General features: G+C 61.6%; 166 protein-coding genes and 1 tRNA gene (1 of these 167 cut by a window edge). 17 read left to right on the top strand and 150 right to left on the bottom strand.

Annotated features, from left to right (window positions below):
- The 24 genes from IVB12_RS16235 to IVB12_RS16120 form a co-directional block, all read right to left on the bottom strand.
- A protein-coding gene (locus IVB12_RS16235) for a hypothetical protein (protein ID WP_247300541.1) crosses the window boundary here: on the bottom strand, positions 1-163 show its start. The gene continues 188 nt to the left of window position 1, outside the view; only the first 163 of its 351 coding nucleotides appear in the window; its start codon is at positions 161-163; its stop codon lies beyond the left edge, outside the window.
- A 94-nt stretch (positions 164-257) separates the two neighbouring features.
- On the bottom strand, positions 258-1,112 hold the full coding sequence (locus tag IVB12_RS16230) for a hypothetical protein (RefSeq protein WP_247300540.1): 855 nt from the start codon (positions 1,110-1,112) through the stop codon (positions 258-260).
- A gap of 93 nt (positions 1,113-1,205) precedes the next feature.
- Complete coding sequence (locus IVB12_RS16225; protein ID WP_247300539.1) at positions 1,206-1,730, bottom strand: TIGR02594 family protein; 525 nt, start codon at positions 1,728-1,730, stop codon at positions 1,206-1,208.
- A 9-nt stretch (positions 1,731-1,739) separates the two neighbouring features.
- Positions 1,740-2,141, bottom strand: coding sequence for a minor capsid protein (locus tag IVB12_RS16220; protein ID WP_247300538.1), 402 nt, complete (start codon positions 2,139-2,141; stop codon positions 1,740-1,742).
- Positions 2,138-2,575, bottom strand: coding sequence for an HK97 gp10 family phage protein (locus IVB12_RS16215; protein WP_247300537.1), 438 nt, complete (start codon positions 2,573-2,575; stop codon positions 2,138-2,140). Before IVB12_RS16215 ends, IVB12_RS16220 begins: the two co-directional genes overlap by 4 nt.
- Positions 2,576-2,583: 8 nt before the next feature.
- Complete coding sequence (locus IVB12_RS16210) at positions 2,584-2,925, bottom strand: hypothetical protein (RefSeq protein WP_247300535.1); 342 nt, start codon at positions 2,923-2,925, stop codon at positions 2,584-2,586.
- Positions 2,925-3,683 (bottom strand): hypothetical protein, encoded by a 759-nt coding sequence (locus IVB12_RS16205; RefSeq protein ID WP_247300533.1) that lies wholly within the window; start codon positions 3,681-3,683, stop codon positions 2,925-2,927. The genes IVB12_RS16210 and IVB12_RS16205 overlap by 1 nt, the downstream gene beginning before the upstream one ends.
- On the bottom strand, positions 3,680-4,471 hold the full coding sequence (locus IVB12_RS16200) for a hypothetical protein (RefSeq protein ID WP_247300532.1): 792 nt from the start codon (positions 4,469-4,471) through the stop codon (positions 3,680-3,682). Before IVB12_RS16200 ends, IVB12_RS16205 begins: the two co-directional genes overlap by 4 nt.
- The gene (locus tag IVB12_RS16195; protein WP_247300529.1) at positions 4,471-5,178 is read right to left on the bottom strand and encodes a hypothetical protein; all 708 of its coding nucleotides are present in this window, start codon (positions 5,176-5,178) and stop codon (positions 4,471-4,473) included. Before IVB12_RS16195 ends, IVB12_RS16200 begins: the two co-directional genes overlap by 1 nt.
- Positions 5,179-5,182: 4 nt before the next feature.
- The gene (locus IVB12_RS16190) at positions 5,183-5,440 is read right to left on the bottom strand and encodes a glutaredoxin domain-containing protein (RefSeq protein ID WP_247300528.1); all 258 of its coding nucleotides are present in this window, start codon (positions 5,438-5,440) and stop codon (positions 5,183-5,185) included.
- Entirely contained in the window at positions 5,437-6,111 is a 675-nt protein-coding gene (locus tag IVB12_RS16185) for a hypothetical protein (protein WP_247300525.1), read from the bottom strand. Before IVB12_RS16185 ends, IVB12_RS16190 begins: the two co-directional genes overlap by 4 nt.
- A 75-nt stretch (positions 6,112-6,186) precedes the next feature.
- The gene (locus IVB12_RS16180; RefSeq protein WP_247300523.1) at positions 6,187-7,089 is read right to left on the bottom strand and encodes a major capsid protein; all 903 of its coding nucleotides are present in this window, start codon (positions 7,087-7,089) and stop codon (positions 6,187-6,189) included.
- Positions 7,090-7,201: 112 nt separating this feature from the next.
- Complete coding sequence (locus tag IVB12_RS16175; RefSeq protein ID WP_247300521.1) at positions 7,202-8,200, bottom strand: hypothetical protein; 999 nt, start codon at positions 8,198-8,200, stop codon at positions 7,202-7,204.
- An 89-nt stretch (positions 8,201-8,289) separates the two neighbouring features.
- A complete protein-coding gene (locus tag IVB12_RS16170; protein WP_247300519.1) occupies positions 8,290-9,939 on the bottom strand; it encodes a phage portal protein in 1,650 nt (549 codons plus the stop codon).
- Positions 9,940-9,999: 60 nt separating this feature from the next.
- Positions 10,000-11,274 (bottom strand): phage terminase large subunit, encoded by a 1,275-nt coding sequence (locus tag IVB12_RS16165; protein WP_247300517.1) that lies wholly within the window; start codon positions 11,272-11,274, stop codon positions 10,000-10,002.
- Positions 11,271-11,954 carry a hypothetical protein gene (locus tag IVB12_RS16160; protein WP_247300516.1) on the bottom strand — a complete coding sequence of 228 codons (684 nt, stop codon included), beginning with the start codon at positions 11,952-11,954 and terminating at the stop codon, positions 11,271-11,273. Before IVB12_RS16160 ends, IVB12_RS16165 begins: the two co-directional genes overlap by 4 nt.
- 112 nt (positions 11,955-12,066) lie before the next feature.
- Positions 12,067-12,330 (bottom strand): hypothetical protein, encoded by a 264-nt coding sequence (locus tag IVB12_RS16155; protein ID WP_247300514.1) that lies wholly within the window; start codon positions 12,328-12,330, stop codon positions 12,067-12,069.
- A complete protein-coding gene (locus tag IVB12_RS16150; protein WP_247300512.1) occupies positions 12,323-13,225 on the bottom strand; it encodes a hypothetical protein in 903 nt (300 codons plus the stop codon). The genes IVB12_RS16155 and IVB12_RS16150 overlap by 8 nt, the downstream gene beginning before the upstream one ends.
- Entirely contained in the window at positions 13,225-13,608 is a 384-nt protein-coding gene (locus tag IVB12_RS16145; protein WP_247300510.1) for a hypothetical protein, read from the bottom strand. The genes IVB12_RS16150 and IVB12_RS16145 overlap by 1 nt, the downstream gene beginning before the upstream one ends.
- 113 nt (positions 13,609-13,721) lie before the next feature.
- Complete coding sequence (locus IVB12_RS16140; protein ID WP_247300508.1) at positions 13,722-14,363, bottom strand: hypothetical protein; 642 nt, start codon at positions 14,361-14,363, stop codon at positions 13,722-13,724.
- A complete protein-coding gene (locus IVB12_RS16135) occupies positions 14,360-14,686 on the bottom strand; it encodes a hypothetical protein (protein ID WP_247300507.1) in 327 nt (108 codons plus the stop codon). Before IVB12_RS16135 ends, IVB12_RS16140 begins: the two co-directional genes overlap by 4 nt.
- On the bottom strand, positions 14,683-15,354 hold the full coding sequence (locus IVB12_RS16130) for a ParB/Srx family N-terminal domain-containing protein (protein WP_247300505.1): 672 nt from the start codon (positions 15,352-15,354) through the stop codon (positions 14,683-14,685). Before IVB12_RS16130 ends, IVB12_RS16135 begins: the two co-directional genes overlap by 4 nt.
- Positions 15,344-15,526: a hypothetical protein gene (locus IVB12_RS16125; protein ID WP_247300503.1), complete on the bottom strand. Its 183-nt coding sequence runs from the start codon at positions 15,524-15,526 to the stop codon at positions 15,344-15,346. The genes IVB12_RS16130 and IVB12_RS16125 overlap by 11 nt, the downstream gene beginning before the upstream one ends.
- Positions 15,526-16,200 (bottom strand): ParB/RepB/Spo0J family partition protein, encoded by a 675-nt coding sequence (locus tag IVB12_RS16120; RefSeq protein ID WP_247300502.1) that lies wholly within the window; start codon positions 16,198-16,200, stop codon positions 15,526-15,528. The genes IVB12_RS16125 and IVB12_RS16120 overlap by 1 nt, the downstream gene beginning before the upstream one ends.
- A gap of 65 nt (positions 16,201-16,265) precedes the next feature.
- On the opposite strand from IVB12_RS16120, the gene IVB12_RS16115 reads away from it, so the two are divergent.
- From IVB12_RS16115 to IVB12_RS16065, 11 genes are all read left to right on the top strand, one after another.
- Complete coding sequence (locus tag IVB12_RS16115; protein WP_247300499.1) at positions 16,266-17,858, top strand: DEAD/DEAH box helicase; 1,593 nt, start codon at positions 16,266-16,268, stop codon at positions 17,856-17,858.
- Positions 17,859-18,127: 269 nt separating this feature from the next.
- Positions 18,128-18,748 carry a hypothetical protein gene (locus IVB12_RS16110; RefSeq protein WP_247300497.1) on the top strand — a complete coding sequence of 207 codons (621 nt, stop codon included), beginning with the start codon at positions 18,128-18,130 and terminating at the stop codon, positions 18,746-18,748.
- Between the two features lie 2 nt (positions 18,749-18,750).
- A complete protein-coding gene (locus tag IVB12_RS16105; protein WP_247300495.1) occupies positions 18,751-19,269 on the top strand; it encodes a hypothetical protein in 519 nt (172 codons plus the stop codon).
- 223 nt (positions 19,270-19,492) lie between these two features.
- Complete coding sequence (locus IVB12_RS16100) at positions 19,493-20,122, top strand: ParA family protein (protein WP_247300493.1); 630 nt, start codon at positions 19,493-19,495, stop codon at positions 20,120-20,122.
- The gene (locus IVB12_RS16095) at positions 20,119-20,430 is read left to right on the top strand and encodes a hypothetical protein (RefSeq protein ID WP_247300492.1); all 312 of its coding nucleotides are present in this window, start codon (positions 20,119-20,121) and stop codon (positions 20,428-20,430) included. Before IVB12_RS16100 ends, IVB12_RS16095 begins: the two co-directional genes overlap by 4 nt.
- A 2-nt stretch (positions 20,431-20,432) precedes the next feature.
- On the top strand, positions 20,433-20,672 hold the full coding sequence (locus IVB12_RS16090; RefSeq protein WP_247300491.1) for a hypothetical protein: 240 nt from the start codon (positions 20,433-20,435) through the stop codon (positions 20,670-20,672).
- 3 nt (positions 20,673-20,675) lie between these two features.
- On the top strand, positions 20,676-20,897 hold the full coding sequence (locus IVB12_RS16085) for a hypothetical protein (RefSeq protein ID WP_247300490.1): 222 nt from the start codon (positions 20,676-20,678) through the stop codon (positions 20,895-20,897).
- Positions 20,894-21,109 (top strand): hypothetical protein, encoded by a 216-nt coding sequence (locus IVB12_RS16080; RefSeq protein ID WP_247300489.1) that lies wholly within the window; start codon positions 20,894-20,896, stop codon positions 21,107-21,109. The genes IVB12_RS16085 and IVB12_RS16080 overlap by 4 nt, the downstream gene beginning before the upstream one ends.
- Entirely contained in the window at positions 21,106-21,282 is a 177-nt protein-coding gene (locus IVB12_RS16075) for a hypothetical protein (protein WP_247300488.1), read from the top strand. The genes IVB12_RS16080 and IVB12_RS16075 overlap by 4 nt, the downstream gene beginning before the upstream one ends.
- Before the next feature lie 264 nt (positions 21,283-21,546).
- Positions 21,547-22,146: a hypothetical protein gene (locus IVB12_RS16070; RefSeq protein WP_247300485.1), complete on the top strand. Its 600-nt coding sequence runs from the start codon at positions 21,547-21,549 to the stop codon at positions 22,144-22,146.
- Between the two features lie 69 nt (positions 22,147-22,215).
- Positions 22,216-22,398: a hypothetical protein gene (locus tag IVB12_RS16065; protein WP_247300484.1), complete on the top strand. Its 183-nt coding sequence runs from the start codon at positions 22,216-22,218 to the stop codon at positions 22,396-22,398.
- Between the two features lie 526 nt (positions 22,399-22,924).
- Here the strand turns inward: IVB12_RS16065 and IVB12_RS16060 are convergent.
- The 23 genes from IVB12_RS16060 to IVB12_RS15950 all read right to left on the bottom strand — a co-directional run bounded on the left by IVB12_RS16060 (position 22,925) and on the right by IVB12_RS15950 (position 31,272).
- Positions 22,925-23,152 (bottom strand): hypothetical protein, encoded by a 228-nt coding sequence (locus IVB12_RS16060; RefSeq protein WP_247300482.1) that lies wholly within the window; start codon positions 23,150-23,152, stop codon positions 22,925-22,927.
- Between the two features lie 218 nt (positions 23,153-23,370).
- Positions 23,371-23,685, bottom strand: coding sequence for a hypothetical protein (locus IVB12_RS16055; RefSeq protein ID WP_247300480.1), 315 nt, complete (start codon positions 23,683-23,685; stop codon positions 23,371-23,373).
- A gap of 80 nt (positions 23,686-23,765) precedes the next feature.
- Entirely contained in the window at positions 23,766-24,077 is a 312-nt protein-coding gene (locus IVB12_RS16050) for a hypothetical protein (RefSeq protein WP_247300478.1), read from the bottom strand.
- Positions 24,078-24,155: 78 nt separating this feature from the next.
- On the bottom strand, positions 24,156-24,329 hold the full coding sequence (locus IVB12_RS16045; protein WP_247300476.1) for a hypothetical protein: 174 nt from the start codon (positions 24,327-24,329) through the stop codon (positions 24,156-24,158).
- 1,103 nt (positions 24,330-25,432) lie between these two features.
- Positions 25,433-25,864: a hypothetical protein gene (locus IVB12_RS16040; protein ID WP_247300475.1), complete on the bottom strand. Its 432-nt coding sequence runs from the start codon at positions 25,862-25,864 to the stop codon at positions 25,433-25,435.
- Positions 25,861-26,094: a hypothetical protein gene (locus tag IVB12_RS16035; protein WP_247300473.1), complete on the bottom strand. Its 234-nt coding sequence runs from the start codon at positions 26,092-26,094 to the stop codon at positions 25,861-25,863. The genes IVB12_RS16040 and IVB12_RS16035 overlap by 4 nt, the downstream gene beginning before the upstream one ends.
- A 2-nt stretch (positions 26,095-26,096) precedes the next feature.
- Entirely contained in the window at positions 26,097-26,300 is a 204-nt protein-coding gene (locus tag IVB12_RS16030) for a hypothetical protein (RefSeq protein WP_247300463.1), read from the bottom strand.
- A 2-nt stretch (positions 26,301-26,302) separates the two neighbouring features.
- Positions 26,303-26,602 carry a hypothetical protein gene (locus IVB12_RS16025; protein WP_247300460.1) on the bottom strand — a complete coding sequence of 100 codons (300 nt, stop codon included), beginning with the start codon at positions 26,600-26,602 and terminating at the stop codon, positions 26,303-26,305.
- Position 26,603: 1 nt separating this feature from the next.
- Positions 26,604-26,804: a hypothetical protein gene (locus IVB12_RS16020; protein WP_247300459.1), complete on the bottom strand. Its 201-nt coding sequence runs from the start codon at positions 26,802-26,804 to the stop codon at positions 26,604-26,606.
- A complete protein-coding gene (locus tag IVB12_RS16015) occupies positions 26,801-27,058 on the bottom strand; it encodes a hypothetical protein (RefSeq protein WP_247300457.1) in 258 nt (85 codons plus the stop codon). The genes IVB12_RS16020 and IVB12_RS16015 overlap by 4 nt, the downstream gene beginning before the upstream one ends.
- Positions 27,055-27,252, bottom strand: coding sequence for a hypothetical protein (locus tag IVB12_RS16010; protein ID WP_247300455.1), 198 nt, complete (start codon positions 27,250-27,252; stop codon positions 27,055-27,057). Before IVB12_RS16010 ends, IVB12_RS16015 begins: the two co-directional genes overlap by 4 nt.
- On the bottom strand, positions 27,246-27,539 hold the full coding sequence (locus IVB12_RS16005; protein WP_247300454.1) for a hypothetical protein: 294 nt from the start codon (positions 27,537-27,539) through the stop codon (positions 27,246-27,248). Before IVB12_RS16005 ends, IVB12_RS16010 begins: the two co-directional genes overlap by 7 nt.
- Positions 27,536-27,871, bottom strand: a complete 336-nt coding sequence (locus IVB12_RS16000) for a hypothetical protein (RefSeq protein WP_247300453.1) — start codon at positions 27,869-27,871, stop codon at positions 27,536-27,538. The genes IVB12_RS16005 and IVB12_RS16000 overlap by 4 nt, the downstream gene beginning before the upstream one ends.
- A 65-nt stretch (positions 27,872-27,936) precedes the next feature.
- Positions 27,937-28,209, bottom strand: coding sequence for a hypothetical protein (locus IVB12_RS15995; protein WP_247300452.1), 273 nt, complete (start codon positions 28,207-28,209; stop codon positions 27,937-27,939).
- 172 nt (positions 28,210-28,381) lie between these two features.
- Entirely contained in the window at positions 28,382-28,714 is a 333-nt protein-coding gene (locus IVB12_RS15990) for a hypothetical protein (RefSeq protein ID WP_247300451.1), read from the bottom strand.
- Positions 28,711-29,061, bottom strand: coding sequence for a hypothetical protein (locus IVB12_RS15985; protein WP_247300450.1), 351 nt, complete (start codon positions 29,059-29,061; stop codon positions 28,711-28,713). The genes IVB12_RS15990 and IVB12_RS15985 overlap by 4 nt, the downstream gene beginning before the upstream one ends.
- On the bottom strand, positions 29,058-29,369 hold the full coding sequence (locus tag IVB12_RS15980) for a hypothetical protein (RefSeq protein ID WP_247300449.1): 312 nt from the start codon (positions 29,367-29,369) through the stop codon (positions 29,058-29,060). Before IVB12_RS15980 ends, IVB12_RS15985 begins: the two co-directional genes overlap by 4 nt.
- Positions 29,366-29,668, bottom strand: a complete 303-nt coding sequence (locus IVB12_RS15975) for a hypothetical protein (protein WP_247300448.1) — start codon at positions 29,666-29,668, stop codon at positions 29,366-29,368. The genes IVB12_RS15980 and IVB12_RS15975 overlap by 4 nt, the downstream gene beginning before the upstream one ends.
- 101 nt (positions 29,669-29,769) lie before the next feature.
- Positions 29,770-30,003 (bottom strand): hypothetical protein, encoded by a 234-nt coding sequence (locus IVB12_RS15970; protein ID WP_247300447.1) that lies wholly within the window; start codon positions 30,001-30,003, stop codon positions 29,770-29,772.
- Entirely contained in the window at positions 30,000-30,230 is a 231-nt protein-coding gene (locus tag IVB12_RS15965; RefSeq protein WP_247300446.1) for a hypothetical protein, read from the bottom strand. Before IVB12_RS15965 ends, IVB12_RS15970 begins: the two co-directional genes overlap by 4 nt.
- Positions 30,227-30,550, bottom strand: coding sequence for a hypothetical protein (locus tag IVB12_RS15960; protein ID WP_247300445.1), 324 nt, complete (start codon positions 30,548-30,550; stop codon positions 30,227-30,229). Before IVB12_RS15960 ends, IVB12_RS15965 begins: the two co-directional genes overlap by 4 nt.
- A gap of 86 nt (positions 30,551-30,636) precedes the next feature.
- Entirely contained in the window at positions 30,637-31,014 is a 378-nt protein-coding gene (locus tag IVB12_RS15955; protein WP_247300443.1) for a recombinase family protein, read from the bottom strand.
- Positions 31,015-31,272 (bottom strand): hypothetical protein, encoded by a 258-nt coding sequence (locus IVB12_RS15950; protein WP_247300440.1) that lies wholly within the window; start codon positions 31,270-31,272, stop codon positions 31,015-31,017.
- 558 nt (positions 31,273-31,830) lie between these two features.
- On the opposite strand from IVB12_RS15950, the gene IVB12_RS15945 reads away from it, so the two are divergent.
- Positions 31,831-32,454 (top strand): DUF4118 domain-containing protein, encoded by a 624-nt coding sequence (locus IVB12_RS15945; protein ID WP_247300439.1) that lies wholly within the window; start codon positions 31,831-31,833, stop codon positions 32,452-32,454.
- An 8-nt stretch (positions 32,455-32,462) separates the two neighbouring features.
- Here IVB12_RS15945 and IVB12_RS15940 read toward each other — a convergent pair whose 3' ends face one another.
- From IVB12_RS15940 to IVB12_RS15930, 3 genes are all read right to left on the bottom strand, one after another.
- Positions 32,463-32,894 carry a hypothetical protein gene (locus IVB12_RS15940; protein ID WP_247300436.1) on the bottom strand — a complete coding sequence of 144 codons (432 nt, stop codon included), beginning with the start codon at positions 32,892-32,894 and terminating at the stop codon, positions 32,463-32,465.
- Between the two features lie 124 nt (positions 32,895-33,018).
- Positions 33,019-33,240, bottom strand: a complete 222-nt coding sequence (locus tag IVB12_RS15935; RefSeq protein ID WP_247300435.1) for a hypothetical protein — start codon at positions 33,238-33,240, stop codon at positions 33,019-33,021.
- 10 nt (positions 33,241-33,250) lie between these two features.
- A complete protein-coding gene (locus IVB12_RS15930) occupies positions 33,251-33,496 on the bottom strand; it encodes a hypothetical protein (RefSeq protein WP_247300433.1) in 246 nt (81 codons plus the stop codon).
- Positions 33,497-33,874: 378 nt separating this feature from the next.
- Here IVB12_RS15930 and IVB12_RS15925 point away from each other — a divergent pair, with 378 nt between their 5' ends.
- Entirely contained in the window at positions 33,875-34,057 is a 183-nt protein-coding gene (locus IVB12_RS15925) for a hypothetical protein (protein ID WP_247300431.1), read from the top strand.
- A gap of 181 nt (positions 34,058-34,238) precedes the next feature.
- Here the strand turns inward: IVB12_RS15925 and IVB12_RS15920 are convergent, their stop codons facing one another.
- From IVB12_RS15920 to IVB12_RS15590, 68 genes are all read right to left on the bottom strand, one after another.
- Complete coding sequence (locus IVB12_RS15920; RefSeq protein WP_247300429.1) at positions 34,239-34,523, bottom strand: hypothetical protein; 285 nt, start codon at positions 34,521-34,523, stop codon at positions 34,239-34,241.
- A 60-nt stretch (positions 34,524-34,583) separates the two neighbouring features.
- Positions 34,584-34,982 carry a hypothetical protein gene (locus IVB12_RS15915; protein ID WP_247300427.1) on the bottom strand — a complete coding sequence of 133 codons (399 nt, stop codon included), beginning with the start codon at positions 34,980-34,982 and terminating at the stop codon, positions 34,584-34,586.
- Positions 34,979-35,185: a hypothetical protein gene (locus IVB12_RS15910; RefSeq protein ID WP_247300426.1), complete on the bottom strand. Its 207-nt coding sequence runs from the start codon at positions 35,183-35,185 to the stop codon at positions 34,979-34,981. Before IVB12_RS15910 ends, IVB12_RS15915 begins: the two co-directional genes overlap by 4 nt.
- The gene (locus tag IVB12_RS15905) at positions 35,182-35,391 is read right to left on the bottom strand and encodes a DUF4314 domain-containing protein (RefSeq protein WP_247300424.1); all 210 of its coding nucleotides are present in this window, start codon (positions 35,389-35,391) and stop codon (positions 35,182-35,184) included. Before IVB12_RS15905 ends, IVB12_RS15910 begins: the two co-directional genes overlap by 4 nt.
- Entirely contained in the window at positions 35,384-35,668 is a 285-nt protein-coding gene (locus IVB12_RS15900; RefSeq protein WP_247300422.1) for a hypothetical protein, read from the bottom strand. The genes IVB12_RS15905 and IVB12_RS15900 overlap by 8 nt, the downstream gene beginning before the upstream one ends.
- Positions 35,669-35,979: 311 nt before the next feature.
- Positions 35,980-36,684 (bottom strand): hypothetical protein, encoded by a 705-nt coding sequence (locus tag IVB12_RS15895; RefSeq protein WP_247300420.1) that lies wholly within the window; start codon positions 36,682-36,684, stop codon positions 35,980-35,982.
- Positions 36,685-36,770: 86 nt separating this feature from the next.
- Positions 36,771-37,064: a hypothetical protein gene (locus tag IVB12_RS15890; RefSeq protein ID WP_247300418.1), complete on the bottom strand. Its 294-nt coding sequence runs from the start codon at positions 37,062-37,064 to the stop codon at positions 36,771-36,773.
- Complete coding sequence (locus IVB12_RS15885; RefSeq protein WP_247300417.1) at positions 37,061-38,422, bottom strand: class I SAM-dependent methyltransferase; 1,362 nt, start codon at positions 38,420-38,422, stop codon at positions 37,061-37,063. The genes IVB12_RS15890 and IVB12_RS15885 overlap by 4 nt, the downstream gene beginning before the upstream one ends.
- Positions 38,419-38,829 (bottom strand): hypothetical protein, encoded by a 411-nt coding sequence (locus IVB12_RS15880; RefSeq protein WP_247300415.1) that lies wholly within the window; start codon positions 38,827-38,829, stop codon positions 38,419-38,421. The genes IVB12_RS15885 and IVB12_RS15880 overlap by 4 nt, the downstream gene beginning before the upstream one ends.
- Before the next feature lie 8 nt (positions 38,830-38,837).
- Entirely contained in the window at positions 38,838-39,413 is a 576-nt protein-coding gene (locus tag IVB12_RS15875) for a 3'-5' exonuclease (RefSeq protein WP_247300413.1), read from the bottom strand.
- Positions 39,407-39,631 carry a hypothetical protein gene (locus IVB12_RS15870; RefSeq protein WP_247300411.1) on the bottom strand — a complete coding sequence of 75 codons (225 nt, stop codon included), beginning with the start codon at positions 39,629-39,631 and terminating at the stop codon, positions 39,407-39,409. Before IVB12_RS15870 ends, IVB12_RS15875 begins: the two co-directional genes overlap by 7 nt.
- Positions 39,625-39,807 (bottom strand): hypothetical protein, encoded by a 183-nt coding sequence (locus IVB12_RS15865; protein ID WP_247300409.1) that lies wholly within the window; start codon positions 39,805-39,807, stop codon positions 39,625-39,627. The genes IVB12_RS15870 and IVB12_RS15865 overlap by 7 nt, the downstream gene beginning before the upstream one ends.
- Positions 39,808-39,811: 4 nt before the next feature.
- Entirely contained in the window at positions 39,812-39,979 is a 168-nt protein-coding gene (locus IVB12_RS15860; protein WP_247300407.1) for a hypothetical protein, read from the bottom strand.
- Positions 39,976-40,155 (bottom strand): hypothetical protein, encoded by a 180-nt coding sequence (locus IVB12_RS15855; RefSeq protein ID WP_247300405.1) that lies wholly within the window; start codon positions 40,153-40,155, stop codon positions 39,976-39,978. The genes IVB12_RS15860 and IVB12_RS15855 overlap by 4 nt, the downstream gene beginning before the upstream one ends.
- Positions 40,155-40,532, bottom strand: a complete 378-nt coding sequence (locus IVB12_RS15850) for a hypothetical protein (RefSeq protein WP_247300403.1) — start codon at positions 40,530-40,532, stop codon at positions 40,155-40,157. Before IVB12_RS15850 ends, IVB12_RS15855 begins: the two co-directional genes overlap by 1 nt.
- Positions 40,529-41,068, bottom strand: coding sequence for a hypothetical protein (locus tag IVB12_RS15845; RefSeq protein ID WP_247300394.1), 540 nt, complete (start codon positions 41,066-41,068; stop codon positions 40,529-40,531). Before IVB12_RS15845 ends, IVB12_RS15850 begins: the two co-directional genes overlap by 4 nt.
- Positions 41,065-41,301, bottom strand: coding sequence for a hypothetical protein (locus IVB12_RS15840; protein ID WP_247300393.1), 237 nt, complete (start codon positions 41,299-41,301; stop codon positions 41,065-41,067). Before IVB12_RS15840 ends, IVB12_RS15845 begins: the two co-directional genes overlap by 4 nt.
- Positions 41,301-41,936, bottom strand: a complete 636-nt coding sequence (locus IVB12_RS15835; protein ID WP_247300390.1) for a metal-dependent phosphohydrolase — start codon at positions 41,934-41,936, stop codon at positions 41,301-41,303. The genes IVB12_RS15840 and IVB12_RS15835 overlap by 1 nt, the downstream gene beginning before the upstream one ends.
- 141 nt (positions 41,937-42,077) lie before the next feature.
- Positions 42,078-42,587 (bottom strand): hypothetical protein, encoded by a 510-nt coding sequence (locus tag IVB12_RS15830; protein ID WP_247300388.1) that lies wholly within the window; start codon positions 42,585-42,587, stop codon positions 42,078-42,080.
- The gene (locus IVB12_RS15825) at positions 42,584-43,447 is read right to left on the bottom strand and encodes a hypothetical protein (RefSeq protein ID WP_247300387.1); all 864 of its coding nucleotides are present in this window, start codon (positions 43,445-43,447) and stop codon (positions 42,584-42,586) included. Before IVB12_RS15825 ends, IVB12_RS15830 begins: the two co-directional genes overlap by 4 nt.
- A gap of 82 nt (positions 43,448-43,529) precedes the next feature.
- Positions 43,530-44,063: a hypothetical protein gene (locus IVB12_RS15820; protein WP_247300384.1), complete on the bottom strand. Its 534-nt coding sequence runs from the start codon at positions 44,061-44,063 to the stop codon at positions 43,530-43,532.
- A gap of 74 nt (positions 44,064-44,137) precedes the next feature.
- Positions 44,138-44,407 carry a hypothetical protein gene (locus IVB12_RS15815; protein ID WP_247300382.1) on the bottom strand — a complete coding sequence of 90 codons (270 nt, stop codon included), beginning with the start codon at positions 44,405-44,407 and terminating at the stop codon, positions 44,138-44,140.
- Positions 44,407-44,919, bottom strand: a complete 513-nt coding sequence (gene dut, locus IVB12_RS15810; RefSeq protein WP_247300380.1) for a dUTP diphosphatase — start codon at positions 44,917-44,919, stop codon at positions 44,407-44,409. The genes IVB12_RS15815 and dut overlap by 1 nt, the downstream gene beginning before the upstream one ends.
- 1 nt (position 44,920) lies before the next feature.
- Positions 44,921-45,163, bottom strand: coding sequence for a hypothetical protein (locus tag IVB12_RS15805; RefSeq protein WP_247300379.1), 243 nt, complete (start codon positions 45,161-45,163; stop codon positions 44,921-44,923).
- Positions 45,164-45,217: 54 nt separating this feature from the next.
- Positions 45,218-45,427: a hypothetical protein gene (locus IVB12_RS15800; protein WP_247300375.1), complete on the bottom strand. Its 210-nt coding sequence runs from the start codon at positions 45,425-45,427 to the stop codon at positions 45,218-45,220.
- Positions 45,424-45,684, bottom strand: a complete 261-nt coding sequence (locus IVB12_RS15795; RefSeq protein WP_247300373.1) for a hypothetical protein — start codon at positions 45,682-45,684, stop codon at positions 45,424-45,426. The genes IVB12_RS15800 and IVB12_RS15795 overlap by 4 nt, the downstream gene beginning before the upstream one ends.
- On the bottom strand, positions 45,681-45,962 hold the full coding sequence (locus IVB12_RS15790) for a hypothetical protein (RefSeq protein WP_247300371.1): 282 nt from the start codon (positions 45,960-45,962) through the stop codon (positions 45,681-45,683). The genes IVB12_RS15795 and IVB12_RS15790 overlap by 4 nt, the downstream gene beginning before the upstream one ends.
- A 132-nt stretch (positions 45,963-46,094) precedes the next feature.
- Positions 46,095-48,647 carry a ribonucleoside-diphosphate reductase gene (locus IVB12_RS15785; protein ID WP_247300369.1) on the bottom strand — a complete coding sequence of 851 codons (2,553 nt, stop codon included), beginning with the start codon at positions 48,645-48,647 and terminating at the stop codon, positions 46,095-46,097.
- 97 nt (positions 48,648-48,744) lie between these two features.
- Positions 48,745-49,314 carry a hypothetical protein gene (locus IVB12_RS15780; RefSeq protein ID WP_247300368.1) on the bottom strand — a complete coding sequence of 190 codons (570 nt, stop codon included), beginning with the start codon at positions 49,312-49,314 and terminating at the stop codon, positions 48,745-48,747.
- 20 nt (positions 49,315-49,334) lie between these two features.
- Complete coding sequence (locus tag IVB12_RS15775; protein WP_247300365.1) at positions 49,335-49,850, bottom strand: hypothetical protein; 516 nt, start codon at positions 49,848-49,850, stop codon at positions 49,335-49,337.
- A gap of 56 nt (positions 49,851-49,906) precedes the next feature.
- Positions 49,907-51,082 (bottom strand): hypothetical protein, encoded by a 1,176-nt coding sequence (locus IVB12_RS15770; protein ID WP_247300364.1) that lies wholly within the window; start codon positions 51,080-51,082, stop codon positions 49,907-49,909.
- Complete coding sequence (locus IVB12_RS15765; RefSeq protein WP_247300361.1) at positions 51,079-53,019, bottom strand: AAA family ATPase; 1,941 nt, start codon at positions 53,017-53,019, stop codon at positions 51,079-51,081. The genes IVB12_RS15770 and IVB12_RS15765 overlap by 4 nt, the downstream gene beginning before the upstream one ends.
- Positions 53,016-53,219 carry a hypothetical protein gene (locus IVB12_RS15760; RefSeq protein WP_247300359.1) on the bottom strand — a complete coding sequence of 68 codons (204 nt, stop codon included), beginning with the start codon at positions 53,217-53,219 and terminating at the stop codon, positions 53,016-53,018. The genes IVB12_RS15765 and IVB12_RS15760 overlap by 4 nt, the downstream gene beginning before the upstream one ends.
- A gap of 58 nt (positions 53,220-53,277) precedes the next feature.
- Positions 53,278-54,693, bottom strand: coding sequence for an RtcB family protein (locus IVB12_RS15755; RefSeq protein WP_247300357.1), 1,416 nt, complete (start codon positions 54,691-54,693; stop codon positions 53,278-53,280).
- A 1-nt stretch (position 54,694) separates the two neighbouring features.
- Complete coding sequence (locus IVB12_RS15750; RefSeq protein ID WP_247300355.1) at positions 54,695-54,931, bottom strand: hypothetical protein; 237 nt, start codon at positions 54,929-54,931, stop codon at positions 54,695-54,697.
- A gap of 1 nt (position 54,932) precedes the next feature.
- Complete coding sequence (locus IVB12_RS15745) at positions 54,933-55,160, bottom strand: hypothetical protein (RefSeq protein WP_247300353.1); 228 nt, start codon at positions 55,158-55,160, stop codon at positions 54,933-54,935.
- Positions 55,160-55,333: a hypothetical protein gene (locus IVB12_RS15740; RefSeq protein WP_247300351.1), complete on the bottom strand. Its 174-nt coding sequence runs from the start codon at positions 55,331-55,333 to the stop codon at positions 55,160-55,162. Before IVB12_RS15740 ends, IVB12_RS15745 begins: the two co-directional genes overlap by 1 nt.
- Positions 55,330-55,599, bottom strand: a complete 270-nt coding sequence (locus IVB12_RS15735) for a hypothetical protein (RefSeq protein ID WP_247300349.1) — start codon at positions 55,597-55,599, stop codon at positions 55,330-55,332. Before IVB12_RS15735 ends, IVB12_RS15740 begins: the two co-directional genes overlap by 4 nt.
- Positions 55,596-55,970 (bottom strand): hypothetical protein, encoded by a 375-nt coding sequence (locus IVB12_RS15730; RefSeq protein WP_247300347.1) that lies wholly within the window; start codon positions 55,968-55,970, stop codon positions 55,596-55,598. Before IVB12_RS15730 ends, IVB12_RS15735 begins: the two co-directional genes overlap by 4 nt.
- 112 nt (positions 55,971-56,082) lie before the next feature.
- Positions 56,083-56,970: a TAXI family TRAP transporter solute-binding subunit gene (locus IVB12_RS15725; RefSeq protein ID WP_247300346.1), complete on the bottom strand. Its 888-nt coding sequence runs from the start codon at positions 56,968-56,970 to the stop codon at positions 56,083-56,085.
- Between the two features lie 30 nt (positions 56,971-57,000).
- The gene (locus IVB12_RS38175) at positions 57,001-57,123 is read right to left on the bottom strand and encodes a hypothetical protein (protein WP_256467113.1); all 123 of its coding nucleotides are present in this window, start codon (positions 57,121-57,123) and stop codon (positions 57,001-57,003) included.
- An 11-nt stretch (positions 57,124-57,134) separates the two neighbouring features.
- Complete coding sequence (locus tag IVB12_RS15720) at positions 57,135-57,404, bottom strand: hypothetical protein (protein ID WP_247300344.1); 270 nt, start codon at positions 57,402-57,404, stop codon at positions 57,135-57,137.
- Positions 57,401-57,547, bottom strand: a complete 147-nt coding sequence (locus tag IVB12_RS15715) for a hypothetical protein (protein WP_247300342.1) — start codon at positions 57,545-57,547, stop codon at positions 57,401-57,403. The genes IVB12_RS15720 and IVB12_RS15715 overlap by 4 nt, the downstream gene beginning before the upstream one ends.
- A complete protein-coding gene (locus IVB12_RS15710) occupies positions 57,544-58,644 on the bottom strand; it encodes a metallophosphoesterase (RefSeq protein WP_247300341.1) in 1,101 nt (366 codons plus the stop codon). Before IVB12_RS15710 ends, IVB12_RS15715 begins: the two co-directional genes overlap by 4 nt.
- A gap of 107 nt (positions 58,645-58,751) precedes the next feature.
- Complete coding sequence (locus tag IVB12_RS15705) at positions 58,752-58,982, bottom strand: hypothetical protein (RefSeq protein ID WP_247300340.1); 231 nt, start codon at positions 58,980-58,982, stop codon at positions 58,752-58,754.
- The gene (locus IVB12_RS15700; RefSeq protein WP_247300339.1) at positions 58,979-59,350 is read right to left on the bottom strand and encodes a hypothetical protein; all 372 of its coding nucleotides are present in this window, start codon (positions 59,348-59,350) and stop codon (positions 58,979-58,981) included. Before IVB12_RS15700 ends, IVB12_RS15705 begins: the two co-directional genes overlap by 4 nt.
- A gap of 75 nt (positions 59,351-59,425) precedes the next feature.
- Positions 59,426-59,866 (bottom strand): hypothetical protein, encoded by a 441-nt coding sequence (locus tag IVB12_RS15695; RefSeq protein WP_247300338.1) that lies wholly within the window; start codon positions 59,864-59,866, stop codon positions 59,426-59,428.
- Complete coding sequence (locus IVB12_RS15690) at positions 59,866-60,240, bottom strand: hypothetical protein (protein ID WP_247300337.1); 375 nt, start codon at positions 60,238-60,240, stop codon at positions 59,866-59,868. The genes IVB12_RS15695 and IVB12_RS15690 overlap by 1 nt, the downstream gene beginning before the upstream one ends.
- Positions 60,224-60,685 carry a hypothetical protein gene (locus IVB12_RS15685; RefSeq protein ID WP_247300336.1) on the bottom strand — a complete coding sequence of 154 codons (462 nt, stop codon included), beginning with the start codon at positions 60,683-60,685 and terminating at the stop codon, positions 60,224-60,226. The genes IVB12_RS15690 and IVB12_RS15685 overlap by 17 nt, the downstream gene beginning before the upstream one ends.
- Positions 60,686-60,752: 67 nt before the next feature.
- A complete protein-coding gene (locus IVB12_RS15680; protein WP_247300335.1) occupies positions 60,753-60,992 on the bottom strand; it encodes a hypothetical protein in 240 nt (79 codons plus the stop codon).
- Entirely contained in the window at positions 60,992-62,107 is a 1,116-nt protein-coding gene (locus IVB12_RS15675; RefSeq protein ID WP_247300334.1) for a DNA recombination/repair protein RecA, read from the bottom strand. Before IVB12_RS15675 ends, IVB12_RS15680 begins: the two co-directional genes overlap by 1 nt.
- A gap of 9 nt (positions 62,108-62,116) precedes the next feature.
- Positions 62,117-62,752 (bottom strand): hypothetical protein, encoded by a 636-nt coding sequence (locus IVB12_RS15670; RefSeq protein WP_247300333.1) that lies wholly within the window; start codon positions 62,750-62,752, stop codon positions 62,117-62,119.
- A gap of 177 nt (positions 62,753-62,929) precedes the next feature.
- Positions 62,930-63,940, bottom strand: a complete 1,011-nt coding sequence (locus IVB12_RS15665; protein WP_247300331.1) for a 5'-3' exonuclease H3TH domain-containing protein — start codon at positions 63,938-63,940, stop codon at positions 62,930-62,932.
- Complete coding sequence (locus IVB12_RS15660; protein ID WP_247300329.1) at positions 63,937-64,443, bottom strand: NUMOD4 domain-containing protein; 507 nt, start codon at positions 64,441-64,443, stop codon at positions 63,937-63,939. Before IVB12_RS15660 ends, IVB12_RS15665 begins: the two co-directional genes overlap by 4 nt.
- A 102-nt stretch (positions 64,444-64,545) precedes the next feature.
- On the bottom strand, positions 64,546-65,649 hold the full coding sequence (locus IVB12_RS15655) for a hypothetical protein (protein WP_247300327.1): 1,104 nt from the start codon (positions 65,647-65,649) through the stop codon (positions 64,546-64,548).
- A gap of 122 nt (positions 65,650-65,771) precedes the next feature.
- Positions 65,772-66,275, bottom strand: coding sequence for a CHAP domain-containing protein (locus IVB12_RS15650; protein ID WP_247300325.1), 504 nt, complete (start codon positions 66,273-66,275; stop codon positions 65,772-65,774).
- Positions 66,276-66,301: 26 nt separating this feature from the next.
- Positions 66,302-66,562: a hypothetical protein gene (locus IVB12_RS15645; protein ID WP_247300323.1), complete on the bottom strand. Its 261-nt coding sequence runs from the start codon at positions 66,560-66,562 to the stop codon at positions 66,302-66,304.
- The gene (locus tag IVB12_RS15640; RefSeq protein WP_247300321.1) at positions 66,559-67,125 is read right to left on the bottom strand and encodes a hypothetical protein; all 567 of its coding nucleotides are present in this window, start codon (positions 67,123-67,125) and stop codon (positions 66,559-66,561) included. The genes IVB12_RS15645 and IVB12_RS15640 overlap by 4 nt, the downstream gene beginning before the upstream one ends.
- 52 nt (positions 67,126-67,177) lie before the next feature.
- Complete coding sequence (locus tag IVB12_RS15635) at positions 67,178-67,330, bottom strand: hypothetical protein (RefSeq protein ID WP_247300319.1); 153 nt, start codon at positions 67,328-67,330, stop codon at positions 67,178-67,180.
- Positions 67,327-70,665, bottom strand: a complete 3,339-nt coding sequence (dnaE, locus tag IVB12_RS15630; protein ID WP_247300317.1) for a DNA polymerase III subunit alpha — start codon at positions 70,663-70,665, stop codon at positions 67,327-67,329. Before dnaE ends, IVB12_RS15635 begins: the two co-directional genes overlap by 4 nt.
- Complete coding sequence (locus IVB12_RS15625; protein WP_247300315.1) at positions 70,665-70,859, bottom strand: hypothetical protein; 195 nt, start codon at positions 70,857-70,859, stop codon at positions 70,665-70,667. Before IVB12_RS15625 ends, dnaE begins: the two co-directional genes overlap by 1 nt.
- Positions 70,859-71,137: a hypothetical protein gene (locus IVB12_RS15620; protein WP_247300313.1), complete on the bottom strand. Its 279-nt coding sequence runs from the start codon at positions 71,135-71,137 to the stop codon at positions 70,859-70,861. The genes IVB12_RS15625 and IVB12_RS15620 overlap by 1 nt, the downstream gene beginning before the upstream one ends.
- Positions 71,134-71,343 carry a hypothetical protein gene (locus tag IVB12_RS15615; protein ID WP_247300312.1) on the bottom strand — a complete coding sequence of 70 codons (210 nt, stop codon included), beginning with the start codon at positions 71,341-71,343 and terminating at the stop codon, positions 71,134-71,136. The genes IVB12_RS15620 and IVB12_RS15615 overlap by 4 nt, the downstream gene beginning before the upstream one ends.
- Positions 71,340-71,828 carry a hypothetical protein gene (locus tag IVB12_RS15610; RefSeq protein WP_247300310.1) on the bottom strand — a complete coding sequence of 163 codons (489 nt, stop codon included), beginning with the start codon at positions 71,826-71,828 and terminating at the stop codon, positions 71,340-71,342. The genes IVB12_RS15615 and IVB12_RS15610 overlap by 4 nt, the downstream gene beginning before the upstream one ends.
- Before the next feature lie 38 nt (positions 71,829-71,866).
- Positions 71,867-72,523 (bottom strand): sigma factor, encoded by a 657-nt coding sequence (locus tag IVB12_RS15605; RefSeq protein WP_247300308.1) that lies wholly within the window; start codon positions 72,521-72,523, stop codon positions 71,867-71,869.
- Positions 72,524-72,534: 11 nt separating this feature from the next.
- Positions 72,535-73,713, bottom strand: coding sequence for a MoxR family ATPase (locus tag IVB12_RS15600; RefSeq protein WP_247300307.1), 1,179 nt, complete (start codon positions 73,711-73,713; stop codon positions 72,535-72,537).
- A 91-nt stretch (positions 73,714-73,804) separates the two neighbouring features.
- Complete coding sequence (locus tag IVB12_RS15595) at positions 73,805-74,017, bottom strand: hypothetical protein (protein ID WP_247300305.1); 213 nt, start codon at positions 74,015-74,017, stop codon at positions 73,805-73,807.
- A gap of 217 nt (positions 74,018-74,234) precedes the next feature.
- A complete protein-coding gene (locus IVB12_RS15590) occupies positions 74,235-76,133 on the bottom strand; it encodes a hypothetical protein (RefSeq protein WP_346658499.1) in 1,899 nt (632 codons plus the stop codon).
- A gap of 42 nt (positions 76,134-76,175) precedes the next feature.
- Between IVB12_RS15590 and IVB12_RS38390 the strand changes: the two genes are divergently transcribed.
- Positions 76,176-76,895: a hypothetical protein gene (locus IVB12_RS38390; protein WP_346658498.1), complete on the top strand. Its 720-nt coding sequence runs from the start codon at positions 76,176-76,178 to the stop codon at positions 76,893-76,895.
- 13 nt (positions 76,896-76,908) lie between these two features.
- Here the strand turns inward: IVB12_RS38390 and IVB12_RS15585 are convergent, their stop codons facing one another.
- Together IVB12_RS15585 and IVB12_RS15580 are read right to left on the bottom strand one after the other, a co-directional pair.
- On the bottom strand, positions 76,909-77,130 hold the full coding sequence (locus IVB12_RS15585; protein ID WP_247300303.1) for a hypothetical protein: 222 nt from the start codon (positions 77,128-77,130) through the stop codon (positions 76,909-76,911).
- 109 nt (positions 77,131-77,239) lie between these two features.
- Complete coding sequence (locus IVB12_RS15580) at positions 77,240-77,650, bottom strand: helix-turn-helix transcriptional regulator (RefSeq protein WP_247300301.1); 411 nt, start codon at positions 77,648-77,650, stop codon at positions 77,240-77,242.
- Positions 77,651-78,125: 475 nt separating this feature from the next.
- Between IVB12_RS15580 and IVB12_RS15575 the strand changes: the two genes are divergently transcribed.
- Both IVB12_RS15575 and repC read left to right on the top strand, forming a co-directional pair.
- Positions 78,126-78,350 (top strand): ribbon-helix-helix domain-containing protein, encoded by a 225-nt coding sequence (locus tag IVB12_RS15575; RefSeq protein WP_247300298.1) that lies wholly within the window; start codon positions 78,126-78,128, stop codon positions 78,348-78,350.
- A 156-nt stretch (positions 78,351-78,506) separates the two neighbouring features.
- Entirely contained in the window at positions 78,507-79,679 is a 1,173-nt protein-coding gene (gene repC, locus IVB12_RS15570; RefSeq protein ID WP_247300296.1) for a plasmid replication protein RepC, read from the top strand.
- A 122-nt stretch (positions 79,680-79,801) separates the two neighbouring features.
- Here repC and IVB12_RS15565 read toward each other — a convergent pair.
- The 27 genes from IVB12_RS15565 to IVB12_RS15435 form a co-directional block, all read right to left on the bottom strand.
- Positions 79,802-79,876 (bottom strand) — tRNA-Asn (locus tag IVB12_RS15565).
- Between the two features lie 217 nt (positions 79,877-80,093).
- Positions 80,094-80,306 (bottom strand): hypothetical protein, encoded by a 213-nt coding sequence (locus tag IVB12_RS15560; protein ID WP_247300294.1) that lies wholly within the window; start codon positions 80,304-80,306, stop codon positions 80,094-80,096.
- A gap of 121 nt (positions 80,307-80,427) precedes the next feature.
- Complete coding sequence (locus IVB12_RS15555) at positions 80,428-80,727, bottom strand: hypothetical protein (RefSeq protein ID WP_247300292.1); 300 nt, start codon at positions 80,725-80,727, stop codon at positions 80,428-80,430.
- Complete coding sequence (locus tag IVB12_RS15550) at positions 80,727-81,842, bottom strand: hypothetical protein (RefSeq protein ID WP_247300291.1); 1,116 nt, start codon at positions 81,840-81,842, stop codon at positions 80,727-80,729. The genes IVB12_RS15555 and IVB12_RS15550 overlap by 1 nt, the downstream gene beginning before the upstream one ends.
- Before the next feature lies 1 nt (position 81,843).
- On the bottom strand, positions 81,844-82,104 hold the full coding sequence (locus IVB12_RS15545) for a hypothetical protein (protein WP_247300289.1): 261 nt from the start codon (positions 82,102-82,104) through the stop codon (positions 81,844-81,846).
- Positions 82,097-82,645, bottom strand: coding sequence for a hypothetical protein (locus tag IVB12_RS15540; RefSeq protein ID WP_247300287.1), 549 nt, complete (start codon positions 82,643-82,645; stop codon positions 82,097-82,099). Before IVB12_RS15540 ends, IVB12_RS15545 begins: the two co-directional genes overlap by 8 nt.
- A gap of 4 nt (positions 82,646-82,649) precedes the next feature.
- Positions 82,650-82,814: a hypothetical protein gene (locus tag IVB12_RS15535; RefSeq protein WP_247300286.1), complete on the bottom strand. Its 165-nt coding sequence runs from the start codon at positions 82,812-82,814 to the stop codon at positions 82,650-82,652.
- Entirely contained in the window at positions 82,811-83,326 is a 516-nt protein-coding gene (locus IVB12_RS15530) for a hypothetical protein (RefSeq protein ID WP_247300284.1), read from the bottom strand. Before IVB12_RS15530 ends, IVB12_RS15535 begins: the two co-directional genes overlap by 4 nt.
- Before the next feature lie 97 nt (positions 83,327-83,423).
- Complete coding sequence (locus tag IVB12_RS15525; RefSeq protein WP_247300282.1) at positions 83,424-84,428, bottom strand: hypothetical protein; 1,005 nt, start codon at positions 84,426-84,428, stop codon at positions 83,424-83,426.
- Positions 84,429-84,532: 104 nt separating this feature from the next.
- A complete protein-coding gene (locus tag IVB12_RS15520; protein ID WP_247300281.1) occupies positions 84,533-84,691 on the bottom strand; it encodes a hypothetical protein in 159 nt (52 codons plus the stop codon).
- Positions 84,691-86,046, bottom strand: a complete 1,356-nt coding sequence (locus IVB12_RS15515; RefSeq protein ID WP_247300279.1) for a DnaB-like helicase C-terminal domain-containing protein — start codon at positions 86,044-86,046, stop codon at positions 84,691-84,693. Before IVB12_RS15515 ends, IVB12_RS15520 begins: the two co-directional genes overlap by 1 nt.
- Positions 86,046-86,327: a hypothetical protein gene (locus tag IVB12_RS15510; protein WP_247300277.1), complete on the bottom strand. Its 282-nt coding sequence runs from the start codon at positions 86,325-86,327 to the stop codon at positions 86,046-86,048. Before IVB12_RS15510 ends, IVB12_RS15515 begins: the two co-directional genes overlap by 1 nt.
- A 24-nt stretch (positions 86,328-86,351) precedes the next feature.
- Positions 86,352-87,170 (bottom strand): hypothetical protein, encoded by an 819-nt coding sequence (locus tag IVB12_RS15505; RefSeq protein WP_247300275.1) that lies wholly within the window; start codon positions 87,168-87,170, stop codon positions 86,352-86,354.
- Positions 87,171-87,270: 100 nt separating this feature from the next.
- Positions 87,271-87,948, bottom strand: a complete 678-nt coding sequence (locus tag IVB12_RS15500) for a GIY-YIG nuclease family protein (protein WP_247300273.1) — start codon at positions 87,946-87,948, stop codon at positions 87,271-87,273.
- Positions 87,945-88,694 (bottom strand): PhoH family protein, encoded by a 750-nt coding sequence (locus tag IVB12_RS15495; protein ID WP_247300271.1) that lies wholly within the window; start codon positions 88,692-88,694, stop codon positions 87,945-87,947. Before IVB12_RS15495 ends, IVB12_RS15500 begins: the two co-directional genes overlap by 4 nt.
- Before the next feature lie 7 nt (positions 88,695-88,701).
- The gene (locus IVB12_RS15490) at positions 88,702-89,205 is read right to left on the bottom strand and encodes a hypothetical protein (protein ID WP_247300269.1); all 504 of its coding nucleotides are present in this window, start codon (positions 89,203-89,205) and stop codon (positions 88,702-88,704) included.
- A gap of 63 nt (positions 89,206-89,268) precedes the next feature.
- On the bottom strand, positions 89,269-91,575 hold the full coding sequence (locus IVB12_RS15485) for a hypothetical protein (protein WP_247300267.1): 2,307 nt from the start codon (positions 91,573-91,575) through the stop codon (positions 89,269-89,271).
- A 6-nt stretch (positions 91,576-91,581) separates the two neighbouring features.
- Positions 91,582-91,944 (bottom strand): hypothetical protein, encoded by a 363-nt coding sequence (locus IVB12_RS15480; RefSeq protein WP_247300265.1) that lies wholly within the window; start codon positions 91,942-91,944, stop codon positions 91,582-91,584.
- A gap of 130 nt (positions 91,945-92,074) precedes the next feature.
- Positions 92,075-92,761 carry a hypothetical protein gene (locus tag IVB12_RS15475; RefSeq protein WP_247300263.1) on the bottom strand — a complete coding sequence of 229 codons (687 nt, stop codon included), beginning with the start codon at positions 92,759-92,761 and terminating at the stop codon, positions 92,075-92,077.
- 275 nt (positions 92,762-93,036) lie between these two features.
- A complete protein-coding gene (locus IVB12_RS15470) occupies positions 93,037-93,288 on the bottom strand; it encodes a hypothetical protein (protein ID WP_247300261.1) in 252 nt (83 codons plus the stop codon).
- A gap of 55 nt (positions 93,289-93,343) precedes the next feature.
- Positions 93,344-93,571, bottom strand: a complete 228-nt coding sequence (locus IVB12_RS15465; RefSeq protein WP_247300259.1) for a hypothetical protein — start codon at positions 93,569-93,571, stop codon at positions 93,344-93,346.
- The gene (locus tag IVB12_RS15460) at positions 93,568-93,915 is read right to left on the bottom strand and encodes a septal ring lytic transglycosylase RlpA family protein (RefSeq protein WP_247300257.1); all 348 of its coding nucleotides are present in this window, start codon (positions 93,913-93,915) and stop codon (positions 93,568-93,570) included. Before IVB12_RS15460 ends, IVB12_RS15465 begins: the two co-directional genes overlap by 4 nt.
- An 18-nt stretch (positions 93,916-93,933) precedes the next feature.
- A complete protein-coding gene (locus IVB12_RS15455) occupies positions 93,934-94,245 on the bottom strand; it encodes a hypothetical protein (protein WP_247300256.1) in 312 nt (103 codons plus the stop codon).
- A 34-nt stretch (positions 94,246-94,279) separates the two neighbouring features.
- Entirely contained in the window at positions 94,280-94,513 is a 234-nt protein-coding gene (locus tag IVB12_RS15450) for a hypothetical protein (protein WP_247300254.1), read from the bottom strand.
- Positions 94,452-94,673: a hypothetical protein gene (locus tag IVB12_RS15445; protein ID WP_247300252.1), complete on the bottom strand. Its 222-nt coding sequence runs from the start codon at positions 94,671-94,673 to the stop codon at positions 94,452-94,454. Before IVB12_RS15445 ends, IVB12_RS15450 begins: the two co-directional genes overlap by 62 nt.
- Positions 94,673-94,843 (bottom strand): hypothetical protein, encoded by a 171-nt coding sequence (locus IVB12_RS15440; protein ID WP_247300250.1) that lies wholly within the window; start codon positions 94,841-94,843, stop codon positions 94,673-94,675. The genes IVB12_RS15445 and IVB12_RS15440 overlap by 1 nt, the downstream gene beginning before the upstream one ends.
- A 48-nt stretch (positions 94,844-94,891) precedes the next feature.
- Entirely contained in the window at positions 94,892-95,707 is an 816-nt protein-coding gene (locus tag IVB12_RS15435; RefSeq protein WP_247300249.1) for an N-acetylmuramoyl-L-alanine amidase, read from the bottom strand.
- 77 nt (positions 95,708-95,784) lie between these two features.
- Between IVB12_RS15435 and IVB12_RS15430 the strand changes: the two genes are divergently transcribed.
- Complete coding sequence (locus IVB12_RS15430) at positions 95,785-97,020, top strand: hypothetical protein (protein ID WP_247300247.1); 1,236 nt, start codon at positions 95,785-95,787, stop codon at positions 97,018-97,020.
- Positions 97,021-97,351: 331 nt separating this feature from the next.
- Here IVB12_RS15430 and IVB12_RS15425 read toward each other — a convergent pair whose 3' ends face one another.
- The 3 genes from IVB12_RS15425 to IVB12_RS15415 all read right to left on the bottom strand — a co-directional run.
- On the bottom strand, positions 97,352-99,355 hold the full coding sequence (locus tag IVB12_RS15425) for a hypothetical protein (protein WP_247300245.1): 2,004 nt from the start codon (positions 99,353-99,355) through the stop codon (positions 97,352-97,354).
- Between the two features lie 40 nt (positions 99,356-99,395).
- Complete coding sequence (locus IVB12_RS15420; RefSeq protein WP_247300243.1) at positions 99,396-99,986, bottom strand: hypothetical protein; 591 nt, start codon at positions 99,984-99,986, stop codon at positions 99,396-99,398.
- Between the two features lie 45 nt (positions 99,987-100,031).
- A partial coding sequence (locus IVB12_RS15415; RefSeq protein WP_247300241.1) for a hypothetical protein occupies positions 100,032-100,345 on the bottom strand: 314 nt, incomplete at its 5' end.

Here is a 100,345-nt window from a genome sequence, read left to right as displayed (position 1 = left end):
CGAGCGCGCCGGTGCCGAGCTTCTCCATCGTCTTCATGTTCTTGACGAAGTTTTCGACGGTGACCGGGTGAAGCGGGTGCTCCTTGTTGTCGAGCTTCAGCACAACGTCCTTTTCGGGGACGATCGCATCGAGGTCGAGGACTACGCGGTTCGGGTTGGACATGGGTTCCTGCTGGCAAAAGAAAACTGGCGGAGCACGAGCTCCACCAGTCACTTTTGGATCAACCGTTTGGATAAGTCAATACTGACTTATCGGGCTACGCCGCAGAACCGTCGCCGACGTAGAACAGGCGCTTGGTCACGCTGTCCGGGTAGGCGTTGAAGTCGACCGGGAACAGGCGCTCCTGGTCGAGCTTGAATGAGAACTGCATTGCGCCGGGGGTGTTGGCCAGCGGAATGACGAAGTCGTCCGAGTGGTCGTCCGGGGCGTTCGCGATCGGGTGCAAGACGAGGGTCTTGGCCGAGGCGAGCAGCGAGATGCCGATGCCGTTCGGAACGTCGACGCGAACCTTGGTCGCATCGGCACCACCGGTCAGGGTCGCGCCCGACGTGGTGATGTTGGTGCCGGTCTTGGCCAGCGCGTAGGAATTGGCCCAGGTGCCCTGGGTGTCCGCAGTGATCGTCACGACGCCAGCCGCGGCCGAAGCCGACAGGTTCACGACCTTCGGGTCGATCGAAGCGTTGATCGCAGCCGCGAAATTGGCGGCTGCTTCGGCGAACGTAGCACCGGTTGCGACTTCGCCTTCGACGGCGGGGGCCGCATCAAAGGTGAAGACCTTGCCGTTCACAGTGACGGTATCGCCGTCAGTCGGCGCAGCCACCGAGAAGGTGACGGTGCCGGTGGCCTTGACGCCGCCGGTCGCAACCTTGGTCGCGCCGGGCATGATCTGCACCAGGTTGTCCAGGGTCGTCTCCGCGAGCGGAACCTTGGCCGAGCAGGTGCGGCCCATGATGTATTCATTGATCTCGGACTGGCCGAACTGGTCGACCATGACCTTCTTGGTCGTGGTGGCAACCGTAACTTCGACGCCGCCCTGGGTGTAGCCCAGGTCAACGCCGCCGAAAGTCACCGAGCACACGCCCAGCTTAACGTTTTGGGTATTCGACGGCATGGATCCGATCCTTTGCAAAATGACCGCAGAAACTGATGAGCTCTATTCTACGGTCATTTTATTGCGCAGACAAGTCAGAACTGACTTATAATATTACGCCTCGTTGGTCGAGAGCTTGCCCGATCCGGACAGATGCACGACGCGCAGGTTCGCCGGCGGCACGGTCATCGGGGCGCGGCGGGCTGCGTAGAGGCGGCTCTTGCCGATCCGGGTGACGTTGACCTGGTCCGACTGGTTGCCGCCGATGCAGTGATAGGCGCTCTCGTCCTCGCCGACATAGAGGGTGACGTGTCCGCCGCCGTCGCGCTTGAACACCAGCACGTCGCCGAGCATCGGGTGGGGCTGCTTGGTGCCGAACTCGGCCCAGGACAGCGCCCAGAGCGGGGTCTTGGGGAATTCCTTGCCGGCACGCTTGGCGACCACGCCCATGGCGAGACCGCACCACGGGATCGAATCGTGGACGTAGTCCTTCTCGACGCCGATCTCCTTGGCCCAGGCCAGGATGGTTGGATTGTCGCGGGAGCCGGGGGTCTCGAGGGTGCCGTAGATCTTCAGCATCTCGATCAGCATCTTCGGGCCGGGCTCATTGACCAGCCAGGCATAGGCAGCGGGCAGCATTGCAGTCTCCTATCGGGGTTCGACGTATGAGGTGACGAAATTAAGGGACCACTCCAGGGCGTTCGCCGGCGTCCAGGGGTAAACGATGGGCAGCTGCTCGAGGTAGATGTAGTTGACCTGCATCGAGAGGCTGCCGTCATCGTTGTTGAAGATCCGCTTGCCCATCTCGAGCTTCTTGGCCACGGCGTCGGAGAGCGTCTTGCCCTCGGCGTGCGCGGGCGCGCGCACGATCGCCTGCAGACGGCTGCGGTAATAGCCCGGCAGGCCCGGATCGACCTTGGTGCCGGCGAGCGGGTCGCGTAGCAGAATGCCCTTGCGGACGTCGGCTGGCATCGAATGGACGTAGATATCGGTGCCGATGGTGCCGAGGCCGGCATCCTGAAGCAGCTGGGCGAGGATCTCGAGTTTCATTTCAGCACCGCCAGTTCACGCATGATGGCTTCGGACATTTGCTTGATGATCTTGGGCATGTTGTCGTCGACCGCCCGCTCCAGGAACTTGCCGCCGACGTAGCGGCCGGGATTGGCCGAGCGCTTGGCGAGCGTGCCGGGGCCGGGGTTCATACCCTCGTAATTCTCGTGGATGAGCATGGCGTATTGGTCGACGTCGACGCCGCGCACGGTGCCGCCCACCACCAGGTCGACCTTGAGCCTGCCGCGATCCTCGTAGTTCTTTTCCTTGTGGATCGCGTCTTCGAGGTTGTGTTTGTCGACCGGCGCGTTGAGCTGCGCCTCCTTGACGATCTTGTCGGCGCCGCGGTCAATGATCTTGCGGCCCTGCTGCGGCACCTTGCCGGCGAGCTGTTTCATCAGACCCGCGAGCTCCTCGCAGCCGTATACCTTCATTCCTGCTTTCATGGCGCGATGTCGAAATCGACCTCCAAATGGTCGAGCACGCCATGCACGGAGAAGCGCTTCTGCACCGCGATCACGCGCAGCACGAGGTCGTCGATCTCGAACTTGTCGTCCTGGCCGATCTGGACGTGCTTCTCGAATAGGTATTTGGCGACGGCAACACGCTCCTCGGCGGCGGCGCGGGAGGCCGACGAGTCCGAGCGGACCGGCGTCTTCTCGACCTGGTCAAGATTGGTCACGACCGCGCAGGGCACGTTCGCCCACGAGCTCCAGGTGGTCTCGCCATAGATGTTGCGGCCGATCTTGCGCGATAGCTTGCCGGTGCGGTTGGGGATGAACATCAGACGCTCCTCGCCAGGATTGCGTTGGCGTTGGGGTGAAAGGCCTGGTCGCGGATGTCGGCGAGCGTCGGCAGGTCGGTGTTGTCGACGATGGAGATCTCGAGCCCGTGGATGTCCGAGGTGGGGTCGGTGTGTCTGACGCGCGCGGTGTCCACGCCGGCATCGGCCAGCGTCATCAGCACCACGTCGTTGTAGAGCGAGAGCAGATTGTGCCGCCAGATCGTCTTGACGTAGCGACCGGCCGGCCATTTGGCGGACCTGCGATCGGTGAAGCCGAATTGGATGTCGGTGTTGGCTGCAACCCGGTGCTGGATCAGCGCGGTGCGCAGCGGCAGGCGCTGGGCGGCGGCGGCAAGCGTCACGCCCAAAATCGTCTGCTGAAGCGTCTTCTTCAGGGTCGCGATGTCGTTCTCGATCTGAATCGAGAGCACGCGCGTCAGATGCGCGATAAATTCGTCGGTGTGCTCGCTGATCGCGTCCGGGAGCTCGCTGCTGTCTTCGACGCTCAACTCGCGCAGGGTCGCTGTATGAGCTTCGCTCGCGATGTCGGTCATGGCGTCGGAGATCTCGGTGCCTTCGCTCGCCAGAAAGCGCCGGGCCATAGCGTAGGCCTCCTCGGTGACCTCGCGGATCTGCACCGGCGCGCCGAAGCGCGGATCATCGAGCGCGCGGCCGTAGAGCGCCTTCCAGCCGTCGATGAGCAGGCCGTAGCGGGTCGCGGCGGCCTCGGCCATCGTGGTCATGAGCTGGGTAATCATGAGCGGGTGATGCTGATCCGGTTGTTGATGAACTGGGCCAGCACGTTGAGCGCGGGCCGGCAGACGGTGTCCTCTTCGAGCGGGCGCACCCCGTTCTTGAACATCAGCGAGCTCTCGCCGATCTTCTCGGAGAACACCCCTGCCCGCCGGCGATCGGCCATCGGGTCGAAGGTCATGAGCTGGTTGGCCTGGATCACCTGGGCGCGGTTGAGCGCCTCCTTGAAATAGGCCGGGTATTCCTGCCAGACGCTCGTCGTCATCAGCGGCCACATGCGCGGGGTCAGGCGCCAGGCACATTCCATATCGAGATAGTCCTGCGCATCGACCTCGGGGCGCGGAATGACGTAGTTGAGCAGGCTCAAGCGGCGGAAGGACTCGATCAGCGCGGTGGTCTGGTCGTCCTTGCCGGCGCCCATCCATGCGGTCAGGTTCGGGATCTGGCTGGCGACGTAGAGCGCATTGGCGCGGGTCTGGAAGGTGTTGACCAGGAACTGAAGCTGGGCGGTCGGCTTGACCGAGAACACCTCCTCCTGGACGAACACCTGTCCGTCGGCGACCGTGATGAACAGCTCGATCGAATACCCGCCGGGGGTCGCGATCAGGCCGTTCGGCACGGTGATGTCGGTCGAAGTCCCGGTCAGGTCTGCGATAGGCGTCAGCGCGACCACCTCCTGGCCCTCCCCGTCCTTGACGACGTAGGAGAGCGCAGTGGGGGTCACCGGATTGCCGTCGTTGTCGAGGAAAGCGATCTCGACAACGGCATCAGTTCCGACCGGGAAGGTCTTCATTAGCTCTGCTCCTCGGCAGCGGCCTGGTTGGCCGCGGCGTTGTCAGCGCCGGCCTGTTCGATCGCCGGATCGACGTGGACAGGCTTGCCGTCGGGGCCGACAGCGTTCGGCGTCTGGTCCGGCGTGAGCACGCGGGCCTTCTTCAGCTGCTCGGCCTCTTCCAGCATGCGAGCGGCCAAAGTTTCATCGAGCGCCTTCGCGCGCGCCAGGCGCTCGTCGTTCTCGCGCTGCTCCTTGACCTGGATGAAGTTGTTCTGAGCCTTGAGGATCAGGTTGATCAGGCCAGGGATCGAGCGGTGTTTGACGTTCCAGGGAGCGGCGAGCTTGCGCAGCTCGTCGATGCCGCCGGCTTCCGCGATGCCGGTCAGCTGCTCCTCGGTGAAGAACTCATGGGTCGGCGGCTTGCCGGCGTCCTGGTGGACGGTGAGCAGCTCGGCGGCCTTATCCTCTTCGGTCTGGCGCTGGAGCAGCGTGCCGACGGTGGATTCAATCGAGCGGCGGGAGGCAATGCGCGCAGCTGCGCCGCCCTGCCCCAGATTGTCGCCGGTGTCATCGATCAGCTCGGCCGACACGTTGGCTGCGATCCGGTCGCAGATCGCGCGCGGCAGCGGGTGGGTCGAGACGCCGTTTTCGAACTGGTAGCCGCCCATGTCGCCGGAGAAGTTGTCCCAGCCGGGCTGCGTGATTTTGACGATGTAGGATTGCAAGGCTTTAGCCTCCGAAAAGGATCTGTTGAACGACCGGCAGGGCACGCTTCAGGTCTTCGAAGCCGCCGATCTTGTGAGCTCCGATGAAGATTTGAGGGACGGTCTTGGGCGGATCGCCGAGACGTTCCTCCAGTTCGGCGCCCAACAGGGCGTCGGTGATCTTGTGGTAGACGAACGGCAGCTTGTGCTTCTGGCAGAGCGCGACGGCTGCGACGCAGAACCGGCAGTCGTCGCGGCCGTAGATTTCGACCTTGCCGCTCATTGGCCGAGCTTCAGGACATTGAGGGCGCCGAGCACACCCTTGAGCCAGTGCGCGACCTTGCCCTTCACGACGAAGGACGGGTAATCGCGCGCGATCTCGGAGAACGGCTTGCCGGCCTGCTCGACATGCTCATTGGCTTTCTCGTCGAGCTTGGGCACGTCGATCAGCGCTTCGGCGAGGCCGAGGGCCTTCTGGGCCGCCTCGCTGTCCCAGCCGAAATAGGCGGTGTCGTTGATGTGGTTGGTGACCAGGAAGTAGCGCGAGCCCTTGATGGCGCCGGCGGTAGCCTCGATCTCCTGGAACGAAGCGACCGAGGAGCCGAGGACGTGCAGCACGATGACGTCGAGCTTGCCGTCCCGGACGGCCTCGAGCATGCCGATGTCGCCGAGCAACTTCAGCGTGGGCGACAGCTGACGCGCGGCGAGGTCGATCACGGTGACCTTCGAGCCGGTGAGGTTGTCGAACACGGCCATCTGGCCGTCCGAATGCTCGAGGTCGACGACCTGGGCATCGGGGAAGAAGCGCTTGAGATTGCCCTTGGGCGTCTCTGCATCGAAGGCGCGGTATTCGAGACCTGCGTTGCGGAGAAAATCGAGGACGATCCGGGTGACGGTCGTCTTACCAACGCCGCCCTTATCAGCGCCGACGATGATCACGGTGGGTTTGGACATGAGTGCTCCAGACAGCAAGAGGGGCGGAGTGATGAACTCCGCCCCTTATAAGTCAGTTCTGACTTATAGCCAAGCTTAAATGTTGGTGATGCCAGCCAGGCGGGCGACCGAGTGGGTGGCCTTGAGGGCAGTGCCCACATACCACTTCACGCGATAGCGCACGGCGTCCTTGTTCTGGATCGTGCCGATCTCTTCGACCTTCAGACCAGCGGCCTCGCCACCGACGATGCCGTGGAAGCCGTCGACTTCGTTCAGACGCAGAGCGTAGATCGAGGTCGTGACCGAGCTGGAGCCGGTGACTTCGTTCGCGGGAATGAAGTCGTTGATGATGACGGGCATACCGTCGATCGCCGGAACCGGGTGGCCGAAGTTCGGCAGCATGATGGTCTCGGCGGTGTTGCCGTTGAAGCCACGCAGCAACGCCTTGATGGCGCGCCAGGTGCCCTGCCGCATCATGAAGCAGTCGGCGCCGAGGAGAACCGCGTCGCGGAGCTCGTCGAGCATCGAGAACGTCACGGCAGCACCGTTGGTGCCGGCGATGAGCGTCTGCTCGGCCGGGGTCAGCACCTTCAGACCGTCGAACTCCTTGGCATTGACGGCGTTGTTGCCGTTGACCAGGGTGCGCTTCAGCTTGCGGGTCAGGGCCTTCGCCTTGGCCGCAATCTGGATCGCCAGCTGGGGATTCTTGTCGGACTGGGTCGACAGCAGGAACTTGTCCATGTCGACGTCGCCCGCCAGAATGCGCAGACGGGTCGTGACCTCGGTGAAGGTCGCGGCGCCTTCCGGCACGGGGTCGTAGGGATCGAGGAAGTCACCTTCGGAGATGGTGTTCTCGCGATGGTAGAGATAGGCCTTGCCGTCGACCGTTTTGAACGGGAAGAGGGCAAAGAGAGCCTCGCGGTCGATGATCTCTTCGATCACGCCACGCTCCATGAGGCTCTCGGAGAGCTTGTTGGCTTCGGTTTCGAGCAACGGCATAGATCACTCCTTGGAAAAGATCGCCGGAAATTCGTAAGTCAGTGTTGACTGACAATAGAATAAACCGGCGATCGGTAATTTCCAAGAAGAAAAGTAAGTTCGAGCTTACTTTTTATTTCGCGGGCGCTTTCTTGAGCGCGCCGGCCTCGAGAGCGGCGGCAATTCGCGCCGCGCCGCGCAGGCCGTTGTCCTCGCCGCCGTTCGAGCCGGTGGTCTTCTCGGTCTTCGAACTGGCGCCGGTGCCGATCTTCGAACGCACCAAACGATCGCGGTCCGGAGAGGCCTCGATGATCTTCTTCAGGGCGGCGTCGACCGACAGCGCGTTGCCGCTGGCGTCGACCAGCTGGGTGCGGCCCGGCTCGCCACGCGGCTTGTCGAACGGCACGGGCTTGCCGTTCACCACGTCGAAGTGAGGCGCGTAGACCTGACGCGCGATCGCCGGCGTCAGCACCAGCTCGTCGCGAATGTAGGCGGACTGGCTGAAGGCGGAGCCGACGGTCAGATCCTCGATCGTCTTCTGGGCAGCGTTGATCGCATTGTCCTTCTCGGCGAGCTTGGTCTCGAGCTCGGAGACCACCTTCTGATGCTCCTCGCCCATCATCTGCTTGATGCGCTCGACGTTGCCGGCAGCTTCCGCCGCCTTGAGCTCGGCAGCCTTGGCATCGTCCGCGGCCTTCTTCTGGTCGGCGACCAGCTTCTTGATCGCGGCCGCATCGAGACCCTCGAAGTCCTTCAGCTTGGCGTTCGCGGCATCCAGCGCAGCCTTCGCGTCGCGCGCGGCCTGCTTGTGCTTGAGCGCGTCGGTGAGGAACTCGTATTCCTTGTCGGTGAGTTTCTTCGCAGCCTTCTCGTCGTCGAGGCGCTTGCGCTCGGCCTCGTCGGCAGCCTTTTCGGCCGCGATGCGGTCGGCTTCGGCCTTTTCAGCGGCGATGCGATCAGCTTCGGCCTTCTCGGCGGCCACTCGGGCAGCTTCGGCTTCAGCAGCTTCGCGGGCAGCCTTGGCTTCCGCGGTCTCGCCGTCCAGGAGGCGCATGCTCTCGACAGCGAACATCTGGAGGTGGTTGCTCCGCTGCATCTGCATCGCGGGGGCAATGGTGGTGTTCTTACGCACGTTCAGTCTCCTTTGGCACAGTCTCTCGGCCATCAGGGGTTTCGGGTCGCACAGTCTCTCGGCTTCCCGGTGGGCGATATGCCCGGTCGTTACTTTTTCGCCTTGGACTTGGTGTCCTTCGTCACCTGCCCCTGCCGCTTTTCCGGAGTAGCTTTCGGGGAAGGTGTCGCCGGCATAGACGAGCCGCCGGTCGATACGGATGCCGACGCCGGGAACTTAGAAGGCTGACCGGAACCGCCCATCGTGGCCGTCACGGTCAACTTGTCCGCAACGGTCATCGGCCAGTTGTCGACGTCCTCGAGCATCTTGGTCTTGAGGTCGTTCGCCAGCCGCGGGAACAGCTTCTCGATCACCTGCTTCATTTGCTCCTGACGCAGGGATTTCGGCGCGTCCACGAGGGCCAGTCTCTCGGCAATCGTGAATTCGTCGAAAAGGGTGCGGACATCGAAGGTGTCCGGATATTTCACGAGCTCGGGGTCCTCGCGCTCGAGGCCCTCCACGCCCTTCGGCTGCCCGTTCCACTTCAGGACCAGGTCGGCCAGCTTGTTCTCGGCGTTCTCCAGGGCGTCGGCCTTGGAGGTCAGGAGCGAGTTCATCCGCTCGAAATCGTAGGCCTTGGCGACACCGGACGAGTTGTCGATGCCCATGGCGTTGTCTTGCTTGGTGCGCTCGCCGGCCATGCCGACGGTGTGGTAGATCTCGGTGATCAGCTTGTTGACCACCGTGATGATCAGCTGCGCCTGCTTGACGTCGGGCGAAATGAATTCGGGCTTGGCGCCACCCTCGCCGTCATAGGCGAAGATCCGCTTGGTCCCCATCTCGAGCAGGGCGTCGTATTTGTCGGTGCCGGGCATCAGGCCCTGCGCCGGCATCACGAGCTGGCTGAAGGTCTGGTCCTGGATGATCGCATCGAGGTTCGAGCAGTAGTTCGCGCAGGCGCGATCGAGATAGGCGATATCGTCGATCAGGCCCGGCGCCGAATACTTGTCCTCGGAGATGACATGGTCGACCGGAATGACCGGCACTTCGCCGACCTGGTGCGGGACCTGCGGGCCCTCAATGACCGTGACATCTTCGACCTTGCCGGTCTTCTTCGTCGCGAGCGTGAACAGCTGCCAGTAGTCGCGCGTCCAAAGCCGGAACTGCTCCTTGACCGCGCCGCTCGATGCGATCGGGTCCTTGTCGTCGCGCACGCGCTCGCGGATCAGGATCCATTGCAGAACCCCGTCCTCGTCGAAGCCCATATCGAGGGCGTCCTGCGGGCGAACGTAATAGGCATAGACGCGAACCTTGGCCTTCTTGGCGTCGGCGACGGAGACGACAGTCTCCTTGGCGTTGGTGTCGACGACCAGGTAGCCGCGGCCCTTCTTCGAGGTCTCGGTGCCGACGAGCTTCATGAACTCCTGGACCGACAGACCGGACAAGGTCGCGTTCTTCCAGAAGGTCTTGATCTCTTTCGGGGCGTCATTGGCGCGGACGATCGCGCTCTTGAAGATGTATTTTTGAACCAGATCAACCACTTCGCGGGTATGGTTGAATCGGTAGGCACGCGCGACGCGGTCGTCGTATTCCTTTTTGCCTTCCTTGATGTAGCGGAAGACGTTCTGCTCGAACCACTCTCGGCCGCCCTCATAGGTCGCGTCGAGGAAATCCCAGTGCGCGCACTTGGCCTGATAGTCAGGATGCCGGCGCTTAATGAAAGCGCGAAGCTGCTTCTGGCGATCACTTAAGGCGGGCAAGGTGGCACCAATGGAACACGGGAATCCATAAGATAAGTCAGGACTGACTTATAATCAAGCCTAAATCGAGATGCCGAAGGCTTCCTTGGAGCGCCAGGGGAACTCGATATCGATGCAATAGCCGCAGGCGTCCGTCGGATGCTCCAGGCCTTGCGTCTTGTCGACCTCGCGGCTGCCCTCCTTGTAGATGGTCTGCTCGAAGCCGGCGATCGTGTGCTTGCAGGTCTGGTTGATCCGCATCTTGACCGTGCCGTCGGCAGCGCGCCACATGCGGTTCACCGCGTTGACGCGGTCGGCGATCTTCGGGTGCTTGCGCTTGAACTTGACCCAGCGGAAGCCGGCATCCTTGAGGATGTCGATATCGGATTCGCCGCGACCTTTGGTCGAGCGCTGCGCGCCGGCCGGATCCGGATAGATCGTGATGTTCTTCTGCCAGCGGAAATAGCGCCGGCCGAGCTCGTCCGCGGTTTCCTGGGTGTTGGAGCCGCGCAGCACCACCTCGTCGACGATCCAGACCTCTCCGTTCGGCTGCGGTTGCATCACCACGGACGACATCGGGTCGATGTTGAAGTCCTGGCCGATCCAGATCGGGAGCCTCGGGTTGAACGGGTAGTCGCCGACATGCACCTTGCGATCGAAGGCGTAATAGACGCGGCCTGACATGGTCTCGAAGGAGGCCTCGAACTCCTGACGGAACGATTTCTCGTCCATATCCTGGCGCGCCGCCTCAACTTCGGCCTTCGGGATGAAGGGCGAGGTGATGGTGGGGAATTGCCAGGACTTCCAGGTGTTGGTCCGCAGCCGGCCCTTCTTGTCGCGGTAGACGTCGCCCTTCTGGCCCAGCATATAGACGTCATAGAGCCAGTTGAACGACTTCGGCGTGCCGATGATGATGGCCTGGCCACCGGTCGAGGCGAGCGTCGGGCGCAGGACCTTATACCAGGTGTCGGGCTTGATATCCTGGGCCTCGTCGATGATCAGCAGATGAATGCCGACGCCGCGCAGCGTGTCGGGCTTGTCGGCGCCCTTGAGCTCGATGCGGGTGCCGTTGCGCAGCCGGATGGTCATGCGCGTTTCGTTGTAGGCGACCACCCAGTCGCGCGGGATCGCCTCCTTGAGCTCCTCCCACATGATGCCGCGGGCCATCGCGTAGGTCGGCGCCACATACCAGATCAGCTGGCGCGGTTTGACCATGGCGCGGCAAATCGACAGCTTCGACATCTGGGTCTTGCCCCAGCGCCGACCAGCCACGACGCATTTGAAGCGGTGGGGGTCCTGGAAGACCTCCCGCTGCTTGCCATGCATCTTCAGGTTCTGGTGGGGACGGTGGCTCACTCGTCCTCGTTGGTCTTGGCCGGCTTGCCCTCTTCGACGAGATCCTCGTCTTCGAGCTCGGGCATCTCGAGGTCGTCGAGATCCTCGTCGCCGGCGCTGGTCTGGATCTGGGCGATCTCGTCGCCCGTCAGATCCACGAACCGGAGCTCGGTCAGCGATGCCTCGTCAATGTCACCGGCGATGTCGAGCGCGTTCTCGATCGCGGCTTGTGCGTCGAGGATGACCTTGCCCATGCGCTGCATGGCCTTGATCTTGGCGTGCGCGCCGACCCAGGTCTCCTTGCCTTCCTGAATCGCCTTCTGGAGCGCCAGCACCTGTGCATTGTGGAAGGTCGCCTGGACGTAGCGGCGTTCCTTGGCGCCCTCGATACGCTCCTTGCGCTTGGCCTCGAATTCAGACGGGGGCTTCGGCGGAGGCGGCGCGGCCGCGATCTTCAGGGCCTTGATGGCCTCACCCTTCTTCGCGCCGCGCGCGATGATGATGCCCTTCTTCTTGAGCTCGGCGAAGTGGTTGGTCACGGCGGACGGGGTGATGCCGAATTTGACGGCGATATCCCGCGTCTTCATCAGGTCGTATTCCCACAGCATCTCGATCTCTCGCCACTCTTCCGGCTTGAGACGCTTCTGCTTGGGCTCGGAACCTTCCTCGGAGCCGGACTGATCTTCAACTTCGTCGGTCATAGTTACCTGTCAGGACTGACTGTAGAGCCGGAATGCATTTCCGGGTCCTCACCCTCTCTATTAGATACTACTGTAAGTAATAACTTACAAACATCTAATAGAGAGGGCGCGGCTACGGAAATCCGGGTCCTCCCTTGAAAGTGGATACTCCGGCTGCGGTGGGCGTCACGATGGCACCTCTCCGGCCATGACTGACCGTCTCCAGAAAGCCGTGCTGGCGCAGGAACTTCAGCGAGCAGTGCAGCGCCGATCGCCCCGGCTTGTAGGAGAGCTGGGCCATCAGGTCGTTGACGGTGAGATTGTGCCCGCGCGCGGCCGCTTCCACGACCAGCGTCATGATCTCGATCTGCTTCTCGGTGCCCTTGAAGTCAGACATGGAGCTTCTCGGTCGGTTTCTGGGCGTCGAAGGCCGTCAGCGGCAGCCGCTGCGGGACTGACCGCCCTTTGTCGGGGTTCACGAACACGCCATACATCGGCGAGGCCAGCGTGATCTGCTGGATTCCCTTGATGATGGTCTCGACGCTCATGGCGTTGACCCGGTCCTGGCCCTTGTCGCGATTGTTGCCGGTCTTCTCGAGCGCCGAGTGCCGGTAATAGTGGTCCTTGCAGAGCTGGAGGAGCGCGTCGCGCTGCGCCGGAGGGTGCGCATTCAGCTCGTCAACCAGCGCCTGGTAGTCCTGCGGGCTCGCCTGAAAGTTCTTGCGGAAGAACTTCATGCCGATCTCGTATTTGTTGGCATTGAGCGGGCGCACGAAGCGGAAGCCGGCCTTCTGACCGAACAGGTTGAACTTGGACATGGAGGACTGGATCTCCATGTAGGTCAGCCCTTCCATCCGCGCGACCAGGTTCATCATGCGGTAGCCGGCGCCGATGCCGCGATACATCGTGTCGACCACGAAGCGGCTGATGACCCGGAAATTCTGGTTCACAAAGACGTAGCGGTAGGTGTTGGTGGTCTTGGTCTCGCGGCCCGGCTTCATGTGCGGGAAGACCAGATGCCGCTCCTTGAGCAGCCCCTTCGGGTTGGCCGTGACCAGCACGCCGATCGTCTCGCCGAACAGGGTGAGCTTCCAGAAGCGCGGGCCGATCGGCAGGTTCTCTGCCTTGTAGTGCAGATCGTGCAGCAGCTCCCAATCTGACTTGTCGCCCCGCTCGACAATCATGTCGTCAAGCAGCGAGAAACGGGCCACCGGTGCGTCCGCGCGCTCGATCAGCGTCTCGAGTGCGTCGGGACGCTCAAACGCACCAGTGCTCGTCTCTGCGAATGGCATTATTCGCTCTTGAACGCCACGCCGGCTAAGCCAGCGAGCTCGGCGAGCTTGGTCTTGTCGATGGCCTTCTGAAGCTTCTCGGTGTCAACCGAGAGCCCAACCTTGACCTCGGAGACCGTGGTCAGGTGCGCCGGCCATTTGGCGAAGCGGCCATACCGCTCGAGTTGCTTGAGCTCCTTTTCGGTCTCGTTGCCGTCGAGCATCGTCACCGACGTCTCCGGCTTGATGTCGCCGTTCGGGTAGAACACGATCAAGTTGACCATCTTGTCGTTCCAGACGTGGACGATCTGGGCCACGAACGGCACCTTGCCGTAGGCGAGGAAGACGGGGTTCTTGTCGGACGGGGTGAACTCGACGAAGCGGCCGCGGGTCGGGGTGGGCATGGTTACTCCTTCAGAAGATGGTGAAAATGTCAGCACGGGCTGACATCACGAGACAACAAAAAGCGATCACCAGGACGGTGATCACGATGACCCGGTCGAGGACCGGATGAGCTTTACGCAGTCGCGGCATGCTCGATGTCCACGCGCTGGCGGAAGCGCTTGGTAATCGTCAGCGACGGGCCCAGCTCCTCCTTGAGATCGGTGTGGGTGGTGGCGACGATCAGCGTCTTGTTGAGCCGTCGCGCGACCTTCTGCATGTTGAAGGCGACGCACTTCGCGGTGACGCGGTCGAGCACGGCGCCGAACTCGTCGGCGACCCAGACCTCGGCGTCCTGGTTCATCAGCATGGCGAGCTTGAGCCGGTAGCGCTGCCCGTCGGACAGCTCGCTCGGCTTGCGAATGTAGATCCAGGCGTCCGAGATGCCGGCCTTGGCCAGCAGATCCGCAGCGTGGGTGGTGGTGTTGCCAACCAGTTCGATAACTGGCTTCTCGACCAAGTCCAGCTTGTTCAAATCGGCAACTTTCAAACCGCCGGCATTCATCTGCCGCGCCAGGTCGCGCAGGATGAGCGACTTGCCGGATCCTGACTGGCCGGTGACGTAGACGATGTCGCCTTGACGGACATCGATCTCGAGATTGTCGTAGATAACGAACTCCCGATTCGAGAGGCCCAAGCCGAAACCTTCGGCGACCTCAAGCACGCGGGGAGTTCGTTCCACAGACGAATTAAAGCGGATGTCGATGACATATTTCACTCCTCGTCCTCCTCCACATAGTCGACCTCGGCCATCGAGACCGCGGTGCCGACGACCTGGCGCTTGAGGAGCTCGACCGACATCAGCAGCACGGACAGATCGCGCGCGTCGTGGGTCGGCGGGCCGGCGAGCACGGTGAGTGGGTAGCCATTGCCGATGCAGGCCACACCAATGCCTTGGATCTCGCCCGCCTTGACGCGCTCCATCAGGGCCTCGACGGCCGCGAGCGTGTTCTCACAGACCTGCGGCTTGTCGTCGGCCTCTTGGCCGGGCAGCGGGTCGCCGTCCTTGCGACCGAAGGCGTTGATGACCTTGCCGTTCATGCTGCGAGGCCGTTCTGTTCGATGTAAGCCACGAGCGCCGCGGCGCCCTGCAACCCGGTCTCAGCCTCGATCCGGCTCATGAATGAGCGCACGGTGCGCGACTGCTCGATGGTGACGCGCTTGAAGCCCAGCGCATCGCCGATCGGCGCGGCCGACTGGTCGATGTCCTTGGCCTTCTCGACGTTCTCGGCGCGCTGGGTCTCGACGGCCTCCCCGATGTCCTCGACGAAGGTGGACTCGTCAATCGCACCGAAGTCCGCCGTCAGCTTCTCGAGCTCGCCGTCGTCGAAGCCGAGGCTGTCCAGATCGTAATCGGCATCCTTGAGCACCAGCAGTTCGGCCTTGAGTAGCTCGGCGTCGTAGTCGGTCGAGACCGTCTGGTTGTCGGCGATCCGCAGCGCCATCGCCTGTTCCTTGGTCAGGTCGGTGCGGACGATGACGTTGACCGTGGTCCAGCCGAGGTGCTTGGCGGCGAGCCAGCGGCCATGGCCGGCGATGATGGTGCCGTCGGTCTCGGTCTGGATGGTGTTGGCGATGCCGTGCTTGGCGATCGAGCGCGCAAGCTTCTCGATCTGCGACTGCGGATGCTTCTTGGAATTCGTCGGGCTCGCCTTGAGCCAGTCGATGTCCTTGATCTCGGTCGGCAGCTTGGAAACGTCAATCGTCATGGTCTTGCATCCTGGCGTAGATTCGCATCAGCTCGTCGGCGGTGGGGTCGCGATCCCGGATCCTCTCCTCGAAGAATTCTCCCGATCCGCAGGGCAGACAGCGGCTGTTCGGGCGGCTGCGGCTGAAGAAGCGGCAATCGATGCATTCGGGGAATCGCGGTTTGACCTCCATCACTCGGCCGCCGCGTTGAAGAGGAGGTGGATCAGCGCATCGCCGGCGTTGGTGAGCTCGTCGGCTGCGGTGAGGCCCTGGCGCTTCTGGGTCTTGGCGATCAGCTCGGCCACCTTCTCGGCGTCGGCGATCGCGACCTTGAAGCGCATGATGGTGTGGGTCTTGGCGACCTTCTCGGGCTTGGCCTCGGGCGCCTGGTCTTTTGCATCTTCCGTGTAGCTTTCCGGAAGATCCAGCTCATCGAGCGCTATATCGACGCTTGAGAAAATCGAATTCAGATCGCTCTCGGTGTAGGGAAGAACCGCCTGAAGCCCCTCAACATCACCAATGTCCTCGAGCAGCTTGGCCAGCTCGATCGTGTCGTCCTGACCGTAGCGGGCGTTGTCGGCCAGCGTGATCCGTTTGGCTATGTCGTCGTCGATGACGCCGACGTTGAAGACGGGAATCTCCGTCAGACCCTCTTCCCGCGCCGCGTCCCAGCGGTGTTCGCCGCCCAGGATCTCGTAGTGGGTGTTGGTGTCCGCGTCGAACAGCTCGCGGACGACGATCGGCTTAAACAGCCCGAACTGACGAATGCTGGCGCGCAGCTTTGTCTCGTTGTCGGGGCCGACGTGGTTAGAGTTCCAGGGGTTTGGCCTCAGATCATCGATCTCGGCCGAAAATTGCTTAGACACGGGTTTGAGGTTCCTGTAAGTCAGAACTGACATACCATAACAATTGAAGAAGGCAAGCGGATTAAATGAAACCTGTTCTCACCCTGGTCGCCAATGCCACGGTCGCCAAGATCGTGAACGCCGACGACACGGTCAAACAGATCATCGCCACCGCCCTCTCCTATCGGGTCGAGGGGTGCGAACACATGCACGCCTTCACCTCGGGCGGCTGGGACGGTCGTTCCAGCTTCTTCACGCACAAGACCTGCACTTTTCCGGCCGGCTTCTTCCACATGATCTTCCACGAGCTGACGCGGAAGGGCTATCAGGTCCGGATCGCGCGCAAGCCGTTTGCGACGCCGCTCGGCCCGGAGAACCCGATCGTCGACAAGTTCGGCAACGACGACCCGCGTTACGATTTCCAGCTCAAGGCCCTGCGCCAGGTCGAAAAGCACGGCCGCGGCATCATCCAGGTCGCGACCGGCGGTGGCAAATCCAAGATCGCCAAGCTCATCACCTCGCGCTACCGGCGCCCGACGCTGTTCCTGACCACCCGCGGCGTTCTGATGTATCAGATGCAGAAGGCCTTCCTGAAGGACTGCGGCTTCAACACCGGCCTCATTGGAGACGGCATCTGGAGCCCGACCAAGGGCATCAATTGCGGCATGGTCCAGACCTTCGTCGCCCAGCTCAAAGCGCCGAAGCTGGAAGACGAGAAGGGCAAAGTCATTGGCGAGAACATCAAAAAGGAACTCGGTCTCGACGATAAGCAGATCGCGGCCCTGGCCCAAACACGGTTCGACGAGAAGACCAAGACCCGCGCCCGGCTGATCAAGTTCCTTGAGCTGATCGAGGTCGTGATTGGCGAGGAGGCCCACGAGGCCGGCGGCAACTCCTATTTCGAGATCCTGCAATATTGCAAGAACGCCACGGTGCGCGTCGCTCTGACCGCGACCCCGTTCATGCGCTCGGCCGAAGAAGACAATATGCGCCTGATGGCTGCATTCGGGCCGATCCTGATCAAAGTCTCCGAGGAACTGCTGATCAAGCGCGGCGTCCTGGCCAAGCCCTACTTCCAGTATCGCAGCCCGCCGCCGGCAAAACTCCTGCGTCGGACCTCGCCCTGGCAGCGCGCGCGCGAGATCGGCATCACCACCTCGCTGCCCCGCAACACCGACATCGTGAGCATGACGGTGAAGGCCAAGGCGCATGGTCTGCCGGTGCTGATCCTGGTCGCGGCCAAGAAACATGGCCCCTTCCTGGTCGAGATGCTCCGGGCCAAGGGCGTCCGCTGTCAGCAGATCCAGGGCGAGAACGATCAGGCCGAGCGCGAGGGCGCACTCGAGGCACTCGCCAACGGCGGTATCGATTGCCTGATCGGCACCACGATTGTCGATGTCGGCGTCGACGTGCCCTCGATCGGTCTGGTCATTCTCGCCGGCGGCGGCAAGGGCGAGATTCCGCTCCGGCAGCGGATCGGCCGCGGGCTGCGCGCCAAGAAGTCGGGGCCGAACGTCACCTTCATCGTCGACTACACCGACGAGCTCAACTCCACCCTCCGCGACCACGCGCGCACCCGCCGCGCGATCGTGGAACAGACGCCCGGCTTTGCCGAGGGCATCATCCCGGCCGGCCAGGATCTCCCGTGGCATCTGTTTTCTATGCGCAAAGCTGCGTGATCCAGTCTATATGTTGCGTATGAGAGAGAAAGTAGACCCAATCAGGCTGTTCGACGCCAAAGCCAGGCCTCTGTCCTCCTATGACGCCATGGAAAAGCGCATCAAGCAGCTCGAGAACCAGCGTGATCGTCTCCTGCGAATGCTTCGACACCAGCGAAACATCGCAGCAGGTGACGCCAAGCCGGCCAATCCGACCCTAAACTGAAGCACCCCGAGCTGTCTCGAGGGTGCTTTTTCGCGTCTTTTGTCAACAGTCAGGACTGACTTATATGCGTTCCCGTCTCAATCTTCCCGTCTACATCGCGTTCTGCGGCATCCCGAAATCCGGCAAGTCGCTCGTCCAGGAGATCCTGCTCCAGAACTACGGCGTGCAGCCGGTCGACGACGGCGCGATTCTGCGCGAGATCGCAATCAAGCACTTCGGCGCCAGCCAAGCCCAGGTCGAGACCCAGGAAGGCAAGGCCACCCTCGCCCACTGGCCGAACGGCGATGCCATGATCGACGTCGCGACCGGCCAGCACATGACCTGGCGCCAGGTGCTCGGCCAGCTCGGCAACCGCCTGGAGAGCCTGTTCGGCAAGTATGTGATGCCGATGACCGCCTGCGCGCGCCTCGGCAACCAGCCCGGCCCGTTCTCCTTCGGCTCGGTGCGCCGCGATCAGGGCCGCTACTATCAGCAGCACGGCGGCATCATCGTCGAGATCGTCAATCCGCAGGCCCAGCCGACCGGCAACGAGTTCGACACCTATGACGCCTCGATCTGCGACTATCGGATCATGAACGACGGCCTGGCCCGCGGCCTGGCGCCGGCGGTGGCGCGCGTCGACCTCGAGCGCAAGCTCCACGAGCTCATGCTCGAGATCCACTTCAAGGCTCTGAAGGCGGCCTGATCATGCAGCGAGCGCGCGAAGACCGAGCTTTGGAAGTGTGGGTCGGCGGCGGGCGCGAGCTCGCCGGCTGGCTCACCAGCCACAAGAACATCCCGATGTCGGTCAAGGACATCCTGGTCGGCGGCGCGCGCGTTGACGAGTTCGGCGAGGTCGTGGAGGAGTTTCGCGGCTTCGACCTGACGCCGGTGCATTATGTCGTCGCCGACGTCGATCTCCTTCGCTACGGCAAGGAGTGGTTCGACGGGCTGGTGCCGGCCTATGCGCTGCCGACCAAGATGATCAGCGCCCAGACCCAATACGTCTGGCGCGTGCTCCGGCTCGACCAGGCAGACTACGACTGGCTGTTCGATCACCCCGATTTCGAGCCGGTGGACACCGCAAAGGACCGGGACCACCTCGCTTCGGAGTCCGCATTACTACGGGAAGACACGCTGGACGCGCTCGTTTATGCCAGTTTTGACCGATCAGCTTCGACTTACAGCGGCTTTACATCAAATGTGAAAGCCGATTCGAAGGCGTAGTCGAAGGTTCCGCTATGACCGTGGAAACATTGCAAAAAGTGGTAGCGGCTATGCAAGAGCACCGGGCCTCTCTAAATCAGCGCTGACTTAAAAACGTAGCAGTTTCCCCACCCATTTGAATTTTCACAAAAATTTGCCGTTGCGAATCTATTAAGAGACTATTAACCCTGTAGAACTAACGATTTCGCTAAATCGCTGGAACTCTCCGCAGGGGCTCATCAGGATGCTTGCAATCGCTTGCCTGTCGCAGAAAGGCGGCGTCGGCAAATCGACGCTCGCCCGTCTCATCGCGCGCACCTACGCCCAGGGAACTTGGCAGGTGAAGATTGCCGACTTCAACGTAAAGCAGAAGACGTCGGTCGACTGGGCCGCGCTTCGCATGTCGCAGAACGTCCGGCCCGAGATCCCGGCCGAGCCCTTCACCGACGTCTCCAAGGCGCTGCGCGGCGACAATGACCTCGTCGTGTTCGACGGCCGGCCCGAGAGCGATCCTCAATCGCTGCGGCTCGCCCAGGACGCGACCGTCGTCGTGGTGCCCACCGGCGTCTCCGGCGATGACCTGGCACCCCAGGTGCGCTTCGCCCACGAGCTGCGATCGCGCGGCATCGACAACCGCAAGATCCTGTTCGTGCTCAATAAGACCCCGGACAGCGAAGCCGCGGTCAAGGACGCCCGTAATTACATCGAGCAGGCCGGCTACGCGGTCGCCAAGACCCACCTGCCGATGAAGGTCGCCTACATCAACGCCCACAACATCGGCCGCTGCATCGCCGAGACGGAATATCCCTCCCTGAATGATCGTTCGATGGCACTGGCCAAAGAGATCATCGCCAAAGTCGAGGAGCTACAATGACCATGACGGATTCGAACCCCAAGGACGATAAGCTTGGAGTGCCGCCGCCCCCGAGGTCGCGAGCGCGTGGACTGCCGACACCTCCCCCGGCCCCCAACCAGGTCTCCGACAACCTGGCGAAGTCGAACAGCGGCATCCAGGACATGAACTTCAAGATGGACCCCGACTTCCACCGGGCGTTCAAGGCCACCGCGTCGATGCGCAACATGGCCATGAAGGAATTGCTTGAAGCCTCCTTCCGGACTTGGGTAGAGGTGAATGGAACGGAGCTCGAAAAGTCGCTCCTGCCACCAAAGTCCCAAGGATAGAAATGCTGAAATATCTGGCTTTCCTCGCCCTGCTCTCCCTCACGGCCTGCGGAGGCGGCGAAGGCTACGGCCGCTATGAGCCACCGGTCGTGGACAGCTATGGCAAGAAGCCCGAGCAGCTCGCCAAGGACCAGCACGAGTGCATCGAGCAGAAGCGCGCCAATGGCTTCGTCGGGGACGCCCGCATGGTCACGAACTGCATGGAGCAGCGCGGCTACACGATTCTCACCCCCAAGGGGTAAGCTATGGACCCAGAACTCCCGGCACGGATCTTCAAGATGGTCGAGCGCGTCCAGCAGGACGAAGCTCACATCGGCGTCTACTCCGCCAGCGAGGCGATCGCCGTCGCACTGATCCTCGACCGGCCCGATCTCCTCCCCAGAGGCTACAATCACATTCTCGAAGCGATCGAGCGCCTCGGGGATGACTGGCTACGGGCCTGCATCATGGTTCGGAAGGCGATGTGACCATCGAGGTCTACACCGGCCGCTACGAGCGGGAGCACCTCCGCAAACCCATGGGGCGCCGATTCTGGCGCTTCACGCTGGTCTCCCCTACGATCACCGTCAAAGACCACTCTCTCGTCCTCCAGGACGCCATGACCTACCAGAAGGCGCTCCAGAAAGCCCAAGAGGTCGCCGAGCTGCGCCGGAGCGTGCGGATCATCGTCGAGCCATGAAGCGGGTCACCATCCATCGCCACGAGGAAAGCTACGAGGTCCGTGTCTCGTATTTCTTCTACTTTGACCATGATGCATCCAGACGCGCGGTCTCCGGGCGGGACACCCCGGAGCAGGCCCTTGAGAAAGCCAAGGCACTCGCACGGGCAGAGCGCGACAAGCCCCAAGGGTAGCGGCTCCGATTTGCCGCTCGGGAAGCCCCAAGGCTAGGTCTCCGGAGTAGTGGCGACACCCGAGGCAATGCCTTGCGTCGCGAAATTTTATTCTAAGACATCGACGAACCCCGCAACTTTATTGCGTATTAGAGCGCAATAATCTTTCAAAGAAGCATTCATCTTCGCAATCATATTATGTAAGTCAGTATTGACTGACAGTGCGACATATCGTTTTATAGCTACGTAGCAATCACGCTACAGCACACAACGAGAGTAGAAACAATGACTTCGAACATTCAGACGCTTCGCGCTTCTATCGCTACTGCAATCGACGCTCGCATTGCGCGCGAAGATGCAAAGTCTTCGATGACGTCGAGCAACAAAAAGAAGCTGACAGATGTGCGCGATGTCGCGCAGCGCAGCGATGACATCGCTTCGCTCTTGCTCGCGTGCAACTTTGACGCTGCAAGCGTCAATCTGAACGTCTACAGCGTCGAGAAGATGCTTGATATCGCGCAATACGCTTGCAGCGCTTCGCGTATGTCGCAGTATTGCAACGCGCTCTTTGACAGCGCGCTTGTGCTCGAAAAAGCGTCAATCGAGATCACGCGCGACGTTGTCGCAGCGCTCTGCACAAACGACATCAAGACGAAGTTTGATGCAAAGATCAAGTCGACGCGCGTGCAGAAAGCAGTCTCTAAGTCGACTGTTGCGACGCAGCACAACAGCACGATCAATGCTTATCTCGCGCTGAACATGCTGAACGTCACGCGCAACGCGAACAACGATGAATGCTTCACGCTCAATCGTGAGAACGCAGCAGTCAAAGCGATCGCAGAGCGAAAGCAGATCAAGCTGAGCGACGAAGTCGCAGCGCAGTAACGAGACAACGCAGCGCGCGCAAGTCGCGCGCTGCACTCTCAGTTTCACCTCAAAAGCAGAGCTAGAGCAATGTCTTACTACGATGCAATCATGCGAGCTTCTGAAAAAGCGAACGCGCGCGCACGCAAGCAACAGCGCGAAGTGAAGCACAAGCTTTTCGAAATTGTCGAAACTCTTGACATCGTCGAATTCGACGAAAGCGAAGTCTTCGATTTAGCAGAAGCACACGCGCGCTACGCGATCGCACACTAGTCAACTGAGCTAGATAGCTGAATTAAACAGCTATCTAGCTCAATTTACTAGAAAAGTTGGTCCGCTCAGCAAGTCCGCGGGACCCGCCGGCCGCCAGGCCGGCGCATCCCACCGGTTCCTAATCCTATCCGTTCCTAGCCTTTTCTCCACCGGTTCCAAACCGTGGCAATACCTAGCCATTCCCATGGCGAAATCAGGGCAGAATGTATTTCCCGCTGTCCCGGATTCACGGGTGGCCCAGCAGGTTGGTGCGGTCGATGCGAGCAGCGGGCGCTACCCGCGCGGTCTAATTTTCGGCTAGTCGGATCAGAGGGTTGTTCCTTTACGAGGGTTCGGCGACCGGGACCAGGAGCTCCATCGCATAGTCCCAGCAGTAGATCATGGTGAGGACCAGAACCGGCGTGGCGATGAACAGGGTCTCGGCGAGGGTCATGGGCGCGCTCCTAGAGCGTGGTGATCACGAAGATCAGGGCGAAGACGGCGAGCGGGGAGCCCACCAGGATGCAGGCGAAGATCTCCTTGGCGGTCACGTCGCCCTCCCCAGCACGATGTTCATGTGGGTGCAGGCGTTCGCCATCTCGATGCGGGCGAACTCGACGTTGCCGTTGAGGGTGAAGTTCTTCGCAGCCTTCAGGTGGCGACGGGCGCAGCGCAGGCTGTCCTGCACGTAACCGACGGCGAACCCGTTGCGGGTCAGCGCGGTCTCGATCGCGTTGGTGGCGCGGCGGATCAGGGTGAGGTGCTGGTTCATCATGTGCGCGTCTCGCTGGTTGCGTGCTGTCGATGATCAAGAATCTCACGCTGCGAGCTGGATTGCGGCTGGGAGAGTGCGCCGCGGCCGGCGGAGAAAGACCCCGTGGCCGGCCGCCTGGCCTGCAATCCTTGGCCGAGGGAGCACCATGGCGCCTGTGGTTGGCCAGCCCCATGGCGTGGCCTAGACACGAAAAGGGGCGCCTAGCGCCCCTCCTCCGCTTAATTGACCGCGGTGTCGATGTGGAATTGCTCCAGGAGCGAGACGCAGGCCTCGTCATAGGTCGTCTTCGGGAACAGCATGGCGAGCGTGTGGTGCGTGGTGACCCACTCGCCCTTCAAGGCGGTGAAACCGTTGTTCTCCAAGATCACCCCAAAGAACCCCGTGACGTGATCACCAAGCACCATGTAGGCGTTGTCCGAGAGGACGAGTGGTGCGCCCATGCGCAGCGTCTTGGCCTCGACCAGGGACAGGGTGCATTTTGCAGCGCCCATGGCGGCGTAGGACTGCTCCAGGCGGTCATAGAGGGATTTCATGGTGTTTCTCGTCTGTTGTCGCGCAAAATCGCGCTGCACACACAAGAGCACAGCGCGATCTGGGTTGCGGCTGGGAGCTGTTAGGGGCGCTCAAGCTCCACTTGCTCCGCGACGAAGCCGAGGAAGTCGCGAACGTCGCTCTTGGTCTCGAGCAGGAAGTAGATGCCCTCCTTCCGGAGGTCGTTCTGGAACTCGCCGAGGTCGTAGCAGTGATCCTTCAAGGGAGCGACGTGGCCGACATAGTAGTGACCACGGTCCGGCCGCGAGCAGGTGCAGATCTCGATGAAGGTGTCCTGGTTCACCACGGCCTGGTAGCGCTCGCCGAGGTCGCCGCCATATGCGTCGCTGGCGTTCATGACGGCGAAATTGGCGTGAAAGCTGGAAAGGTCCATGTCGGTCTCTCTGTTGGAACAGCGTGCGTGCTGTCAGCGCTGTGTAAGTCAGCGCTGACAGGATTGCAAACGGCCGTTTTAGGCGATCTTGCTCGCCAGGCGGCTCTCCAGGTATTCCGCCTGGCGCTTCTGGGCCGCCTCCTTCCGGATGTCCGCCATGGTGCGCTTCGGCGGGATCACGGTGATCTTCACGCCAGGGGTGGTGACGGCGTCGAGGGCGAGTTCGCGGAGCTGGGACTTGGAGAGCTGCATGTTCATCTCGTGCGTTGCGCGCAGAATTGCGCGTGCAAAGACGATCGCAGATGCTTGCGAGGATTGCGGGCGGCAGCTTGTGGTGAGTTATTTGGGTCTGGGGGCTGTCTTGGGAGCGGGGACGCGCATGGACGCACCAGCGGGCTCCCTACGGCGGGTCCCGCGGAGCGGGCAAGGTTCGCCATGGTGTGGCATGTTTCCTACAGTCGGAACTGGGCTTCCCATGGCCGGCCACTTTCCTGTCACCTTCCGTGTCCGCACCCTCACTACTTAGTAAGTTATTACTTACAGTAGTTTCTTATAGAGAGGGTGCGGCGACGGAAATCCAACTTCCGGCCATGGAGCGCCCTCGGGACAACCATGGTGTGGGGCGCTTCCGGAGATAGGTGGCCCGCCATGGTGTGGGAACGAGGCGTAGGCGCTGTGCCTCACCATGGCGCGGAAGTCGCCTATTAGGCGGGTGAGGTATGTGCGGCCGTTCCTAATTTTGGAATCGGTGATGGCGTTTCGAGGCCAAGGTGGGCGGCGTTGGAATCGGGCTGGTAAATCGACGCGGCCGGCCGCTCTGAGCAATTGCGAGTTGCTGCGCTTTTAGGTGCTCGTGTGCCCCTCTATGCGTGACCCCGTCTCTCTTACCCCTCTCTACGCTCTCATGGGGTCTGTATCGCTCTCTCGTGACCGGTGGTGCGTCCTTCGTCTCTCTATGCTCTCACTGGTCGATCGTTCTCTTTGGGGCTCTCTGCGATCTCTATTCGGTGCTTGGTTTCTCGAGGATCTGCCTTTGAGCGGGTCTGACCTGGCTCTCTCCGGAAATGGGTATTTGGGCTCGCTGTGGTCTTGGTGTTTCTCTCTACCGTTTTTGAGGTGGTCGGCCGGAGGTTGTGGGTTCTTCGATTGCGTTTTGGGATTGGAACTCGATCTCACACAGAATCAAATTTTCCTTGGTGCTACAGAAAAAGTTAGAACGGAGCTATTGGGTAGGCTTGTAGCGGGGGTGGTTCTGTGTGGGTCTACAGAAGCTGCCGAAACGGCGCTGGTCGAGGTGCTCAGAAAATCTGGAGCGTCGGGCAGTTGGGACTACCCGTTCTGTGGCGTTTGCTCGCCTAGAAGTTGCCGCCGTTCGAGCTCTGGATCGCGTCCTCGAGGCTGTGAAGGCGGCGCTCTCTTAGGCGCACCTTGCCCAGGATCTTCTCCACGGCCTCGAGATCGCGGACCATCTCCTCGTGCAGCCGGTGCCTGGCCTGCGGAGAAAGGACCAGCCGTTCGTCGCTCTCGTCGGGAGCGGTCAGTGCATCGAGGATGGCGCGATCGGCATCGCCCACGGCCGGTGGGATACGGTTCCTCCGCAAGTCGTCCGACGATGCGTAGTTCGTGAACTCTTCCTCGACCGGCTCCGACGGGCTGGTTCTGGTGGTCGGCGAAGCGGTAGCAGGGTATTTTCGGTTCAGCCACTTCACCGTGCCAAGCGCGAACAGGCCGCAGGCTGCGGCGGTGCCTAGCGGGAAAAGGAGTGCGATGAGCTGGTTGGTGGTCATCGGAGAGCCGCCAAAGTGAGTTGCCCGAACAAATGTAGGACGAAACCGCCCGCGATGCTAGTGAGGGCCATTCCGACCACCAGACCGTTGTCCGTGTCCTTGGGCAGCAGCCCGAAGATGAACTGGGCGGCCGATACGAAGGTTCCGGCGGTGATGATGGCGGCGCCGAGGGTGTTCAGCCAGTTGGCGAACAGTTTCAGGCGCTCGTTGCGGATCTCCTGCGGTGTCATGGTCAGTAGGGCTCGCCTGGGATGATGGCGAGGCCGTTCTCGTCGGTTGTGACCCGCTTCACCGCGATCCGGCCCTTGGTCTCTTCCGTGTAGCTGAAGGTGCTGTTCGGCGGGCCGCGCAGCTCCAGGTCGTGCCGGCGGAGACGGGCCAGGTTGTTGAGCTGGATTAGGGTGCGGTGCGAGGTCTCGGTCAGCAATTTGTCCATTGTCACCCCCAGGTTCCGTATCGCGGATCGTCCTTATAGGGCTGCTCGGGCTCTTGGGGAACCACGATCGCAGCGTTCATGTTTTCGGGGTCTCTAAAGGCATGTTCGCCGCGGCGAGGCCACCTGTCCTTTTGCAGGTGGATGCGGACTGCGTCTGGCTGCTCCGGAAGGTCGAAGCTGTTGGGTTTTCCCACGATCAGGCTCCAGTCCTGTGTATATTGCTTGGCCCAGGATCCGTCCTTGATCGCCTGTTTGAGGAGGTCGTTGACGAGCTCCTTTGGCCAATTGTCGATGCTCGGCATGTCACGATACCTGAGCCTGGCCGAAGGCGAGCTCCAGGCGGTCGACCAGCACCTTCACCGCAGCGGTTCTGGCTGTGACGACGTGTGCGATCTCCTCTGCCATGTTCTCCATGGCCTGAAGCACCTCGAGGATATCGTCCAGCGCCCCGACGTCGCCGGCGAGGGCTTTGACGTTGACGAGGTTGCGGAAGGCGTCGGTCATCGCTCGAACTCCCTCTTGTAGGCCGCCCTGAACGCCGGAAACCGCCCCTCGATGTAGGCGATCTTCCGTTCAAAATACTCCTTGACGGGCTTCTTGTGCGCGTTGGGTCCGCAGAATTGGATCTTCCGGAGGCGGACGTATTCCACGAAGGCCTGCCGCATCTCCGCCAGCGTGACGACCGTATGGAGCTCGCGCGGGTCGATCCTTCTTGGGCGGGTGGCCTCGAAGGCGCGTTGCAGTAATTCCAGGCTCATTGCTCCAATCTCCCCAGTGCCTCGTCGACCATGGTCAGGCGACGATCCCTCTCCTGCTCGATCGCCAGCTTGACCAGCGGGTGGACACCCTCTCGGGCAATATAGAACCGTTCGACCAGTCCGCGAAGCTGCAAGAGTGCTTCCTTGTCGCCCTCCTGCTCGTAGCCGCGCACCAGGTCGGCGAAGCTCAGCATGCCGCACCCTTGCGCGGATACTTGGCGAGCTCATAGAGGTCGAACTCCCGCGGGCCGATGCGGTCCATCGAAGTGTTGATCCGCAGGTCGAACTCGACCATGTTGAAATAGTGGCGCATACGGGCGGCCTCCGCCATCTCCAGGCCGCGCGCGACCACGTTGATGCGCGTGATGGCCTGTCCATAGCGCCACATCAGCTCCTCGACCCGGCGCACGGTGTTGCGCGGGTCTAATTTGCCGATGGTCAACGTGCGGCCGTCGGAGAAGGCGACTTCAACCGTTATCAAGCCAGCGCCTCGCAGGCTTCTTCGGACCAGGTGTCGCCCTCGGTCGCGTTGAAGGATAGAATACCCGCGGCGATCCCCATGAAATATTGCTGAAGGCGCCTGGCCTGCTCGGGCGTGACTTCGCGCGAGGTGGCGTAGAAGGCGAGCCTCACCAGCGGATCGAAGGCTTCTTCCGCGGGGCGGAGCTCTTGGACTGCCAAGGTGAATACGAGGTCGTCATAGTCGGGATTCTGGCCGGTGAGGATCTCGGCGACAAGGTCACGGGAGCGCTGTCGCTCGACGTAATCGACGGAGTGACCCCAGGATTTCGCAATGGTCTCGATGGTGTGCATGTCGCGCTCGCGTTGTTGCTGATGTGCGTTTGTCGCACATCAGCAGTTGGATTGCGGGTGGGAGCTTAGCGGCGCTTGCGCTGCCGCCGGCGCGCCTCCTTTTGTGCCCGCTGCTTGGCCCTCTTGCGGTTCGGCCGCGGCTTCTTGCGGTCCTCCCAGTCGCGGTAGCGCTCTCTGCGCGGCTCGATGGGATAGTCCATGAAAGGAGGCGGTGGGAGCTCGCGGCGCGCGGGCAGCGCGGGCGGATCCAGCATCGCCGCCTGGGCCGCGGCCACGGCTAAGGCGAGCCCCCGCATTCCGCCGCCCACCAATATGCGCCGGTTCCTCTCTTCGGTCATGGGCGCACGCAATCGCCGATGCGGCCGACCTTGCGGACCAGATAGAGCGTGCCGCGGACGTAGCAGCCGAGCCAGTGCCAGCCGCCGATCTTGAACATCTTCATTGGGCCCTCCGTTGCGCGTTGCAGATGTCGCAACGTCGCACGTTGCGACATGGATTGCGGCTGGCAGATCAGCTGCCCTTCTTCTTCTCCGATCGCAGGGCGACCAGAATCTGCGGCAACGTGTCGAAGTCCTTGAACCAGCCCTTCACCTTGGGATCGTCGGACAGTTGGATCTCGAGGCCGACCAGCTCGTCGACCGGGACCATGTGCCAGATCGGATCTTCCGATGTGGACTTGGCGTAGATCATGCCCATTTCCAGTTCGACGATGACGTGGTTTACGAACAGGCTGTCGCCGTTCTGCTGGCGCAGGCAGATCGATTCGATCCTGCCCATGGCCGGCGCCTCGGCCGGATTGAGGAGCTCGATGGCGTCGATGAGGTGATGGTGTCGGTTCTTCACGATGCTTCCTTCAGGTAAATTTTGACGCTGTAGCCGGGATGGATCTGCACGCAGTTCGGCATGCCGCGAACCGTGTAGACGCGGGTGGGTATGGCCTGATCGCGCCACAGGTTGCTGAGATCGGTGATCTGCGGCCGTTCCTGCGGCTCGATCACCTTAATGAAGCCGCGCGCGTCGACCTCTGCCTCGAGCCAGATCAGCTTGGCGCCGATCGGCTGCTCCTGGATCGTCTCGCGTGTCGGCTCGCGATAAAGCGAGGCGAGCTCCTTGTAGGTCCAGCCGCGCTGCGAGCTCCAATAGAGCCGCCCCACCCTCTCGGCCTGGCTGGCCAGAATCCAAAGTCTCATGCCGCGCTCCTGTCGAATTCCATCATGGTCCGCGCCACGACCTCGTTGGTCAGGACGTTGTCGCTGTGATCGGAGATCACCTCGAGATCATTGCCGTAGATCAGGGTGACCGAGCCGATGCGGACGCCGGCCGGGTCGCGGAGGACCAGGGTGTCCATCTCCGTCGCGGCCATGGCCGCGAGGATCACGGCCTTGTCGGTCTCGCGCTTGACGGCGTATTCCTCGCCGTCGAACACGCTGATGGTGTAGTCCTTCTCGCGGGCGATCTCGATCAGGCGAGTGATGATGTCCAGCTCGATCGGGTTCATTGGCAGGCCTCCACCGGCAGGTGCGTGCTGTCGTCCAGCAGCAGGTTGTGCATGATCTCGTCGCCGCCCAAGCGCACGGACATCGGCGCCGGCCTGGGGTCGGGAATGGGTTGCAGATCCTCGTTCACGCGAACGGGGTGCCAATCGAACTGCCAGTAATAGCTGTCCTCCGGAAAGGAGGACTCGATCTGGTATTCGGACATCGACTGCGCCTTCTCGCGCGCCTCATCAGCGCTGTCGGCTTCGACTTCGATCTGCCGCACGCTGATGCGTTCGGCTTCAACCAGGTAGAGGGCCATGTGCTGTTTGCCTCTGTGAGCGTTGATCGTGCTCTAATGTCTCACAGCACGATCTGGATTGCGGGCGGAAAACAGTCAGAACTGACGGTAAAGAGCAGGCATTACAATGCCTTGGCGTTCTCGATGACCTTCAGGACGTTCTCGGTCTTGGTTGCAGCCAAGGCTGTTTTCATGCTCCGGAGGAGCCGCTGGCGATCTGCCGGCGCCACCTCCTGCCAGTTCGGGACCGGGCTCTCCTTCATGGGCCGACCAAGCTGCTGCTTGAGCCATTCCTGGTTCAGCGCTCGCATGAAGGTGATGGTGGCGACGAGCGCCCGATCCTCGTCCGTGATCATAACTGGTAGCTCCGCTGGCGAGCCATGCGCTCATGATACTGCCGCACGATGACCGCCTGGTCCGGCAGCCGGCGACGCGGCCTGGCGCGCGCCACGATTTCGGCGATCTCCTGCTCGATCTCGCGGTTCTCGTCCACGACGGGGCGCTGCCCGCAAGTGTTGAGGTAGACAATCGCCTCCTCGGCCGCTCGCAGGAGCTTCTCCAGTTCTTCGGGAGTGCGGCTCATTTGCGGGTGAACCGCGGCGCTTCCTTGCGCGCGCCGACGATCATCGCGATGGAGTAGATCCGGTTCTCGATCTCGCGGTTGGCGTCGGTGATCGGCCGGTGTGGGTTGAGCAGGTGCAGGTAGGCCACCGCCTCCTCCGCTTCGCGCAGCGCCTTGGCCAACCGATCGTTCTCGGCGTCGACCTGCTCCAGCGCGGTCTTGTTCGCATCGAGCTCCTCTTCGGCGAGCTCCAGCGCCTCGCTGTCCGTCGGCGCGAAATCATCGGCGTCCGCCATCGGCGCCGAGACCTTCTCGATGATGGTCTTGATGATGTTGGGCATAGGTGCTGTTCCCCTCTCAATAAGTCAGTGCTGACTGTGCTATTGCACGGCGATAATCGGTTGTCGAGTGGAATCTCGACGGGAGCTTAGTCTGCGGCGGTGATGATGCGGTGCACCGAGCCCGACGACCAGGCGAAGCCGCGCGAGGTCGAATAGCCCTTCTTGTTGAGCCATTCCGCGATTTGGCGGGTGCTGACGCAGCCTTCCTTCTGCGCATCCTTGATCATGGGCATGATGAAGGCGCGAAACTCCGCGGCTTTGCGCTTCGTCGAGGCGACCGCCTTCTTCCTGGCCTGCTCCAGGTTCTCGTTGCGCGGCGGCGCGCGGTGGTTCAGCGCCTTCTTGGCCTGGCGCTTAATCCTGGTAAATGCCGCCTCGATGTTGTCCTTGTCGCCGAGTTCGAGCTTCACCACGCTCTCGGCGAACATCTCCAGGACGCGGTAGCGGGAAAGGTGCTGCGTCATCTAGGAATCCATCTTGATCTTGACCACGTCGTCGAACAGACCAGCAGCCTGGTAGAGCAGTTCAAGGATCGTCGGATCCTGGAGCGCGGTGGCAAGCGCAATCAGCTTTTTGCCAAGCTCCCGTTGGGCCGGCGTCAAATTGGCGGGATCGGCAATGGTGTTGAAAACACGAAATGTCCCGTCGGCCTTCAAGATAATGCCTGCGTCACCCTCTGCAACCGTCGGGGCCTGCACGTTTTCTCGTTCGATAATTGCCACTGCTCAATCCCTGTGCGCTGTTGTGTTCGATGTCTGCGCTATAGCGCGGCGTGACAGACATTCGCGTGGCAAGTGCTGCCGCTCGCCGGAACTTGCAGGCATGCCGCACCTACAATCTCGCCAAAATGGAAAGCCCCGGAGGGTGTCCGGGGCTTGCGTCGATAGAGCTTCTTGCTCGGAATGATGCGGCCCCGCCGATGCGGATCATGGATTCTCCGCGTCGGCGGCCGCTCCTTGAGGCGGCTCAGCAGCTCCTCAAGTTGGACGGAATTTAGTCTCTTTTTGGTCACAGTCGTTAACTCCTTTCTGAACGTTTACTAAACGGTTGTAAATCCACTGCTTTGCGCGTCCGTAGAACACCGGGGACGGCTTCGGGCCAGTTTACAAGGTGGCGTTGCAACTGTATTTCCCGAGCAAGCTTTGGCGAAAGAACGATAGCACGAAATCGTTTCATCGTCCCCAATGCGACTTTCCCGAAAATTGTGCTTGCGTAAAAACCGAAAAGAGAACAGAGTGAGAACACTCTCGTTCCATCAGCACACGCCTAGAGGTATTGAAATGCCCTTCAAGTCCGCCGCCCGTTTCTCCCAGCTTTCCTCGGCCCTCGGGGGCGTCATTATCGAACACGCCAGCAAATTCGCAGCCGAACACCAGTTGCCCCCGATGCAAGCCGCGGGCCTGGACCAGATGTCGACCAAGATCGACGACTTCGCCGGCGAACTCCTGATGTTCGGGCACGACACCTGGCCCGAATCGGCGACCTCCGACGAGACCGAGATCACCCACGAAGCCGCCCCTTCGGATGTGGATCCGCCGCGCAGCGTTCTGCCGTTCATTTTCGTGGCGTTCGGATCGGTCCTGGTCTCGGTCCCGGCGACGATGTTCCTTCATGCTCTCCTCGACTTCCCGCTTCCGGGCATCTTCTACATTCTCACCGCCATCACCACGGCGCTGATCTTTGGTTCTGTTCACGGGCTGATCGTCGCTGCCTTCAATGCGGCCGCCCACAATCTCGTTGTCGAGCCCCCTGCCCTCACCTTTAATGTCCCGAGCCAGAGCGAACTCTACCTGTTCGCCTGTTGCGTCACTCTCGTCCTGCTCACCCCATGGATCGCCAGCCACGCCGCGAAATGGCGAAATCGCTTGTTAGCGATCTCGCCGAATCACGATCTCGCTGGATAACGATAACGCTAAAGCGTCCAAGCGCCATAGAGCGGGTTAGCGATTTCACGACGCACCGGGGCGGTCTCGCGAGGGATCGCCCTTTCGCTTTCTCGCCCAATCGCCTTTGCACGCTTGGGCGATTTAACGACGGCGCCGCCCTTCCGCTCGATCTCCTCGAGGAGCTGGCGCCAGTATTTGCGCATCATCGGCCGGACCTTGGCCATCTGCCGGTCGGTCAGGTTGAAGTCGTAGAGCGGCAGCTTGCGCGCGACGTCCGAGAGGAACTGGGCATCGTTGCTGTTGAAGCCGCGCTTGTTGCGGACGTTCGTCGTCTGGGTGCGCTGCTCGTCGGCGGTCTGGCGCTGGTAGATGGTCCAGAGAGCCTTGGCCAGGGCCGGCTTGCTGGTATTGATGAGGTGGATGACCGCGTCGCGGTCCCAAACCTTCGCGCTATCCATGTTTCGCTCCATCGTTCAAAGGCTTTCGCGCGAACTCGCGAAAGAACGATTGAACGATGCAGCATCAGCCGGCGGATTGCGGCTGGGAGAACGATGGGGCGATAGGTAGTTTTAGCGAAAAGGCTTAGCGACGCCAGACGCGCTTGCCCAGGTCCATGTCCCAGATCGCCTCGATCTCTGCGAAGGGAACATGGAAGGTGTTGGCCTGGCCCGGCTTGGGGTGCCGATAGATGCTGGCGCCGTGGTCGTTGACGCCGATCGGCAGCCCTTCCAGGCACGGCCGGGTGCGGAGCTCAATTCGAACCCGTCGTGCTTTCGCTAAAACTTCCTTGGGCGAATTGTCCATGCGCCAGAATCTAGCGCATGTTCTCCTTGCGTTCCAGCACGATCTCGATGGTGTGCCACTCCGGGCACTGCACCATGAGCTTTGCGGTAGCTGCCTCTGCCGCTTTGTGCGCGCTGTCGGGGTCGGTAACGAAGCCCTCGCTCTCGCCGATCCGCTGGTGCGCGGCATTAAAGGCGATGCTCTTGGCCACAAACCGCGCCCGTGACCTGCTCATAGCCACCTGCTCGTCACGGATCTGTCGTTGACGCTCGTCCATTCGGGCTTTCTCCTTTTCGTCAAATCGCTCTTGCACGATTGCACGAAAGAGCGAGGATGTCGGCTGGCATTTTAGGGCGAATCAACGCGCAGGGAAGCTCACTGAGCGCTTGGGGAGTTCGACCCTGTCTCTGTGCTCGCGTCGCGATTTAGCGAATGCACGACGCGCCCTGCAAGCGCCTCAGAGCGTTCCAGCGCTTTCGCGACTTCGCGCTTTACAGCTTTCGCGATGGAACGAATTAGCTACATCGCTATTAGGCGTATTGGCGCCGGCCATTCCACTCCAGGTCGGCTTCCTCCCTTGACTTGGGCCGCCTCGTCTCACCGGGGCGGTCTCTTTTCGGGACAACAAAGGAGTGGGAATGCAAATGGAGTGACTATGTCGAAAGCCGCAAAGCGAACACGCCGGGTCTGGACCAAGGACGACCTCCGCGCTCTCAAGCGCCATTCGAAGGAGGGGACCAAGGTCGCTCGGGTTTCCAAGGAACTCAAGCGCAGTGTTGGCGCACTCCGCGCCAAGGCCCATGAGCTCGGCGTCGGGCTCGGTCCGATGCAGCGGTAGGAACGAATTAGCGACTTCGCTATTTAAATACCGTCGCCGTGCTTCTGGACGGCCGCATCACCCGGCGATGTTCCCTCGCCCGCGTTCGAACTCACCATGACCCATGGGGTCAGGCTTTGGGATTCGATCTGGACCGCGGGCGAGGGGACCGATGGGGAACGGTCTTCAGCGATATCGTCCTTTAACGATTTCGTCCAAACTTGTTCGCCAGCCGCAGCGCCGCATCGAGCGCGCGGGCCGCCGCGGCATCAGCCTCGCGCATCAAGGTATCGAGATCGGCGACAGGGCGCGCCGGCTCCGCTTTCGCTTCGAGGGCGATCTGCCGATGGCGCTTGCGGCGGCGCCAGCTCTGTTCCATGGCGTCGGAGAACCGCACCTTCTGGCAGCGCTTGCACCGCAGGAACCGGCCCCAGCGCGGCCGGCCGCAATCGACGCAGCGGGCAGGTGGGACACGGCGGCGGAGCATTCTAGGTCAACCTTGTTAACCCCTTGTTAAGTAATTCAGATCGGGGTTTGAGGGAAGGGGTTATCCGACGCCGCGCGCGATCTCATCGAAGCGCTTGATCCAGTAGAGCTCACCTTCCTCCCGAATCCGGATCTCCTGTTCCGACAGGCCGGGAATTCGATCCATCCACGGCGTTCGATACCGTCCGGGGAACTGGTAGCCCGCGATGTGCCGCGAGGCGATCTGGAAGAAGGCGTTCTGGAACGCAGCCTCGACCTGGGCCGGACCATCGAGCTCGCCGATATCCTCGAAGACCCAGCGCTGCATGTAGCCCTGAATCTGGCGCCTGGCGCTCGCGTCGTCCCCAACCTCGTCTGGCGAGTAGTGATCGCCGAGACGATAGAGCACCGTGTCCAAGATGTCGGCGAACATCACCTTGGCGACGCGCTTGAGGCGGCTGACGGCTTCTTTCTTGGTCATCGGCTCAGCTCCTTAATCTCCTCCTGGATGTCCCAGACGTGATCGAGCGCGGCGCACACCAGGCGCTCGCAATGGCGCAGCAGGACCGGCCGATAGCCGATCTTGCGAGCGCGCCACAGATTCGTGCTCGCCTTTCGAAGTTCCTCGCGGGCGTAGAGGAGATCCTGCTGTCGCCAACGGCGCTGTCCATTGGGACCGGTCATGCGATTTTCTCCACGCGGTCCGGCGGAATGATCAGGCCAAGGGTGCGGCCGTCGTCCCACTTCACGCACACGCTCCACTCGTTGCCGACCAGAACCGGCGAGGTGACAATCTCGCCCTCGGCGCCAGGCGTCACCGGATCGGGGTCGGGCCCCATCGCGATCAAGCGGATGCGGTCGCGCGGCTTCAGGGCAGGGGGCTTATTCAACGTTCTCTTCCTCCATGGCCAAAATTTCGATCTCGCCGTCGCCATTCAGACGGGCCTCCCAGTCGGGCTGGACGATCTTGAGGAGTTGCACGATCTCCTTCGGGTAATAGCCGCTCTGCATCACGGTCTCGCGGACGCAATAGAGTGCTTCCGCGGCGTTGATCACGCGACGCTTCTGCTCCGGCTTGTGGTGCGGCGATCCCGGCAACGGGCAGGATCCTTTGCATTGTGACCAGTCATTGCCGCTGGTCGCGCCACATTTCGGACAAGTCGTCATCGGTCTCTCCTTTCAAAAAGCAGTTCGCGAACCCTCGTGACCTTGAAGGCATGACAATTCCGCGCCGGGCATGGCGTCGGTGGGGACCACCCAGGTCACTTCTCGTTATTCGTTGGGGCAACCGTCGGCGCCTTCTGAGCTCCGACGGCTTTCGCGGGCAACGTCAAAACACGGTCCCCCTGCTAACTGCTTTGATGGAGCGGGCTTAATCGCCACGCACTGCACGCATCGGCATATGTCCCGCGCGGCCCCGCTCCATCGAAGCAGTCAAAAGAGGGGAGGGCAGCGGGACCCGCCGCCCTCCGTCTCGGTTAGACGAGCGCCAGCAGGCGCTCGGCGATCTTGCTGTCCTTGTTGAAGGTCAGCTTGTTGTTCGCGCGGTGAGCGACGCCGACAGCTCCGAAGAGGTTCATCAGCTGGCCAACCTGCGAGCGCGCCGTGCCGTCGGAGTAGGCCCCGCCGGAGCGGCTGGCAGCGGCCTTCATCGCGGCGACGAGATCGCTCGACGTGACCTCGCCCTTTTCGTGCAGCACCTTGAAGCACGCCATCGTGTAGACGGACGGCGCGCGGCCGGCGGCGAGGGAAGCGAAGAGGTTGTCGAACTTCTCCGCGATCTTCTTCTGCGTCGGGCGCAGCGCGATCACAGCCGCCTTGTCGTAGCCGGCGGAGCTCGCATCGAGCTGGAAGAACTCGTCGGGAATCGCCGAGAGGTCGCGCTCGATCTTGGGCTGTTTCGGCGCCTTCGCGGTCTTGGGCGCTTTCGCAGCCTTGGCGGGCTTGTCGCCCTCCGGCGCGGTGACAGCGGTGGCGTCGGCCTCGATCTCGCTGGTCATCGAGGCAACGGCCTCTTCCTTCTCGGTCAGCGTCTCGACCGCGGCGAGATCGCCCTCGTCGACTGTCACGACCTCTTCGACGATCTCCTCGGAGCCCTCGTCGGTCATTTCGAGTTCGAGATCCGACAGAAGCTCGTCCATGTTGTCGACGGTCATCGCGGTGGCAGTGTTCGGGCTGGTCATTCTCATCTCCTGTGCTGTTGCTCTGTTGTCGTCATCAAGTGACGATGCATGTATAGCGAGCAGCATTTCGGATTGCGGCTGGGACATCAGCCCCGCCGGCTGGCAGTATCGCTCTGAAATTCCACGATCGGCCCATCGATCTCCGTGGCCGACAGCATGATCGGGACCTGGACGCCGAAGCAGGAGATGCCGATGTTCGCACCCTCGGCGATTGCACGCCGCTCCGCGTCCGTGGGTTTCCAGACCGAGGTGAACATCTTCATGCCGTTTGGCAGGATGGAGATCTGCGCCGGCAGCCCCACACATTCGCCGTCGCGCGCCGGGTCCCAGTTCTCGGGTGCGCCGACGATCTCAGATCCTTCGAATTTGACGGGGTTCATGCTTCTGCCTTTGGCTTGTAGAGGGTGAGGATGGTGGTGTTGACGTTCGTGCCGCTCTCGCTGAAGGAGCCGACCGGCAGGTCGTCCCAGGCGCTGTCACAGGACCAGCGCGGCTTCGGGATCAGGTCGTCGAGCTCGCCGTGGTCGTAGCGCGCAGTCACCGGCAGCACCGCTTTCAGCACGCCGCCTGGCTTGAGGAATTTGAGGGCATGGCGAACGTGCTTGGCGTAATGCCGGCCATAGAAGGGCGGGTTCATCAGCACCACGTCGAACTTCTCGACAGGGACGGTCTGTAGGAAATTGCCGTGTTGGACCTTGTGACCCTTGGCCCGGCACATCGCGACGCGGCCAGCATCGTATTCGACGCCAAAGCCGATGCCGCCGGCGTTGCGGATCGCATCGAGGAAGGCGCCGTCGCCGCAGCTCGGCTCGAGCACCAGCTTGTCCTTGAGATCGATATGGTAGAGCACGCGGTCGACGACGCTCTTGGTCGAGCGGAAGAACTGGAGATCCTTCACGACCGCGGTCGATTCGCGGGGCTCCTCAGTCCAATTGGTGGTGTCGCCGAGCACCACGCCGTAGAACTCGGCCAGCGCCTTGTTGATGTCGGTCAGCGTGTCCTTGTCGAAGTAGAGATGGCCATTGCCGTTCTTGTAGCGCTTGAGCCAGACACCGCGCGAAGGGAAGCGGTGCTCCACATTCTTGTAGTCTTTGTGCGTCCACGGCTCGGTCAGGTAATTCTCGGATGGCGCTCTGCTGCCGACGAGCCGGTTAATCTCGGCATAGTCCGGCAGCGGTTTGCCCTGATACGCCGCGAGCGCGTTCAGGATCGACTTGACCTGGTCGACGCCGTAGCCGGAGCCATATTCGCTGAATGAACCAAGGACGACGCGCTTCGGCAGGCCCTTGACGCCGATTTTGATCTTCTCGTGGCTCTTGTAGTAGGGGTCGAGGTTGCAGAAGACCTCGGCGAACGCCTTCAGGATCGACTTCCGGGGGTCCTCGAGATAGGGGCCGAAGGTCGCGCGGATGTTGTCCATCGTGAACTCCGGAGGGTTCGCGATCGCCATCTCCCATTTACGCTTGTCGTTCGGGCTCGACAGCGTGGCAATGTTCAGCCCGTCGTAGACGTGCTTCCAGGCCGACTTGAGCAGGTGCTGCTTGAGCGCCCAGTCGGCGGGCAGCCGAACATCGATCTGAGTGTCGCCATAGGTCCCGCCGATCGTCGCTGCCATGGCCATGTCTCTTGCGGCGCGGCCGACAGCTTCCAGAGCGGCATCGAGACCGGCCGCCTTCTTCTCGTATTCGGCGACGATATCGGGCAGGCGCAGCTTGAGGGCAGGGACGTGCGCGTTCATTGACGGTCGAGCTCCTTCTTCTCGACCAGAAAGCCGCATAGGCCGACGATCAGGATCAGCGGGCGCGCGACCAGCCAGGCGATGAGGGATCCGACGACCACGGCCGCGCCAAAGATCGTGCCGAGCAGCGGCGTCTTGATTGCGAGGAACAGGCGGTCCGGCGCGGTCAGTATGCCGTCGCGTAGCCCCAGCCATGCCGATCGGCGCCAGGAGCTCGCCTTTCCTGGCCGCACGCGCTCGACAAACTTCACCTGCCGGCGAATGGGCTTGAGGCGCTCGTTCTCAGCAACGAGGTTGTCGATCAGCTTGGACTGCTGATCGAGCAGGAATTCCTTTTGCCTGATATCCTCCGCGAGCACTTTGACCGTGCTCTCGATGACGGCTTTCAACTGTTCTTGGATGGTCACGGGGTCTCCTATGCCGCGAGCGCGGTTGCCGCAGGTTGGGGCAGGGTGAAAAAGCCCCAGTCGAGGGCCTTGAAGAAGCACGCCATCATCCGATGCACGTCGTAATCGGCCGCGTGCGCGAGGGCGGGGTCGTAGGGCTCGTCGCAGGCGAAGCAGAGCGCGCCCAGATTGGGCACCGTGCCCATTGGCGTTGCCCAGCGGCCCTCGAGCATGGTGTCGAAGGTCGGCTTCGTCAGCTTGGGCAGGCCCACGCGCACTAGCTCGCCGTCGATGAAGGGCTTATCGAAGCCGTCCCAGTTGTGACCAACGACGACGTCGCCTTGCTCGTGGAAGTCGCGCACCTGTTCGGCGACGTCCTTCCAAATCGGACAGCCGGTCAGGTCAGCCAGCGCAATCTTATGGACGCGCTGCGCCGCCACATCGATCGAGCGCTGCGGATTGATCCGCAGGAAAAGCTCGTCGACCTGCTGGCGCTTGTCCGTATCCCAGAGGCCGGCGTAGACCTCGATGATGCGCGCATCGCCGGGGGTGCCGTCCTTGGCCAGTAGGCCGGTTGTTTCGGTGTCGCTTCCTACAATCAACATGCCGTCACCTTGTTCACCAGATCCGCGACAGAGTTGCCAACCCAGACGACCTTGCCGGCTCGGGTAATGATGATCTTGGACGGCCTCTGTCCTTCGATGATCAGGCGATCGCCGGGATATTCGACATCATCACCCACACCCCAATCACGCCGCGGCTCGGCGACTGGTGTGGGCAGCACGGTTTTCCTCTTCGAGCCGAAAAGCCAGCGGATCAGCATCGGCGATCGCTCCCGATCTCCATGCCCTGCCAGCACGCCGGCTTCGAACCGCGAACAGCGTCGGTCACGATGATGGTGGCGGCGATCACGCAAAAGATCGCCACGAGAAAGCCCGCGACCCGCATCGCATTGCGGTCGGACTCGTTGATCTTTTCGGGGAGCGGATCAGGCAGCATGGTGTCAGTCCTGTAGGTGCGTGGCGATGTGTTCGAGGGCGGCGCAGAGAACCTGGTGCCCTGCGGCGTTTCCAAGCTCCCAGCTCCAGTTCAGCGGCGACCACAGCGGGTAGGGGTTGCTGTAGTCGCCATCGAGCGCGGCCTGGTAGCCGCGCCAGTAGGCGTCGTTCATGGGAAGGAGATTTCCCGCAGTTCTTGCAGTGATTTCGGTCCGAAGCGCACAACCTCGCGGCAGTGCTGGAGCACTTCGTCGGGCGCCGGATCATTCTGCGTCAGGTCGGCGTAGCGCTCCTGAAGTGAGGCAGCCTGCTTGATGAGCCGAAGTCGTTCTTCCTTGCGAGCCGACATCACTTCACCAGGCGCAGGCCGGGGCGCTGCTTCGGCAGGGCGTTGAGGATCGGCGAGCCCTCCTTGGCGAAGGCGATCAGATCGTCGTGGCTCTTGATCGTAGGGGTGATGCCGATCACGCGATCTGCCTTCTTCACCTCGTCGAATGACATCGTCACGTCCACTTTTCTCAAGGTCGCGTTGTAGTGGTCCTCGGCGACGCGCGCATTGTGGCGCTTGAGGAACAGCTGAGCCTGGAGCGCCCGCGTCGCCGGCGTGTCGGCCATCGCGTAATTGAGGCGGGTGAGGTAGTTCTGGCCGCCGAAGCTGACGTGAACTTCGGTGCCAAAGGTGCCGGGACCGATCTCGATCGGCTTGATCTTGACGTGAGGGGTCACAAATGCCTCCAGGTTCGACGTTCGCGAATATCCGTGATCGTTTTCATGCTGACGCGCAGATCATGCGCGAGATCAAAAAGGGTGTCGGCTGGCGCTTGTCGGATCTTTTGCACGTCGTCGGCAGTCAGCTTCGAATTCCCGTTGGCTGTGCCGCGGTTGGATTTGAGACCCGTGGCGAAGGCGTGCTTCTCGTTCGCCGATTTGCTTGACCATTCGAGGTTGCACCGCGGCAGCTTGGTCGGATGGTTGACCCAATTGTCGCCCTTGTTGCCGTTGATATGGTTGACCTGGGGCCAGTTGTTCGGGTTCGGCAGGTGGACGAGCGCGAGCGCGCGGTTCACCAGCATCGACTTGGTCTTGTTCTCGAAGGTCAGGTTGAAGTAGACGCGGCCCGTCTTTTTATGGGTCTGGAGCGGAATCTCCTGGAGGGCGAACTTGCCCGGCCGCAGGATTTTGCCGTCCTTCTCCACGCGCACCACCCCGGCGGCGACAGCGCGCAGAAACCAGGCGTCCTTGTCGAAGGGATCGTCGGTCATCTGTGGATACCTGCCGCCTTCAGCTTTTTGGCCATCTCCTGGCGCACGGCGTAGATCGTGTTCCAGGTCTCGTTGTCGATCAGGCCCTGACAGACCTCGGAGAGAACATCGGCAGTGTCCCAGAGCTCGGACTCGGTGATCTCGCCGTCCTCGTAGCGCTGCACGTCGGCAGCGATCCGCTCCATCGCCTTGCGGCCGAGCTCCGCGCTGTGATCGGGCCAGGACTCGGCCATCAAGCGATCTCCCGCTTGCGGGCCAGCTCATAGAAGCGCTGGAGGAAGAAGACCTCGGCCAGCTCGTCGCCCCAGTAGTAGAAGCGGAGATCGGACTTCAGACCGGCGTCGCGGGCGTCGATATCATCCGAGAGGTGGTTCGTGACCTTGGAGCGGATGTTCTGTGCGACTTCGGCGCCGACCACGAACTCGTCGGCCTTCTTCACGCTCGCCGGCCACGGGTAGACCAGCTTGAACCGCTCGGCGACGGCGCGCTCGATGCCGGACTCGATCTTCAGGTAGATGTCGCCCAGACCGGGGAGGGTCTTGAGCGGGCGGATCATGTCGCCGATGTAGGCTTCGGCCGCGTCGTGCAGCAGCGCTTCCAGCGCCTCGTGTTCGGGAACGACCTGCGAACAGTGCCAGCAGTGCTCGGCGACCGACATAAAGCTCATGGTGGCGCCGCCGAACCGGCAGTTGCGCGACAGGTGCTTGGCGATGTCGTCGATGTGGACTTCGTCGGGCCGCGGATCGCAGGAGAAGAAGATGCGGCCGTTGTGGGTGTATTGGTAATTGCCGAGCCGATCGGGGTGGCCTGGCGACCGGACGTCGCCGATCAGGTCGGCGAGGGTGAGTTCTGAGATCAGGGCGCGCAAATGGGCCCCCATATTCGCCTTTCGGATCTGAGCGGCGGAAATTGAGACAGGGGCGTTCATGCGGATCTCCTAAGCTGGGCGCTTGTGTAAGTCAATGCTGACTTATGATATAGCGCGCAGCTAGAGGGTTGCGCGCTGGTTTTACGCTGGGAGCTGTTTCAGGAACTCGGGCCAGATCGCGCCCCAGAAGCCCAGACTGTCACCGTCCGGCCTAACTTCGAGCGCGCCGCCAATATCACCGCCGTAGAGGTCATAGAGGTGCTCGGAGTTGTAGAGAGCCTGGCCGAACAGATCGGCGCTGTTCCCCTGCTCCATATCCTCGAGCTCGCGCCAGGCGGATCGGGCGTGCTCCTTGTCGACCGCCCCTTGGCGACGCTGGTCGCAAATGAACGCCTTAATGCCTTTGACGGTCGCCTCGTAGTCGAACCGCCGGTAGTCGAGGCCGCGGGTCTTGCCCATGAAGTAGTCGAAGTCCAGATCCTTCAGGAACTCCTTCAGCGTCTGGTCGCCGCGGTGCGACCAGATATGGGCGTAGTTGCCATAGGACGAGACGGCAGAAAACACGCCCCTTTCCTCATCCAGGTAGATGAAGGCCCATTCTCCGCGGCGATCATCCTCGCCGCGGACGATGTAACGCTCGACCTGGGTCATGCCGCGACCTTGCACAGGTCCGACCCCTTGACGCCGCGGCTGCGCATGTTGCGACAGAGCAGCGCCTTGTCCTCGTCAGAGATCGTGACGAGTGAGACGGCCGACGGCAGCCGATCCTCGAACAGATCACCCTCGATTTCAGCCGCTTCCGGCCAGAATTCGAGGATCTGCTGATAGTGGGTTGAGGCATTGATCAGCCTGCAGGCCGTCATCGCCATCTTGCCTTCGGTCTCGGCGCGCTCTCTGGCGATCTGGAAGTAGGCGCGGAAGGCCGCGTCGATCTTCGGCGTCATGAACGGAGAGTAGTGGAAGTAGAACTTCTCCGCGCCGGTCGAGCCATTGTGATCGACCTGGCCATCGAGGATCTGCTCGCCGTCGAGCGACGCAAAATGTCCGCCATAAGCTGGAACTTCGATGACCTGGCCGAGATCGATGGGACTTGTCTTGCCGTAGTTCAGGTAGCGCTCGCTCTCGTAGACCTCGAAGCCGCCAGACATGGCGGTTTTCATGCTGATCGGCGTGAATTGATCCCAGTCGCGGGGACGGGAAATGAGCTGCGTTTCCGGCCGAGTGACGGTCTTGTCGCCGACGGTGAATTCCTTCTCGCCGGTCTGAATGCGTAGCTGGTAGGGCGCATCGACATAGCGGAAGGTCTGCGTCATGTCGAACTTGCGCAGCGCCTTGAGTTCAACGGCAGTGATAGCTTTGGCGCCGGCGAGAATGGCCTCGACGACGTGCTGGCGCGCCTTCTCTTCCTTGGTGCGAAGCTTCGGGTCGATGAACTTGGTCCACGCCAGCTTGGCGAGCTTCATCTTCTGGCTGTTGGTCAGCTTGCGCTTGATACCGAGACGCTCGGTCATGTCGTTCTCCTGTTGTGTTGCTGTGCTGTAGCAACGTCACGCGCAGATATAGCGCGTGACGCATTGGTTTGCGGGCGGCAGCTCAGTGGCGCAGAGCGGCCTGTGACGCCTGCGCGAGCTCGGACATCCGCTCGGTCAAGATCTCGTTGGAGATCCGACGGCGCTCGGCGAGCTCCTGAATGTCGATGTGGTTGACGAAGATCGCCTCTTCACAGAGGTTCGCCGAGCCCTCGATGATGAACTGCACCAAGGACTGGTAGGCGCGGTTCATCGGCGGCTTGTCCGGATCCTCGACATAGGTCGTGAGCGGCCGCACCACGATGATCGTGTCGAAATGGATCATCGTCGCGCCCAGGCACTCCTCGACGTAGTTCTGGATGCGCCGACCCAGCACCGCGTCGGTGTTGTGCATGGTGATCTCGCCGAGCATGTAGCCGATCATGTCGAGCGGCGTGCGGTCGGTGATCAGCGGGCGAGGGGCCCACTGGAGATCCTTCAGGTATCGCTTGAGCAGGAATTCCTGCGCCTCGACGCGGGCCTCGAGCGGCACGTCGCCGACGGCATTGATGCCGGCTTCGCGCATGATCTTGGACACCGAAGCGTCGTGGAAGGTCATCTTAAGGTCTTCCGCGGCCAGCTTGGCGAGGGTGGTCTTCCCGGTTCTATGTGCACCTGCAAACCCGAAGGCCATCAGAATACCCCCAAGAAGTGAGCGCAGATGAGCGTCGTGACGAGAAGAACGCCACCGCCAATCCACAGCGCCAATATCTTCAGGAACTTGTCGAAGTCGAAGGCCGTCGATTTCTCCTGGGTGGGCTGGCAATCACAGTGCGGATGCCAGCAGGGCGTTGCGCCCTCGAGGTTGAGGTTCTTGCACTTCGACCAGTCGGCCGGCGTGGTGTAGAAGTCGGGCCAACCTGGGCCGAACTGCCGTTCATAGTCCTCGTGGGTGAACGGCATCAGATTGACCCCTCGACCAGCGGCTTGTAGGGCTCGTGCTGAGCATCCGCTGCGAAGCTGTTGTGAGGGGCGGCGCTGACGCCGGTCGAGCCGAATCCGCCGGCGCCGCGCGCCGTTCCGGAAAGCTCGCCGACCTCGATCGCCTCGACGATCTCGTAGCGGGCGATGACGAGCTGGGCGATGCGATCGCCCGGCTTGACCTTGAAGCCAGCCATCAGACCGTGGCCTGCGTTGTGCAGGATCACGCCGATGCCGCCGCGGTAATCGGAATCGATCGTGCCCGGCGAATTGAGCACGGTTATCCGGTTCTTGAGCGCCAGGCCGGAGCGCGGGCGAACCTGCGCCTCGAGCCCGATCGGCAGCTCGATCGCCACATTGGTCACGATCAGGCGGCTCTGGCCGGGTTCGATCCAGGCATCCTGGTCGGCATAGAGATCCATGCCGGCGGCGCCGGGCGTGGCGTAGGTGGGCAGCTTGGCCGTGCTGCTCAGACGGCGAAAATTGACCTGCACGTTACTCTTCCTCTCCTGTGTTCATGTCTGTCAGGCAGTCGCGGATGAAGTCGCGGGCGGCATCGAGCGCCAGCTGCCGCGTCTCATAGGGACCGGCGAGGGGAATTTCGGCCGTTGCGACCTTGTCCTCGTCGGGCATCGGAATGTGGTAGTAGAAGCCCGCCTCCAGCCCGTCCGGCGGAGTAGTGAAGTCGAAGGTCAAAATCGGCACTTCGCGCACCGCGGCCTGGACTGGATTCTGCATCTTTTCCCATGAATAAGTCATTGCTGACTTACGATATAGCGCTAGCGAACAGGCTCACGCTGAAATTGTGCTTTTCCGGATCGTCTGGGCGTTGCGCAGGAGCTCGGGATGCTGGCGAAAGGCACGCTTGATGGTCTTTTCGTCCCGCTTCAGAGCCTCAGCGATGTGGTCCCATGGCATGCCGCTGCGCCTGGCGCAGATCGCCAGGCCCTTCTCCAGGGGCGTCATGTGCTTGCGGCTGCCCTGCTTCTCGGGTCGGATCACGATATCAGCCCTTGTTCCTTGGCGAGATTGTAGAGGCGGGCGAATTCCACGACCTTGTCGAAGTCTTCCTGATCCGCCCTGATCTCTGCCGCGATCCGGTCGTCGTCTTCGCGCTTGGCCTGTTCCCAGCCGGCGAGCCAATCCGTCGCTTTGAGGGATTGAAAGCCGCCGGCGGTGTAGGGATTGTGATCAGCAGGGTTGCCGCCGCGATAAAAGGCATTGCGACCGTCGCGGCGGATACGGGAGGGCGAGGTCATCGGCGATAGGTCTCGCCGGTCGTGTGATTGGTGATGGTCTGCGATGGCTTCAGCGCGTTCTCGGAGATCACGAGCAGCGCTTCGGCGGCGTCAGCTGGCGTGCTTTTCAGCCGCTCGGCGATCGCGGTGGAGAGGGCCTGCATATCGCGGTAGGAGAGCTTCTGGATCAGCCCGGCGATCTGCTTGAGCGGATCGCCTTTGAAGTCGATTTTCGATAGGTCGATGCGGCGTTCCATAGGTTCCTCTGTGCTGTGCGAGAAAATGGCCCGCTCGGGCATGAGCGGGCCAGGTTGGGAGGTTTAACGCCTTCCGTTCACATGACTGCCTCCTATCTTACGCTCGCGTGTAAGTCAATGCTGACTGTGCAATGATTACACTATAGCGAGCGCAGATTGGATTGCGCGTGGAACTTAAGCGGCCTTGTCGGCAGTATTGAAGTCGACGGGGCAGGCACCCGTCGAGCAGTCCACATGCTCGAAGCCGATGTCCTCTTTGACGTCGTCGGCCTGGATGGCAGCGGCGATGTGCTCGAACTCGGCCTTGGTCACCGGCTGCTCGGGCTGATACTCGTAGGCCGTGGTGTCGGTCTGCGGCATCACCGAGCATGCGCGGATCGAGAACTGGCCCTCGATCAGCGTCTCCAGGAACCGCTCAAACGAGACCTTCTTCGGGTCATATTTGAGCGTGTAGGAGATCTGATTGCCGGTCTCGGCGAGCGGCGTGACACCGTCCTCCTCGACACCCGTCAGCCAGTATTTCTCCAAGAGCCGCAGGAACTGATACTGCTCCTCCGGCGTGGCCTCGGCCGCGGTGACGACCCAGTCGCCGCCGTCCAGCTCGCAGATTGCGGGCTTGGTCGGGAAGCCGACGACCGTCGTCCCCTCGTATTGCTTCAGCCGCTTGATCGGAAAGCCCTTCTCCTCGTATTCGGCGACCAGCGGGTCGTCGTTGCGGAATTGCACCCAGCGGATGAACTCGCGCATCGAGGGCAGGTGGGCGCCCTCCGTGAGGCCGAACAGCTTCGAGGTCGTGCCAGCCGGCTTGAACGTCGTGTTGGTGTGGGGCGTCACGACGCCGAGCTCCTTGGAGTATTTCTCCGCCTCGTCGACAATGGCGCGCTTGAAGCGCGACATCGTCAGCCACAGATCCTGCGACTTCTCCTCGTCCACCAGGTCGTGCCAGGTGAACTTGAAGCGGGCATATGCCCATTCGTGGAAGCCCGTGATGCCGACGCCGATGCGGTTGGTCCGCGCCACCTCGCGCTTGTAGAGGCTGTCCATCAGGTTCGTGCGGATCAGGGCGCGCGTCGCGGTGCGGAAGGCATCCTCGGCGTCATCATCCCAGAACAATCCGTTCAGGCCGCTGTCGCGGTTTGTCTGGAACGAATAGCCGGCATGGAACGGCACCACGTCGGCGATGACGCAATACCCGCCGAGCTGGAAAAGCACGATCTCGCCGCAGGGGTTGGTGATGAAGGCGTGCCCGCTCTCGATCGCAGCCTTCGCCAGGTCGCGCATCAGCGGCAGGGTCTCGGCGTCGAGCTTGAACTTGGCGCTCTCGGCGTAGAGACCGTCCAGGTAGCCGTCCAGGCCCTCGTAGTTCGCGGTCAGGCGGTCCTGGTTGATCAGGCCGGGCTCACCAGTGCCGTCATGGTAGGCGGCCTCCGCGAGCGCCATCATGACCTTGTAGGCGTGCGCTTCGTCGGCCGAGATCAAGCGGCACGGCCGGACGAGGTGCTCGACCTTCTGCTGCCAGTCCTTGAAGCCGCGGAAATTGACCGTGTAACCGTTGAGCTCCCGCTCCACCTTCTTGACGGCCTCACGAAACTCCTGGTCGACCGTGACCGAATTGTTCGAGCTCCAGAGGAAGCCGCCGCGCTTGACCTGGATGAAGTCGAGGACGGTCGGGTCCTTCCAGTGCTTCGTCGCCATGCGGGCCGCGCGGCGCGCGCCGCCGACGAGCACGCACTCGGCCGCATAGTGGTCGGCGAACAGAGCCGCGCGCCAGGGCGCCATGCCGGCGTCGCGGAGCTTGGCGATCTGCATGATCGCGGCCATCAGCGGACCGGGGCCGGAAGCGGGGCGACCCTGCATGCCCTTGATCGGCGCGTTCTTCTCGCGAACGCCCGTGAAATCCAGGATCAGGACTTCGTCACGCCGTTCCTCGAACGCCATGCGTTCGATGATCTCGATGGCCTTGGCCCAGCCCTCGCGGCTGTCGGGCACGTCGAACACGTTGATCTTGCGGCCGGCATAGAGGTGCTCGACGTCGCGGCGCTGCGGGTAGCCGGTGATGATGCCCTTCTCGACATCCTTGTGGCTCCAGCCGATCGTGCAGACCACGATGGGCATCTTGTTGAGGTCGGCCTTGATCATAGCGTCGTCATAGGCCCGGCCGACGCCGGAGCCGTTGAGCAGCAGGTAGAACAGCAGGAAGGTCGAGGCGGCCGTGGCGCAATTTGTATAGACCTCGATGTTGCGGGTTGGCTGCGTCTCGTCGCCGTGCTGGAGGTGGCGGCCGGACATCAGGAGCGAGGCCTGGCGCAAATGATGGTGCATACGGTCGAATTCATCGGCCTGAAGGCGAGACATCATGCCTTGGTCGCGGATCACGACACTGGCCGGACGCGGATCGAGCAGAGCATTGCCGTGCGCAACGCGCGCCGCCACATCTGCCCATCTCTCGACTTCTTTTCGCCCATAAGCCCAGAAAAAGCCCGAAACTGCCACGTCGTCGCCGTGCTCGACATGGTAGTCGATGCCGGTCGCGCCAACATCATAGCCCTGGCTCTTGGCATGCGCCGCCATCAGATCGTCCAGCGAGGAGCTGTCGTCGCGCGGGATTAGGAAGGGGATCATCTGCGGCTGATCGAACGGCCGGACGATCTTGCGGTTCACGGTGCGGTCTGCGACGGCCTGGCCCATGCCGGGGAAGTAGTCGCGCGCGGGAGTGGTGACGCCCATTGATGGGGAATCCTTTTCGTTTCTGATGGGTGGGTTAACTATTCTAGGTAAGTCAGGACTGACTGGCCAATCCGGAATATATTTTTCTCGGACTTGACTACGCAGCCTTCATCAGCGCTTGCCGCATCAGAGGCAGCAACTGCTGGAACTGGTCGGTGAGGACGCCGGCATGACCGACGGCGAGCGCGTCAGCCATGTGCTCGTTGGAGTTCAAGATGCGGCCGTGGTTCTTACCCTTGCGCTCCTCACGGAGCCAAGGGGCGTTGGGATAGGTCGCAACCGCCCACTCGATCATCTCTTCCTTCGAGGCGGTCTTGGTGCCAACCGTCGCCATCTTGGTCTCGGTGGGCTGCACCTGAATCACCGGCACGGGGCAGGCCGCAACAGCCATGGTCGCCACGCCGAACGAGAAGGCGGCGCGCGCCGACTGAGCGCCGGTGGGAATCTCGGCAAACACGACACGGCAGCCCTGAATGACCGGGATGTAGCCCTTCAGGATCGTCTTGCAGCGACCCAGATCGGTCGAGTTCTTGCGAACGACCTTGCGATCAGCCTTCTTCGCCGGCTCGGTGACGATCGTCTGCATCACCAGCGGCTCGAACGTGAGGGATCCGAGGTCCAGGAGCGCACGGACCACGCCGAAATGCGTGAAAGAGGGGTCTAGCATGCCAACTTCCAGTTTCATAGTTACCCCCATACTCCATACAAAGGATGCTCGTCGTAGTGCCCGGCAGCTTCAGCCTTCTCGGCCTTCTCCTCTTCCAAGGCGCGCGCCTCTTCGAGCTCCTCAACCTGTCGCAAGAAGGTGCCCTTGATCGCGGCGAAGGGAACGCAGTTGTCGTCGGTGTCGATATCGTCGAAGCCGAGCGCGCGCACGACCAGGCTCTCGGTCTCCGGGAAGGCGGCGAAGATCTTGGTGTCGTCCAGCTCGTATTGATCGAAGTCGCCGCTGGGATCGACCGGCTTGAACTCGAAAATGATCTTGGTGCCGGTCTTGTGCATCCGGGCGCCCGAGAACATGAACTCCTCGCCGCCGGTGACCGTCGCAGTGCGATATTCGCCATTGGCGCGACGTGCCTGCATCTTGCAGGGCGCCTTCACCTCGTTGACGAGCTCCTTCAGAACGCCATCGGTGATGGCCTTCTTGAGCGTGTCGATCAGGACTTCCTCGGGTTTGCGGATGAGGCTTGCGGTTCGGGCCATCGGTTCACTTTGTCAGTTCTAACTTACATTATAGCGCGTGTGAAATGGTTTGCGCGCTATTTCGGGTCTCCTTGGTGTGGGCGCGAGAGTGCCTGACCCACGAGAAGCTTTTCCTCGAAATCCAGCCAGAAACGATCCAGCTTGATCCCGGCTGCCTTCGCGAGCCTGATCCGCTCCAGCGTGTGCTTCTGACCTTCGGTCAGGTCGAGGGACGTGGGCGCTGTCTGCGGTGCCATGCGAACACGAACATTGCGGTAATAACCCTTGCTACCTGCAAGCTCTGCCGCTTCGGTTTCCGTGGTCGCCGTCACCCAATCCTGCTGCCAGTTCACGTTGGAAGATGTGGCTGAAGCAATCCCGATTTGCCACTTCCTCGCTCCCTGCGGTCCACTGGCGATGCCGGCCGCGCGACGTAGAGCAGTCTCGACTTCGTCGAACAGAGCCGCTGCATCGCAGAGCGATTGGTTCATTTCCTCATTGGCTGCGAAGTTGATATCTTGCTGCGCATCGAGAATGCGATGGATCAGGCAATTTAGATACGGAACGGATGTCGGGTTTGCGATATCCGGGTTCGTAACCTTCGGCTCGGGCCATTGCACGGTTCCTGCAGATGGTTGCGGCGCGGCCGTGAAATCGGCATTGCGTGCAGCGAGGGCACAGTCCACCAGCTCTTTCATGTGACCCGTCAGGACTATCTCGCTATCGATCGCCTCTAGCGCATCTAGGGCGTCGATCAAAAATCGGCGCTCGGGTGGCACGCTGCCGGCAGATGAGCGAAAGTAAGCTGGATCAGTCTCTTCGTTGTCCCGCTCGCCGGTCGCGAGGTTGTATCCCGTCTCGACCGGAGCGGCCGGCGGCTGGGCGGCGAGGATGGAGCGCGCGTTGCGGCGAGCCTCATCAAGCGCATCCAATTCAGGCTCCTGGCCTGCGTTGATCATCGACTGATATTGTTCGTCAGTCCTTTTCGCAGCCAATTGCTCGTTAGCCTCCTCCAACCGGCGGAGCGCTTCCCGCATGCTCGGTTGTTGGGCAGGACCGGGCATGCCAAGCCGAGCAATGATGTCGTCGAGCCGGTCCGTGATCCGCAATAGGCTGCCGCGAACGTCCTTATCCTCGACCTGGTTGCTTTCGATCGCGCCTCGACAATTGCGCACGCGCTGGCGAACCCATTTCAGGTCTTCGATCAGGTCGGCGGCTACAGCGCCTCCAGCGGAAGAATGATTATCGCTCATGCCGTTGTCTCCTCAATGGTCGAACGGGGTCCGGTGCGCCGGACGGTGATCTGATTGCGGATCCAGTCCTTGAGATCCGCGTGGCTGATGATGAACACTGATCCGCGTTCGCGGGCCTTCTCTTCAAGGATCTGGATCAGGCGCTCCTGGCCGGAGGCGTCCAGCGCGTCGTCGATCTCGTCGCCGACGAATAGCTCGATGGGCTTGGTGGCGCGGCGGGCGACCAGGTCTTGCAGGGCGAGGGCGCAGGCAACCCGCACCTTGCGCTTCTCGCCACCGGATACGAGGCCGAATTTCTTGCCGCCGTTCTTGTTTTCCACCTCGATGGAGAACTTCTCGCGGAGCTCGCCTTTCGCGTTCTTGACCAGGGTCGTCCAGGTCGCCGAGATGTTGCCATCCGACAGGGTGCCCAGATACTTCGCCGTCTGGTCGTTGAGGAACGGGGTGACGTCGTCCAGCAGGAAGGCCCGCACGCCGGTCGGCGAGTAGACGTCGGCGACGTGCTTGGCGACCTTGTGCGCAACTTGCGCCTCGGTCTCCTTTCGCATCGCTTCGACCAGTTGATTGTTGCGGTCGAGGACCAATTTCTCGCTCTTGGCGATCTCGCCGGTCCAGGGGTTGGTCTCGTCCTTCTTCTCCTTGATCTGCGCGATCAGGCGGTTCAGGTCAGCCTTGACGCGCTCCAGCTCCCGCTCGGCATTGCGGATCTGATCGAGCTTGGTCTGATTTGCAGCGCGCGCTGCACTCGCTTTGCTGACATCTGTCATGCTCGCGCGATATGCGTCCCGCGTCTCTAGTGCGCTCTTATGCGCTTGCGCAGCATCTTCCATGTCTTTCTTCGCAAGCGCGACGTCGCGCATCGCGTCGGCCACTTTGTCGTTGGCGAGCTTTTTGGCGGGCTCGATGTCCTCTGCGGTGAACGGTCTATCACAAGTCGAGCAGGGGCACCCGACCTGGTGATCCAGATCGGCATAGTCCTTCCGGGCTCGCTCCAGTGCCTTCTTGGCGTGGTCGAATGCGATTTTGGCCGCGTCCGCCTTCCGGGTGGCGATCTGGAGCGAATTGGTATTGGTGCGGTCCTGGGCCTGCTCGGCGCTGACGGCTGCAATCTGCTTGTCGAGCGCCTCGATGCGATTTCGGATAATGACCGCATCGCCCATGCCGGCGAGCTCGGCGATGCGCTCCTCAACCTCCGTCTTCTTGGTCTTCGCGACGGCGCCAATCTCGAGGATCGACTTCTTGCGGTCGTCGTTCCAGTCGGTCTCGTTGCCCTTGTAGACCGTCACCATCTCGACGGCGTCGCGGTGCTGGCGATCGGCCACCTGGACGGCCGCGGTCGCGTCCTTGAGCGCCTGCTCGGCCGCGCGGACCTTCGTATTGGCTTCGGTGTAGCAGGCCTCGAGCACGGTCGCGCCGGAGGCTTCCTCGATCAGCATCTTGAGTTGCTTGTCGGTCATGCCCGGCAGGTCGGGCATGCGCTCCTGGCCCGCATAGACGGCGCCACAAAACACCTCATGGGAACAGCCGATGATCTGCTCGACCACGGACTGGGTCAGCTTGTCGGTGCCTTTGGTGAGCTCGGTGATCGTGCCGGACGGGTCGAGTTTCAACACCTCGAGGCGGTTCTTACCCTTGTGGTGCTTGCGATAGCGCGTCACGCGGTAGACGTCGTCGCCCTCCGTGACGTCGACCATAACCCGACAGTTCTTGCCGGTCTCGTTGTTGACGATATCGTCGCCGCTCTCGCCGCGCGCGGTGGTGCCGTAGAGCACCCAGGACAGCGCGTCGGCGATCGAGGATTTGCCGGCGCCGTTGGAGTCGGCGCTGCTCTCGTAGTCGTTGATGCCCTGGATCAGGACCAGGCCGCGGTCAGCGAGATTGACCTTTGCCTCGCCGATCGCCATGAAGTTGTCGATAGTCAGAGTGCCGAATTTCATTCCTCGTCCTCGTCTTCCTCGGTGTTCTTGTCGAGCGGTGTTCCCTCAAACGGGACCCAGGACCATGCGAGCACCCATGCCCCATTGCACTCCTCCGCTTCGCTCAAGATGGCCCAGTCGTTTTCCAGCTCGTCGCTCGAACCCATCAGGGCGGCAATCTGCTTATCGCGCTCGCTGGCGCGCTGATGAAAGCAGCGCACGCCGCGAATGTCAGGCCCTCGATCGCGGCGAGAGCCTCCTGGATCTTCTTCGGGTCGCTCATGCCAGATCCCCCAGCTTCTTGCCTGCCTCGCGCCAGTCGAACTCTCCGGCCATCACACAGCCGTAGGGCAGCACCTCGTCGACAATGCGCGTCAGATTGTATGTAGCGATCTGACGACGGACTGAGCTGGCAGATTTGTAGCCGTATGGCATTTCGCTGACATCCGGCACGCCGGAGAACCAGCGCACGTCGAGCTCGGGCGGCAGGCCGGTGGCCTCTTGGTGCGTTGCGCCGGCGGCGATCTTCGCGTCGACCTGGGCCTTGTGCTGGGTGCGGCTGAAATTGCGGCCGGCGCCGTGGGGCGCGAAGCCGAGCCCGTGCGGCGCATTGAGCCCGCTGGCGATCAGGATCGGCTCGCCCATGTTCATCGGGATCAGCGTCAGCCCGCTGTAGTCAGCCGCGAAGTCGGCATAGGCCGGCGTTGCGCCCTTGGCGTGGTAGAATAGCCCGTCGGTGCGCTGGAAGACGAAATTGTGCTCGTTCCAGAAGCGATCCTTGCCATAGAAGCCCACGATTGCGCCGACCCAGTCGTGCAGCAGGAAATGGTTCATCTTCGTCCACTTCCGCAGCGTCTGGAGCGCGCGCCAGTAGTCCTGGCCTTCCTGGCTGTCCGCCACGATCCAGGACTGATGCTTCGGCACTGCCGGCGCGATCTTCTTGGTCGACGCCTCGGCCGCGCGCATGCCCGCCTTGTAAAGCAGCGCGCCGGGCTTGCGGGACCCGTGGTGGGTGACGATCGCCGTCTCGCCGGTCGATTTGAGCGTCCCGACGTAGAAAAAATGGTTGCCGTCGCCCTGGGTGCCGAAGTGGCGCTCCATCGACTTTCCCATCAGCTCGTTGTTGAGGAACGGATTGCCGCTGACCTCTGGCTCGAGCGGCGCGAGACGCGAGAGGTCGTAGCCGACGTCGAAGCGACCGCCTGGGCCGAAATGCGTGACCTTCTGAGCCGCATCGAGGACGATCTTCGGATCGACCTTGCCCAGGACGGTGATCGCCATCGAGCAGCAGATATCGGCCGAGTGGAAGCCCGGATGGATGGCATTCTCGCACGCGACGACGCCGCCGACGGGAATCGTGCCTGGCGCAGAGCCGGCAGGGCAGGCGTCGGGCATTACGGCGCCGGCCTTGATGGTCGGCACGCGCATGAGCTCCGACATATGGTCGAGCACCGATTGGATGTTCTGGTAGTCGCCCTCGTTCTCCGCCTCGATGTTGACGTGGAACGGCAGGTGCTCGCCCTTGGCGCGGCGCGGGATTGTCACCACGGGCGGCGGCTCAAAGGCCTGGAGCTGGGTCATGATCAGGCTGTGGTGAACGCCGAGATCGTCGAGGCGATTCGCTTCAGCCAGTGCCGCCTTGAACCACGGTCCCGGCTTGAAACCCCACTCGATTAGCTTGTGCCCCGTAATCATCCTATTCTCCCGTCTTTTCGATCGCGATCGCCGTCAGGTCTTCGCCGCTATAGGCCTCGTCGCTCTCCCAGGCGCCGGTGACGCGCTCGTCACTGGAGCTATCCCAGTCGGCTTTCGAGCCCTCCCAGTTCTGGTTCTCGGCGTCCATCTTGAGCGCCTGCTCGAGGGTGTCAGCCTCATAGGTCGTGTGCCGGTAGTAGGGCACGTCGTAAGTCCGCTCGATCGTGAACTTCGGCATGTCAGCGCTCCCACACGACGACGTCGCCTTCGTCCTTGACGGCATAGACGCCGCCATAGCCGAGATTGCCGTCTTGCAGAACATCGTCGCCGTCCTGCCAATCTTCGATCAGGCCATCGCGGAGCATGCGCTCGGCTACCTGGCGCGCCTTTTCTGCCGTCCCGGCCTCGATCTCGACGACCGCCGTCTCCTCGACGTATTGCTGAACGCAAACCTTAAACATCGGCATCAGACGGTCTCCTTCTCCAGCAGCCTCAGTTCGTCGGCGCTGCGCAGCCAGCGGCGCTTTTCGGCGTCGCGAACGACGTAGTCGCCATTGATCGTGTCCACGATCTGCCCGTTGAACGAGCCCTTGTAGTTGACGGGCACTGAGCGCACCCAATCGCCGATTTTGAATTTCATGTCGTGAGGTCCTCTACGAAAAGGCCGCTTTCTTCGAGCGTGCGGGCCACTCCCGGCAAGAGTTCCGTGCGGAAATACTCGCGCGCCTGCTCTATCTGACCAGGCACGAACCGGTATCCTTCCGCGATGATGTCGGCGAAGAAGGCGTCGATGACCTGTTTCTGCGTCAGCAGTCCGTCGCACGACACCGGTCGGAGCTTCTGGATGAACGCCGCAGTCTCGTATTCCATTCTCTGGCGCGGCTTAAAGGCAATGACGTTGCTCATGACTTCATCTCCGCGTTGATGGCCGCGCTCATGTCGCCGGTCTGGGCTGCGGTCAGATCATCGGCCGCGATCTTCTCTTGGATCTTCTCGCGCACGGCGCGACGAGTGTGCTTGAAATCGGCCGGCACATTGACGCGCTCGCGGCGCTCATACGAGCTGCCCTTGCGGCCCTCGCCGGCATACTCGCCATGCTGGGCCTCGATCTCGACCTTGTTGTCGGGGAAATTCGCTTTGTAGCCGAGCGCCGTCGGGTGCGGCAGATCGCGATAGACCTGCGGGATCTCCTCGACGCGCTCGCCGGTCTTGGCGCCGCTGGCGTCGAAAAAGGAGACGATCCGCTTCGCGATCATCTTGACGGTGAAAAGCTGCATGTTTCGTGCTCTGTTGTTGCGCTGAAAAGAACGTAGCGCAGACGCTTTCGGATTGCGGGCGGCAGCAGAGAGGGAAACGAGCGCCCCGAAGGGCGCCCGCTGTGTCGAGCCGTTACTTGGGCTGGACGAGCTTGGCGATGTCCGGCTTGGCGTTGGCAAAGCCGTCGAGCACCTTGTCGAACTCGTTGGGGTGCGCAGCGATCCAGTCGCGATTGGCCACGAACACGGCATCGACCTGGATGGTGTTCACGGACTTCGTGCCGTAGACCGTCCCGGAGGGCTGGATCTTCGGATAGGTGTCGGCCGGGATCTCGCCATACGTGTAGATCGGCTGCTTGCGAGCATCCTTGGCGCCGTTCGCCATGTCGCGGTCGTCGGTGCCGACCAAGACAATCCGATCGCCATATTTCTGCGCCTCGTTCTTGAGGAAGGACGCATTGAGGGCGGTCATGATCAGGCCGCACTGGACCTCGGTGCCATCGGAGATCTGGCTGAGCATCAGATTGCCCGAACTGGGGTCAGTGCGGACCTTGCCGTAACGCTTCGGGTCAGCCTTGACGAACGATGCCCAGGTGATATTGGCGCCGGAGCCTTCGGGCCCGATCGCCACCGTGTAGGTGTCGTTCAGGTCGACCATGCGCGAGGCGGTGAAGGCCTTGCGGTTGCAGATCAGGTTCGCCTGCTCCTGGTAGAGCACGCCGGCGCGCTGGAGCGCCGAGATCGACTGGGCGTTCTTGCTGGCGTAGACGAACAGGGCGTCGTTCTGGACGAAGCCGCCGTCGCACTCGCCGGCAGTGATCTTGTCCAGGTTGTCGAGCGAACCCTTGGTCTCGATGACCTCGACGGCGGGCGCGCGCTTCTTCAGGTGCTGACCGGCGGCGTAATAGTTCAGCTTGGCGTTGCCGGTGCAGAGACGGAACTTGGTCACGTCGGCTTGCGCCGACACGGTCATGGCGCCGAGCGCGAGCGCGGCGATCATCAGGTAGGACTTACGAAACATAGGGTCTCCTTGTGGTGGTGGGTGGGGTGGTTAGAAAAACCAGCGGTGGATCGGATACTGCTTCCGACCCTTGGCCGCCTTGAAGACGATGGTGCAGAGGTAGATCGTGCCCAGCGCGGGCAGGATGTTGTTGGCGAGGACTGCGATGATCATGGCTGCTCCTGTTATTGGCCGTTGAGATATGAGCAGACAGCCATGACGATGGCCTCGGCTCCTTCTTCCATTGCCGGACCGCTATGGTCGCCGGCCCATTGAGGCTTCGCGAACGAGCAGACGACGAGGCCATCCTTCGTTCCGGTCACCACGATATGATGACCAGCGCCTTCGTGATTGGTCAGCGTCGTGCGCGCCCAATTCGCCGCTTCGACGATGTCGTCCTTGATGAACTGGTCGACGGCGTTGTAGGCCGCCTGGGTAGCTGCACTCGGCTTCATTCCAGCACCTCATGAATCTCCTGCTCGAGCTCCAGATCGCCAAGCCGAAGCTTCTCCTCGAGGGCCTTGCGGATCTGATCCGCGGTCGGCCACTCTTCGTCGGAATGGTCGACTTCGAACTCGATGGCATATTGCAGCTTCACGACTGGACACTCCTGACATCGGTGAGGATTTGGGCTGCGCTCGCTTTGACCAGCGGCAGGAGATCGAGATCGATGTCCTTCTTCTGGTCGATGAAGCTGTCGACCGACTGGTCGAGCGTCGTGCCCTTGGACACAGACGTCGAGCCGCGCGCGGAGACGGTCTCGCGCGTGACCTGGAACGTGACGCCCTTGGCGCCCATCTCCACGAGCTCAGCGCGGAACTTGTTGATTTCGGCATCGGTCAGCTTCATGCCGCGCACGCGGACATAATTGCCGTCAACGATGCTCGGAATGTCCTCTTCGGAATCGTCAGCGGTGATCTCGACGAACGACGGCGCATGGGATGCGCGGTATTCGACCCGATCCTCGTAGACGAGCAGGAAGCCGGCCTTGGTGTCGATGTCGCCCCACTGCTGATGACTTGTGGCGCCGATCGAATAGACCTTGCCACCCTCCATCTCCTTGTGATTGTGGTAGTCGCCGGCGAATACGCGCTTGAAGCCCCAGGAGGCGACCTCTTCCGCGCTCAGACCGTGATCCGGGACGCCGGCGAGCACGCCGTCGATGCCGACGTGAATGATCAGGTCGAGAGAACCCATCGCCGCAGGGCCGGCTGCGGGCCCTCCGTGGGCGTCGTGGAGCTCCTTGATCGTCGCCCGTAGCGCGTCTTTGGAGCCGTGCCAGGGGATCATCAGGACGCCGTGGTCCGGAAACAACATGCCGGTGCGGTTGGTGACGATCTGGACGTTCTCGATCGCGCCGAGCGTCTGGATCGCGTTGCCGAGCTCCGTCGTGTCGCGGTCCTTCAGATCGTGATTGCCGGGGATGATGCGCCAATTGATGTCTGCCGCATTGTCGGCGATGCACTTGTGCAGCGGATTGAACACCTCCGGATCCATCGAACCGCGGGTGTGCAGCAGATCGCCCGCACAATAGGCGGTGTCGCCGCCTTCACCGACCAGCTCGTTCACGGCCCGGTCGATCTCGTCCAGCGTGATCTTTAGCCGCGAGTTCATGCCGTTTGGCAGCCGCGTCGAAAAGGCGCTCCAGGCATGAGCGTGAATGTCGGACACGATGAGATAGGGCCACTTGGCCATTTAGAACCCCAATATCAGCTTGATGGTCAGGAACAGCGCGAGCCCGATGCCCCAGAGGGCTGCGGACTCAGTGAAGGCGCGGCGCCAGGTGCCGCGGCCCTTTTTGATCAAGGTTCGACCTCCAGGCGGCCCGCGAGGTCCCAGATCCACCTCACAAATCGCCAAATGAATTTCACCGCCCAGCCCAGCACCCAACAGGCAAACACAAAGGCTGCGAGGAAGAAGACCCAGCCGGGAAGTTGCGGAACGAAGGCGATCAGGCACAGAACGCCAAATCCCATCGCAATCGCATCCAGGTGCGGCGTGTCGTCGCTTTCGTCCGGATCGGGATAGCTCATGCCGACACCTTCATCGCCGTGAAGGTCTTTGCGTCGTGCTTGGCGCGGCACTCGTCGCGCTTCTCGAGGACGCGGGCGAGCTCCTTGAGCGTCGCCTCCTCAGTGTCGACCTTGTTGGCTTGGGCCAGGGCGAGCAGCGTGACCTGGACGCCTGCGACCTCCTGCGGGAGCTCGCCGACCTTGCGATCGCGGTATTCGTGAGCCAGAAGCGCACAGGCGTCGCCGTAGGGCAGGCGGGCCGCGCGGACGAGCTCGCAGGCCTCTTCGAAGAACCGAAGGGCACGCTCGCGCTGATCGTCCTGATTGCGCTCGCCGAAGACGATCTTGCCGGTCTCGACGGCGTGCTTTTGCAGGTCTCGGAGGTGCATTTCGCTGTTCTCGCTCGCTTGTCAGTGCTGACTTATACTATAGCGAGCGAAAACTGGATTGCGCGCGGAATCTCGCTAGGAGCTCTTGGATCTTACGACCTTCCGGGAGATGATCGCGCCGCCTAGGGCGCGAATCCGCTTCGCAGCCTCATCCGCCAGTTCCTTGGTCGGATAGCGATGGGTCCGATCCTTGTTGCTTTTCGGCGGGAAGTATTTGATAAGCCAATACTTATCCTGCTCCAGGAGAGCCTTCTTACGCTTACCGTAGCGCTGAAATTTCGCCTTTTCCTCGCGCGCGATGAACTCGCGCCCCTTGGCCATGTTTGCAGGATCGAGGATGAATTCGATCAGCCTCAGTTGCAGACGTTCCGGAAGACGGTAATCGAATCCGACCTTTGCGCCCTTGAGCCCGTGTGCCTCGACGAACAGTCCGACAAGATAGAGCCCCATCTTGCGCTGGCCCGGCATCCGCTGCCGAACGATCATCGATCCCCAAAATGTAGGCTCTTTCTTCATTAGACCTTCGATTTGCCCACCTGGCGCCGGAAATACTGGAGCGGCAGATAACGCTGTAGGGAACCGCCGCGGCTGGCGTAATTGTAGACTGCCGAGTCCGAGAACCACTTGTCGATCGTGGTCAGGTAGCGGTCGCCGGTTCCGCGATCAAGCACGCCGACGAACTTGATGCCGCGCGCCCGGCAATTGATCAGGTCCGCCTCGTCGATCGCCCAGCAAGCCTTGCCCTTACGGATCGCCGTGGAGATGTCGGGCTCGCCCTGAAGGAAGATGCCCTGGAATCGCTTGGAGCTGTTCCGATAGGCCATGTAGAAAGTGGTGCCGTCCGCGTTGGTGTAGTAGGCGCCGAAGGTGCGCCTACCGTTTTTGTTCAACAGGACGGAAAGGGAGGACGGTCGCGGCATTGAGGTTCCAAATGCCCTGCTGGCCTCGCACCGGCACGGGCTCGTCAAGCAATTCAGGGTCGCGGGTGCGCCAGACGTGGCGCTTTGGGCCGTAGTCGCCGTAGAGGATCTCCTCTTCGGTCAGATCGTCGATCTCCTCGTCATAGGGGTCTGACGAGTGGATCAGGACCGAGCCGACCAGGAAGCCATTCGGCATGTCCTCGAGCTTCTCGGGCAGACCCGTCTCTCGGTAGTAGGACTGGAATTTCTCGTCGGCGAACAGCGTGCGCTGCGTCGGCGTGATGACCTTGGTCGAGGCGATGTAGAGCCGCGTGCCGACGATCGAGGCCGGGCAGGGGTAGGGCCTGGTCTCGTTCATCTTGAACCCGTGAACCAGAAGCAAGGCATACGGATTCCAAATCGACAGCACCTTCATGAGCTCGCCCTTTGCAACTTCGCGAAAACCTATCCGCTTAGGTGCTTCGGGCCGCTTTGTGAAGGGCTCAGCCGAAGCCTTCCCTGATGTCCTCTGTTCCTGCTGCAAGCTCCTCGATCTCCTCTAGTCGCGTGACGCCCGGCTGGCGGTTCTTCATGTCAAGGTCTTCCCAAACGATCGGGGTGCCCTCGGCGATCGCCGCCTTAGCCAGCGTTTTGGCCTGGTCAGGGTCGGCAGCCTCGATCGAGAAGTCGCCGTATTGAACGACCCTCGTCCAGCGTTTGACCCTGACCAGAAACAGCGGCATCAGGCGGCGATGTCCTCGGGCTTACCCTCTTCGTCCTCGCCCGGCATTTCAGCCGCGCTCAGTGCCGGAGGCTCATAAGCGGCCGGCAGCAGCTTCAGGAGCTCGCCGAACTGCTTGTTCTTCTCGATCTCTCGGGCGAGCGTCTCCTTGTGGATCGACTTGCCCTGCCAATCGACGAACGAAGCCCGATTGCCAGCGCCGACGGTGAGGATCTTCTCGCCGATCAGCCAATCGATCAGCGAACGCTCCACATCGAAGCGACCGGACCCGTCGGGCTGGAACATGAAGCGCCACTCGGCTTTGCGGAACGGGCGGGCGACCTTGTTCTTGATCACGCCGGCGCTAATCTGCATACCGAGAACCTCCTTGTCCTCCTTGGACTTGGTGATCTTCGCGGCCGCGCCCAGCATGATGCGCTGCGAGGCATAGAACTTCGGAGCTTCGCCGCCAGGGGTGGTGCGGGGATCGCCATACATCACGCCCAGCTTCATGCGGATCTGGTTCAGGAAGATCACGCAGATGCCGAGCTCCTCGGCGTAGAGGTTGAAGGCGGGCATCGAAGCGGACGTGGCACGAGCCAGCGCGGTGTTGTCGTGCATCGACTTCTTGCCGAGCTCCTTCTCCTTGCCGGTTTTGGCATCGAGCAGCACCGACGACGGCACCTGGGACGCGAGACTGTCGAACACGGCGCAGAGCGGGGCGTCCTTGGGGATCAGCTTGTTCTCGCGGACGTGCTTGGCCACGAGGACCACCATCGAGAGCGATTCCTCAAAGGTGCGCGGCTTCTTGTAGATCCAGCGACCCTTCGTGGTGTCGAGGCCCAGGCCACGACCCTGCTTCTCGTCGAAGGAATGCTCGTGATCCATGAACATCGCGATGCCGCCCTGCTTCTGGGCCGACGCCATTGCATAGGTCGCGATCGCGGTCTTGCCGGCGGAGGGCGGGCCAGCCAGCTCGATGATGCGGCCGACGGGGAAGCCGCCGTCCCACTTGTTCGAGAGGGCGTAGTTGAACGGCGGATAGCCGGTATCGAGGAACTGCGTGACGGTGGCGGACTCGTCGTTGCCTCCGATCAGCTTCTCGAGGGATTTTGCGATGTCAGCAGCGGATGCCATTATTCACTCCTATTCGGCTTCCAGGAAACCGGCGTCCTTGATGAAGCCGGTGGCGTCAGGTTTTTCGGTCACTTCGTCGCCGGCGGCGCGCGGCGGCTCGGTCTCGATCCAGACCGGCTCTTTCGTGCCGACCAGGCGGCCGTTGGGCTTGCGCCACTTCGGCGGGGGTTTGGTTGGGTCTTTGGGCTCTGGAGCAACTTCATACAGCGGCGCGACCTTCGGCGGCGGGGGCGGAGCCGGCTCGTCGTCGAGGGCTGCGATCGCCGCGAGCTCGTCGTCCTCGTCATTCTGGGGCTGTGGGACTGACGGCGTCGGCGGGTTGTCCAAGGTGCCGGTCAGCGAGCCGTGGATGATCTTCTCGGCCTGAATGGTCAGGGCCGGCGGCAAGCCACCGCCCGGAAGGACGATCTCGCTGGGGATCGGCGGCGCCGCAAGCGAGAACACCGAGCGCTTGGCCTTGCCGAGATCGGTGATCATGTCGTTGACGCGGGCGTGCAGATAAGCCGCGAGCTTGGTCTGGGCCTCGGGGTCGAGCACGTCGGCCATCTTCTTGCTGTCGCGCACGAGCGCCTGCATCGCCTTGTCGATCTTGCCGACATAGGTCTCGAGTATCGCGGTTTGCTGGTCGGCTGGGAGCTTGGGCACGTCAGTCCTCAATGCGGTTTCGAAGGTAGTTAAGCACGCGGCGGCGCGCACTTTCCGGAAGTCGTCTCATTGCCTCCATGCAAATCGAGACCACTTGAAGTTCCTCATCCTGCTGGCGCGGCGCGCAAACTGTGATGAAGGCGGACTCCGGCTCACTCTCTCGCTGTTCTGGCGTTGTCATGCGGCCATAAGCTCCTGTTTCGGCATGAACGGCTGGAGCCAGCCGTCCAGGTCGCTGGTGATGGAATTGAACAGCATGTCCTTGCAGAAGGTCTCGAACGCGATCGGATCGAGGGGCTCCTGTTCGGACTTGAGCGCGATCACCGCCGGCCGCTCCGTGGTGCGCAGATCCATCAGGCGCATGTTGCGCCGGAAAATCTCCTGCTTCTCGTCGCTCTCCGAGAAGTCGCGCAGCGCCTTGGGCAGCTTCGCGGTGTCGATCGATTTGTCCGCGCACTGGTTGATGAAGGAGGCGAACGACCCATACGCATGAACGAAGTCGATCGCCCCTTTGGGCCCGATCTTGCCGACACCGGGGATATTGTCCGAGGTGTCGCCCATCAGGCACTTCATCTCCAACCAGGCACGCGGCGAGGGAACGCCAACCCATCCCTCGATCTGTTTGCCGTCCTTGACGACGGTCATATCCTTCTTGTTCGGGTCCCAGCCGAGCTTGTCGGGCAACGTCTTGAGCGTGAGCCGATAGTCGCGCACCGGGTCGATCCAGGCGACGTTGGATGAGATCAGCTGCACCCAGTCCTTGTCGCCGGAGATCAGCACGCCGCGCTTGCCCGTCTTTTGCAGGCGCTCGGTGATCATGCCGGCGAGGTCGTCGGCCTCGTAATTGAGGGCCTCCATCTGCTTGATGCCGAGGAGCTTGATCGCCTGCTTGATGTAGGGCAGCTGCTTTTTGAACTCCTTGCGGAGCTGTTCGGCCTTGAGCTCGTGGGGCTTCGTCGCAACCTTGTTGCGGTTCGCCTTGTATTCTTCGAAGGCCATGTGGCGCCAGGACGCGCCGTCCCATAAAATAACAGGCTCGAGCATGGTGTAGATCGCCATCATCGGCCGGAGCGTTCTCAACATGCCGAAGATGGCTTGAGTCGGCAGATCACCCACTCTCAACGCACCGCCATTATTGGCCGCGTGAGCGATGTTCGAGCCGTCGATCAGTAGCAAACCGCGCTTCACACATGCCTCCAGGTCCGCCCCGAGCGGATCGCATCGATAATCCATTTTGTTGTCCCGAATTCGAGAGCAACATCGACGGAGCGCGGCTCCGTCTTTAGACGGGCTTTGATCTTCCGGACCGTATCCTCGTCGACCTTGGCCTGCGGATGCGTTTCTCCGACAGGCATCGTTCCATGACGCTTTCGGTCACGATTGTTTTGGGTCGGCGTGCCCCAGTAGAGGTTATCGAGCCGATTGTCGGTGCGAATACCGTTGTCGTGACAACCCTCTTCATTTGGGCCTGGTGGTCCGCGAAATGCGCGCAGCACGAGCTGGTGAACGCTGTAGTGCTTTCGGTCGCGCAAACCGACGCGGTGATAACCCTTCTTGCTCAGATAAGGCTTGAGAATTCCGCCCCGCTTCCGGCCTCCGCCATCAATGCGCTCGACTGCGCGCACCCGACCGAGATCAGAGACCTCGTAGATGCCGACAAAGCCGGGAATGGGAAGCCAACGTTCAGTCACAACTGTCTCCTGCGAGCAAAAGGGCGCCCTGGTGACGCATCGGGGGGCACAGCACATCACCAGGGCGCGGTCGTCGGGGCGTTGGGGGCCGCCCCGAAGCTCTTACGAGTCCAGATCAGCCAGCAGGCTGTCGATCTCGTCCGCCGGCAGGTCGGCGTTGAAGGCATCCTTCGAGACGGTGCTCTCGGCGGCTGCCTTCTTCTTGGCGGCGAACTCGGCAGTTTCCTTCTTCTCGGCCGCGAGCTTTGCAGCGGCAGCCTTCTTCACAGCGTCCGCGTTCGCAGCAGCTGCGGCCTTGTCGGCTTCCGCCTTCTTGGCAGCCTGGGCCGCCTTGAACTCGCGGAATTCGCGGAGCTCGCGCTCCTCGTCGGTCTCGGCCTTGGTCTCTTCGACCACAGCTTCCTCGACGACCGTCTCGCTCTCGGCTTCGACCAGCGCTTCGGCGACTTCCTCGACTTCGGCGTCTTCGACCACCGCAGCCGGCTTGGTCAGCAGGGCAGAGCGGGCCGGGGCAGCCAGACGAGCACCCGTGCCGACGGTGATGCCGGTGACTTGGGCGATCGCGGTGAGCGCCTTGGTCTCTTCGCCGCGGAAGAACTGAGACTCGATCCAAGCCTTCAGGTCGTGCATGCCTTCGAGCACGGACTCGTCGACCGGCTGCGAGCGCGGAGCCAGCATGACCGTATACTTGGTGTCGATGCCGCGACCACGGCGCTCGACAACGAAATCCTGACCTTCCTTGAGGTCGAGGAGATCCTTATCGGCTTCCATGTATTCGGCGATCATGCCGGAGATCTGACCCCAGACCGACGACTTGAGTTCGACGATCTGCGGCTCGTCGGACTTGTTGGTGCCCGAGCGGACGAGCGCGTTGACGATGACCGTCTTGCTGGCCTTCCACTCCTTGATCAGCTTGATCTCCTCGTCGGAGGTCGCAGCTTCGGTCGCCTTGGCGATCGCGGTGCAGATGGGGCAGGGCTGGCCGTGGACCTCGTCGTGGCAACCCACGACAGCGACGGGCTTGCCGTTCACTTCGGTCTTGATCCAGTGGACGCCCAGGTCTTCCCAGAACTGGGAGCCATCGGGCTTGGCGAGGACGCGGATGGTGGTCTTGCCTTCGCCGATCGAGACGGACTTGCCGGCTCGGGAGTGCTTGTTCTTCGAGGACTTCACAAGCTTGAGGAGTTCGGGGGAGAGGGTGGGCACTTTGGTTCCTTTGGTTCAGGGTTGGGTCGTAACTGCCGGTCGCTAATTAGCGATTTCGCTATTGAGCTATAGCGTTCACGTCTCGGATCTCGCTCTCTTTCTTGATCCGGGACGTGATTTCTTCAGGAGGTCGGAGAGAGCCAGGCGCGGATGCGGGAGCGCGGATAGACGCTCTCGGCCACGCGATTGCGGTGGTTGCCGCTGATCACGATCGGGTCGCCGTTCTTGGTGAAGCCGGAGACCACACCAACATGCCCGCCGCCGCGCCGGCCCATCGTCACGACGGCGCCGACCTGCGGAGCGACGCGCTGATGGCGCTCCCACGACAGAGCGCGGTCGTCGACGTCCTTGGCGCCGGTGAGCTTGCGCAGGAACGCCGAGCACCAGAGATTGGTGCGGACGCCGACCTCGCGGGCGGTGTCGCCGAGATGGGCACGAGCGCGGCCGACGATGTCGCTGGATGCCGCGAAGAACGACCCGAACGTCGGGTAGGCCTCCTGCTGCGGCTGCACGATCCGGACATGGGATGCGTGGTGTCGGTGGTGGCGCGGGCGGGCCTCGGCCATGGTTGTCAGGGCTGACTGTATCGCGAGGGCGCAGACAAGCCCCGTCAGAAGACGCTTCACTGTTAACTCCGTGTTTTTCTTGGGTTTTAGCGCTTGTAAGCGCGCTGGTTGCGATTGACCTGGCGCACCAGAGTCAACCATTCGATCGCCGCGATCACAGATCCGACGGCGATCCAGAGCGTCAGGCAGATCAACAGCCCGAGCACAAACAGGATAAAGGGCCAGGCGAAGACGACGCCCCATGAGGCGACGCTGGCAACGTGAAAGGTGGGGCCGATGAGGGCCCAGTGAACCAGGGCGCCAATCGCCAGATAGCCGCCCACGATGACGATGCCGCCGATCTTCATGCCGCGTTCCCTGCGAGCAGCTGCCGGCGCTTTTCGAGCATGTCGGCGGCGCCGGTCTTGATCGCGGTGTCGCGCACAGCGGCAACGCCCATGCGAATGTCGCCTTCCATCTCGACGCGGTCCTTGGCGCCGGCTGACATCAGCATCTTCTGGCGATCGTCGAAGGCCTCGTAGACCGCCTTTGCGACCTCGAACACCTGCTTCGCCTCGTTGATGGCGAGCTTGATCGCCAGGATGGTGCGGTGCGCATTCATCTCCTGCTCGAGGAGCTTCTCGGTCACCTTCACGCCCTGCTTGGTCAGGTCGTCGCGGATCTCGCGACCGACCTTGCTCTCGGCCGCTTCCAGCTTGAGCTTGAGGTCCGCGACCTGGCGCTCGGCCTGGGCCTTGAGCTCGCCGTAGTGGATGCGGAAGGACATCTGGTCCTGGAACGCGCTCGACAGGTCGGCGAGCGAGAACGAAGCGTCCTTGCGGGCCTGGGTTCCGTCGATGAAATTCTTGACCGCGATCCTCGGGGTCGGCTTCGGGGCAGGGGCGGGGGTCGTCGTGTCGGTGTCGCTCATGTGGCCCTCTTAAGTAAGTCAGTGCTGACTGTCAATGCAGACTATAGCGAGATCAGTCTGGATTGCGCGTGGAATCTTCGAGCCGTTGCAGCTCCTGCTCGTAGTATTGGAACAGTCCGACGATCATGTTCCAATCGCGCGGATGACCGCGGCGCAGGTTGCGTCGGTAATACTCGACCTGGGATCGGACGAACTCGATGCTCATTCGATGAAACTCGCGACTGTGGCGAACACCTCGTCCATGAGCACCTGCTTGTCAGGGTCGTGGAAGATTTCGCCGGGGTTGAAACCGATGACGAAGTTGGCGTCATAGCGCTTGGAGTAGATCACTTTGCCTGCCTGGTCGGACGCCTTGCCCTTGAAGTCGGGGAAGAAGTGCCGGACCGCGGTCGAGCCGAGCAGCACGATCGCCGGCGGCTTGAGCAGGTCGATCTCCTTGTCCAGGTAGCCGACGTATTTGTTAATCTCCGCCGGCGAGACCTGCTTGCCTTCCTTGGGGCGCTTGATCAGGCCCGTCCAGTAGGCGTCGGCGCGCTCCAGGCCGGCATCCGACAGCGAGCAGGCGACGGAATGGAAGTTGTCGCCCCAGGAGAACGCGCCGATCTGCTCCTCGGAGCGGCTGGGCGCGTCGAAGATCACCATGAATTTGGCGTTCTTGCCCATCGTCGGCTTGACGCCCTGGCCGTCGCCGCCCTCCGCCTGGCGGTATTCGGTCACGATCTGGCCCAGCTTCGCCTTGGTGAACTTGTCGGCGTGCATTTCGCGGTTGACCGGGACCACCTCGATGATCAGTCCAGGGATCAATTCCTTCTGGGCTGCGATGCGGCTGGGATCGTTTGCGGCCGGCTGGGTGGGTTCGATGCGCGCGAACGCGCCGACCGCATCCAGCGCCTCGACAACCCGCTTGTTGCAGACCCGGCGCTCGACCCGCGCGACGAACTCCTTCATGGTCCGGAAATCGCCATCCTCGCGCGCCTTCAGGATCGCGGTGCGGGCCTTCTCGGACACGCCCTTGACCCGGTCGAAGGGGATACACAGGCTGGTATCGGTCAGGATCTCGAACTGGCCCGTCGAATAGTTGATGTCCGGCATCAGCATCTTGATGCCGAAATTGGTGGCGTCCTTCAGGATCGCCGGCAGCTTGTCCTCCTTCATCAGCGACAGCGCCGCGGCGAAGAACTCGACCGGATAGTTCACCTTCAGCCACATCGACTGGTAGGAGATCAGGGTGTATTCGACCGAGTGCGACTTGTTGAAGCCGTAGCCGGCGAAGCCCTCGATCTTGTCGAACAGGTCTCCGGCCCACTCTTTGTCGCAGCCGATCGTCTTGACGCAGCCGTCGACGAACTTGCCGCGCTCCTTAGCCATTTCTTCCGGCAGCTTCTTGCCCATGATTTTGCGCAGCTTGTCGGCGTCGGGCGCCGAATAGCCGGCGATCACGCGCGAAATCTGCATGACCTGCTCCTGGTAGACGATCACACCGAAGGTCGGCTTTAGGATCGGCTCCATGAGCTCGTGGTCGTATTCGACGGTCTCCAGGCCCTGCTTGCGCTTCCAGAAGCTGTCCATCATGCCCGACTCCATCGGGCCCGGCCGGTAGAGCGCGGTCGCGGCCGTGATGTCGTCGAAGGTGATGCCGGTGTCCTTGCCGAGCTCCTTGAGCAGGCGCCGCATGCCGCCGCCCTCGAACTGGAAGATGCCGGTGGTCTTCGCTTCTGCGAAAGCCTGGAGCACCTTTTCGTCGTCGAGCGGAATCTGCATCAGGTTGACCTTCTGCGAGTGCCGCTTGCGGATATATTTCAGCGTCAGGTCGATCAGGTCGAGCGTGGACAGGCCGAGGATGTCGACCTTGACCAGGCCCTGATCCTCGACGATGCGCTTGTCCCAATTGACCGTGGCGCCGTCCTTGCGCCGCTCGATCACGCCGCGCTCGACCAGGTCGCATCCGGCGACCACGACGCCGGCGGCGTGCCGGCCCAAGATGTTCTGAGTTCCTTCGAGACGAACCATAACGTCCCACAATGGCTTGTAGCGGTCACGGAACGCTCCTATCTCCGGGGTGATCTCGGCTGCTTTCGGTAGGGAGACGTTGGCGCCGTGCTCCTTGGGAGCATACTTAGAGCAAACATAGTCAAATTCGGAGAGTCCGAACGCCTTGCCAATGTTACGAATGCTCGAAGCGGCAGCGAGCTTGCCGAAGTTAGAAATGCCCGCCACGCGCGCCTGACCGTATTTGCGAACGAGGTAGTCAATTACTTCTCCTCGGCGTTCGGACATGAAGTCGAGGTCGGCGTCGGGCAAGTCGATACGGTCGGGGTTGATGAACCGCTCAAACAGAAGCCCGAACCTAATAGGATCACAGTCGGTAATCCCAACAAGATACGCGACGAGAGAGCCTCCGACCGATCCGCGGCCGGGACCCACCAGAATTCCGTTCGCTTTCGCATAGTTGACAATATCCATCACGAGGAGAAAGTAGCCGGAGAAGCCGAGTTTCTTGAGAACCTCGAGCTCGTAGGCCAGGCGGGGCTTGTAGACGTCGGTGAGCTCCTGGGTGGAGGGCCGATGTCCGAATGCAGTTGTGGTAAAACGCTTGCTCCAGCCGGCCTTGCAGGCCTCGACCAGTGCCTTGAACTCGTCGGGCGCCATCTGGGGCAGCGAAACGGGCTGTTTCGACCAGATGTAGCTCACGCGCTCAGCCAGCGCGTCGGTGTTGCGCACGCCTTGGGCCAGTGTGGGACCCGCGGTGATCCCGCGCTTCTCGAGCCGTGACTTGAGCGCGGCGAGCTGGAGCACGAGACCGCGATCGTTCAGCGGGTAGAGATCGCGGAAATGCGGCTGCTCGATCCAGAGCTCGGTCATCTTGGTGTTGTTCGACACGGCGTTCATCACGTCGCGGGCGTCGGCTTCGTTCTCGCCGTAGAGCACCGGACGGGTGACGAGCGGGAAGCATTTGAACTTTTGGCTCAACGTGACAGCCCGCGCGTTGATGGTGTCGTAATAGGGCGTGTCGATCGGGGTGATCTGGGCGAAGATCGTGACTGGGGTGGTCTTCAGCCAGTCGTCGATAATCGCCTCGCCATTGGGGTGAGTTAAAATGCTCTGGGCGTCACCGGTCGTCAGAGCTAGATCCTCATCGCCAAGTTTGGCGAGTTCGGCCTTCAGATCCTCAAATGATAGCTTGGGATCGAAATAGAAGCGCTCCTCGGAGTTGGCGAGCGTCAGCAGCCGAAACAGCGCCTTGAGGCCCGCCTCGGACAGCACATACGCGGTGACGTAATATTCCGCCGGTGCCTTTTTGTCGTCCTTGGTCTTGCGCCAGGACGGATCGTCGACCAGGCGCAGCCGGCAACCGATGATCGGCCTGATCTCGGCCTTCTTCGACCGGTTGGTGAAGTCGATCATGCCGGTGATCGTCATGGTGTCGGTGAGCCCGACGACCTTGGCGCCGGCCTCCTTGGCCTTTTTCACCAGATCCTCGACCGTGAGAATGCTCTCGCCGATCGAGAAGTCGGAACGTGCCGCCAGAACCGTATGCACTAAACAACTCCCGTCTGCATGGTAATGAAACGCTGAACAACGGCCTTGACCTCGATCAGCGTCTTGGCCTTGTCGAGGGCGTCCAGCATAAGCGCCGTATTGATCAAGCGATTGCCCTCTTGAAGACCGATGCCGTGCTTATCCCGCAGGGTCTGCGGCGAATGCTTGCGGAGCTCCTCGCGACTAAGGTTCATTAGGCGCACTCCATATGGGTCGCGAAATAGGTGCCGACGAATGCGCCCGCGCACGCCGGAATGAGGAGCCAGGGGTCATTGCTGTAACCCATGACGCTGACCGCCCCGACACCGTAGAGCGCGGTTGCGAGCATGCTGGCGCGAACCGGTCGCTTGGCGACGGTCGCGCGGTTGTAGAGCGCCCAGAGGAAGTCGAGGAAGGCGACGAGCAGGAACACGCCGAGCCAGATCGACCAGGCGGGCCACACGAAGTCGGGCAGGTAGGGTCCGTAGTTCATGCCGCCCTCTCAATCGCGCGGTAATCCCAGTATTCCCACTCGACGAAATATTTGCCGCACTGCCGGCGGCGCTCGACGAACTCCAGCCACCGGCGGTCGCCCGCGGCAATCCGCACCGGGCGCCAAGCGAACCAGCGATGCCATTGGTATCGCCGCTTCCAGCGACGTTCGTTGCGCTGCTGTAGCCAATCGCAATTAAACCTCATGCCGCCCTCAACTTGATCATGCCGTCGACTTCCTCGATCGCGCCCACATGGGCGAGGATCTGACGGGCCTGAGTGACGTGTGCCGCGGTCGTCTCAGCCGACCAGGACAGCTTGTCGCGGAAACACTGGGTCAGGAGATCGCGACTGACGCCCTGCGGCAGCTTGAGCAGCAGGTGACAGGCGATCGCCAGGAAGGCCGGGCGCTTGCCGCGGAACGGGTTCTCGCCCTTGGTCAGCGCCTCGTTGATCTTGATACCCTCGCGCTCGATGTAGGCGATCCAGGCCGCGACCTTCTTCGGTAGCCCGTTGGTGAGCTCCATGACCGGGCCGGGTGCCGCGGGCTTCGGGGCGGCCTTGCGCTCCGGCACCACGACGCCGAGCTCCGCGCGCAGCATCGCAAGCTGAGCCTCGGCACGGGGCTTACAGGAGGCAGCGAAAGGGCAGGTGCTGCACTCCGCGGTGCCCTCCCGGAAGCACATGGACATGCCGTAGCATCCTGGAGCGAGCAGACGATTGGGTTCCATTAGCGCTTGATCCTGTCCATCTTGGCGAATGCGTCCTTGAGGTTGAATTTCGCCTCGAGCTCCTCGTTGATCTGGGTCTGCTCGCGGGGCGTGGCGCCCATGAAGCGAAACACCAGCGTCATGAGGATGCGCTTCGGCACCGGCGCGGCCGGAACGCCTCGCTGCATCGCGAACTCCTGACGGGCCTTGAGCGCCTGAAGGATGTCGACGAGCGCCTTGGGCGGGCTGTCGAGAAGCTCGACGAATTGGCGGGCCCGCGGCGAGAGCCGGGAGAGTTGCTTGGCGCGGCGATCGTTCTGCTCCAGAATGTCGTCGGGCAGGTCGGCGCGCTCGTCGGCAAACACCTCGTAGAGATCGCCATCGCCGTTTTCGCTATGCGGCTTGTCGAACTCCAGATGGGATGCGCTGTGTTCGCGGAGCTCCTTCTCGACCCAGCGATTGATGTGGTTGCGCATTCCAATGCGCAAATAGGCCAGGAACGGCACGCCGGAAGCCTCATTCCAGTTGTCGCGCGCGATGCACCAGGCGATCGTGCATTCCGACACAATGTCGTCGACCGTGATAACGGACTTTGCCGCCGTCACCCGGCGCAGCACGCGCCGAGCGAACGAATTAATGGCGGGCATCGAGTCCTCGATGCGCAGAACCATGTTCATCGCTCCGCCCCTTAGCCGAACAGACGCTGGGCATACTGGTCGACGACCTCACGATCGGTCGGCGACAAGCGGTTCGCGAAAGCGAGCGCCAGACCCTCGCGCCAGTTGCCGCCGGTGACGACACCGAACAGCGCGGCGTTGATCAATTCGCGCGGGCTCACCGTGTTGCTGATCTGCCCGCCGCTGAAGGACTTGCGGATCTCGGTCGCATACTGGACGATCTTGGTCGCTTCCTGCATGCGGATGCCCGACTTGCCGGCGACGACCGCGGCTTCGATCTTCGCGTCCATGTAGGGGACTTGCTTGGTGACTGCGAAGCGCGAGTAGTTCGCGGCGTTCTGGATCTGCGTGCCCTGGTAGAGGCCCGTCTCGTCGCCGCCGCCGTTGGTGTTGCCGGTCGCGACGAAGCGGAAGTTCGGATGCGGCTCGATCACACGCCACTCGGGCGGGGCGTCCTTGATGATCAGCGGCTTGCCTTCCATCACCGGCTGGTAGACGGCGAGCACGCTCGGCATGCCGAAATCGTATTCGTCGGCGCAGTAGACCCAGCCGTATTTCATGGCGAGGGCGAGGGGGCCGGGGTTGAACTTGGTGACGGCGTGGACGTGATCCTTGCCGTCGGGACCGACGGTGACCTCCGAGACCACGATATACTGGCCCGTGATGTGCGCCTCTTCGGTGTTGACCGTGTGCTGCACGCGCTGGAAGGGGCGGTTCGTGCGGGCGCAGACCTGCTCCCACTGCGTCGTCTTGCCGGTGCCATGCAGGCCCCAGAACAGCGCCGGCTTGTTGAGCTCGAGCGCCATCAAGGCGATCTTGGTCAGGTCGATGTTGAAGATGTAATCCGGGTCGATCTTGGGGACCCAGGCGAGATCATCGGCGGAGAACTCGCTGCGATCGTAGACGCGGGCGTCCATGATCTTGCCCTGGCTGTTCGTCACCGACGCGGCGGGGAAGCCAAACAGATCGGTCAGCGGCTGGCGGGCGCCGGCGTTGGCCTTCTCGGCCTCCTTGTCGGCGCGCTTCTTGCGGATCGCATCCTTGGCGATCTCCGACAGGAGCGGCGCGCTCGGGAAGCGGCGCTGATACTCCTCGAGGCTGACGCTCGGGTGATACTTCTTAAGGTGAAGTTCGATGGAATGGACCAGTGCGCTGTCCAGTTCGCACTTGATCTTGCCTTTGTCGCTCATTGTGACCCCGTGTGCTGTGCTGCTGATTTGCTATGTGTAAGTCAAAACTGACTGGAATACAAGTCAGAACTGACTTTAGGGAATAGGGACGTTAAAGGACGGCGCAGGCGCAGGGACCGACCTCTTCCGAGGATTCGGGCGTGAAATCCTTGCCGCACCTTGGGCATTCGTCGTCGCACCCACACGACCAGATGTCCTCCCAGGACACGTCGCAATAGGTGCAGTGGTATTTGTTGAGCACCGCCGGCACGCAATCCTTGGCGCCGGGGTCCTGGTGATCGCATTTGGCGAATAGCAATGCCATCAGCTGAACTCCCCATAGAGGTCCCCAAACATGAAGCATGGGACCCGTGGTTGTGGATCGGGCGTCGCGTAGGCGCAGTCGGCGCAGGTCGGCGAGCGCTTTGCCCCAATGAAGCCCTCGCCGCAGTCGCGGCAGTGGCCTACATAGTCGCCGGGAGCCCAGCCAAAGCGGGCAGGGCGCGTGTCGACCTTCCAATCTTTCGGTATCGCTGGTCTGGTCATTGCAGCAGGATTCCTTTCAGTTCCTTCATCACTTGCTTCGGCAGCTCGGCGAGATCCTTCAGCACGACGGCCTTCGGGTAGAAGGTCTTAACCGAGCTATCCATGATGCCGATGCCGATCGTCTCGATCCGCTTTTTCTCGCACTCCTCGACCGCCTTATGGAGGTCCGAGTAGATTTCGTCCGAGTAGTAGGACATGCCCGCGGGGTGCCCGTCGGACAGCACGATCAGCACCTTGCGCGGCTCTTGACGCATCGCCAGGCGGTTGCCGGCGAAGCGAACGGCCTCGCCGTCGGTGTTGCCCTGCATCGGGCAGGTATAGGGCGCGATCGCGAAGCGGCGCTTCACATCGGGGGTCAGGCGCTCATTCACTTCCTTGTAGATCGGGTGATAGAGCGCGCCGTAGCGCGAGAACTTTCGACCGATGCGCTCCTCTTCGGCCTCTTGCTGCTCGGCCCAATCCTTGACGCCCCGCGGGATCATCGTGGTGAACCCGATGACCTCGTGCTTGATGTTGACCCGCTGCAAGGTCGAGGAGAGGGCGTAGCCTGCGCTCATGGCCATCTCCATCTTCTCGCCGGACATTGAGCCGGAATTGTCGATCAGGAGCGTGACGGCCGTCTCCTGCGACTTGTGCTCCTCGAGGCGGCGAAACACACGGTCGTCGCCAGTGCGCAGGCGATGCAGCGAGCCGGAGTGCAGGCGGCCCGACCGGAAGCCCGGCACTTTGAGCACCTGGCTGCGCGCGGCCATCATACGCTCGATGTCCTTTTGCATCGGCGCGACCATGTGACCGGTGCGCTCGTCGAGCTCCGTGACCAGGCCATTAAGCGTGACCTTCTCGCACTCATAACGACCGCGCTTGCCCTTACGGTAGACCTCCAGTTCGGGGTTGCCCTCGGGCACGGGGAACTTCTCACAGACGTCCCACTCGGTCGTGTAGACGCGATAGTCCAGGCCCTTGATGCTGCGCGTCGCCTCGTTGGTGATGATGAAGGCGATACCCTTCGCCATGTCATCGCCGAGGTTTTCGATTTCCGCGCCCATGAACGGGTTGCTTTCGGGCGCGAGCTCGGAGTGCTCGCTCACCGTCTGAGCTTCGTCTTCCGCGTCGGCCTTCTCGCCAGTGGGGCGGGACTGACCGTCTGCTTGGTCGTCTGCCTCGGAGCCTACTTCGCCGTCGGCTTCGCCTTCATCACTCTCGCCTTCATCGCCGCCGTCGTCGTTATCACCGGCATCACCCTCTGACTGAGAGCCATCGGCATCTTCGTCGCCCTCGGCGTTCTCGCCTTTCGCGCCAGATCCCTCGTCGTCCCCTTCACCGTCCTGGTCGCCGGAGCCGCCTTCGGCATCGCCTTCGGCATCGCCTTTGTCGTCGCCGGAAGCATCATCGTCACCAGCTTCGTCGCCGTCATCTTCATCGAGAGGCTCGGAGCCTTCGGACCCGCCAGCGCCCGCGTCGTCGCCGCCAGCCTCCTCTCCATCATCTTCTTCGTCGCCGGCGTCCGATTTGCCTTCGCTATCGCCGTTTTCGCGCTCGTCCTCGTCCTGATCACCGTCGCGTCCGCCAGCGCCCTCCTGGTCGCCTTCGGCATCGGCTTCGCTCCCGTCTCCCTCGTCCGCCTCGGACTCATCGTCCGCTTCCCCTTCACCCTCGGACCCTTCGGCTTCCTCGCCTTCTTTGCCATCCTTTTCACCCTCTCCGGTGTCGCCTTCGCCGTCGTCACCTTCTTCGCCAGCCGGCTGCTGCTCGTCCGACTGATCGCCGTCCGAACCGTTGTCCTCTTCGTCCTCGGGCTTATCCTGGTTGTTGCCTTCGCCATCCGGATCGTCCGACTTCTTGCTGTCGGACTGCTCCTCCTGATCCTTCATCTCCTCGTTGATGGCGTCAGCCATGCTTTGCTGCGGCATCGCCGGCGGAGGAGGGGGCGGCTCGGGGTGCATGATGTCGAACAGGATCTCGGCGATCTCGAGGGTCTCCCAGGAGTCCTTCGTCTTGCCGATGCGCTGCTTGACCTTCTCCGGGACCAGCTTCGAGTAAGCATCGACGAGAGGGTCCTTGTCGTAGCCGTTGGCGACGATGAAATCGGTGAACTTCTGCTGGCAGGCCCAGGAGCGGACCAGCGCGACGAAGATGCAGCCGAAGCGGTCTTGCGGCGTCTTGGCCCTCTCGATCGCGGGCTTGGAGATCTTCTCGATGAAAATGTCGTGGAGCTTGTCGACGTTGTAGGCGGAGCCCTTGAAGCGCTCGGCCATCTTCCGCTCGACATACGGATCTTCGACGACGTTGTGGACCTGGCTCATGAACTGGCCAGCCTGCTGCGGCGTCATCTTGGCGCGGCGAGCGCGATCGGGGGTCGCACCGCGCTTCTCGCTCTCGGCCACGGCGGCCCAGTCCGTATCGAGGACGTGGCCGATCTCGTGGTCGATGAAGCCTTGAATTGCGAAGCACAGGCGATCGTCGGCGTCGTCCGGCAGATGCGGGATATTGACCCGGATCGGCTTCAACGTCTTCTTGTCGGTCGCAACAAAGGCCTGCGCGCCCACCTGGGTCACTGCGATGCCGCGCGCTCCGATCATCGGAACGAGCTTCTTAACAACCTCGCGGAGTTGCTGGACTTTGTTCATGCTGTGCTGTGCCCTGTAAGTCAGAAGTGACTGTAGAAAAACGCTACAGCGTCAGACGTTGGGTTACAATTGGGAGAAGCTTGGTAAGATCAGCCGCGGCGAGCAGCGAATTGCCCATGGGCGGGATCGTGATGTGGACGTCGCCGAGCTCCGGATGCGTGCCACTGAAGACTGTGCAAACCTGACCTTCGTAGGTCTCTTTGTTTTGGAGCTCGTTGGCGAGCTCGTAGGCACGTTCATGGGAGACTTCGGTGATGCGAGACATATACCGCTATTCCTGATTGCATGGATTAAGTCAGCACTGACTTTCGTCAGATGGCATAATTTAAGCGGCCCCGCAAGGCCGCCTAAACTACGGGAACGTTCGAACCGCCTTATTCTTTGAACGCTGCCCGGAGCTTCGCCTCGACATCGCGAGACAAAGAAGGGTCCGAGTTCTTCGACACGCCGCGAATGAACTCGATGATTTCCTTTTCGTTCTTCGTCAGCGGGGTGCCGAAGATCTGCGCGATGGCATCGGCCGCATCCGGCCAATACTGGTTGAGCGCCAGTCGAAACAGGAAGCCCGCGTCAACGTTCAGCGCCCTGGCGAGCAGGGGCACCTTGTCCAAGGGCACCTTCATAGTGCCCTTGGCCATCATGTTGACCGGGTTCGGTTTGTCGTAGCCGATCGCCTCGGCGACGTCGCGCTGGGTCTTACCCATCGTCTTGGCGATCTCGAGTTGAGCCGCAATAAACTCGTGAATTTTAATCCCAGAGGCAGTCTTATTCGGGGTCTTGGACACTTTCGCGCCCTCCATAGTAGACAACATCAAAACTTCTCCTCAATGGCGGTTGCCGACGCCCCGCAATGATTGCTCTCGATATCAGCTCTCTCGGCGTTTGCATTCGCGCAAACGTCTGAGCGATGATGAACGTATAGCAGATCAAAAAAGGCTTTGTGCTCGGAAGTGCAACTCCCATCTAGTCAATGCTGACTTCGCGGAAACTGTTCCTAAAATTGGGACAAGTCAAGAGCGGTTGTGTATAGAAAGAGAAATGCCTATATGTTTCAACAAGTTACGGGTGAAATATTCCATAATGGATGTTATGCGAATTGCAGTTGCCTAATAGATTTGCAACGTGGCGCCGGTGCTATGTTGATGTTGCCACTTATACCCGAACCCGATTCGGGGCGCTACGGGGATTTTTGCCGACTGACAAGGCCTTGGTAATAGTTCCGAATCATGACAATCCTCGTAACGTAACGAGAGGAATGCCATGGCGGACTTTGGTGGACCCCAGCGTGTCAGAAAGCTGCGCGAGCGGCGCGCGGCCGAGGGTTTCGTCGAGACCAATATCTCGATCCCAAAGGAGATCCGCGAGGTCATCGACAGTAAGGTGGCGTCAGGTGCGTATGAATCGCGGCGGTGGGCAATCATCGACGCGCTACAGAAGGTTTTTCTGCAACAGGATCAGCAACCTACGCAAGCAAAAGGCCCCTGAAGCTGGACACTTCAGAGGCCTTGGATAGCAATCTAACCGACAGTTGGAAACCGGGTTAGCAACAGCACGCTCCCCTTATGCCAACTGTTTGATTCGGTGTCAAGAACACCCCGAATCGGGTGATCGCTCCCGCTTGCCCAAATTTGGGGAAAAGACATGCAACCGGCATCGTCAGGATGGCGGAGGGCGACCGCGGCTGCCCTGGAGGGACGCAGGCATACCGTAGAGCCGGATCGTGCCGTAAGCCGTCGGGAGCTCAACACGGCCGCGCGCAACGCCATGAAGGGGCTGCGGCTGTCCCCTTCCCTGCGCAATCTGCTGGGTGAGCTCGTGGGCGTCTGGGGCGAGGTGATGGTGAAGGACAAGATCCTCGTCTACCCCTCGAACGACTACCTGGTCGCCCGCACTGGCCTGTCCGAGCGGGCCGTCCGCTATGGGATCGGCCGTCTCGTGGAGCTGTGCCTGGTCTCCGTCAAGGATTCGGCCAACGGCAAGCGCTTCGCCATCCGCAACAAGGCCGGCGACCTGCTGGACGCCTATGGCTTCGACCTGACCCCACTCTACAACCGGCGTGCCGAGTTCGTGGAGCTGATCGCCGAGCAGACTGCGGAGATCGAGCGGCGGGAGCGCATGTTTGACGAGATCACTATCTGCCGGCGGGCCGCGCAGGAGACGATCGCGGCGCTGAAAGAAATTGGTGGCAGATTTCTTACGCGGTTCGAGCAGCTGGTCGGCCGCACGCCGAGACGCTCCAGGACGGCGGCTGCGGCGGCTGCGGAGGCGGTGGAGCCGGTGCTGGTCGAGTGGCGCGCTTTGCGCCAGGAGCTCGAGGAAACGTTCTATCTAGCCGCCTCTGGCGGCAAGAACGGCCGTCTCATTGAATCAAAACCCTCCGAATCTAAAATCCAGAGATTGGAGCAAGAGGCTCCGCGAGGAGCTGAGGTCGTGGAAGATCCTTCTCCACCAACGAGCGCCCTCCCCGTGGCGCTGGTCGTCGAAGCATGTCCTTCTCTTTTGGAATACGTCGAGCAACCGAAGGATGAGGTCGACCTGGTCGCCGCCGGCCGCGTCCTGCGCTCGACGCTGGGCGCACACGCGACCGTGTGGAGCGAAGCGGTGGAAGCCCTCGGGCCGGTGTCGGCCGCGGCCGCGGTCTGCCTGGTGCTCCAGCTCTATGAGAACGACGCCGCGCGCGGCCAGGCGCAGCGCATCCACAATCCGGGCGGCTATCTGCGATCCGTGGTGCGGATGATCAAGGATGGCCGAATGAATCTTCGGGCCGAGCTATTGGCTTTGGTTCGGAAAAATACCAGTCCGCCGCCGTTCTGAGCAGGCCGGTGTTGTTGAGGATGACGAGCGCAGCGATGAAGGCGATGCCGCCGAGGGCGTATTTCATGGGAACCCAAACTAAGAGAAGGTTTTTCGACGTGTGTTAAGGGTTTTCAGGAGGTTGGCTCGAGGGGCAGGATTCGAACCTGCGGTGGGGTGAGTAACAGTCACCTGCCTTACCACTTGGCTACCCTCGAACATCGGTGGGGCGGCGGACCGGGATCGAACCGATCACTTGGCGAATGGCTCAGAAGGGCGATCAACTCCAACCGCACCACCGTTGCTGCTTCCAGCGCGCCGCTTAGAACATTGGCCCGACGTGTTTCGAGGCGAGGTAGAGCAGATAGATGCCCAGTGCCAGGCCTAGAAACGTGCCGCCGGACGCGATCAGCATGTAGATGAGGATCTCGGTCATCAGCCGACCGTGAATTTCTTGACGTGCGAGCCGTCATCGAGCCAGACGTTAAGCCGGTTCGGGTTCACGTCGATATTGCTGGAGATGCCGTTGGCGGGGTCGAGAACGTTGACCGACAGGTGATGGATGCGTGCGACCAGCTTGATCGTGTCCACGCAGTCGATGAGCTGCCGGCCGATGAACGGTTTGTAGAGCCTCAGATCCTGTCCCATCATTTCCTCGGGAAAAAGGGGCGGACCCGAAAGCCCGCCCCGAGCACAACAGAGGAGAAACACGACTTAACCCAGTCGCCGGGGTAACATAATTGCGCGGATTGGATAAGTCAATACTGACTTATTGCGCAATTCTCAAAACGTCCTCAGTCGTCTGCCCCAAAGGACCGTATTCGACCAGGTCCAGATTGTCCCATTCGCCCTGGATTCGGGCCACAATCGCTCTCAAGCGGCCCTCGGCCTTTCGCGCACGGAGCAGGAGCTCCGTGTTGTGAGCCTGGAGCGCCGTATTCTGCACCTCCAGCTCCACAATCTTCGCGCTGAGCAGGCGAATAGCCTGGCCCATCTGCGCTTCGGTCCGGGCGACACCCTCCCGGACGCCCTCGTCCCAAGCCTTGTTGATCTCGTCCTGCAGGCCCATCAGTCCACCCTCCCCTCGGCGCCCTGGAAGTCGATCGCGACCGGGAAGCGAAGCGAATTGTCGGGCGTGCGGCCGAAGTGCCGAATCGTGGCGAACTTGTAGCGCGCGGCGTTCGCCAGCAGCTCTTTGGCGAAGTCCTGGGTGCCGCGCATGCCGGCGCCGACCTCGCCCTCGGGTGCATCCGGGATGTCCAGGACGATACGCTTGGCGTAGCCGGCCCAGTTCCCGTTGCCCTCCTCGATCCGCTTGATCGGGAATTCCTCGGTGATGAACTCCTTGCGCTTGAGCAGGCTCTTGGAGCGGGTGTCGAAGTCGTAGGGCGCGTCCAGGCGCACCATCTGGCCTTCGTAGCCGTCCTGAGTGTAAATGCCGTTCATCTGATCGAGTGTCGCCTGATCAGCGATCGTCTCGGTCGGCACCAACACAATTACGCCGCTGTTGAGCGCGCCAGTCTCGGACAAAACCCGCAGCATCTCGACTGCGCGCTGACCGAACGATTTGTCGCTCGGCAGATCGTAGACGTGATACTGGATCAGCTTCGCGGCCTCGACCTTCTGGTCGGCCGTCGGCTTCTGCTTACGGACCACCGAGACGATCTTGTTGAAGTCGTCCTTGAGGTCGTGGTTGTAGAATTCACCATCGAAGCTGATGTCCGGATACTTCGCGAACACCGGCGCCAGCGCCTCGAGGACGTGATCGCAATTGTAGTGCGGCTGGAGCTCGCGCGAGAACGCGCCGTGCCGGTTGATGATCGCCCGGATGCCGTCGAGCTTCGGCTGACTGTAGACCGGGAAGGTCAGCGGCTTCTTCAGCTTGCCGTAATCGGCGGCGAGCATCGGGCCAACCGGCACGCTGTCGAGCTCGGCGATGGTCATACGATATTCGCGCTTGAGCTTCTTACCCTCTTCGGCCGCCGCCTCGTTCTGCGCCTGCTCGAATGCAGTGGTGTAGTTGGCCTTGCCGGCGTTCTTGGCATAGCAGGTGGTCCAGCCCGACGTGACGAGCGAGCCGCCCTGAATGCCGGCGATGGTGCGATACTTGTCGCCGTCGACCTCGTATTGCCAGGTGCGGATCTTGCCCGCGGTGTCGCGCTTGTAGATCGGTTCCGAAATCAACTCACTTCTCCTTCTTGATTGTGACGGTGATGCGCTTGGGCGGCTTCTTGCCGGTTGCCTCGAACCCTGCGACGTTGATCTCGACGGAATTGACCGAGAAATCGTCGTCCAGAGCCTGGTAAAGGAAGACCGAGCCGCTGCGACCTACGAGCGCGAAGTGCTCCTCGATGATGATGCCGGCGAGCTCCTTGCGCAGCTCGCGCAGGCCCTCTTTGCGGCCGGCATTGAGTCCGCGGATGAAGTCGGGCGAATACTCACCCATTGGACATCTCCGCATTGATCGCGGCGCTCATGTCGCCGGTCTGGGCGGCACTCACGAGTGCGGATGCGTCGGTCTTGGCCGGCGCTGCGGGCTTCTCGACGTTCTCGAGCTCCATCGCTGGCTTGGCGCTGATGCGCCGCGACTGCTTGACGGTCTTGTTGACGTAGTTCTTGGCGTTCTCGTTGTGCTCGAGGAGGTATTTCTCCTCGGCCGACGACAGCGAGTGCCGCTGCATCTGTTTGTCCGAGATCAGGATCTTCCCGGTCGCGTCCAGCAGCTTGGTGTCGAAGTCGCGGGTCTCACCCGGCACGGTCGAGTGATAAGTGTCCTCGCCGGTCTGCACCATTCGCTTGATCAGGAGATTGATCGGGCACTTGCCGCAATGCATGGCAGCCTGGCACCCCTGACGCTTGTCGGCCGGCCCATCGCCGCGCCAGACGAGATCGCGCAGAATGAAGCAGGCGGCGATCCGACTCTTGGTCGGAAACACCGGGCAGTTGATGACGAGCTGGTTGTCGTGCTGAAGGGTCTTATTAATCATCGGCTCAGTGCTCCAGGGTCGTGTCGCGGATCTCTCGGAGAGCGGCGAGCAGGGTCTCGTCGCCGATCATTTCGTCGGTCCAGTAGTCGAGCGCAGTGTCGCGATAGACCGCCGAGGTGCGAGCCGACGGCTTTGCTCTAAACTCCTCTTGCGCGCGATCAAAAGTCATCCCCAGGTCCCCCATTGTGGATTGGCTGCAATACGGTCTTCGATCGCCTCGACCGGTTCAGGCACGTCGGCGAGGAGCTTGCGCGGGCGCTCCTTGTAGCGGCCGGCGCGCTCGTCCCACTCTGCTTCGTGCTGCCCGTCCTTCATGCCGCTGACATCGGCAGTCGGGATCAGCTGTGCCCATTTCGGGCCGCCGATCGCTCTGATTAGCTGCGGCCCCAGCGCCTTACGGAGCTCGGCCTCGTCGTAGACGATGTGATCCTTATCGATAAAGACGTCGCGGTATTCGCGCTCGATCTTCTCGCGGTGCTTCTTATCCCATTCGCGCTTGGCATCGAGATAATCGGGGTAATATTCACAGATCCAGCCGTTGCCCCACTGATGAGCCTTGGCCCAGCGGTTGATGTAGAGCGCGCGGCCGTCCGCGGTCTTGATCATGATCAGGTGATAGTCTTTGCCGCCCGACGTCGACGGGGCGCGCCCAGACTTCTTGACGATCGTCATGGGGAACATGACTTCGAACCCTCTGCTGTTGTGTGCGCTCTTGCGCTGCTCTCAATTACATATAGCGTGTTCGTTCAGGTTTGTAAGTCAAAACTGACTGAAACGATCAGGCAGCTTTGAACGGGTTTTTCAGCATCCATTTGATGTGCTGCGCCTGGCTGTAGGGAACCCGCTCCCAGAAGGCGCGCCGCACGACGTCGCCCGTGACCTCGTTCGGGTCGCGATCGGCCGGCAACAGGGCGATGTAGGCCTTCAGCCCGATCCGGATCAGCAGCTTGGCCGCTTCGCAGGCGGCGAGCAGCGCCTTGTGCTCGCCGTCCCACATGATCGTCACCTCCTCGAGCCCTTGGCCCTTGAGGGTCCGAAACCGGGACAGCTGGTCGTCGCCATCTGTATGGCCGAAGGACAGGTGCTTGCCGAACGAGCCAACGGGCACCACGTCGCGGAGCGCGACCTCCTCGTCGAACGCCTTCTTCATGGCGAAGACGTCGAAGCCGCCCTCGCCCATGGCGACGCGCTTGGCCCTTTGCACCGATTGCCCGTTGAGCAAATATCGGCCCGTTCCTGGAAGCCCTTTCGGGAAAAGATATTTGCGATCGCCCGCCGTGCCGGTGATGTCGCGGCCCTGGAACGTGACGAACTCGCCATCGAGGTCGTAGACCGGGATGATCACACGGCCGTCGAACTTCTGGTAGCCAGGCGTGCCGTCTTCCTTGGTGTAGGTCCACCAGCCCTTCTCGCAGAAGCGCAGATGGAAATACTTGGCGAGCTCGCCATTGATGCCGCGGTCCTCGAGATATTTGAGGTTGCAGCCCTCGGGTGTCGGCAGTTCGAACGAATTCGGGAACTTGGCCTTTTCATAGGCCACGGCGACCTGGACGGTCTGCTTGGGGCGCCAGCCCTGCTCCTTGATGCACTCCGTCGCGTGCTCGAAGGTGGCGCGCCAGGACTTGCGGTCCTCCGGATCGTGGCCGAGGTAGAGATGGATGAACTTGAGCTTGTTGAAGCCCTCGTTGCAGACGAAGCAGTTGCCGATGCCGCTCTCGGCGTTGAGATAGACGCGCCAGCGCGAATCGCCGCAATGCGGACACTCGCGAATATTATGTTGCATCCCGCTTGAGCCTCTGGCGGTCTTAAAAGCAATACTCTCTCGATCGAGCCAATACTCGAGGTCGAGGGTCTCTACGAGCTCCTCTTTATCAACGCGAGCGTGCATCACTGCCGGGAGTCCTTCAGCGGACGCTTGAGATAGGCGAAATGCCCGTAAGTGCCGCCGATCGCAGTGAGCTCCCAGCCCTCCTGGCCGAGCAGATCAAGGGCGCGCTTGTCATCCGGCCGGCCGCCGATTTCAATGATCCGATATTCCCACTTCATCATAGGATGCCCAGCACCTTGGTTGCGAATTTCATCTGCTCGCGCTTCTGCTGGAGGCGGAGCGTGACTTCCTTCTGGTTGCGGCTGGCCGCAAAATGCAGCCGGCACTCGCCGGCCGAGATTTCGGGGTCCGTTGCATTGCCCGACAGCAGCAGGTCGGCGATACGGGTCTTGTTGTAGTCCTCGGCGACGTCAGTGCCCTTGGCGACGGTGGCCTTGGCGCCCTCGCGATTGGTTTGGGTGGCCGTCAGCACGGCCGCATTCTGCTCGAAGGCGATGTCGCGCAGGTCGATCCAGATCGACCGGCTATCCTCGCGGATCTCGCCAGTCAGCCGTTCCGGACACATGATGTCGGCATAGTCGACGATGATCAGGTCGAAGATGATGCCCTTGTCGCGATACCACTCCAGGCGCCGACGGAGCTGGCTGGGCTTGAGCCGGCCGGAGGAGTATTCCTCCATCTTGATGACGCCGCCGGCAGCTTTGGCACGCGCCTCGGCCGCCTTGATCTTGGCCTCGACGGCGAACGCGGAGCCGGTGAGTGCCTGCATCGCGGTGTCGGCGAAGTTGGCGTCCATACGGTCGGCGTAGATGCGGCAGGAGACTTCGCATGTGGCGATGAACACCTTGTAGCCGGCCATCGCAGCGCCCTTGCCGAAGTCGCCGAGCGCCATCGACTTGCCGAACTTCGCGCGACCCATGATCGCCGAGAGCTCTTTGCGGCCCCAGCCGCCGTGATAGAGATGCTTGTCGATCTCGGGTAGGCCGGTGGTGATGCCGTCGGGCTTGATCAGGCCGGTCGCCAGGGCGTTGCGGTGCTTGGTGCGGGCCTCGATCTCGGCGAAGTAGTCGTATTCCCCGCTGCCCTCGATCGAGCCGACGTTGACCGCGGCGCGGACCAGCTGCTCGATCTTGGCGTAGTCGCCCTTGGCCAGGTAGCCGACCGAGGACATGATCGCGCCCTCCATCGCCTTGTGTTTGGCGAAGTCGGCGACCTGGTCGATGGCGTAATCCCGGTTGGATAGCGAGGTGCCCAGAAGGGTTGCGAGGCGCGGCTTGATGTCCGGCCACATATCCTTCGCGATCTTCTTGTCGTCCTTGGCCTGCTTGATCACCCGCACCAGAGTTGCGGGATCCGGTGCCTGCTTATAGGTCCGGAAGTGGTCCTGGGTGACCTTGACCAGGACCGCGTCGATCTCGTTCTCGAAATAAGTTGGCTCGATCAGGCCCTCGGTGCGCTGCACGAAGACGGGATCGCGGAGCGCGAGCGCCGCAATCTTGGTCTGGAACTTCTCGTCGAACTCGAAGGTCGCCTCTTCGGCGGCCTCCGGCTCTTTCTCCTCGACGTCAGACATCAAACCACCCGGAATGAGCGAATGCTGTGTTTGAAGTAAGTCAGGACTGACTTATTTGTTCCGTCCGAAATTTCCAGCTTGAGCGAGAACTGGTCTGCCTCCAGCAGCACGCCGCGAATACCGTCGCTAGGCCCAAAGAAGATGTCGATCGTCTTGCCCTTGGCCGCGGTCAGGTCGCCCTGATGGCTCCAGGGCTTCGGCTTGAATTGCTTGCGATCGCTGGCGTTCTCGCGCTTAAAGGGTGGGCGGGGCGCGCGGAAGGGCGAGGTCGTCGAAACCATGATCGTCTCTCTTTCGTTGTTGTGTCAGCTATAGCGCTGAATGATCGGTTCGCTGTTGGCGAACGACAGGAAATGCTCGAACCGGTGATCCTCGAGGCGAGCCTTGACCTTCTCGAGCGGAAGCACCTGGTCGTGGAAGACCAGCTGAGCCAGGAGCTCGTGACCATTGACGCGGTTCTCGCACTGGGCAAAGAGCCATTCGTGGTGCTGGTTCTGCGCGTGCAGAACAGAGCCCTCGAGGCTGTCGTCGCCGGTCATCATCGACATGGCCTCCTGGTAGAGGCCGTTCTTGTATTGCGGGAGCGTCGAATAGAATAACTCGGCGCTCTGCCGCTCCTCCCAACCGATTGTTGCGCGGTCGACCACCAGATCGGAATAAAGTTGCTGCGGCCGCGGCAGGTGGCGCTGTTGCCAGAAGCGCAGCGTCCAGTGGAAGGCGAGCTCGAGGTAGACGCTGTAGGGAATGCCCATTGCATCGGCGACCATCCGACCGCGCCAGATCCCTACCGTCCGCATCTTGTGGGATGCTGCCCGTTTTCGGAACGCCTTTTCGGGCTCGTCCTGCTTCGGCTCGGGCTCCACGAACATCCGCTCGACGTCGAGCGGCTTTACAAAGCGCGCCTGCTCAGAGTCGATGTTGACGGAGAACGCCAGCTTGTAGGCTTTGACGAACTCGTGGGCGTAAAGGTAGGTCGCCTGGACGGGGTTCATGAAGCGGTAATCAAACCACTTGCCGCGGTAGAGGGCGGCCTCGACGGCCTGCCACTCGTTCTTGATCCAGCGGTTCATAATCCGGGCAGCGTCATCCTGCCCAGTATCCAATCCAAACAATGCTTCGGTCATTACGCTCTCAGAGTTCGCGCGAGACCTTCTCGATCAGTCTCGCTGTCTTGCTCTCTATAGCGCTCGCTTTCAGGGTTGCTCTCGCATTCGTATGCCTTTGCTACCCAGCCTTGTAGGAACTCCGTTTGCCGCGCGCGACCGCAGTCAGTCCGGACTGGCACAACCCGCTCTCGCGACAAAATTGCCGCATATTGACGATCTCGAACTGCTCGCCGTCCGGCGACCGGATCAGGTAACGTTTCATTTTGCGGGCAGTCAGGGCCACTTGTTGCTCTTTGGCCCAAGGGCACAGCTTGCCGAATCTGCTATCGCTCATCTTGCCGCGAGCGGCCTCGGACATCTTGGTGCCGATCTTCGCCTGCCGAATTTTACCTTTGGTTTCCTCGCTCAGACTGAGGCCTGTTTTGAGTTCGCTGAGCCGAAGGCGAGTTTCTAGTGAATGTTTGCGACCTTTTGCCCGACGACGCCACTCCAGGGAATGTCTGAAGCCGCGATTGCTCTCGGCGCGGATGCGAATATTGAACTTATTCGGAAATTGGTCGAGCCAGGCCTGTTCCCGAACAACCAGCTGCTCAACGTCTGAAACCTCCTCGAGCACGATGAACTCGAAAGAGGACTCCTCGTATTTCAGCCACGCCGCCTGAAGATGCCGATTACCATGTCTCTGTCGCTGGAGAGCCCAGCAATGATGGCGCCATCGATCCTTAATTTTTCTTGCGCTTCCGACGTAGATCCGGCCATTAGCCAGACAGCGAATTCCGTAGACTCCCTGCGTCATGGCCGCTTCCGCATGTAGGCTTCGACGATCTCTTGGACCACGCTGTCACGCACAATATCCTCTACTCCGAAATGGATCGCACTCACGCATTGGACGTGCTTAAGACGATCTATAGCGTCGAGCAGGCCGGATTTCGCAGGATCTGGCAGATCGCATTGATCCGGATCGCCATTGACAACCATCGTTGACCCCTCACCCATTCGCGTGAGTAGCATCTTCATGCCTGTCACGGTCGAATTTTGCATCTCGTCGGCAATGATCATCGCCCGTTTGAACGTAGCGCCCCGCAGGAACGCGAGCGGGCGCACCTCGATCGTTTTGGACTTGATCAGGTATTCGAGCTGCCCCGAACCCAGTCGCTCCTCCAGCGCGTCCCTGACGGGCCGGAAATAGGGCTCGATCTTCTCGTCGAGCTCGCCAGGCAGGAAGCCCATCTTCTCGTCCGCGGCCTCCTGGGCCGGCCGGGTGATGATGATTCGCTCGATCTCGCCGGCGAGCAGCGCCTCTGCCGCGAGTGCCGCGGCGAACCAGGTCTTGCCCGTTCCGGCCGGGCCGATGCCGAACGTCACGCGCGAGGCGCGGATGGCGGCGCCGTAGAGGCGCTGGGCTTCTGTCAGCGGCTTGAGCGGAGCGCGGGAGGCGCGCACGGGCGCCCTGGTGATCTCTTCCTCGACAAGTCTCAGTAGCGGGCCGTGGTCCTTCTTCTTTTCCTGACGACGTTGGTGACGGGCTGCGGCGCGCGACATTTCAAACTCACTTCGGCTTTGGCTTGGGCTTCTTGGTGGGGATCTTCGGTTCAAACGAGAGCGCGTGAACCGGAAGCTTGGAAAATCGATCGACCTTGCAGGCGATCATGACCGCGTCGCGCGCGGATTTGCCGGCGAGCATGGCGCCGGTTGCCAGGGCCCAGCCGGAGCCCGTGGCCGCAAAGCCGAGATTGGCGAGAGTGACGTAGCCGGTATAGCGCCCGTTATCTTCGTCGCAGGTGACGTTGTAGACCTGGTTCGGACCGAAGGCGATCAGGAGGTCGAATTCGGTCTGACACGCCGCGATCTCCTGCTTCGTAGGCAGGCTCTTGGGATTTTTGACTTTGTCGAGAAGCGCGAGCACGGCGCGATTGTCGGCCTCGCCCGACCAGCCGATCAGGGCGCCGGCGGAGGTGCGCAGCACCTTCGGAACCGAGGCGGCGAAGAAGCCGCTGCCCGAGATGCAGGAGTCGGAGGCCATAATTCCGTCCTTGAACGCAATGGTCGTCAACTTGGCCTCCTTGATCAGTCAAGGCAGTATAAGTCAGCGCTGACTTACCACACAAGACGGAACTTAAGAAACGGTGATGCCCATCTTGGTGGCGACCCATTTCCGGGCATAGGTCTGGTCGCTGGCCGACGGAACAGTCGATGTAAACAGACCGGGACCGATGCCGCCAATGAAGGCGCCGCCGGCCTGCGAGCCGCCGAGAATGAACAGGTTGGCCGCGATGCCGCCGGTCTGAGTAATGGTAACAGCGCCGATTTGCGTGCCGTCCATCTTCACGACCAGCGACGCGCCATTCCAGATAACCTCCCAGACATGCCAGTTGGTATCATTGGTCGCCTGATCGGTGGTCTGCTGCGAGCCACCATTGGCCTGAATAGCTGCGCCGCGGCCAGTGGTGGTGTGGCGGAAGCCCAGGAACTGCGAGCCGGCCGTGTTGAACCAGCCGAGCACGCGGTTGACCACGCCCGTAGAGGTCTCCTTGGAGGCCCAGCAGATGTAGCGGTTGCCGGTGCGGACGTCCGCGGTATCGGCGAAACTAGTGATAGCACCCGCACTGCCGGCCGCCGCGTCGTCCGAGCGCAGCGAAAGGCCGTTCGAGATGAACGAAATGAAGCGCTTGTTGGCGCCAGGGCCGCCATTGGTTGCAGCCAGAGGCCGCGCTGTCGTTGTGGACTGAGCGATGCGCTTGGTGCTGGTGTAGATGTCGGCCAGGTAGTCGACCTTGCCGCTGCCGTCGTCGTGCATCGACGCCGTCGAGGTCGTATCCCAGGCGAACACAAGGTTCGATCCGAACACAGCCGGGGACCAGATATCGATCGATTTGCTGGCCGTCTGTCCGACGCCGTTCGTAACCGTCATTGTCACGGTGCCGCCCGATGCGCCGGTCGAGGCCGAGAGAGTTGCCGTGGCCGGATTGAAGCTCCAGCCCGCCGGGAGCCCGGTGAAGCTGAAAGACTTCGGGAAGATCGTGCCGACGTCCGCCGTGAAATAGACGTCGCAGGACGAGCCGCCGCCGGCGGCCGGCACGGGTTGCAGCGAAGTGGCCGTGATGTTCGGGCCGCGATTGATTGCAAAGCGCAGCGGCTCCATCGTCGAGCCATCGGCCTTGTAGCCGTAGACGACGACATGCAGCCGGCCGGCGCCAGTCGTGTCCGACGCGAAGTTGGCGGTCAGCGTGCGCGAAGGCGCATCATAGGTGACGTTGGGCGGAAGATTGGTGGTGTAGTAAGACTGCGTGCCCATGCCGGGCTCGGCCGCGTCATAGGGAACAACCTGGACTTCCTCGAGCACAGAGGCATCGCCCCAGAGCGTGGCTGCTGAGGGCAAGGTGATCGAGCCTGAGCCGTTATAGGCGACGTTGAGATCGGGGACGGAGACGAGCGGCTTCCAGTGCGTAACGCCCGTTTTGCGCCAGACGCGCATGTAGTCGACGAGCATCTCCGAGGGGGTCGTAGAGGCGGCCCACGCCGCCGAGCTGTAGGTGTCGCCATTGTAGTTGGCGTTCAGGATGTGCGAGGTAAGCAGAGCTGTGTGCGGCATGCCATGGGCGTTGCCGTCGTGAGCGTAGGACTGCTTCAGCACACCATCGACGTAGAACTTCACCGGACCCGTGCCACCAGAGGCAGCGTTCTGGATCACGATGGTATAGGTCCGCATGACCCCATCGAAGTAGCTGGAGGGGCCGTTGCTGTTCTGCGGGGTGATCGTGCCGTTGGTGTGGTCGATGATCTCGGTGTAGAGGCCGGTCGACGAGCCTTCGAAGTCAATCTCGGTGCCGTTGGCGGCACGGAGCATGGTGGAAAAAATCCAGAGCGTCGGATGCCAGCCTGCGGGGTTGGGGCCCGTGAACGCAGCGCGCCACTCGACGACAACCGCGTTCGTCGACGGATAGAAACCCACCGCGCCGGCGGTGTGAATCATCGCCGAAACCTGCGGGCGAACGCCGCCGCTTACACCTGGAGTAAAGAGCGCCTGCTCAGCCGGGGTCGCATTGCGGGCGCCCAGGTGCAGCACGGAGTTCTGCACGGACATATTGCTGATGCCGGCAGCGACGCCGCGGTTCACGTCGTTGTGGCCGGTCCAGAGCGGGTCGGTCTCCTGCGCGGTGCCGCTGGAGGTCTGATTGCCGCGGATGCCGGAGCCGTAGCTCTTGGTCGGAAAATACTTGGCCTTGGGCGTCGTCGGGCCGACGATGTCGAGGGCGGTGAAGTCGTCCGCCCAGGACAACGTGAAGCCCTCATAGACCGAGCCGGAGGCGCCCTGGTCGCCGATGGCGTAGCCGCCTACCTTGTTCTTGCCTTTGCCGCGACGGGCGCCAGGCGCAAACGCCTGGCTACGAGCAGCCGCGAAGGCGACGTTAAAGCTACCCATGACGGATTACCGGCGCGGGGTGGTGACGCGGGCATTGACCGTGGGCGCGGTGGCGCCGGAGAGCGTCACCCGAAGGAGACAAGGGCCGAGATCAAACCCACCTTCGCCGTTCTGAGTGAAGGTGACATAGGTGTCGCCGGCGCGATCGACATCGATCCAGGTGACGCCAGCGTCCGGCGACATCTGAAGCTTCGCCGTGCCGCCGCCGAAGGTGCCCCAGACCATGAAGGAGCCCGCGCCGCCGAACCAGCGCACCGCGGCGGTGCTGCCGTTAGCAGCCAAAGCGGCGAAGACGCCGCTCGCCTGGCTCGAGACGGCGTTCGGGCCGGAGGTCGGGCGGCCAGTGTCGGCTTTGCTGATGTCGGTCATGGATAACTCCTAAAATTCTGAACTTAGTATAAGTCAGAACTGACTGAATTAACGGCCGGAACTTTCGCGTGACTGACGGTTCACCGCTGTCCCTGAGCCACTACCGATCCGGGCCCTTGAAGGGAGTGGACTAACTCTTTTGATTTGCGCGCAGAGTTGCCCAAGCATGCTTGTATCGCAACAGGTCAGCACCACCGCCCTCAAAGAAACAGGATGCGCCAGCCCAAGTTGCTATCCTGCTGTCGGAGCCAGAGGCCGTCGAAATCACATTCCCAGCAGTATCCCACACGCCGCCAGAGACGTTCTGGCCGTCAATCACGCATCTATAGATGTAGTCCGTGTTGATCTGCATCCCCTTGAATGTGACGGAAAGGCTCGATAGCGCGAGTGCTCCTCCGTTGTAGACGGTCCAATCCGGTTTGCCAGAACTATCCAGGCGGAAATGAACCATTCCATTTAGAAAATTGTTGCCCGTAACAAAGGACGCGAGGGTCGGACAAAATGAATCGATATATGAGGCGGTGATCGGAGAGGTCGCGAAGACTGTCTTCAGGCGCGGGGAGTTGGTCGCGCGAAGTTGAATCTGCGTCCCAACTGCCGTGGCGACGATACCCGCCGCTGACATTACGGCATTGGCCGAGATAGCTGCGGCAAAACTCGTCGCCGCCCCAGCAAGGTCAGTATCGCCTACGACGGTCGTGTAATTGATCTGAGTAAACGATGCCTCCGGCACTCCGCTCGGAGCGACCTGCACCGCCAGAAGTTTTCCAGACGAAAATGACCCGCCGAGGTTCATCGCGACGAAAATATCGGTCATTGAAAAACGGCATCCAATCTCCTTCGGCAAAGACCCAAGGGCGGATGTTGCGTAATAGTTTCCGGCCACATTGCCGGAATTATACATCTGGCCGCCGCCAGCGTTTACGCCGCTGGCTGCCGTTCCCGATACTGACCACGCCGGACCGAGTAGCGGAATCCGGCCCCCAAGCGCTGCGAAAGACCCAGCAAATTCGTCATACAGGAGTGGGTTAGGCGCTGACCCAAGGGAAGTGGTTAACCCCACCCCCAGGCCAAGTCCAATTGGCGGGCTCATCAGTAGATCGCCCAAATGTCGGCAGCGGTGCCGAAGGTAACCTTCGTAACGCGGATCGGGTTGTAACCCTGCTGGAGCGGGATATTCGTCGACGTGTTGCCCTCGATGTCGACCACGGTTGCCGTCCCGGCCGTGCCGACGAGCAAGGCGCGACACGGACCAGCAGCGAGATCCACGCCGCTCGTGACTTGCGCAATTTTGCGGCCCGGCGAATCCAAACCGGTTGCAGTACCTTCGAAACGATCAGCCATGTCAGTCCCTCCTGTTAGATCATGCTGCCAGGCATGAAGCAGCGAATGTGAATGCTCATAGGAGCCCCACTGTGATGAGCGCCGCGGCGCCGAGACCGAACACCGCAAGACATGAAATCCCGACCCAGCCCATCGCCTGGCCAACCTTGCGCATGCGCCACTCCTCGATTGCCCAAATAGAGATGAGGATCAGCAGCACGATCCCGAGCGCGAGCAGCATCTTCTGGAGTTCGCCGCGGAAGGCCGCCACGCTGGTCAGGAACTGAGCCGCCTCGCCGTTCATTGGACCGATACCCGAGCCGTGCCGCCCATCCCGATCGCGTTCGCCCCTGCCCGTCCTAGGTCGACACAGCGTCCTTTGATGAAGGGGCCGCGGTCGGTCACCACCGCGCGGATCGAACGGCCGTTGGCGAGATTTGTGATGGTGAGCACCGTTCCGAACTGGTGCGTCTTGTGCGCCACGGTGTAAGGGCTCGTCGCATAGGTGTTGAAGATCGAGCCGTTCGCGGCGCGCTTGCCGTGGTAGCCGTCACCGACGCCGTACTGAGAGGCGATGCAGGTTTCGGCGCGAGACGGAGTAACGACACAGGCGAGCGCCAGCGCCGCCAGAACAAGGCGGTAGGTCATGTGATGCTTTTTTCTCTTTCAATATTCCCGGTTAATGCCGGGATCAGTCAGGGTCCGATTGCGGACAAAGCCTTCGCCGTGACGCAATTCGCGGATGTCCTGCTCGGTAGCCAAGACGCGCGTGTCCAAGACCCTGATATCGCCTCGCATATCGGCAATCTTGCCGATGGCCTCGACGAGTTTCTTGATCTCAGACTGAATGCCGTCGACGCCTGATTCCAGCCTCGTGATGCGATTGGAGAGTTTCCACCCTCCACCCCATATCTTGTCGACGAAGTTGAGCATCAGTGCGCCTGCCGCAATTAGAATTGCCCAGCTACCAGCATCCATTTCCACGTCATCCTTCCGCCGAAGGGCCCGCGTGCTATTTCGAGCGCGCGCGGCAAATTCTGATTTGATCGCGCAACCGCTTGTAGTCGCCAATAAACAGCCGCAGCGCAGATCCGGCCGGAAGGGCGTTATATTCAGCCAAGGCGCGCTCTTGCGTCTTGGCGTCGTACTGATTGATGGTCGGGCAGACGACCCTAACCACGACCTCAGAATTCGTTCCGTCGCAGGCTGTCAGCAACAGCGTCATCGGAAGGACGAGCAACATCATCCATCGCATCTTTCGTCTCCACTGTTTCTGCATTGGTCTTTGCAGCGACCTCGTCCCGCCCCGCCTGCCGGTCGTCTGCGCTTTCCCTCATGTTGAGGAGTTGGCGCAGAAGACCGGCGAGCGCGGCGATCGCCTGCAACACTGCAAGCGCGGTCACCATCAGGCGGTCTTTTTCTTCGAGACGATCGACCAGACGGCCACAAAGATCGTGCCGGCGCCGCCAAGGACGGCGTCGACGAATGCGCCGTCGACCATGCCCTTGGTCACGAAGTAGCCGCCCACAGCAGCGAGGATGGTGCGCACAACGCCCCAGACCTGTTCACCAGTCATTTTCAGTTCTCCAATGTGTGATTGCGCGATGCCGTCGCGCGGCGGATCTCAGGGTTCTTTGGAAAGGGCCAGCCGGGTAACCGGGCCGGCGATGCCGTCGACCACCAGCCCATGCGCGGTCTGGAAAGCGGCCACCGCTGCGCGCGTCTTGGGCCCGAGGTCGCCATCGACGGCCAGAGCGGCTCCGTAGGCGTTCAGGCGCTGCTGGAGCCACGACACGGAAGTGAGGTTCACCTGCGGCAGGGCGGCCGTGGGCGCGCTCTGGGAGGCCTCCGGGACGTGCGCATGCCCACCGCCGTTATCCGCTTGCATGGCCACCTCTACGGCCGCCACGAGGTCTGCCTTGACCATGTTGCGGCCAGGGCATGTCTTGTGCGTGGTTACGGGATCTTCCTTGTGGAAGTGCAGCCCGCGGACGCCCTTGGAATAGTCGGAGGGGTTGAGGCCGGCGAAGCTGTGCAGGGTCGCGAGCACGGAAATCAGGTTGTCCCGCACGCCACCGGAGAACGGCTCGCTTTCGAACTCCCCGATGGTCTCGACGCCCCACGTGCGCGAATTCCAGGCCGGCGAGTGTGTGCCCGGCATCGTCAGCGGCGAGAACGCCCAGATCTTGTCCGAGGCCACGAACAGGTGCGGGCCCGCCTGCCAGCCCATGCCCTTGTAATAGCTCTCCAGGTTTCGGAGCCACTGCTCGCCGGTCCATCCAGGCCGAGCCTGCCACTGCCGATAGAGCGCGGCGGACGGCGCGCTGGTGTTGTGCACCACCACAAATGACGGGCGCCAGCCGGACAATTGCAAGCCGGCCACATAATTCTTGAATTCAGCCGCGGTGAACCCGCGGCCGACAATCGGTCGCCACGCCATTGGCAATCTCCGGAGGGTTGTGCGATTACGGGTTGTGATGCTAGATTCCCGACCAATTGTGCTTGGGGAATCTCTCATTGATCGAGTTCGTTAAAAGGAACTGGCTGTTCCTGCTGCCGCTCGTTGTCTTAGCGGGATATTATACGTTCCAGAACGCCTTAGGCTTTCTCTTCTATCCAACAGACATAGTCCTGAAGTTCTGCGCGGCGCTCATCCTGAGCATTGCCAGCTACATTCTCGCTTATCGCTTTATCCCGGTCGATTGGGCCGAGGCATTTTCCCTAGGCCGACCTGAGCCGCACCGCCTGGAACGGCTATGCCTTCTGCTCATTGCGGCCTTTGGGGCCGTGATGCTGGTTGCGAGCCTCACGACCAACGCAGTCCCACTGATCGAAGCCGTCAAAGGAGCCTCGGCCTCGGACTTGGCGGGTCATCGAAATGACTTCCTGAGGACCAGGACCGGCGCAGGACAGGTTCTCAACTATGCATTCGCAATTTTCTCTCAGGGGCTTTTACCGTTTGCGACAACCTATGCTTTTTGGACGCGAGCGCCGTGGCGATGGGTTGCGCTCGGCATCTTTACGGCTGGCGTGTTCCTTACGCTGTCCAAGGCAGCGTTTCTTTGTGTCGCTGCGCCCCTGATAGCGCTGTTCCTGATGCAGGGTCGTTACCGCGCGGCTGGTGCCGCTATGCTGGCTTTCGTGGCAAGCCTTGCCGTGATGTATGTTCTAGCCAGCGGCCTTATTGGCGCATGGGAAAAGAAATCACGAAACGAGCCTGTAGCAGCCAAGCAAGTAGAGATGCCGGGCGATGTTCCGATCTCTCACAACGTGTTCGGAGAGAAAAAGAGCCCTGCCCTTCTGGTCGCCAACCGCATCGTGTGGATCCCATATGTCACCGCGATCGACTGGTTTCAGTATCAAAAGGAACGACTGAATGGCTCCTATGTGCTCGGCACATCGATCAGGCCGATTGCCTTCATGCTCGGGAAAGAACGCCTCTCTCTGGAAACCAAGGTCGCTGACTTCGAATGGGGTGATGCCAGCGGCAACACATCCAACGCGGTGTTCTTCGCTGACGCTTGGCTGAATTGGGGGCCTTTGGGGGTGATACTCTACTCGGCACTATTTGCACTAACGATCAAATTGATCGCGACATCAGGTTATCCACCGCTGATCGCGGCCAGCGTGTTACCCGTTTGGATTGCTTGCTTTTCGGCCCTGCCGCCCGTCTATTTCAGCGCTGGTCTTGGTTTTCTGCTTCTATTTGCACTTCTTGTCAGAGACAAGCAGACCACCGCCAAACTCACCTAGGGGCCTCCTTATGCTTCGCAAATCACTAGCAGCAACGCTGCTGATCATCCATGTGATCGCCGGCAACGCGTCGGCGACTGAATCCGATCCTTGCACCGGGTCGGCTTCCGACCTCAATCGAAACGTCGATGAACTACAGGTATACATCGCCGCATACTTGGCCTGCGTTAATGTACAGCCAAGCGCAGATCAATGCGTCCAGCAAATGTTCAGCCTAAGAGACGCACAGCAGAGAACCTTGAAAGCCCAATACGCCTTTAACGCTGCATGCGGGATTAAGCGTTAGTTCGCGCTCACCCAACGCCGTGGCACTGGTAACTAAACACTCATGCTAGAACTCAACAATCGAGCAGTTCATGTTGCTAAGACTGCCGGTGCCGCCTGATCCTGTCGCAAGGTTCATATCAAACCAATACGGTGTCCCAATAGAAAGGCCGCTGGCTATCCCGCCGATATTGAACGACGTCACCACGCCACTCGATGATATAACCGTGTTGGAGTTGCTGTTTCCCAGAACGGCGGTTCCGGTAATTGCTGCGGCATTGGCAGGAGCTGTGCCCGTGCCATAGCGCACGTTTACGGTATGGGTCCACGATGCTGCGCTGTCCGCTTGACTCCCAACAAACCATACTTGAACGCGGCCAGTAGAGGCTGGCGTAATTTTGCAGGTGCTACCCATACCCATCATGACGCCGGTTGCCGATGCAGTGCCAGTTGGTGCACCGATCGACGTTTGCAGCGTTGTCGATGGGCTGGCATAGGGAATGATGCTCTTCACCCCACCAGTAATTCCGGCAAATCCCTGGACCATATTCGATCCGAACGTTTCGGGATCGATGTTGACCTTTACCGCGGAATTTCCGGGGCAGATATTGCCAACGGAGCGCGGCGTGGTCGAGAATAGCCGGCCACCAAGCGCAGAAATTGTTCCCGTGAATGCCGAATCCGTTGTGATGTAGCAGTTTGTGTTCTGCGAAAAGTCGCCCTGCACCCCGTTCATATAGAATGCGCCAGAGCCAGGAGTCCCAACCCCGTCAGGATCGGAGGTGAAGATGATGTCTGCGCCCTCAATCGTTGAGCCCATTATGCTGGGCCGGCCGTAGGGAAAGCCGAACGTGGCCGAGTTCACCGGCCTGACCACAAACATTTTCCCGCCAACAACCGTGTTTTGAACGTTGCCGTTTCTCACATGCAAAGCGCCACCCACCACAAGGTAGTTTATTGAGGCAGGCTTAGCCGTGAGAGCCGCGGAAGACGAAGTGCAACTCGATGAAACCGTGTAAGTGCCCGCCCCGCCCGGCGCGCCGGTTAACTGCACTGTGATGTAAGTACCAGTCGTTGTGATTCCCGTTCCAGTCAGAACATCATCTTTGGCGAGATAGCCGATCACGCTGGCGGCAGTCAGCGTCGTGCCCGAGCACGTACCCGTGAACGTCGAACTCAAATTAGAATTGTCGGCATGGTTCATGAAGTTGTCGACGAAGAGCCCACTCTGGGAGCTGTACATCGCGACAGGCTGCGCCACGTTGAACGTGTAGCCGCCGCCCTGCATGTAGTTGCCGTCAACAATGAAGTCGGTATAGGCGGGATCGCCGAACTGAATGCCGCGGCGGCACCTGACGATGACTGGCCCATTAATATTGGTGTTTTGCGTTCCACCTGCGCCATCCGTCCACACCTTGATTGCGGCGGGGATAGATAGAACGCTGGCGCAATCGAAAGACAGGCCGCGGTCTATGTAGACGCCGTTATTTGAGTTTTTAATGTCCAGCAAGGGCCCGTTCATGCCAGAGCTACCGACCAACCCGCCGCGCCCTGTGATGCAGAGGATGCCAGCCGGCGCGGCCAGCGCGACACTCGCGGCGATCGTATAGTTCCCGTTGAATTGAAAGCACCGGCCATTGGCGGCGGCGTCAGACATCGCCTGAGCGATGTTCGCAGCAGTGCAGCCCCCAGAATAGTCCTCGCATGAGACCGGAATTTTCTGAAGCTGAGCCTGGATCGTCTGAGTTGACGGAGACGCATTGGTTGGTGTGAACGTGCCTGACTGGCACGCAGCAGCGACGGTGGTCAGATTGCCGCTGGCGTCGAAGCTGATGCAGCTCGACGCGGACTGGGGAGAGGTCCCCGTGATGAATTGCGTCGTGTTGCCGCTACGCGTTCCGAGCGCCAGTGCGCCCGTTCCATTGCCAATGACCGGAAGGTTCGACGTGAAGCTGGACCGGCCGGTGCCGCCTTTTGCGACCGACTGCGGAGACGTGCCGGGGCTGATTTGGGCGAGCGCCGGAGTGCACGCCAGCGCGAACGCCAGCGCGATGATGCCGCGAAGCTTCATTTGTTCAGATCCAGTAGTGTTTAGGAGCGGAGAGTGCGCCTTAGACCCAGCCGGTGCCGTCGGCGAGCGGGGTCAGCGTGATAGATGCGCCGTTGGAATCGATGATGTAGGCCGCGCCGCCCATGATCTTCTTGGCGGTGCCGGCCGAGGTAACGGTGATGTTGTTGGTGGCAGCGTCATACTTGCCGTCGACGATGCGGAATGGCTTCGTGGCCGTTGAAGGATCCGGTAGAAGGACTGCCGTAGCCGCCCCCACTGTCTTCGCAATGACGATCACGTCCGCATCGTCGTTGGTAATCGTGACGTCGCCTGCTGCCGTGACCTTGCGTTGCACGCCGCCGACGGGCCCGGTATCCGTTCCCTGCGCCAAGCCAATGCCGACATATCGCCGCGTCTTGGTGAGAACGCCAGAAGTCACTACGATCTTGTAGAACCCACCTGGGCAGTAAAAGCCGAACTCCCCATTTGAGTCTGTCGTCAGCGGATTCCCTGCCGAGATAGTCCCATCCCGATCGGTGTAGAGCGCCGCAAGCGGCTGGCCAGGTATCTCGGACCGCACCTCGACAGTAGCGCCAGCGATCACATTGCCAGCCGTGTCTTGCACGGTCTGATCATAGCGCGCCATCGTCATATGATATTCCCTAGTTGATCGTCGCGCCGAGAATGGTGCCGCCGCTCACGGTCGTAGTGATGAAGCTGATGCCATCAATCGCCGCGCCTGCGGCGCCCCCAGCACCACCCGTTCCACCGGGATTAATACCAACACCTTGACCGTTGGTGCCTGGACTACCTGCCGTGCCTGGCCCGCCAGCGCCACCACCGACGCCGCCGGAGTATGGCGGGTACGATCCGCCAGCGCCGCCAGCGCCACCTGAAAACTCGGTGCCTGACGCACCAGAAAATCCTGGTACTGATCCGTTTCCACCCAAGCCTCCGGCACCTGAATTCTTGCCGCCGCCGCCGCCTCCACCGCCGCCGCCCGCGCCAAAC

Source organism: Bradyrhizobium sp. 179 (assembly GCF_023073535.1).
Lineage (GTDB): Bacteria > Pseudomonadota > Alphaproteobacteria > Rhizobiales > Xanthobacteraceae > Bradyrhizobium.
The sequence above is the reverse complement of the archived record's forward strand: the minus strand, read 5'-3'. Positions and strand labels throughout refer to the sequence as shown.

What these genes read in the sequence shown, in the direction of transcription:
- IVB12_RS16230 (WP_247300540.1), bottom strand. Translation starts at nt 1,112, where the DNA reads ATGCCGTCGAATACCCAAAACGTTAAGCTGGGCGTGTGCTCGGTGACT.
- IVB12_RS16225 (WP_247300539.1), bottom strand. Translation starts at nt 1,730, where the DNA reads ATGCTGCCCGCTGCCTATGCCTGGCTGGTCAATGAGCCCGGCCCGAAG.
- IVB12_RS16220 (WP_247300538.1), bottom strand. Translation starts at nt 2,141, where the DNA reads ATGAAACTCGAGATCCTCGCCCAGCTGCTTCAGGATGCCGGCCTCGGC.
- IVB12_RS16215 (WP_247300537.1), bottom strand. Translation starts at nt 2,575, where the DNA reads ATGAAGGTATACGGCTGCGAGGAGCTCGCGGGTCTGATGAAACAGCTC.
- IVB12_RS16210 (WP_247300535.1), bottom strand. Translation starts at nt 2,925, where the DNA reads ATGTTCATCCCCAACCGCACCGGCAAGCTATCGCGCAAGATCGGCCGC.
- IVB12_RS16205 (WP_247300533.1), bottom strand. Translation starts at nt 3,683, where the DNA reads ATGATTACCCAGCTCATGACCACGATGGCCGAGGCCGCCGCGACCCGC.
- IVB12_RS16200 (WP_247300532.1), bottom strand. Translation starts at nt 4,471, where the DNA reads ATGAAGACCTTCCCGGTCGGAACTGATGCCGTTGTCGAGATCGCTTTC.
- IVB12_RS16190 (WP_247300528.1), bottom strand. Translation starts at nt 5,440, where the DNA reads ATGAGCGGCAAGGTCGAAATCTACGGCCGCGACGACTGCCGGTTCTGC.
- IVB12_RS16185 (WP_247300525.1), bottom strand. Translation starts at nt 6,111, where the DNA reads ATGTCCAAACCCACCGTGATCATCGTCGGCGCTGATAAGGGCGGCGTT.
- IVB12_RS16180 (WP_247300523.1), bottom strand. Translation starts at nt 7,089, where the DNA reads ATGCCGTTGCTCGAAACCGAAGCCAACAAGCTCTCCGAGAGCCTCATG.
- IVB12_RS16160 (WP_247300516.1), bottom strand. Translation starts at nt 11,954, where the DNA reads ATGACCGACGAAGTTGAAGATCAGTCCGGCTCCGAGGAAGGTTCCGAG.
- IVB12_RS16155 (WP_247300514.1), bottom strand. Translation starts at nt 12,330, where the DNA reads ATGTCTGACTTCAAGGGCACCGAGAAGCAGATCGAGATCATGACGCTG.
- IVB12_RS16150 (WP_247300512.1), bottom strand. Translation starts at nt 13,225, where the DNA reads ATGCCATTCGCAGAGACGAGCACTGGTGCGTTTGAGCGTCCCGACGCA.
- IVB12_RS16145 (WP_247300510.1), bottom strand. Translation starts at nt 13,608, where the DNA reads ATGCCCACCCCGACCCGCGGCCGCTTCGTCGAGTTCACCCCGTCCGAC.
- IVB12_RS16135 (WP_247300507.1), bottom strand. Translation starts at nt 14,686, where the DNA reads ATGAACGGCAAGGTCATCAACGCCTTCGGTCGCAAGGACGGCGACCCG.
- IVB12_RS16130 (WP_247300505.1), bottom strand. Translation starts at nt 15,354, where the DNA reads ATGACGATTGACGTTTCCAAGCTGCCGACCGAGATCAAGGACATCGAC.
- IVB12_RS16125 (WP_247300503.1), bottom strand. Translation starts at nt 15,526, where the DNA reads ATGGAGGTCAAACCGCGATTCCCCGAATGCATCGATTGCCGCTTCTTC.
- IVB12_RS16115 (WP_247300499.1), top strand. Translation starts at nt 16,266, where the DNA reads ATGAAACCTGTTCTCACCCTGGTCGCCAATGCCACGGTCGCCAAGATC.
- IVB12_RS16110 (WP_247300497.1), top strand. Translation starts at nt 18,128, where the DNA reads ATGCGTTCCCGTCTCAATCTTCCCGTCTACATCGCGTTCTGCGGCATC.
- IVB12_RS16105 (WP_247300495.1), top strand. Translation starts at nt 18,751, where the DNA reads ATGCAGCGAGCGCGCGAAGACCGAGCTTTGGAAGTGTGGGTCGGCGGC.
- IVB12_RS16100 (WP_247300493.1), top strand. Translation starts at nt 19,493, where the DNA reads ATGCTTGCAATCGCTTGCCTGTCGCAGAAAGGCGGCGTCGGCAAATCG.
- IVB12_RS16095 (WP_247300492.1), top strand. Translation starts at nt 20,119, where the DNA reads ATGACCATGACGGATTCGAACCCCAAGGACGATAAGCTTGGAGTGCCG.
- IVB12_RS16090 (WP_247300491.1), top strand. Translation starts at nt 20,433, where the DNA reads ATGCTGAAATATCTGGCTTTCCTCGCCCTGCTCTCCCTCACGGCCTGC.
- IVB12_RS16085 (WP_247300490.1), top strand. Translation starts at nt 20,676, where the DNA reads ATGGACCCAGAACTCCCGGCACGGATCTTCAAGATGGTCGAGCGCGTC.
- IVB12_RS16075 (WP_247300488.1), top strand. Translation starts at nt 21,106, where the DNA reads ATGAAGCGGGTCACCATCCATCGCCACGAGGAAAGCTACGAGGTCCGT.
- IVB12_RS16070 (WP_247300485.1), top strand. Translation starts at nt 21,547, where the DNA reads ATGACTTCGAACATTCAGACGCTTCGCGCTTCTATCGCTACTGCAATC.
- IVB12_RS16065 (WP_247300484.1), top strand. Translation starts at nt 22,216, where the DNA reads ATGTCTTACTACGATGCAATCATGCGAGCTTCTGAAAAAGCGAACGCG.
- IVB12_RS16060 (WP_247300482.1), bottom strand. Translation starts at nt 23,152, where the DNA reads ATGATGAACCAGCACCTCACCCTGATCCGCCGCGCCACCAACGCGATC.
- IVB12_RS16055 (WP_247300480.1), bottom strand. Translation starts at nt 23,685, where the DNA reads ATGAAATCCCTCTATGACCGCCTGGAGCAGTCCTACGCCGCCATGGGC.
- IVB12_RS16050 (WP_247300478.1), bottom strand. Translation starts at nt 24,077, where the DNA reads ATGGACCTTTCCAGCTTTCACGCCAATTTCGCCGTCATGAACGCCAGC.
- IVB12_RS16045 (WP_247300476.1), bottom strand. Translation starts at nt 24,329, where the DNA reads ATGCAGCTCTCCAAGTCCCAGCTCCGCGAACTCGCCCTCGACGCCGTC.
- IVB12_RS16040 (WP_247300475.1), bottom strand. Translation starts at nt 25,864, where the DNA reads ATGACCACCAACCAGCTCATCGCACTCCTTTTCCCGCTAGGCACCGCC.
- IVB12_RS16035 (WP_247300473.1), bottom strand. Translation starts at nt 26,094, where the DNA reads ATGACACCGCAGGAGATCCGCAACGAGCGCCTGAAACTGTTCGCCAAC.
- IVB12_RS16030 (WP_247300463.1), bottom strand. Translation starts at nt 26,300, where the DNA reads ATGGACAAATTGCTGACCGAGACCTCGCACCGCACCCTAATCCAGCTC.
- IVB12_RS16025 (WP_247300460.1), bottom strand. Translation starts at nt 26,602, where the DNA reads ATGCCGAGCATCGACAATTGGCCAAAGGAGCTCGTCAACGACCTCCTC.
- IVB12_RS16020 (WP_247300459.1), bottom strand. Translation starts at nt 26,804, where the DNA reads ATGACCGACGCCTTCCGCAACCTCGTCAACGTCAAAGCCCTCGCCGGC.
- IVB12_RS16015 (WP_247300457.1), bottom strand. Translation starts at nt 27,058, where the DNA reads ATGAGCCTGGAATTACTGCAACGCGCCTTCGAGGCCACCCGCCCAAGA.
- IVB12_RS16010 (WP_247300455.1), bottom strand. Translation starts at nt 27,252, where the DNA reads ATGCTGAGCTTCGCCGACCTGGTGCGCGGCTACGAGCAGGAGGGCGAC.
- IVB12_RS16000 (WP_247300453.1), bottom strand. Translation starts at nt 27,871, where the DNA reads ATGCACACCATCGAGACCATTGCGAAATCCTGGGGTCACTCCGTCGAT.
- IVB12_RS15995 (WP_247300452.1), bottom strand. Translation starts at nt 28,209, where the DNA reads ATGACCGAAGAGAGGAACCGGCGCATATTGGTGGGCGGCGGAATGCGG.
- IVB12_RS15985 (WP_247300450.1), bottom strand. Translation starts at nt 29,061, where the DNA reads ATGAGACTTTGGATTCTGGCCAGCCAGGCCGAGAGGGTGGGGCGGCTC.
- IVB12_RS15980 (WP_247300449.1), bottom strand. Translation starts at nt 29,369, where the DNA reads ATGAACCCGATCGAGCTGGACATCATCACTCGCCTGATCGAGATCGCC.
- IVB12_RS15975 (WP_247300448.1), bottom strand. Translation starts at nt 29,668, where the DNA reads ATGGCCCTCTACCTGGTTGAAGCCGAACGCATCAGCGTGCGGCAGATC.
- IVB12_RS15970 (WP_247300447.1), bottom strand. Translation starts at nt 30,003, where the DNA reads ATGATCACGGACGAGGATCGGGCGCTCGTCGCCACCATCACCTTCATG.
- IVB12_RS15965 (WP_247300446.1), bottom strand. Translation starts at nt 30,230, where the DNA reads ATGAGCCGCACTCCCGAAGAACTGGAGAAGCTCCTGCGAGCGGCCGAG.
- IVB12_RS15960 (WP_247300445.1), bottom strand. Translation starts at nt 30,550, where the DNA reads ATGCCCAACATCATCAAGACCATCATCGAGAAGGTCTCGGCGCCGATG.
- IVB12_RS15955 (WP_247300443.1), bottom strand. Translation starts at nt 31,014, where the DNA reads ATGACGCAGCACCTTTCCCGCTACCGCGTCCTGGAGATGTTCGCCGAG.
- IVB12_RS15945 (WP_247300439.1), top strand. Translation starts at nt 31,831, where the DNA reads ATGCCCTTCAAGTCCGCCGCCCGTTTCTCCCAGCTTTCCTCGGCCCTC.
- IVB12_RS15940 (WP_247300436.1), bottom strand. Translation starts at nt 32,894, where the DNA reads ATGGATAGCGCGAAGGTTTGGGACCGCGACGCGGTCATCCACCTCATC.
- IVB12_RS15935 (WP_247300435.1), bottom strand. Translation starts at nt 33,240, where the DNA reads ATGGACAATTCGCCCAAGGAAGTTTTAGCGAAAGCACGACGGGTTCGA.
- IVB12_RS15930 (WP_247300433.1), bottom strand. Translation starts at nt 33,496, where the DNA reads ATGGACGAGCGTCAACGACAGATCCGTGACGAGCAGGTGGCTATGAGC.
- IVB12_RS15925 (WP_247300431.1), top strand. Translation starts at nt 33,875, where the DNA reads ATGTCGAAAGCCGCAAAGCGAACACGCCGGGTCTGGACCAAGGACGAC.
- IVB12_RS15920 (WP_247300429.1), bottom strand. Translation starts at nt 34,523, where the DNA reads ATGCTCCGCCGCCGTGTCCCACCTGCCCGCTGCGTCGATTGCGGCCGG.
- IVB12_RS15915 (WP_247300427.1), bottom strand. Translation starts at nt 34,982, where the DNA reads ATGACCAAGAAAGAAGCCGTCAGCCGCCTCAAGCGCGTCGCCAAGGTG.
- IVB12_RS15910 (WP_247300426.1), bottom strand. Translation starts at nt 35,185, where the DNA reads ATGACCGGTCCCAATGGACAGCGCCGTTGGCGACAGCAGGATCTCCTC.
- IVB12_RS15900 (WP_247300422.1), bottom strand. Translation starts at nt 35,668, where the DNA reads ATGACGACTTGTCCGAAATGTGGCGCGACCAGCGGCAATGACTGGTCA.
- IVB12_RS15895 (WP_247300420.1), bottom strand. Translation starts at nt 36,684, where the DNA reads ATGACCAGCCCGAACACTGCCACCGCGATGACCGTCGACAACATGGAC.
- IVB12_RS15890 (WP_247300418.1), bottom strand. Translation starts at nt 37,064, where the DNA reads ATGAACCCCGTCAAATTCGAAGGATCTGAGATCGTCGGCGCACCCGAG.
- IVB12_RS15885 (WP_247300417.1), bottom strand. Translation starts at nt 38,422, where the DNA reads ATGAACGCGCACGTCCCTGCCCTCAAGCTGCGCCTGCCCGATATCGTC.
- IVB12_RS15875 (WP_247300413.1), bottom strand. Translation starts at nt 39,413, where the DNA reads ATGTTGATTGTAGGAAGCGACACCGAAACAACCGGCCTACTGGCCAAG.
- IVB12_RS15870 (WP_247300411.1), bottom strand. Translation starts at nt 39,631, where the DNA reads ATGCTGATCCGCTGGCTTTTCGGCTCGAAGAGGAAAACCGTGCTGCCC.
- IVB12_RS15865 (WP_247300409.1), bottom strand. Translation starts at nt 39,807, where the DNA reads ATGCTGCCTGATCCGCTCCCCGAAAAGATCAACGAGTCCGACCGCAAT.
- IVB12_RS15860 (WP_247300407.1), bottom strand. Translation starts at nt 39,979, where the DNA reads ATGAACGACGCCTACTGGCGCGGCTACCAGGCCGCGCTCGATGGCGAC.
- IVB12_RS15855 (WP_247300405.1), bottom strand. Translation starts at nt 40,155, where the DNA reads ATGTCGGCTCGCAAGGAAGAACGACTTCGGCTCATCAAGCAGGCTGCC.
- IVB12_RS15845 (WP_247300394.1), bottom strand. Translation starts at nt 41,068, where the DNA reads ATGACCGACGATCCCTTCGACAAGGACGCCTGGTTTCTGCGCGCTGTC.
- IVB12_RS15840 (WP_247300393.1), bottom strand. Translation starts at nt 41,301, where the DNA reads ATGGCCGAGTCCTGGCCCGATCACAGCGCGGAGCTCGGCCGCAAGGCG.
- IVB12_RS15830 (WP_247300388.1), bottom strand. Translation starts at nt 42,587, where the DNA reads ATGACCCAGGTCGAGCGTTACATCGTCCGCGGCGAGGATGATCGCCGC.
- IVB12_RS15825 (WP_247300387.1), bottom strand. Translation starts at nt 43,447, where the DNA reads ATGACCGAGCGTCTCGGTATCAAGCGCAAGCTGACCAACAGCCAGAAG.
- IVB12_RS15820 (WP_247300384.1), bottom strand. Translation starts at nt 44,063, where the DNA reads ATGACCTTCCACGACGCTTCGGTGTCCAAGATCATGCGCGAAGCCGGC.
- IVB12_RS15815 (WP_247300382.1), bottom strand. Translation starts at nt 44,407, where the DNA reads ATGCCGTTCACCCACGAGGACTATGAACGGCAGTTCGGCCCAGGTTGG.
- IVB12_RS15805 (WP_247300379.1), bottom strand. Translation starts at nt 45,163, where the DNA reads ATGCAGAATCCAGTCCAGGCCGCGGTGCGCGAAGTGCCGATTTTGACC.
- IVB12_RS15795 (WP_247300373.1), bottom strand. Translation starts at nt 45,684, where the DNA reads ATGACCTCGCCCTCCCGTATCCGCCGCGACGGTCGCAATGCCTTTTAT.
- IVB12_RS15790 (WP_247300371.1), bottom strand. Translation starts at nt 45,962, where the DNA reads ATGCCCGAGCGGGCCATTTTCTCGCACAGCACAGAGGAACCTATGGAA.
- IVB12_RS15785 (WP_247300369.1), bottom strand. Translation starts at nt 48,647, where the DNA reads ATGGGCGTCACCACTCCCGCGCGCGACTACTTCCCCGGCATGGGCCAG.
- IVB12_RS15780 (WP_247300368.1), bottom strand. Translation starts at nt 49,314, where the DNA reads ATGCTAGACCCCTCTTTCACGCATTTCGGCGTGGTCCGTGCGCTCCTG.
- IVB12_RS15775 (WP_247300365.1), bottom strand. Translation starts at nt 49,850, where the DNA reads ATGGCCCGAACCGCAAGCCTCATCCGCAAACCCGAGGAAGTCCTGATC.
- IVB12_RS15770 (WP_247300364.1), bottom strand. Translation starts at nt 51,082, where the DNA reads ATGAGCGATAATCATTCTTCCGCTGGAGGCGCTGTAGCCGCCGACCTG.
- IVB12_RS15765 (WP_247300361.1), bottom strand. Translation starts at nt 53,019, where the DNA reads ATGAAATTCGGCACTCTGACTATCGACAACTTCATGGCGATCGGCGAG.
- IVB12_RS15755 (WP_247300357.1), bottom strand. Translation starts at nt 54,693, where the DNA reads ATGATTACGGGGCACAAGCTAATCGAGTGGGGTTTCAAGCCGGGACCG.
- IVB12_RS15750 (WP_247300355.1), bottom strand. Translation starts at nt 54,931, where the DNA reads ATGCCGAAGTTCACGATCGAGCGGACTTACGACGTGCCCTACTACCGG.
- IVB12_RS15745 (WP_247300353.1), bottom strand. Translation starts at nt 55,160, where the DNA reads ATGCCGATGTTTAAGGTTTGCGTTCAGCAATACGTCGAGGAGACGGCG.
- IVB12_RS15740 (WP_247300351.1), bottom strand. Translation starts at nt 55,333, where the DNA reads ATGAAATTCAAAATCGGCGATTGGGTGCGCTCAGTGCCCGTCAACTAC.
- IVB12_RS15735 (WP_247300349.1), bottom strand. Translation starts at nt 55,599, where the DNA reads ATGAGCAACGTCATTGCCTTTAAGCCGCGCCAGAGAATGGAATACGAG.
- IVB12_RS15730 (WP_247300347.1), bottom strand. Translation starts at nt 55,970, where the DNA reads ATGCAGCTTTTCACCGTCAAGATGATCGCGAAGCGGATCGTCTCCTTT.
- IVB12_RS15725 (WP_247300346.1), bottom strand. Translation starts at nt 56,970, where the DNA reads ATGTTTCGTAAGTCCTACCTGATGATCGCCGCGCTCGCGCTCGGCGCC.
- IVB12_RS38175 (WP_256467113.1), bottom strand. Translation starts at nt 57,123, where the DNA reads ATGATCATCGCAGTCCTCGCCAACAACATCCTGCCCGCGCTGGGCACG.
- IVB12_RS15720 (WP_247300344.1), bottom strand. Translation starts at nt 57,404, where the DNA reads ATGAAGCCGAGTGCAGCTACCCAGGCGGCCTACAACGCCGTCGACCAG.
- IVB12_RS15710 (WP_247300341.1), bottom strand. Translation starts at nt 58,644, where the DNA reads ATGGCCAAGTGGCCCTATCTCATCGTGTCCGACATTCACGCTCATGCC.
- IVB12_RS15705 (WP_247300340.1), bottom strand. Translation starts at nt 58,982, where the DNA reads ATGAGCTATCCCGATCCGGACGAAAGCGACGACACGCCGCACCTGGAT.
- IVB12_RS15700 (WP_247300339.1), bottom strand. Translation starts at nt 59,350, where the DNA reads ATGCACCTCCGAGACCTGCAAAAGCACGCCGTCGAGACCGGCAAGATC.
- IVB12_RS15695 (WP_247300338.1), bottom strand. Translation starts at nt 59,866, where the DNA reads ATGAAGAAAGAGCCTACATTTTGGGGATCGATGATCGTTCGGCAGCGG.
- IVB12_RS15685 (WP_247300336.1), bottom strand. Translation starts at nt 60,685, where the DNA reads ATGAAGGTGCTGTCGATTTGGAATCCGTATGCCTTGCTTCTGGTTCAC.
- IVB12_RS15680 (WP_247300335.1), bottom strand. Translation starts at nt 60,992, where the DNA reads ATGCCGCTGTTTCTGGTCAGGGTCAAACGCTGGACGAGGGTCGTTCAA.
- IVB12_RS15675 (WP_247300334.1), bottom strand. Translation starts at nt 62,107, where the DNA reads ATGGCATCCGCTGCTGACATCGCAAAATCCCTCGAGAAGCTGATCGGA.
- IVB12_RS15645 (WP_247300323.1), bottom strand. Translation starts at nt 66,562, where the DNA reads ATGAAGATCGGCGGCATCGTCATCGTGGGCGGCTATCTGGCGATTGGC.
- IVB12_RS15640 (WP_247300321.1), bottom strand. Translation starts at nt 67,125, where the DNA reads ATGAGCGACACCGACACGACGACCCCCGCCCCTGCCCCGAAGCCGACC.
- IVB12_RS15635 (WP_247300319.1), bottom strand. Translation starts at nt 67,330, where the DNA reads ATGAGCATCGAGTTCGTCCGATCCCAGGTCGAGTATTACCGACGCAAC.
- IVB12_RS15625 (WP_247300315.1), bottom strand. Translation starts at nt 70,859, where the DNA reads ATGAACCTTAGTCGCGAGGAGCTCCGCAAGCATTCGCCGCAGACCCTG.
- IVB12_RS15620 (WP_247300313.1), bottom strand. Translation starts at nt 71,137, where the DNA reads ATGAACTACGGACCCTACCTGCCCGACTTCGTGTGGCCCGCCTGGTCG.
- IVB12_RS15615 (WP_247300312.1), bottom strand. Translation starts at nt 71,343, where the DNA reads ATGAGGTTTAATTGCGATTGGCTACAGCAGCGCAACGAACGTCGCTGG.
- IVB12_RS15610 (WP_247300310.1), bottom strand. Translation starts at nt 71,828, where the DNA reads ATGTCCATGTGCTTCCGGGAGGGCACCGCGGAGTGCAGCACCTGCCCT.
- IVB12_RS15605 (WP_247300308.1), bottom strand. Translation starts at nt 72,523, where the DNA reads ATGAACATGGTTCTGCGCATCGAGGACTCGATGCCCGCCATTAATTCG.
- IVB12_RS15600 (WP_247300307.1), bottom strand. Translation starts at nt 73,713, where the DNA reads ATGAGCGACAAAGGCAAGATCAAGTGCGAACTGGACAGCGCACTGGTC.
- IVB12_RS15595 (WP_247300305.1), bottom strand. Translation starts at nt 74,017, where the DNA reads ATGGCATTGCTATTCGCCAAATGCGATCACCAGGACCCCGGCGCCAAG.
- IVB12_RS15590 (WP_346658499.1), bottom strand. Translation starts at nt 76,133, where the DNA reads ATGGCTGACGCCATCAACGAGGAGATGAAGGATCAGGAGGAGCAGTCC.
- IVB12_RS15585 (WP_247300303.1), bottom strand. Translation starts at nt 77,130, where the DNA reads ATGTCTCGCATCACCGAAGTCTCCCATGAACGTGCCTACGAGCTCGCC.
- IVB12_RS15575 (WP_247300298.1), top strand. Translation starts at nt 78,126, where the DNA reads ATGGCGGACTTTGGTGGACCCCAGCGTGTCAGAAAGCTGCGCGAGCGG.
- repC (WP_247300296.1), top strand. Translation starts at nt 78,507, where the DNA reads ATGCAACCGGCATCGTCAGGATGGCGGAGGGCGACCGCGGCTGCCCTG.
- IVB12_RS15560 (WP_247300294.1), bottom strand. Translation starts at nt 80,306, where the DNA reads ATGGGACAGGATCTGAGGCTCTACAAACCGTTCATCGGCCGGCAGCTC.
- IVB12_RS15555 (WP_247300292.1), bottom strand. Translation starts at nt 80,727, where the DNA reads ATGGGCCTGCAGGACGAGATCAACAAGGCTTGGGACGAGGGCGTCCGG.
- IVB12_RS15545 (WP_247300289.1), bottom strand. Translation starts at nt 82,104, where the DNA reads ATGGGTGAGTATTCGCCCGACTTCATCCGCGGACTCAATGCCGGCCGC.
- IVB12_RS15540 (WP_247300287.1), bottom strand. Translation starts at nt 82,645, where the DNA reads ATGATTAATAAGACCCTTCAGCACGACAACCAGCTCGTCATCAACTGC.
- IVB12_RS15535 (WP_247300286.1), bottom strand. Translation starts at nt 82,814, where the DNA reads ATGACTTTTGATCGCGCGCAAGAGGAGTTTAGAGCAAAGCCGTCGGCT.
- IVB12_RS15530 (WP_247300284.1), bottom strand. Translation starts at nt 83,326, where the DNA reads ATGTTCCCCATGACGATCGTCAAGAAGTCTGGGCGCGCCCCGTCGACG.
- IVB12_RS15525 (WP_247300282.1), bottom strand. Translation starts at nt 84,428, where the DNA reads ATGCAACATAATATTCGCGAGTGTCCGCATTGCGGCGATTCGCGCTGG.
- IVB12_RS15520 (WP_247300281.1), bottom strand. Translation starts at nt 84,691, where the DNA reads ATGAAGTGGGAATATCGGATCATTGAAATCGGCGGCCGGCCGGATGAC.
- IVB12_RS15515 (WP_247300279.1), bottom strand. Translation starts at nt 86,046, where the DNA reads ATGTCTGACGTCGAGGAGAAAGAGCCGGAGGCCGCCGAAGAGGCGACC.
- IVB12_RS15510 (WP_247300277.1), bottom strand. Translation starts at nt 86,327, where the DNA reads ATGGTTTCGACGACCTCGCCCTTCCGCGCGCCCCGCCCACCCTTTAAG.
- IVB12_RS15505 (WP_247300275.1), bottom strand. Translation starts at nt 87,170, where the DNA reads ATGACCGAAGCATTGTTTGGATTGGATACTGGGCAGGATGACGCTGCC.
- IVB12_RS15500 (WP_247300273.1), bottom strand. Translation starts at nt 87,948, where the DNA reads ATGACGCAGGGAGTCTACGGAATTCGCTGTCTGGCTAATGGCCGGATC.
- IVB12_RS15495 (WP_247300271.1), bottom strand. Translation starts at nt 88,694, where the DNA reads ATGTCGCGCGCCGCAGCCCGTCACCAACGTCGTCAGGAAAAGAAGAAG.
- IVB12_RS15485 (WP_247300267.1), bottom strand. Translation starts at nt 91,575, where the DNA reads ATGGGTAGCTTTAACGTCGCCTTCGCGGCTGCTCGTAGCCAGGCGTTT.
- IVB12_RS15480 (WP_247300265.1), bottom strand. Translation starts at nt 91,944, where the DNA reads ATGACCGACATCAGCAAAGCCGACACTGGCCGCCCGACCTCCGGCCCG.
- IVB12_RS15475 (WP_247300263.1), bottom strand. Translation starts at nt 92,761, where the DNA reads ATGACCGATATTTTCGTCGCGATGAACCTCGGCGGGTCATTTTCGTCT.
- IVB12_RS15470 (WP_247300261.1), bottom strand. Translation starts at nt 93,288, where the DNA reads ATGGCTGATCGTTTCGAAGGTACTGCAACCGGTTTGGATTCGCCGGGC.
- IVB12_RS15465 (WP_247300259.1), bottom strand. Translation starts at nt 93,571, where the DNA reads ATGAACGGCGAGGCGGCTCAGTTCCTGACCAGCGTGGCGGCCTTCCGC.
- IVB12_RS15460 (WP_247300257.1), bottom strand. Translation starts at nt 93,915, where the DNA reads ATGACCTACCGCCTTGTTCTGGCGGCGCTGGCGCTCGCCTGTGTCGTT.
- IVB12_RS15455 (WP_247300256.1), bottom strand. Translation starts at nt 94,245, where the DNA reads ATGGATGCTGGTAGCTGGGCAATTCTAATTGCGGCAGGCGCACTGATG.
- IVB12_RS15450 (WP_247300254.1), bottom strand. Translation starts at nt 94,513, where the DNA reads ATGATGTTGCTCGTCCTTCCGATGACGCTGTTGCTGACAGCCTGCGAC.
- IVB12_RS15445 (WP_247300252.1), bottom strand. Translation starts at nt 94,673, where the DNA reads ATGGTGACCGCGCTTGCAGTGTTGCAGGCGATCGCCGCGCTCGCCGGT.
- IVB12_RS15440 (WP_247300250.1), bottom strand. Translation starts at nt 94,843, where the DNA reads ATGACTGGTGAACAGGTCTGGGGCGTTGTGCGCACCATCCTCGCTGCT.
- IVB12_RS15435 (WP_247300249.1), bottom strand. Translation starts at nt 95,707, where the DNA reads ATGGCGTGGCGACCGATTGTCGGCCGCGGGTTCACCGCGGCTGAATTC.
- IVB12_RS15425 (WP_247300245.1), bottom strand. Translation starts at nt 99,355, where the DNA reads ATGAAGCTTCGCGGCATCATCGCGCTGGCGTTCGCGCTGGCGTGCACT.
- IVB12_RS15420 (WP_247300243.1), bottom strand. Translation starts at nt 99,986, where the DNA reads ATGACGATGGCGCGCTATGATCAGACCGTGCAAGACACGGCTGGCAAT.